This is a genomic window from Natronomonas gomsonensis, assembly GCF_013391635.1.
Classification (GTDB): domain Archaea; phylum Halobacteriota; class Halobacteria; order Halobacteriales; family Haloarculaceae; genus Natronomonas; species Natronomonas gomsonensis_A.
The window spans coordinates 1,050,803-1,160,186 of sequence record NZ_JACAWU010000001.1 but is presented as its reverse complement, the minus strand read 5'-3'; the positions used below and the strand labels follow the sequence as shown (position 1 = coordinate 1,160,186).

Below are 109,384 nucleotides of genomic sequence, written 5' to 3'. Positions count from 1 at the left end.
GATGAGTTACTCGACGAGCTCCTGTTGGGGATGGTAGCGCTGGCCGCCGGCAGTCTCATCGGCGGTGCGTTCCTTCATCTCCTCCCAAACGCAATCGCGGAGGCGGGGGCGGAAGACACCCTGCCGCTGTTTCTGTATCTCATCGCCGGGTTCTGTCTGTTCTACGTGTTCGAACAGTTCCTCCAGTGGCACCACCACCACGGGACGACACACGAACACGAGCCGGTCTCGTATCTCGTCTTGGCCTCCGATACGCTCCACAACTTCATCGACGGACTCGTTATCGCGGGGGCGTTCCTGCTCTCGACGCCGCTTGGAGTGACCACGTCGCTGGCCATCGCACTTCACGAAATCCCGCAAGAGATCGGCGACTTCGGTGTCCTCGTCTACAGTGGCTTCGAACAGCGGCGGGCGCTCGTCCTCAATTACCTCACGCAGACGACCGTCATCGTGGGCGGCGTCGTCGGGTTCTACCTCAACGACGTCATCACCGGATTGCCGGCCTTCCTCCTTCCGTTCGCGGCGGGAAACTTCATCTACATCGCCAGTTCCGATTTGATTCCCGAAATCAAACACGAAGACGACGTGGTTCGGTCGATACTGTACTTCCTCGTGTTTCTCGTCGGCATCGCACTCATGCTCGGGGTCCGACTGTTTCGCGGCGTGGTGGGGTGAACGGAGCCGAACCCTCACTCGAAAATGCGCGCCAAGTCCTCGTCGTCGTAGTTGACGAGCAGTCGGTCCTCGTCTTTGAACGTCCGAAGGACGACGTTGGTGTTCGAGTTCTCGACGCCCTCCGTCTGGATAATCGACTCCATCAGCGTCTGGAGGTGTTCGTGGTCACGAACCCGTGAGACGACGTAAAACGACATCTCACCGAGCATGAAGAACACCCGCTGGACGCCGGAGAGTTCCGAGAGACGCTCCGCGATCTCCTCGTAGCCGGGGCCGTCGTAGTTGGCGTCGATTTCGGTAATCGCCGTCAAGCCGAGGCCGAGTTTCTGCGGGTCGAGTTTCGAAATCTGTCCCTCGACGATTCCCTGTTCGCGATACCCCTCGAGTCGGTAGTAAATCGTCGACGCGCTCACGTCTAGTTCGTCGCTCAGTTCGTCGACGCTTACCTCGCCGTCCTCGTCGAGACGTCGGAGTATCTCGAAGTCGGTCTCGTCGAGCGTGACCTCTGGCATCGTTTCGCTCATCGATGTGCGTTCGTTAATAGCTTGTCTTGCTCTCGGTCGACTGGGCGTCGATACGGTCGTCCTGGCGGTCGACTCGCATGGGGTTGCGTCGCCGCTCGGCGGTGACGATACCCGGCTCCAGCGTTGCCGTCAGTCGTCCGGCCTCGTTTCCCATCTCCGAAATCGTCGTCCCGTCGGGTTCGACGACCATGCTGCTCCCACAGAAACTGCCGCCGGCCTCCGTCCCCGCTCGATTACACCCGATGACGTAGGCACCCTGTTCGACCGCGCGGGCCGGCAGTAACGTCTGCCAGTCTCGCTCCATCTTCACCGTCCACGCCGAGAGGTTCACGAAGAGGTCACACTCCTCGCGGGCCAGCGCGGCGCTGGCTTCGGGGAAGGCGAGGTCGTAACATATCTGGACGCCGACGCGGCCGAACGGCGCCTCGACGACGAGGTAGCGCTCGCCCGCATCGAAGGCGTCCCGTTCGTCACCCCAGAGGTGGCGTTTGTCGTAGCGGGCCCGAACGTCGCCGTCGGAGTCGAGCCAGACGGCGGCGTTGTACACCGCGTCCCCGTCGGCGAGGGGCATCCCGAACAGCACCTCGCTGTCGGCGGCGTCGGCGGCCGCGCCGAGCGTTTCCGTCGTCTCTCCGCCGACCGGTTCCGCGAGGTCGTCGAGTCGGTCGAAGACGTGATACCCCGTCGTCGCGAGTTCGGGAAACACGACCAAATCGGCGTCGGCGGCCTCGATTGCCGCCGTCATTCTCGAGAGCGTCTCCGCTTTCGGCTCTTCGAGGGGCACGTCGAACTGGACGATAGTACAGCTGAAGGGGTTCATTTCCCCTCGAACTCCGGTTCGCGGTCCTCTTGGAAGGCCGCGACGGCCTCCTCGTGGTCGCGGGTTTGCGAGCAGATGCGCTGGGCACGGGTCGCATCCGCGAGGGCGTCGTCGAGTTCTGTGTCGAAGCTCTCGTTGACGAGCCGTTTGCTCTCCGCGAGTGCGACGGGCGGCCTATCGGCGAGTTCGCTCCCGAAGGCCGCGGCGGCGTCGAGCAGTTCGTCGGCGGCGACCTGCTCTCTGGCGAGGTCCCACTCGACGATCTCCTCGCCGGAGAGCTTCCGGCCGGTGAAGATGAGTTCCTTGGCGCGGGCCTCCCCGACGAGTCGGGGCAGGAGGAACGCGCCACCGTCGCCGGGGACGAACCCGACGTCGATGAACGTCTCACCGATGACGCCCTCGTCGCTCGTGATGCGGAAGTCACAGGCGAGGGCGGTGTCACAGCCGGCGCCCAAAGCGTAGCCGTTGACGGCCGCGATGACCGGCGTCGAGATACCGCGAAGCGTCCTGACGACGTTCTGGAACAGCCCGAGGCCGGTCTCGTACTCCGCGAAGTCCATCTCCGGCGTCAGCGGCATGTCCGTCAGGTCGACGCCCGCACAGAAGGCGTCGCCGGCACCGGTGAGGACGATGGCCCGGACGTCGTCGCGGTCGTCCAGCGTCTCGAAGGCCTCGACGGCGCCGTGGAGCAGCGCCTCGTTGTAGGCGTTCATCGCGTCGGGGCGGTCGTATCTCACGCAGGCGACGTACTCGGCGAGCCACTCGGTTTCGATGGGGGCGTCGATTTCAATCATCGCTCTCACCTACAGGGGCCGGGACCGTTTCTGTATCGGTCGACGGGGCGCGGAGCGTCACCGCGGCGTCGACGATTTCGACGCCGTCGTCGTCGGCGAACACCGGGTTCAAATCCAGTTCCTCGACCGCGGGGTTGGCCTCGACGAACGCCGACACTTCCAACAGGAGGTCGACGACGGCATCGCGGTCGACCGGCGGGTTCCCGCGAGCGCCGTCAAGCATCTCTTGGGCCTCGATGTCGTCGAGCATGTCGCGGGCGTCGGCCTCCGAAAGCGGGAGCGCGCGGAACGCCACGTCTTCGAGGACTTCCACGAAGACGCCGCCGAGCCCGACCATCATCACGCGCCCGAACTGCTCGTCGTCGACGACGCCGACGATGAGTTCGACGCTGCCCTCCCGCATCGGCGAGACGAGGACGCCTTCGATGTCCGCTTCGGGAGCGTACGATTCGGCGGCCGCGAGGAGTTCCTCGTAGGTCGCCTCGACGTCGTCGTCGGCGACGCCCAACGCCACGCCGCCGGCGTCGGATTTGTGGACGATGTCCGGCGACACCACCTTCATCGCGACCGGGCCGTCGGCGCCGGTCGCCGCATCGAGCGCCTCGCCCGGTGATTCGGCCAACTCGAACGGAACGACGGGCAACCCCCGCTCGCGGAGCGCCCGCTTTGCGGTGTACTCCGAGAGCTGTCGGCGCCCCGCCTCGATCGCGTGGCCGATCTCGTCGGCGTCGTTGTCCTCGCCGTCGAATCGGAAGTCGCTCTTCTCGTCGGCGGTGGCGAGGTGCTCGCCGTAGGCGGCCAGCGATTCGAGGCTACTGGCGGCGACGTCAATCGACTCGACGACCGGGATGCCGGATTCCCGGAGAATCTCGTGGGGTTCGGTGCCGAACTCCGCGTAGGCGCTCTGGACGACGATGGGGGTGTCGTGGCGCTCGGCCAGCGTCACCAACTCCTCGGCGACCCCACATTCGACGTCGGTGTACTGCTCGGCAAAGCGGATGCCGTAGCCGCCGAAGAGGCCGGCGAGCAACAGCGCGTCGACGTTCGGGTCGGATACGATGGCCTCCGCACAATCGTAGAAGACGCGCTGGTCGTCGTCGGTGCCGCCGGCGACGTCGACGGGGTTGACGACGCTTGCAGCGTCGGGCAACACCTCCTCGAGGCGCCGTTGGGTCTCGTCGGTCACTTCCGGGACCGAGAGGCCGCGTTCGGCGAGGGCGTCGGCGGCGAGCGTCGCGTGGCCGCCGCCGTCGGCGAGGATGCCGACGTTCGGGCCGTCGGCGGCCGGCAGCGACGACAGCGAGTTCGCGACGGCGAGCAGTTCGTCGGAGCGTTCGACGCTGACGACGCCGGCCTGTTCGAGGACGGCGTGGGCCACGGCGCTGTCGCCCGCCAGCGCGCCGGTGTGAGAGGACGCCGACTGCTTGCCGACGGCCGACCGGCCGCTCTTGAGTGCGACGATGGGCGTCTCGGGCGTTACCTCGCGTGCCGCCTGCAGGAACGCTCGCCCCTCGCTCATCCCCTCGACGTACAGCACGATGGCGTCGGTTTCAGGATCGCCGTTCAGATACGGGAGGTACTCGTGGAACTTGAGGTCGGCCTCGTTGCCGACGCCGACGTAATGGCTGTAGCCGACGCCTTCCCGCGTCGCGGCCTCGGTGAACAGCGAAATCGCCATGTTGCCGCTCTGACAGAGCAGGCCAAGGCCCCCCTCCGGGACCCCGTCGGCACCGACGAGGTTCAGCCCCGCGTGGACGTTAATCATCCCGGAGGTGTTCGGCCCGATGAGTCTGATGTCGTGTCGTTCGGCCAGCGAGACGATTTCGCGTTCCAGCGCCTCCCCGTCGGTGCCGGCTTCCCCGAAGCCGACCGCGATGACGACGGCGCCGGCGAGGTCAGTCCCGCCGCAGTCTTCGAGTACGTCCGGGACGACGTGTGCAGGCGTGACGATGAGTGCGAGGTCGACTCGGCCGGGAATCGCGGAGACGGTGGGGTGGACCTCGAGGCCGCGAATCTCCTCGGCGCCGGGGTTGACCGGATAGATGTCGCCCTCGTAACCACCTTCCTGAAGCGTCTCGATGGCCTGATAGCCGCGTTTGGTCTCGTCGGTCGATGCGCCGACGACGGCGACCGCCTCGGGGTCCATGATTCGCTCGATGTCGGTTGTCTCCGACACGGTCACTCACCCACGAACGTCGGCTCTCGGTCCTCGGCGAAGGCGTCGACGCCCTCCTGCCAGTCGTCGGTCCCCATGCAGGCCAACAGCGCCTCCGCCTCGGCGGTCAGCATGTCATCCCGGGTCGCCGAGCCGACGCGGCCGAACTGCGATTTCGCGAACTCCATCGGTATCGGCGCGTTGCCCGCGAGGTCCGCCGCCAGCTCGTCGACGGCGTCGTCGAGTTCGGATTCTTCGACCGCTCTCGTGACTACGCCCTCTTCGGCGGCTTCCGTGCCGGTCAGCGTCGCCGCCGACAGGACGAGTTCCTTCGCGCGGGCGGCGCCGACGCGCTGGGCGAGGGTGTAGGTGAGACCGCCGCCGATGTAGGTCCCGATGCTCACCTCGGGGAACCGCAACTCCGCGTCGGCGCCCATGAGGATGAAGTCCGCACTCATCGCGAGTTCGGCACCGCCACCGATGGCGTAGCCGTGGACCTTCGAGATGACCGGCGCCGGGTGCGTCTGGACGGCCTTACACGCGTCCTGTGCCGTCCAAGCGTAGTCACGCCGTTCCTTCGCCGACCGCTGTTGTTCGTCGTGGTTCTGCATGTCGGCGCCGACACAGAACGCTCGACCTTCGCCTTCGAGGACGACGACGCGTGCGTCGTCGTCCTCGGCACGTTCGAGCCCCGACTGGACCCCTTCGTAGAGTTCGCCGGTCACGGCGTTGAGCCGGTCGGGACGGTTGAGTCGGATGCGGGCGATGTCGCCATCGACCTCGTAGACGGTCGGGGAATCCGTCTTGGAATCTGTCGTCGTCATGTCTGCCACTGGCTTATCCCTCGTGACTTACCCACATAAGCTTTGGCCGATTTTCAAAATAGCACCTCATATTCAGAAACTTTCCAAATATAGATTCGAATCTTGGGATAGTTTATTATAGGAGTGTGTGTAACAGACTCATAGCCATGTCGAAGGGCTCGAACTACAGACGGCGTGACGTACTGACAACCGTTGGGGCAGGAACACTCGCCGGACTGGCGGGGTGTCTCGGCGGCAACGGTGGAGGAAACGGCAACGGGAACGGAAACGGCAACGGCAACGGTGGCGGCAACGGAAATGGCAACGGCGGAGGTGGCGGTGGCGGCGAACTCCGCTTCCTCGGCTTCGGTGGCAACACCCAGGAGGCACAGATGTCCGTCTTCGAACCGTGGGCCGAGGAGACCGGGACGGAGGTCACCGGCACCGAAGCCGGGGGGACCTCGGAGATGATTTCGCTGATAAAGCAGAACCCCGGTTCGTTCGACATCGTCGCGCTCAACGACACGGGGATGGTTCGCGCTCAACAGGAGGACGTCATCGAGCCGATCGACCTCTCGATGGTCCCGAACTACGAGAAGAACATCCGGGATTCGGCACGGTCGCTGACGTTCAACGTCGACGGGGACGATACCTACGGTCTGATCCGGGAGAACGGCGCAACCGGGTACGCGTACAACACCGAGAAGATCGACGACGAACTCACCTCCTGGGAGGACATCAAAGACCCCGCCTACGAGGGAGACGTGTCGCTCATCGACCGGACCATCGACCGACTGTCCAACTGCGCGGCCGCGACCGGCCTGAACATCAACGAGGTGCCGGACGACGAGGCGAAGACCGACCAGATGTTCGAGGAGGCCAAAGCACAGGACCAGAACGTCTTTAACTACTGGAGCGACGGCGCCACGTCCATCCAGTACCTCCGTCAGGAGAACGCGCTGATTTGTGAGGCATGGGGAGGCCGCGTCCTCGCACTGCAGGAAGAAGGCTACGACCACATCGAGTACGTCATCCCCGACGAAGGCGCGATGGCGTGGTCGGACAACCTCGCCGTCGTGAAGGGAACCGAGAGCCGCGAACTGGCACACGAACTGTTGAACCACACCTACCAGCGCGAGCACCTCCTCACGCTCTCGGAGAAAATGAACTACACCGTCCAAGTGAAGGACCCGCCAGAGGAGATGAAACAGCTCCCGGACTACGCCCCGGCCGAGGACCTCGCGTTCCGCGACTGGGACGTCGTCCTGCCGAAGGAGGACGCCTGGACCGACCGCTTGAATACAATCAAACAGAGCTGAGACATCCATATGCTCGAAGTTCGCGATTTTACGAAGTACTACGGCGATCTGTGTGCGGTGGAGAACCTCTCGTTCACCATCGACGAAGGGGAGTTCATCACGTTGCTCGGTCCCTCCGGGTGTGGGAAGTCCACGACGCTGCACGCCATCGCCGGGCTCGTCGAACCGACCGACGGGAAGATCATGCTCCGCGGCGAGGACGTGACCGACCTCCCGCCGGAGAAGCGCAACATCGGGATGGCGTTCCAGTCGACCGCGCTGTTCCCGCACATGACGGTCCGGGAGAACATCGCCTTCGGGCTCGAGATGCACGGCCACGACTCGACTGCCGTCGAAGAGCGCGTCGACGAGTCGCTGGAACTCGTCGACATGCCAGACCACGGTGACCACAAGCCGGGAGAGCTCTCCGGCGGCCAACAGCAGCGCGTCTCGCTGGCGCGGGCGCTGGCATACGAGCCGGATATCCTCCTGCTGGACGAACCCCTGACGGGACTCGACAGGGTCCTCCGCGAGGAGATGCGCGGCTGGCTCGACCGCATCCAGACGGAAGTCGGCGTGACGACGCTGTACGTCACCCACGATCAGGAGGACGCGCTGTCGATGTCCGACCGCGTCATCGTGTTGAACGACGGGCAATCCGAACAGATAGCCGCCCCCGAGCGGCTCTACGAATCGCCAGCCACCCCCTTCGTCGCCGAGTTCGTCGGGAAATCCACCCAATTCAGCGGTCCCGCCTCACGGGACGGCGACCGGACCGTCGTTGTGAACGACGGGAAGACGATAACCGTCGACGGAACCGACATCGACGACGGCGACGAGGCAAACCTGTACGTCCGCCCGGAGGACATCGAAGTGAGCGCGACGCCCGCAGGTGCCGAAAACGAGATTCCGGGACGCGTCGTCAACGTCGCCAACCTCGGCAATCGAGCCGAGGTGACCGTCGAGGTGGCCGACGGCCTCGAAGCGCTCGCCCACACGAGTCGCTTCCCGGACATCGACATCGGCGACGAGGTCCACCTCCGGTTCGACCCTGAGTCGGTGATCGCCCTATGAGCGTCTCCCGGCCGACGGTCGAGGGCGTAACCGGCACCATCGGCGAACTCATCGAGGGCCGAATCACGAACAGCCACCTCGCCCTGTTCGGACTCGGGTTCGTCGGGGTGTTCTTCGTTCTCCCGATACTGCTGCTCGTCCCGGAGAGCATCGCCTTCGGCACCGGCGAACCGCTGCAGGCGTACCGGCGGGCGACGACGGGCATCTACGTCGATGCCTTCGTCCGCTCGTTCCTCTACGGCGTCATCACGACGGCCGTGACCCTGGCCTTGGCGTACCTGCTCAGTTACTTCATGGCCTTCGGGACCGAGCGAGTCCGCCTGACGATGACGCTCATCATCGTACCGCTGTGGATCGCCTACATCGTCCGGTACTTCGGCATCCTGCTTTTCCTCTCGCCTGCGGGCCCCTTCGCCGATCTGACCGGAATCGAACCGTCGCTGCTGTTCACGACGCCGGCGGTCATCATCGGCCTGGCGAACGTCTACCTGCCGTTTGCGGTGCTGCCGATCTACAACTCCCTGAACGCCATCGACGAGGAGCTCATCAGCGCCGCACGGGTGCTCGGCGCCAGCCAGTGGCGAACGCTCGCCGCCGTCGTGTTTCCCCTCAGCCTCCCTGGACTCGTCGCCGCGGGACTCATCGTGTTCATCCTGGCGGCCGGGTCGTTCCTCGGTCCCGCCGTCCTCGGTGGGCCGAATCAGTCGATGATCGCCAACGAGATCGCCGGCGCGTTCCTGGATAACTTCAACATCCGCTTCGCCTCGGCACTGGCGGTCATCTACTCGATACTGCTCGTCGGCACGCTGCTCGTCTTCAACACGGTGTTCGACCTCCGGGAGGTGCTCGGAAACATATGAGCGGACGTTCGCTCCCGAGTCCACGGCGGGTCGGACTCCTCGCGGCCGTCGTCGCGGTGTTCGCGTTCCTGCTCGTACCCGTCGTCATCGTCGTGATCACCTCCTTTACGCCACAGGCGTTCCCCGGCATCCCACAGGGAGAGCTCTCACTGCGGTGGTACAGCGAGCTCATGGGCGACGAGAGGCTCCTCAACGCGCTGAAAGTGAGCCTCATCGTCGCCACGGCCTCGTCGATTCTCTCGGCGATCATCGGGACGATCGCCGCCTTTGGCTTCGTCCGCGGCGAGTTCCCCTACAAGGAGCAGATATCGACGATCATGCTGTTGCCGATGATCATCTCGCCGGTCATCACGGGTATCGCGCTCGTGCGGTACTTCGGGAGTTTGAGCCTCCCGTCCGGATACCCGGCGCTCATCCTCGGACACACCGTGCTGTCGCTGCCGTACGTGTTCCTGCTGGTTCGCTCCGAGCTGGTCACCTTCGACAGGGACCTCGAGCGCGCCTCGCGCGTCCTCGGGGCCGGCCCGGCGGCGACGTTCCGCCACGTGACTGGCCCCATCATCTCACCGGCGATTATCGCTGGCTCGTTCATCGCCTTCGTCGTCTCCTTCGGCGAGTTCACCGCGACCCAGTTCCTGATTTCACCGGGGACGAGCACCGTGCCGGTTGTCATCTACACGATGTTGCGAACCGGCCTGACGCCGACGATCAACGCCTTGTCGGTCGTCCTCATCGTCGTCATGCTCGTGGTGGCGCTGAGCAGTCGACGGCTCAGTTCCGCCTGAGCACTCGTTTTTTCGGTCGGTGCGCTCCTCTCGACTCACAGTCGACGACCCACGGGCTTATCCCGTCGCCGCCGGAACCCCCGCCACATGTCGGGACACGACATCAGCCCGGACCAGCAAATCGACAGCAACCTGTTCATCACCGTGTCGGGGCCGCCGGGAAGCGGCGTGACGACCCTCTGTGAGGGACTTGCCGAGGCGATGGACTGCGGGTTCATCTCCGGCGGCGAGGTGTTCCGCGAACTCGCCGACGAGCGCGACATGAGCCTCTCGCAGTTCATCGCGAAAGCCAGCGAGAACGAGGACATCGACCGCGCCGTCGACCGCCGCCTGCGCACCATCGCAGAGAAGTGGGGCGCGGCGAACAAGGCGTTCGTCCTCGAATCGCGGCTGGCGGGCTGGCTCGCCGGCAACCGCGCCGACCTCCGGTTTTGGCTCGACGCACCCGAGGAGATCCGCGTCGACCGCACCGCCGACCGCGAGGAGATAGGCGCCGAGATGCGCGTCCGCGACGTCATCGACGTGAAACGATACGAGTCCTACTACGGCATCGACCTCTCGGACCGCTCCATCTACGACCTCTGTATCAACACCGCGCGGTGGACCCCCGAGAACACCCTCGACCTCGCGCTCACGGCCATCGACTCCTACGACTCCGAAACCGACGAGGGTTCCTTCCCGACCGCCGACCTCGACATCTAGAAACTCAGGTGTGAGGTCGAACTCGGCGCGCCGTCGTCGTCGATGCCGCCCTCGTGGCTGAACGACACCTCGTCGTCGGTGAGGTACACCTGCCCGTGGCGGACGGACACGTCGACTTCGACGAGCGTCGACCCCGCGGCCTTCCCGTTGTCGCAGTACCCCGTCTCCGCGTCGAACATCGACCCGTGTTTCGGACAGATTATCTGCCCCTCACGCATCGCTGCACCGCGCCCGCGGTCGAGCCGTTGGTCGGTTTCGTGTTGACAGAAGTTCTTCCACGCCGAGACGCCATCCGCGAGTTGGACGAGAATCACCTCTTCGAGACCGCCGTCGGCCTCTTCGACGGTGAAGAGGTACGAGCCGTTCTCGGGCACGTCCTCGACGGCGGTGAGCAGCGTCGCCATACCTCGCCGTACCGGTAGCAGTCTCAAAATTCCACCGCCGACAGCTAACTGCGGTTACAACAGGCCGTCGTCGCCGACGAGCGTGTCGGTGGTGTTGTCGATGACATCCGTGGTGCTGTCGGTAGTGTCGTCGACTGCGCCGGTGATGGAGTCGTCCGGCGTCGCCGTCGGTGTCGCGGTGGGTTCCGGTGTCGCGGTCGCCGTTGGCTCCGGTGTCGCGGTCGCGGTCGTGGTCGTGTCACCGCTGTCGTTTCCGTCGGTGGACCCGGTCGAACCGCCGGAGTCGTCCGGGTTCGGCGTCGCTGTCGGTTCCGGCGTCGCTGTCGCCGTCGGTGTCGCTGTCGATTCCGGCGTCGCTGTCGCTGTCGCGGTGGGTTCCGGCGTCGCGGTCGTCGTCGGACTCGGCGTCGCCTGCGCTTGAGTCCCGTTCGCTCCCCCGCCGGACGCCGGCGTCGGCGTTCCCTCGGGTTCAGCGTCGGTTATCGGTGCGCCGGCCGGCATCGGGACAGCCGCGGTGAGAAAGCTTACGAGCGCGACCATCACGACGACGCCGATGACCGTCGCCGTCGTCCGGGAGAACACCGCCGACTTGTACTCCGAATCGTCCTCGGAGGGGTGCGTCGGCCGCTGTACCTGCGGTCGTTCTATCGGGTCTCGCTCCGACCGTCGCTTCTGTCGGCCGAAGTTCGCGGTCGTCGGTTCCTCGACGCCGGCGTCGTCACCCGCCTCGTCGCCGGCGTCCGTCCCGTCGGTCTCCGCCTCGGCGTCCATCCCCTCGACCTCTGCGTCGTCGCTACCCGCACTCGAATCGTCGTCCGCCGTCTCGGCGGGGAATTCGAACGGGGAGGCGTCGGTCTGGTCGGCGTCCGGGTCGTCCATCTCGCCGTTGATGACCGACCAGACGATGTCGGCCGGGTCGGAGTCAGGGGTCGTGCTGTCCGAGTCGGAAGCCTCGCTGTCTTCGACCGTGTCGGCGGTCGACACCGAATCGGAATCGGCGGGGTCGTCGGTGCCCTCCGAGTCGGCGGGGGCGTCAGCACCCTCGGAATCGGAAGGTTCGTCGCCGGACTCGGAGGCGGTCGGCTCGCTTGTCTCGGCGGCCGGCGGCTCCACATCGGATGCTGGAGCCGTCGCAGTCCCGTCTTCGGGAGCGTCGGCGTCGTTTTCGGTGTCGGCGCCGGCGAAGATGAATCCCGATTCCTCGTCGGTGTCGTCGGTGGCGTCGATGGCGTCGGTTTCCGCCGCCGGTGCCTCGGAATCCGCCGAAGCCGATTCGGGGTCGGCATCTGCAGCCTCCGTCGAGGCGTCGTCGACGACAGCACCCGACGCGGCCGCTGTCGTCCCCGCCACCGATTCCGATTCGGGGACGTGTCCGAGGTCCCGGGCGGTGACGCGGTCGTCGAACAGCGACGTGAGGACGCTCAACACCTGCCCTTCGTGGGCCGCCGGCGTGATGTGGAAGTGCGCCCGGGCGCCCGACTGCTCGAACTTCGAGGTGATTTCGTTGAGGAACTGAAACACGCGGTTGGCCTCGACGTACTGCAACAGCGCCGTCACGGACTCGAAACACACCACGGTCCGGTTGCCGTTGCCATGCCACGCCGAGAGGAACTCCGAGATGGCGATGCCGACGCCGGTGAGGTCGCTCGGGTCGGAGATGTGCCGAACCATCGGACCGGATTCGCCGCCGAGGCGTGCGCTGCCGTCGGAGCCACCCACGTCGACGGTGACGATACCGACGTTGGACGGCGGGGCGTCGGCGTGGCGTTTCAGCGCCTCGATGCGCTCCCGGCCCGATTTCGTGACGGTGACGAACAGCACGTCGACGTTGGTGGGGTCGTCGACTCCGAGGAGGTGCATACACGCGGCTTCGTCGCACTCGCCGTACTCGCCGGTCTCGAAGAGGACGTTCGTCGGGCCCGTTCGTGACATCTCGAATTACTCACCCGGTCCTCGTGAGCCGCTCCCACGATACTGCGATTGTTTCGTGTTGATACGGTAACCTATAGTGGGTTTCGTTCGTATCGAGTCTCGATACGGAGATACCGCCGATTTCTCACGTCGACGGCCGCGTCCCGGACCCCGGCTACGACAGCGGTGGTGACAGTTCCGGCGGCGTTTCCGACGAGTCCTCGGGGTCGTCGACGGCACCGGTTTCCGTGTCGCGTTCGCGGTCGAACAGACACGAGACGGCGTACGCGAACTGTCCGAGCGTCGGCAGTGGGTCCCGTTTCGAGACGATGTCGTAACAGCACGGCTTCGACGACGGCGTGAGAAACTCCGCGAGCGCCGTTGCTCGGTCCTCGCGTGCGAGCACCTGTTGGGCGTCGGTGAACAGACACCGCGCCCGGACGCCGACGGCGTACTCCAACTGCGGGTCGACGTCGTTGCCGATGGCCAACTGATACAGCAGATACGGGAAGTCGACGCCGGCGTACACCGACAGCGCGAGACTCCCCCACAATCGGGGGTTGATTTCGAGGAGTTTCGGTTCGCCGGTGTCGGCGTCGACGCGGAACTCCACCATCGCGAGGCCGCGCCACTCCAGTGCCGTCAGGAACTCGTCGGCGAGGGCGACGAGTTCCGGGTCGCGGATGGTTTCGCGGTACGTACTCGCGCCGCCTTCGGGCGGGTTCGAGCGAAGACGCTTCTGGACGGTCAACGCGGTCAGCGTTCCCGAGCAGTCGTACAGGGTGTACACGCCGACTTCACGGCCGAAGGGAACGAACTCCTGGACCAACAGCGGGCGGTACTGTGCCGGCGTCTCACGGAGCGTCCGTTCGAGGTCGGCCCGTGAGTGACAGACCGAGACCCCGTTTCGGCTGGACCCCCGTGTCGGTTTGACGACGACCGGGTAGCCGAGTTCCTCGCCGACGGTGTCGATGTCGAACTCCTCGGCGAAGCGCGTCTCCGGGTGGGGAACGTCGTGAGCTCTGGCCGCCTCGATGGTTCGTCGCTTGTCGAGCCCGACGGCCAGTCGGTCGTACGGGAGAAACGGAACTGTCGTGTGTGCTTCGAAGCGGTCGCGGTGTCGGACGACGGTTTCGACCGTCGCCTCGTTCACCGGCAACAGCATGTCGTAGTCCGTCCGCTGGAGTTCCGCCTCGATGGCACGGACGAACGCCTCCGGGGCATCGACCGGCGAAGGATACGCCACGAACCGGTCGACGTATCTGGACAGCCGCCCGGCGTGGAATCGTCTCGAACTCCCGGCAGTCACGTCCAGTCCCCGCCCACCGAGACACCGAATCGAGACCAATCCGTGCCGCGAGTGTGCGTTCAGGACGAACACCTTCGCCATAGGCCGCCTACAGTGAACGGCCCCTTCAGCGTTGTTTCGGTTAAGTTGTGTCTACTCGGATTCGTTTGGGAACCGGAAAAACCCGTTCAGACGGACCCGATGGGGTCCTCTACGCCGTCGAAGTAGCGGTTGGCGACGGCCTCGGCGGTCCGCAGCGCCAGAGCCTGCCCCGAGTGTGTGGGATTGGCGCCGCCGACGCCGTTGGAGAGCGCCGAGTGGTCGGCGACGAACAGCCGACTCACGTCCGTCGCTTCACAGCCCGTATCGAGCACCTTCCCCATCGCCATCGACGACTGCATGTGTAACAGAATCGGCGCGGCGTCGGTGCGATGGACGTCCTCGGCGCCCGCTTCGTCGAGGATTTCCGCGGCCCGTCGGGCGAGGTCGTCGCGTCGGGCGTCGTCTTCGGGGTGAGCCTCCCACTCGACGAGCGGAACGGGACCGTGTTCGTCCTCGGTCGTCTCGTCGATGGAGACGCCGTTTTCCTGTCGGGGTCGGTCGTCGGTGTGGCAGATGAGCGTCAGCGTCCGGCGGTAGTCGGCCATCTGTGCTTTGAGTTGCCGACCGGCGAGTCGGCCGGCGGTGTCCCACGGTTCGCCCGCGGTGTCGCGGTCGAAGGCCCACTCGCCCTGTGCGGCGGCGTACATCGCCATCGCGGTGATGCCGGGCGCGAACGTGTTGACGGCGATACCGCCTTTGCCGGGAACGTCGACGCGTGAACCGGCAGCCTGCCCCTGGTGGGGTTCGACCGCACGCTGGCCGATGAGCGCTTCGAGGGTGTCGGGGTCGAAGGTGCCCGCGACGAAATCGAAGTGGTGGGTGGTCAGCCCCCGGCCGACCCAGCCGTTGTCCGGAAGTCCGGAGTTGAGCCACAGTCGCGGCGTCTCGATACAGCCGGCCGCGAGAACGACCACGTCGGCGTGGATGCGCTCGGTCGTCCCCGCCCACGTGTCGCGGAACTCGACGCCGGTGGCCTCCTCGGCCGCACCGCCTTCGGTGAGGATGGCCGTCGCGAAGGCGTTCGGTCGAATCTCGACATGGCCGGTGTCGAGCGCCCGCGGCACCAGCGAGACGTTCGAGGAGCGACGCGCCCGCTCCCGCATCGGCGCGTCCCGGGGATGGGGGCCACCTTGGTGTTCGTGCATCGCCAGCGTGTCGCCCTCGTAGTCGGGGTAGCGGTACTCGCCGGCGTTGTTCTCACCAACACCGTCCTCATCGCCACCGTCGCGCATCAGTCGCTCGTCCGGTTGCGGGATGGCGTTGGGGAAGGGCCGATACCCCGCGTCGGTGACGTTGTAGCCGTCGTTGAGGCCGTACCCCGCTCTTCGAGCGCCCTCGAAGAACACCTCGGCTTTCGGCGTCGTCGGCGCCGGTTCGACTGGATGCGTCTCCTCCAGCAGTTGGTAGTACGGCACCAGCTCCTCGTAGTCGATGGGCCAGTGCGGTTGGTCCTCGATGCTCGTGACGAACGCCCGCGGGTGGTTGGCGTAGTAGTGTTGGGTCGTTCCGCCGACGCCCGACAGCTGGGAGATGAGCGCTTGCTGGGGGACCGTCCGTTGCCACGGCGGCCGGTCGGAGTCGGCGGGGCCCCACCGCAGTTTCCCGGTGACGGGGTCGTTCATGTCGCCCTCCTTCGAGGTGAACTGCTCGTCGTACAGCTCACCCGAGAGGTCCGAAGGGTCATCGGAGCGTTCGCCGCCCGGCGCGTCGTTGGGCGCCTCCCACTTCTCGTTGCCGTAGAAGGGGCCAGCCTCCAGTATCGTCACGTCGATGCCGAGTTGGCCAAGTCGCCACGCCAGCGCCGGGCCATCACCGCCCGCACCGACGACGACGACGTCTGTGTCGCGTTCGTACATCAGTACTCGTTCTCCTCGAATTCCTCGACTTCGTAGCCCATCCCGACTGCGTAGCCGTCCGCCGGCCCGGGGTAGTCCGCCTGCCGCCAGCCGAGCGAGCGCTCCTCACCGTCGTCGGCCGTCACTTCGGAGTAGTAGACGAACTCCACGAGAATCGGCAGGGAACTGGCGAGAAACTGGATGGTGCCGAGGGCGGCGGAGTCGAACCGATCGGCCAACCGTGGGAAGACGCCCTCGTCTTCGAGCAGTCGAAGCGCACGCAGGCGGTCCTGCCGGGAAAGTCGCGAGAACGGCCCGCCGGCGAATTCCTCGGCCGGCGAGTTGAAGCCGTTCGCACTGCGGCGCCGGACGAGCAGTTCGGCGGCCGCGGTGTCGAGCAACACCGCGACGGCCGGAGCCATCGGCGTCGCGTCGTAGCCGGCGGCGGCGAGGGCGCCGTCGGCCTCCTGAAAGTTGTTCACGCGGTCGATAATCTCTTCTTCCAGTCCGACGGCGAGCCCGCCGGGGACGTGTTCGTCGCCTCGGTCGGCGAGGTCGGGCGTCTCCGGGACGAGTGCGTCGACGAGCGCGGCGAACGTTCCGCGGGTGTGGCTCACGACGGCCCCACCCCCTCTCGTGTGGCAGCCATACCCTCACGTGCGGTCGGCCTCACCTCAACGTTCCGCCGTCAATGTGCGGAACAACGACCCCCGACTCACTCCCGGTCGAGATGCAGCGAGACGCGACCGACGGCGACGGTCTTTTCCCCCTCGTTGGTGGGCATCGTCACCTCGACTTCGACGACGCCCATACTCCGACCGGAGCGGACGACGGTCGCCTCGGCAGTCAAATCGGCGGCGGCCGGTCGGACGTAACTGACGTTCAACTCCGTCGTCGCGTGCGGCGTCGACATCGGGTCCGGGAGCGTCGTGCGGATGGCCGCGCCACCGGCGTGGTCGATGAGCGTCGCGACGACGCCGCCCTGAATGGCCTCCGACCCCGGATTGGTGAGCGACGCCTCGTGAGGCAACGTGAGGCGGATGAACCCCTCTCGCTGGTCGTCGATTTCGATGCCGAGGTCCCGGAGGTGGTCGTGGTTCTCGAGGAACCACTCGTTGGTGTCGGTCATAACTCCGGTTCGGTGAGGGCCGACTACAAACTGTCGTGTGGCTGTTGGAGGGTGGAATCGTCAGGCATCCAGACTCGACATCGCCGCACCCGCCGCGGCGGCGACGAGCGTCCCGACGGCGGCGACGGCCACCCCCGGCGTGAACGTCCCCGTGGCATCCCGCAGCGCGCCGATGACGACCGGGCCGAGAAAGCCGCCGATTTCGCCGACCGCGAAGACGACGCCGACCGCGGTGCCGGTCAGTTTCGGACCGATGCCATCCAACTCGACCGGCACCGCACGGATGAGCGGCGAGAGCCCGCCCATCCCGAGTCCGATGGCGACGACCGGAGCGACGAGCAACAGGACGGCCTCGGGTTCGGCCAGCAACCCCACGACCCCGAGGCAGGCGACGGCGGCGCAGGCGACCAGGGTCGCCCGCCTGCGACCGAAGCGCTCTGCGAGCGCCGGAATCGTCAACACGCCGACGACCTGTCCGACGACGAGGGTGCTGGCGATGGTTCCCGCGAGGTCCGCCGTGACGCCCCGGGTTTCGAGTATCGTCACCAGCCACCCCTGTATCCCGTGGAGGACGAACAGGTACATCGTCCCCAACACGACGAGCAGCCGAAGGTCGCGGTGGCCGAGGACGGCCCGAAGGTCGTCGGCCAGCGAGGCGAGAGTGAGGTCGCCGTCGGCCTCGGTTTCGTGGACCCCAGCGGGAACGTACCACGCCGCGATAGCCCACACCGCAGCGACGGCGAGTGTGGCGATGCCGCTGTACAGGAACAGCGGCCGCCAGCCGCCCAGCGCCGGGCCGATGACGGGGCGGCCGAACGCGAAGACGGTCGCGCTGCCGACGTAGGAGCCGACGAGGTACACCGATGCCGCCCGGCCCACGCGGTCGGCGGGATACAACTCCGAGGCGAGTTTGGGCAACCCGAAGGTGAGCCCCGTCGCGCCGACGCCGAGCAGCAGCGTCAACGCCAGCATCGACGGGAACTCGGGGGCAAAGGACCGGCTCAACTGCCCGAGGCCGGCGAGTGCGATGCCCAAGCCGACGCCGACTCGCGCGCCGAGTCGGTCGACGAGCAGACCACTTGCGAGACCCAGCGGGATGTAGGTCAGCGGCACCGCCCCCGCCAGCACGCCCGCCTGCGTCCCCGTCAACCCGAGGTCGTCGATGACGGGCTGGAGGTACGCCGGCAGCGAGAACCAGACGAATAGCAGCGCCCCGTAGCCGAGGCCACCGAGGGCCAACAGCGCGGCGTTCTCGACGCGGGTCGGTGGCCGTGTCATCGTCCGTGGTTCGAACAGCACCCCGATAGTCCCTGCTGAATTCGTCCGCCGAAGGGGTTCAGTCCATGAGCCGACGGAATCATATTTATTTCGAGCGACAGGTCGAAGAGATATGGAACTCTCCAGCGAGGGCAGTCGCGTGCGAACGGTTGCGACCGGCTGGTTCGTCGCCCTCCTCGTCTGGAGTGTTTTCGTCTCGGGCATCGGCTTCGGTTCGTGGTTCGACGGGTGGCCGGACTGGGCACGTTTCGTCGCCGTACAGGCGTTTTCGTTCCCGGTGTTTCTGTCGGCAGTTCAGTTCACGTACGTCGAGCAGCGACCGAGGTTGGTCGGGGGTTTCGCCCTTCCGTCGGCAGTCACGACGGCTGGCTGGCTCGCGTTCGTCTCTTGGCCGCGGCTTTCGACGAGGTTCTTCGTTGACCTGCTTCCGTTTGCGGTCCTTTTCGCGGGGGCGTTCGCGCTTTCGTGGTGCGTGCTCGGCTATGCCGTCGGCACCGCACTGCGGTGGAAACGGGCCGGTGAGGCCGTCCCGAAGCGGACGCTGGCCCGCGCGTGTACGATGGTCGTGTTCTCGTCGGTCTTCGTCTTCATCTCACAGGCGCTGTACTGGTCGATTTTCGTAATCGGACTGGGTGATTCGCTGTGAGCGACACGTCACCCTCCGCCGGAGTTTCGCCGGATGTGGCCGCCGCCGTACTGTTGGTGACGACGCTTTTCGTCTCGGTGGCTATCGTTGGCGGGCTGTGGAGTCTCGGTACCGGGTCACAGCCGGGCGACAGCGCGCCGAACGTGGACTGGGAATCCGAACAGACCACCACAACCCTCACGGTCGATGGCGAACGCATCGAGGTGACACGGACGACGTTCCGACACACGGGCGGCGACACCGTCGATGCAGACAGACTGCGCATCTACGTCCACCGTAACGGCACTGAAACAGAGACTGGAATCGACCCCGAAGGAACCGTCGCCGGTCTCGGTGCCGAGACGGTGACGGAGGGGGACGCCGTTTCGGTGGTCGGTGGGGCGACCGTCGGCGAAAACGAGACGTTCGGTGGCTTCGCCATCGAATCCATCGACGGCGACCGACGGCTCACGGACGGGAACAGCGTCGTCGAACTCCGAGCAGGGGATGTGGTCCAACTCGTCTGGAGCGACGGCGAGCAGTCCTCGACGGTCTATGTCCGAGAGGTCGAATAGCCCGAATCAGAACTCGACCGTCTCGCCGTCCTCGGGTATCGTCACGCCATCGACGGCCGCTCGTAGGTCTGCCCGCGTGACCAGGCAGTGGTTGATGGCGTCCATGTGGTCGGCGATGACGGGCACGTCGTCGTCGACGGCCGCCCGGACCGACGCAACGTCGTCTTCGTCCATCGTGATGGGTTCGCCCTCGACGAACCGGGCCCCGCCGGCGTTGACGACGACGGCGTCGAAGTCGTAGGCATCGATGGTTTCGGCGACGGCGTCGTACCAGACGGTGTCGCCGGCGAGATACAGCGACCCTTCGCCTTCGAAGACGACGCCGAGGACGGGCGCCATCTTCTCTGCCAACTCGCCGTGGCCGTGGCGGGCCGGCGTCGGTTCGAGTATCACGTCGCCGAACGAGTGGTGGATATCGAGCGGTCGGACGTCCTCGAAGCCCTCCTCGCGGAACTCGTCGGACTCCTCGGGATGGCAGAACAGCGGTATCTCGCGGTCGAGGAACTCCCGGGCGGCGTCGTCGAAGTGGTCGCGGTGACGGTGGGTGACGACGACCGCGTCGTGTGTGAGGTCGACGTCCGGGCGTTCGACGAGTGGGTTCTCGCGATCGTTGGGCGTGTTCGGAATCGGCGGGATGTCGCCCGGTTCGCCGAGCATCGGGTCGACGAGGAACGTCGTCTCCCCCAACGTGACGAGCAACGTGGCGTGACGAACGAGTTGAACGGTGGGCATACCGTCACCTGTACCGAGGGCGTCCTAACTATTGGTGTGCCGGCAGGCTCCGAACGGGAGAAATCCACAAACCTGCGATTGTCCGAGTTGGACTATAATAATGTTCAATCTAGTCGTGTGTATCGTGAGTGATTTATTTATATAGGCAAAAGTATTAACAGTTGACAGCCGCTGTTTTAAAGTCATGACCGACGACCACCGGCGTGTTCCGTCCGGCACACCGGGTTTAGACGAGGTGCTGCAGGGTGGCTTTCTCAGTGGCCAGACGGGAATAATAAACGGTGGTCCGGGGACAGGCAAGACGGTTCTCGCCTTGCAGTTTCTCACCGCGGCCGACGGGCCGAGTCTCTACATCGGCTTCGAGGAACGGGAGACCGACATCAGACGGAACGCCGAACTGCTCGGCATCGACCTCTCGGAGGTGACGATACTCGACCTTAGCGCCGGCGGCGAGCGGTTCTTTTCGGAGGACTCCTACACGGTGTTCCCGGCCGACGAGGTCGAGGGCGAGGACCTACTGGAGCGCATCGCGACGGCCATCGACGAGGAATCCCCGGAGCGGCTCGTCATCGACCCGCTGTCGGAACTCCGGTCGCTGCTGCCCGACGAGTACCAGTTCCGGCGGAACATCTCCTCACTCATCAACGAACTCAAAGAGCGGGGAACGACGACACTGTGTACGACCCAACCGACGAGTGGGCGGGTCGAACAGGACCTCAAGTTCCTCGGGGATTCGACCATCGAAATCCGGCGGACGACCGACCACCGGTCGCTCGAAGTGACGAAGTTCCGCGGGTCGGGGTCCGCCGACGGCCGACACACCTATCGCATCCGGTCCGGCGAGGGCGGTCGCGTGTATCCGAAACTCGTCCCCGGAGAGTTCCACCGGGAACACACCCGGGACCAACTCTCCTCGGGGCTCTCGGAACTCGACCGACTTCTCGGCGGGGGCATCGAACGAGGGTCGGTCACCGTCCTCTCCGGACCGTCGGGTGCCGGAAAGACGACACTCGGGTCGCTGTTTCTGGAAGCCGCCGGCAACCGCGGCGAAGGGGCGTTCGGCTACCTCTTCGAGGAACTGGAGTCCGATTATCTGCACCGCTCCGGCGAAATCGATATCGACATCGAGTCACTCGTCGAGACGGGTGCCGTTCGAATCGAGGAAATCGAGTCACTCGCACAGAGTCCCGACGAGTTCGCTCATCACGTCCGGACGGCCGTCGAAGAGGAGGATGCCGAAATCGTCATGATTGACGGCATCACCGGCTACCGACTCGGCCTTCGTGGCGACGACTCCCAGGCCGAACTCACCCGGGAACTCCACGCGCTGTGTCGCTACCTCAAGCGGATGGGTGTCACTGTCATCCTCATCGAGGAAGTCGAGAACATCACCGGCGACCTCTCGGCGACCGACGAGCAGATTAGCTACCTCGCCGACAACATCGTCTTCCTCCGATACATGGAAATCGACGGCGAGATTCGGAAAACCGTCGGCGTGCTGAAGAAGCGCTTCGGTGACTTCGAGCAGTCCCTTCGAGAGATGTCGATATCCGAGAACGGCGTCAAGGTCGGGCCGAAACTGACCGGGATGCGCGGCATTCTCACCGGCATCCCCGAGCGAACCGACGAGTCGGGCTGATGGCCCCCCAAGATGACTCGTCGCCGCGGCCACACCGCCACTCCGACAGCGGCGACAGCGACGAGTGGTTCTCCGAGCGGACGCCACGAATCGCCCTCGGCGTCGCCCAACCGCGGGACAGAGAGCTGTTGGAGTCGCTCCTCTCGGCGTTCGAGGTAATCGATGTAGCCGAACCGGTTCCGGAGCGGACCGACATCTGTATCGTCGATGCCGACGGCCTCGCGTCGTTCCGCGAGGCGCTGTTGGCGTGGAAGGCACGCGAACGGCCGACCACGGCGCCTGTGTTGCTGTTGACGACCGACTCGGTCGACGAGGCATGGCGACGCCACGGCGACTCTGTCGGTGAGTTGCTCGACGGTATTCAGTCGATTCCGGCGCCGAGGAAGGCGGTTCGCTCCCGGGTCGATGGCCTGTTGGCGACGCGACGATACTCGGTGCTGTCGCGACAGCGACAGCAGGAACTCGAACTGTACGAGCGAGCGATAGACACTGCCGGCATCGGCATCAGCATCGCCGACGCGAACGAAGACGACCTGCCGCTCGTCTACGTCAACGAGGAGTTTCTCGAAATCACGGAATACGACCGCGAGGCGGTCATCGGCCGGAACTGTCGGTTCCTGCAGGGCGAGAACACCGAGGAGTCGACCGTCGATGAGATGCGGTCGGCGCTGGCCGACGAGCGGCCGGTGTCGGTCGAAGTTCGCAACTACCGGCGCTCCGGCGAGCAGTTCTGGAACGCCCTCGACATCATGCCCGTGCGTGACGAGGACGGTGAGGTGACGCACTTCCTCGGGTTCCAGCGTGACGTCACCGAGCGCAAGCGTCGAGAGCGGTTGCTCGAACAGTACCAACGAATCTTCGAGTCCATCGAGGACCCGGTTTTGGTGCTCGACGACAACGGTCGGATCGTGGATACGAACGCAGCAGCCAAAGCCGCGTTCGGCGTCGATGGAACGATTCCCGAGGGAACGCCCGCACCGAGCCTGTTCGAAGGGAAACAGGCAGCGAAGTTCCGGACGGCGACGGCTGCGGTTCGGGGCGGAGGGAGCTCCCGGACGATGGAACTCACGACGACCGGCCCCGATGGGAACTCGACGGTCTTCCAGTTCCGATTTCAGCGGCTGGAGGCGACCGACGACTACGGCGAGCGAATCATCGCTGTCAGTCGTGACATCACGCGAATCCAGGAGTATCAGAACCGCCTGTCGGTTCTCGATCGAATCTTCCGACACAACATCCGCAACAAACTGAACATCGTCACGGGACTGGCGGAACTCCTCGAGGCCGACGGCGACGAGGAGGTGGCGGCGATAGCCGACGACATCGATACCGCGGCGTCGGATCTGCTGGCGATTGCCGACGCGGCCCGCGCCTTCAACCGTAGCATCGACCCCACCAAACCGCGGACACAGGAACTCGACCTTTCGGCGTTCGTCCGCGAGGTGGGCGAGGAACTCCGTGAGAGTTACCCCGACGTCGACATCGACATCTCGGCGCCCGGAGCCACCCAGGCGGTCTGCCCCGCGACGATTCGGCTCTGTCTGGAACACCTCGTCGAGAACGCGGTCAAACACGCGGGCGTCCCCGCTCCCCGAGTGGAAATCGAGGTCGAGGAGACGGACGACCGGGAGTGGGTCGAACTCCGCGTCAACGACGACGGGCCCGGGTTCTCCGAGCGCGAACGGCGCGCGCTGACCAGCGGCGCGGAACGCCCGCTGGAGCACCTTCAGGGAGTCACGCTGTGGCTGATTCGGTGGGCCGTGACGAACGCGGGCGGACAACTCGACATCCGAAACCACTCCGAACGGGGCGCGACGGTCGTCCTCCGACTTCCGGCGGCCGAAGAACAGTCGCCGACGTAGGGTAAACTCCCGTCCCGTGAAGCAAGATTTACCCCGTGGTGACCGATACGGGGGAGTGATGACGAATCTGCTTGCCGACATCGAACAGCGCGCCGCGGAGATGCCCGACGCCACCGCAATCGGCTTCCGGGGGCAGGAACTCAGTTACGGCGAGTTCTGGTCACAGACCGGTCGGTTCGCCAAAGCCCTCGCGGATTCGGGTGTCGAACCCGGCGACCGCGTCGGCGTCTATCTCCCAAACCTCCCGCAGTACGTGATCGCCTTCCACGGGATTCTCCGAGCCGGCGGCATCGTCGTCCCGATGAATCCCCAGTACAAGTCCCGCGAAATCAGCCACCTACTGGGCGACAGCGGCGCGACGGCCGTCGTCGCGCTAGCCGACCTCGTCCCGCAGGTCCAGGAGGTACAGGACGACACCGACGTTCACACCATCGTCAGCGTCGGCGGCGACACCGAAGGCGCCGTCGAGTTCGATGACTTCCTCGCCGAGGAGGAACTCGACGTCGTCGACCGCGACGACGACGACGTGGCGTGTCAACCGTACACCTCCGGGACGACCGGCACTCCGAAGGGCGTCCTTCTGACCCACCGGAACCTCGCCTTCGAGGCCCGCGCCTCCCCGAAGATTCACGACGGCATCTACGACGACGACAAGATGCTCGGCGTCCTCCCGCTGTTCCACATCTACGGGATGACGGTGACGATGCTGGCGACGCTGTACGAGGGCGGCAGCTACTGGCCGATGGCCGAGTGGGACGCCGAGGCCGCGCTCGAACTCGTCGAGTCGGAGGGCATCACGCTGTTCCACGGCGTGCCCGCGATGTACAACGACCTCGTGAACCACCCGAAGGCGGCCGAGTACGACCTCGGTTCGGTCCGGTTCGCCAACGCCGGCGGCTCCAGCCTCCCGCTCGAGGTCATGCGACAGTTCGAGGAGACGTTCGAACCCGACCTCATGGAGGGGTACGGCCTCACCGAGACGGCGCCGGTCACCCACGCCAACCGACCCGACGACCGCCGTCCCGGCTCAATCGGCAAGCCGCTACCGGGCGTCGAATCGAAAGTCGTCGACCACGACTTCGAGGAGGTCGACCCCGTCCCCGAGGGCCCCGTCGACGACGAGACGGCACTCGACGACGTGGTCGGCGAAATCGTCGTCTCCGGCCCGAACGTGATGAAGGAGTACTACAACCGCCCGGGGGCGAACGAGGAGGCGTTCACCTACGACGACGACGGCACGCGCTGGTTCCACACCGGCGACCTCGGCTACTACGACGAGGACGGCTTCTTCTTCATCGTCGACCGCGAGAAGCACATGATAGTCACGGGCGGGTACAACGTCTACCCCCGCGAAGTCGAGGAGTTGCTGTTCGAACACCCCGATATCGCCGATGCGGCCGTCGTCGGCGTCCCCGACGAGCGCCGCGGCGAGACGGTCACCGCCTTCGTCGTCAAGCGACCGGACGCCGAGGTGACCGCAGAGGAAATCAAGGAATACGCCCTCGACAACCTCGCGGCGTACAAACACCCACGGGAGGTCAACTTCGTCGACGAACTCCCGCGGACGACGACCGGGAAGGTCCAGAAGTTCGAGTTGGAGGACTTCGAGTAAGCAGTTCAGTCCCCCTCCGGACGGTACAGTCGCGCTTCGAGACACGCGATGACCTCCTCGCGGACATCTTCGAGCCACGCGTCGTCGTCGGAGGTCGTGGTTCGGACGAGCGCGCCGGCCAGGACAGTCTGTAGCGTCGCGGCGACGGCCTCTGGGTCGACATCGCGGAACGCTCCGGCTTCAATGCCGGCCTCGACGAGTTCGGTCAGACGGGCCTGAAACAGGCGGTCGCTTCGGGTGAAGTACTCCCGATACCGGTCGTCGTGGGCCGCCTGCGCCCGGAGTTCGACGAGCGCGCGCATGAACCGGAACTGTTCGTCGGGCAGTTCGCTTACGAGAAACACCGACAGCGGCTCTTCGAGTCTGACCCGCGGGTCCTCGGATTCCGCCTCGACGAACGTCTCGTCGTAGCGCTCTAAGACGTACTCCAGACACGCCAACAGCAGTTCGTCCTTCCCGTCGTAGTGGTGATACACCAGCGACGTGCTCTTCTCGAAGTGGTCGCCGATTTTCTCGATAGTCAGGTCGCTGTAGCCGTGTCGACACAGCGCCTCGTAGGCCGCGGCCAGAATCTCCTCGCGCGTCGTCGAGGCGTCCTCGAAGAACTCCATCACTGCAACCCCGTAGCGGCCGCCCCGACAAGTATCGAGTGGCCGTCGGGGGAGCGGCCGACGGTCGTCGCCGACGGGCGAGGCGAACCGGATTGATTGAACATTCAATCAAAACGGCTATTGTCCCGGCGCATAACCGTGCCGGTAATGCCAGCGAGTGCCGTCCGCCCCCGCCGACGCCCCTCCACGTGTCGCGCCGCCGACGAATCGACCGCCGACAGAGGTCCGAACCGTGGTTCGTAAGTCCCTGATGGCGGTGGCCGTCGCCGCCCTGTTCGTCTGTCTGACCGTTTCGGCCGGCGCAGTCGTCGGCCAACAGACCCAGCGCGATTTCACGCGCGGCGAACCGGATATCTCCGCGTACGCGCCCGACGCCGAGGTCACGCCGGGCAGCGACACGCGAATCGAGGTCCAACTCCAGAACAGCGGCGACCTCGACACCGGGCCCCGAAGCGAGGAAGTGCTCACCGCGAGGGCGGTCTCCGTCGCGGCCGACGGTGAGGGCCCCCTCGACGTGCGGACCGGGCGAACCGCGGTCGGCTCTATCCCGGATGGCTCCCTCACGTCGACGCCGTTTCGAGTCGTCGTTCCCGAAGGGACCGAACCCGGCACCTACGAGTTGGACGTGAAGGTGCGGTACTCCTACGTCCGACAGACCTCCTCGATGTCCGACCCGCAGCGACGGACCGAGACGGAGCGTCAGACCGTCGACGTACGGGTCGTCTCCGAACCGCGGTTCGCCATCACGGACGTCGACACCGACGTCCAGCCCGGTACTTCCGGCGACGCGGACGTCACCATCGAAAACGTCGGCTCCGAGCGGGCCAACGCGACGCGGGTGACCCTCCGCGGAAGCGGCGGCGTGACGCTCGGCACCGGCGAAGCCCGCTCGTTCGTCGGCGACCTCGCACCGGAGGAGTCCGCCACCGTGACCGTCGATGCGGCCGTCGCCGAGGGCGTCGCGACCGGCGCCAAGCCCATCGAGGCGACCGTCGAGTACACGAACACCGACGGCGCCGAGGCCCAATCCGACCCGGTCGTCGGCCACCTCGAACCCCTCTCCGAGCAGTCCTTCGACATCGAGGGGCTCGAAGACACGCTGTCGGTCGGCTACGCCGGCAACATCACCGGGACGCTCCGCAACGAGGGGCCCCGTCCGGTCTCCGACGGCGTGTTGGTCATCGAACCGGCGAGCGACTCGCTGTTCGTCGAGGAAGGCCGGTACGCCCTGCCGGAACTCGAGAGCGGCGAGGCGACCGAGTTCGCCTTCCCGACCGAGGTGAGCGGGCAGGCGTTGGCCGGCCCGAGACAGGTCCGGTTCAGCGTCGAGTACGCGAACGAGGGCGAGTCGACGGTCACCGCCGGGCCCCTCTCCGAGCGGGTCGTCGTCGACGAACGCCGCGGGGAGTTCTCGGTCACGGCCGAGAACGCCACCGTCGAGTCGGGTGGGTCGAGTGACCTCGTCGTCACGATAACGAACGAGCGCCCGGAGACGCTCTCGAACATCGACGCGCGACTGTACGCCGACAGTCCGCTGTCGACGTCGAGCGACGAGGCGTTCATCTCCGAGTTGGAACCCGGCGAGTCCGGCGAGTTGCGGTTCTCGCTTTCGGCAACGGGCGGTGCGATGGCGAAGACCTACCCCGTCGAATTCGACTTCCAGTACGACAATCGCCGCGGTGAGAGCACGCTCTCCGACACCTACCAGCAGGCGGTCACCGTCGAGGAACCCGAAACGACCGACGAGGGACCGCCCGTCGTCCCCATCGCCATCGGCGTCGTGGCCGTCGTCGCCGTCGTCGGCGCGGGACTCTGGTGGCGGCGCCGGAACTGACCGATGGTCGACGGCCCGGAGACCCACGACACGGACCGCATCGACCCGCTGAGCAGTCGCATCACCACCATCGTCTCCGAGCGACCGCTGCGGGTCGTTCTCGCCTTCGTCGTCCTGACGGGCGTTTTCGCCGCCGGATTGGGCGGGGGCGGCGAACAGCAGGCCGGTACCGACCAGTTCACCGAGAACCTCGAAGAGGCCGAAGCCCTCGAAGACATGCAGGAGAACTTCGACGGCGGAGCGCGAGCCTCCGGCGGCAGCAACGCCAACGTGTTCATCGAGGACGACCGCAACGTCCTCTCGAAGTCGAGTCTGCTGCGGATGTTGGAGACCCAACAGCGACTCGAGAACCACGACCGACTGCGGGTCACCTCGACGATGAGTCCGGCCTCGAACATCGCCCGACAGCTCGACCCCGAGGCCTCGACGCCCGAGGAGTTGCACCGTGCGGTCGAACGCGCCTCACAACGACAGCTAGACGGCGCCATCCGGTCGGCCGCCGACGCGAACTCGCTTGGGCCGGTGAGTACGGACTTCTCGTCGGGTTCGGCGTCGGCGTCGGTCGCACAAATTCTCGTCACCTACGACACGCCGCCGATGGCCGACGACGGCGACAACGCGCGTCTCCAGCAGCGAACCATCGACGTCGTCGACGGCGTCGAGGGGTACGACCACGGCGAGAACGCCATCGTCTTCGGCAACGCCATCATCAACGAGGAGGTCACCCAACTGCTGAACGACACGGCCATCGTCGTCTTCCCAGCGGCGATACTGCTCATCACGTTCTTCCTCGTCGTCGCCTACCGGGACCCGGTCGACCTGCTTCTCGGTCTCGTCGCGCTCGTGATGACGCTCGTCTGGACGTTCGGATTCATGGGATATGCCGGCATCCCGTTCTCGGACTCGCTGGTCACCGTCTTCCCGCTGCTGTTGGCGGTCGGCATCGACTTCGGCATCCACATCATCAACCGGTATCGCGAGGAACGCGGCCGCGGCACCGGCATCCGCGAGTCGATGGGCATCACGACGACGCAGTTGTCGGCGGCGTTTCTCATCGTCACCGGAACGACGGTCATCGGCTTCGCGGCGAACCTCACCAGTTCGCTGGGTCAGCTACGGGACTTCGGCATCGTCGCCTCCGTCGGGATGGTGTTCACCTTCGCCATCTTCGGCGTGTTCCTCCCCGCGGCGAAGGTCGGCCTCGACGGGTTTCGCGAGGGGACTCGGTTCCCGGAGTTCGGCAGTAGCCCACTCGGACGGGAGGGGTCGATACTCGGAGCCATCCTGCCGGCCGGCGTGACCGCCGCTCGAATCGCCCCGGCGGTCGTCCTGGTCGCCGCGCTCGTCCTCGGTGGGGTCGGCGGTGCCTACGGCACCGGCGTCGACACCGAGTTCTCACAGGAGGCGTTCTTCCCCGACGAGGACCGAATCGAGCAGTACCAGGCCCTCCCCGAACCGTTCGCGCCGTCGCAGTACACGTTCATGACCGTCCTCGAGTACCTCGAAGAGGACTTCGAGCAGGGGTTCATCGGCAGCGTCACGATATACGTCGAGGACAGGGCCGTCCGCTCGGACGTTGCACTGGAGGACATCGACCGGGCGGTGACCGACCCGCCGGATGCGTTCGTCCAGTCCGACCGCCGCGCCGACGCGACGAGCATCCTCGGCGTCGTCGACTCCCGTGCCGAGGCCGACCCCGAGTTCGCCGCGCTGGTCGAACAGCACGACACGGACGGCGACGGGGTCCCCGACCGGGACATCGACCGCGTGTACGCGGAGCTGCTCGATTCGCCGGCCGGCGACCAGGCGCGGAACTCCATCACCGAGGACCGAAGCGCCACCCGCATCGTCTATCAGGTCGACGTCGACGCCGACCAGACCGAGGCGACGGTGGCCGCCCAACAGGTCGCCGAGGAGATGCGGATGGACGCCGTTCCGACCGGGCAGTTAGTCGTCAATCAGGTCGTCATCGACCGAATCACCGAGTCCGCGCTCCGGAGTCTCATCGTCGCCTTCCTGCTCACCGCCGTCTTTCTGATGCTGTTCTACCGGTGGCTGGAGGGGCGGGCCGTCTACGGCCTCATCAATCTCGTTCCGGTGTTGGTGACCGTCGGGTTGCTCGCAGGGTCGATGCGGTACTTCGACGTCCCGTTGACGCCGTTCAACGCCCCCATCCTGTCGGTGTCCATCGGGTTGGGCGTCGACTACACCGTCCACTTCATGCACCGCTTCGTCGACGAGTTCGAGAACGGCCGGGACATCCACGCCGCCCTGCGAACCACCGCACAGGGGACCGGCGGCGCGCTCACCGGGAGCATGCTGACGACGGTGTGTGGCCTCGGCGTGCTGTATCTCGCGCTCATCCCGCTCATCGCCGAATTCGGCCTGCTGTTGGCGCTAGGCGTGTTCTACGCGTACCTGGCGTCGCTTCTGGTGTTGCCGTCGACCATCGTCGTCTGGCACGCCGTCGAGACGCGGGTCGTTCCGCGCCTGCGCGATGCCACTGCGTAATCAATCGGTTGGAAATCAGTCCGCCGGGGTTTCCGGCCGGTACTCCCGACTGACAGCCTTCCACTTACCCGTCGCAAAGCGGTAGTAGTTCAGCGCCGCCGGCACCGTCGTCTCGGCGAGGAAAGCGAGATACAGCCCGTAGATGCCCAGCGACGTGGTGGCGCCGAGGTAGACGAGCGGAATCGAACAGCCGAACATCCCCAGCGCCTGACTGAAGAAGGCCCAGCGGGTGTCGCCGGCCGCATCGAGCGGGCCGGCGGCGCCCCCGGAGACTCCCTGCATGACGACGGCGACACAGGCCACTCTGACGAGGTCGACGGCGATGGGGACGGCGGGGGCGTTCGGGTCGTCGACGAACAGCGTGACGATGGGTTCGGTGGCGACGAAGACGACGGCGGCGAAGACGATGTAGACGGCCACCGAGTAGCGGATGATTTCACGGCCGTAGGCCTCGGCGGTCTCTTCGGCGCCGGTGCCGAGTTCCTGGCCGACGAGACTGGAGGATGCGAGCCCGAAGCCCCAGCCGGGCGTGTTCATCAGTCCCCAGATGCGCCGGGCGATGACGAACGCCGACACCACGTCCTGGCCGAAGATGTCGAGGATGGCGAACATCGGGAACTCGGCGACGGTCCAGACGAGGTTCCGGCCCATCACCGGCAGACCGATGGACACCAAATCGGCGACCGTCGAGGGGTCGACGTAGGTTCCGACGGGGTCGACGGTAACCGGGAACGTCCCGGCACCGGGGAAGCGCCCTGCCGTCAGCCCGATAGCGAAGGCGGCGGTGACGCCGAGGTTCGAGAGGACGGTCCCGACTGCGGCGCCGACGACGCCCCACCCGAGGCCGAAGATGAGGGCGGCGTTGATGACGACGTTGGCGATGGCACCACCACCACGGAGCACCATCGCGGTGTAGGCGTCGTCGGAGCCGACGAGGACGCGACTGCCGACCAGATTGAGGCCGGCGAAGGGGACGCCCAACGCGACGACCCGGAGGTACTCGCCGCCGAGGCGGACGGTCTCGGCGTCGCTGCTGAGCAGGCCGATGAGTTCCGTCGAGTACGTCCAGAAGACGGCGACGACGGGCAGCGAGATAGCGACGACGAGGAAGACGCTGGAGCGTACCGCGAGTCCGAGTTCCTCGTAGGCGTCGGCGCCGAACCGTTGGCTGACCAGCGCGATGGTGCCGCCGGCGACGCCACCACCGATGGAGAACGCCAGCCCCCAGAACGGCCCGGCGATACCGACGCCGGCGATGGCACCGCCGCCGACGGCGACGCCGACCATCGCCACGTCGACGGCGTTCTTCGACATCCGCGCCAGTCCCGTGACGATGCGCGGCCACGCGAGGTCGGCCGTCCGGCGTGCACGCTCCTCGCCGATGAGGCCGAGGCGGGCCAACAGCAACCCGACGGCCAGTATCGCCAATCGGAAGGGGTTCGGAACGCGGGACAACGTGTTTGTACTGACTGGTCAGTCAGCCAAATGTCTTCGGAATCGACTCCGGACTACCATCGGATATCACGAGGCACGTCAGGTGTCGTCGGTGCCGAGGAAGGCTTCGAGCGTCCGTTCGCGGTCGCCCTCCCGTGAGAGGACCGTAATCACGTCGCCGGACTGGATGGTCGTCTCGCCGTGGGGCGTCAGCACGTCGTCGTCGCGTTCGATGGCGATGACGAGGGCTTCCTCGTCGAGGAGGCCGCGTTCGACGGCGTCGGCCAACGTGTGACCCGTGATGGGCGCGTCCGCTCTGACGGTTACCTCGGCGACCTTCGCGCCACCGGCGAGGCTGATGAAGTCCGTCGAAGGATGGGATTCGGCCGCGTCGGTCGGCCCGAAGGGGCAGTAGGGGTCGAACGTCTCGTTTTGGACGAGGTCCTCCTCGTCGATTTCGATACCGAGCGTCGACAGCGCACGGGAGATACGACGCAGGTCGTCGGTGTCCTCGCCGACGGCCAGTACGTGGAGGTTCCGGCGTCCGGTCATCAGTTCTCGGACGTTGATGACGCCGGGAATCGTTCGCGCCTCTTGGGCCAACACCTCCCGGTCGGAGACCGGAACGTTGCACATGTACAGGTTCGTCAGCCGACCGTCTGCCCGCTCGAAGTCGACCTGTGCGGTGTACCCCTCGATGATGCCGTGCTCTTCGAGCCGGTTGATACGGTTTCTGACCGTCCCCGGCGAGACGTTCACAGCCTCGGCTATCGTCGGTGCCGAGGTGTTCCGTGCATCGCCCATCAGCGCGTGGATGATGTGACGGTCGATTTCGTCCAGCCGATACTCCATACCGACCCCTTACTCGGATACTACTTTATACCGCTGTTCGACGGATTGTGATACACGTAATATACAATCATTATATTGAGGAAGGCGCAATTGATGGGCGTATTTTTACTGATTGGTTATTTATTACGGCACACTTATATAATGAGCAGCCATCGAGTCGGGTATGAAATGTAGACCGACCGCGCGCTCGGGGTGGCGCTCCGTCGTCGTCCACCACTGTCACCAGCGATGAGGCTATTCGAGTACGTCCTGATACCGGTCGCGACCGAGGACGACGCCGAGACCCCGGTCGTCTCGCTTCCGAACCCTTCCGTCTGAATACATGTCCGCCTCACCCACAATCGACCGACACCGAACAGTACAGCCCAATCAACACCTTGAGGGCGGTTCACCGTCGCTCGCGGACGGTTCGAACGGAGGTATCGCCCAGTGAGCGACGACGAACTCGCCAAAGACCTCGGGCTGATTTCGGCGATGACCATCGGCATCGGGACGATGATCGGTGCCGGCATCTTCGTTCTGCCCGGCGTCGCCGCCAACGAGGCCGGCCCGGTCGTCGTCGTCTCCTTCGTCGTCGGCGGCCTCATCGCGATGATAAACGCCTTCTCGGTGTCGGAACTCGGCACCGCGATGCCGAAAGCCGGCGGCGGCTACTACTACATCAACAAGGCACTCGGGCCGATGTTCGGCTCTATCGCCGGGATGGGCGACTGGATGGGGCTGGCCTTCGCCTCTGCGTTCTACTGTATCGGGTTCGGACAGTACCTCATCGAGTTCGTCGGCCTCCCCGGATTCCTCTTCTTGAACCAGATTCAGGTCGGCGCACTCCTCGCCGGCCTCGTCTTCGTCGGCGTCAACTACATCGGCGCCAAGGAGACCGGCGGCGTCCAGACCGTCATCGTCTTCATCCTGCTTTCGATTCTCACCGTCTTCGCCATCGCCGGGTTCACCACCTTCGATTACGGGACGCTCGTCGGGACCGGTGGAATCGCGCCGACCGAAGCCGGGTACGGCGCTATCCTCCCCGCGACGGCGCTCGTGTTCGTCTCCTTCCTCGGCTATGCGAAAATCGCGACCGTCGCCGAGGAACTGAAGAACCCCGGTCGGAACCTTCCCATCGCCATCATCGGCAGCGTCGCCATCGTCACGGTCATCTACGCGATTCTCGTAACCGTGATGCTCGGCGTCGTGCCGTGGTCGGAGTTGAGCCAGGATGCACCGGTCGCACAGGTCGCCGAGATAGCCTTCCCGACATCAATCACTCTCGGCCCGCTCGGTCAAGTCGGCGGTATCGCCACCGTCGCCGCGGCGGTGATGACCCTCGGTGCACTGTTGGCGACCGCCTCCTCGGCGAACGCCTCCATTCTCGCGTCGGCGCGCATCAACTTCGCGATGGGCCGGGACAGAATCGTCACCGACTGGCTCAACGAGATTCACCCGAACTACGCGACGCCGTATCGCTCTATCGTCGTCACGGGTGGACTCATCATCGTCTTCATCGCCGCACTCGGACAGGAAATCGAGGTGCTCGCGAAGGCCGCGAGCGTCCTCCACCTCATCGTGTACGCGCTGTTGAACGCGGCGCTCATCGTCTTCCGAGAGGCCGACGTCCCCGAGTACGATCCCGATTTCACGGTTCCGTTGTATCCCATTACTCCGATTCTCGGTGGCGTCCTCTCGCTCGGCCTCGTGGCGTTCATGGACGGCATCGAAATCGCGCTGTCGGCCGGGTTCGTCATCGCCGCTCTGGCCTGGTACTTCGTCTACGCCCGCAACGAGACGACACAGCAGGGTGCGCTCTCGGAGTACATTCGAAACCGCGGGTCGGAGTTCCCCGACCCCGTCGTCGATGCGGCCGACGCGGTCGCTCCGGAGACGGAGGGACCGACGATTATGGTCCCGCTGTCGAATCCGCGGACCGAACACGCCTTGGTGACGCTGGCGGCAGCGCTGGCCCGACACAAGGGTGGTCGAGTGCTCGCGACACACGTCGTGACGGTTCCCGACCAGACGGCCCTCGACGTAGCAGCGGAGAACCGCGAGCAAATCGACGCGGCCTCCGACGACCTGCTGACGGCCGCGAAATCCGACGCCGAAGCGTTCGATGTCCCCATCGAGACCCGGACCGTCCTCTCCCACCGGGGCCTCGCGGAGGTGTTCGACCTAGCCCGGTCGAACGCCGCCGACACCGTCGTGATGGGCTACGGCGGCACCCAGTTCGCCGGCGGACGTGCCGAGGGGGTCGTCGACGAACTCGCCCACGACCTCCCGTGTGACTTCCTCGTCTTCGACGGGGAGGAACTCGACACCACGGACGTGCTCGTCCCCACCGCCGGTGGCTACTCCTCGGAGCTGTCGGCGGAGGTCGCCGTCGCGCTCCGGGAGACGGTCGATGCGGACGTGTCGCTGTTGTACGTCGCCGAGGAGGGTGAGGAAGACGCCGGCCGAACGTTCCTGACGGAGTGGGCCGACGACCACGACCTCTCCGGAGCGGCGATTCACGTCGAGACTGGCGACGTTCAGGACGCTATCGGACGAATCGGTGCCGAACACAGTCTCGTCGTCATCGGTGCGACCGAGCGCGGACTGCTGTCGCGTATCGTCCGTGGCTCGCTGGCGTTCGACGTGCTCGAACGGCTGGACACGCCAGTTCTGCTCGCCGAACGCCCGTCCTCGCGGTCGCTTCGGGAACGGCTGTTCGGGCGCCGGTGACCTACCGGTCCGAAAAGCGGTCGGTCAGTCCCGAGAGTCGTTCCTCGACGGCGCCGATTTCACCGCGGCGGCGACGGTACTCCATCGTCAGGCGGTAGGCGGCGACGTAGGCGATGACGGTGAAAATTACTGCGAGGATGACGTTGCCCGTCACCAGTCGGACGACCACCTCGGGGGCCGCCGACAGCGACACCTCCTCGACGGTCATCGACTCGACGGGGCCGAGCAGTTTCGAGCCGAGCCAGAAACTCGATCCGTAGACGCCCCACTTCGCGACGGGGTTGAGGACGAGCACGGAGGCGAACAGTGCGATGCGGGAGACGTTTGCGAAGAGGTACGCGATGATGAAGAACATGAGGACGCCGGTTCCGAGCGTCGGCAGGGCCGTGATGAACACGCCGATGGCGAAACTGTAGGCGACCTGATTGGGGGTGTGTTCCTCCGTAAGCGCGTCGTGGAGTTCCTCGCGGACGCGCTGGACGTATCCCTGCAGTCGTCGCCGCAATCCTCCCATTGCCATCTCCTTTCGGCTATATCGAAAAGAAGCTATCGACTACTTCGACCCTCGCGACCGCCGTCAGCCCTGCTCGATGTCGAGCCGCAGGTGGTAGTTCTCGCCGTCGCGGCGGGCGTCGACCGCGACCGGTTCGGTCCGCCCATCGAGGTCGACGCCGGCGTGGGATTCGAGGCGCTCGCCGACCGCACGGAGGCCCTCCGAGGGCCCCGTCTCGTCGGGTTGCGGCGTCCACGCGACGCAGCGTTCGACGTACTCGCCGTCGACGGCGGCCTCGAGCACCGCGTTCGCGGCCGTCGACAGCCCCTCCGTGTCGAGGACGAGTGGCTCCGCGACGGTATCGACCGGCGACAGCGACAGCCGGACCGTCGCCCCCGAACAGCTCCGGCTGGGGGCGTCCAGACAGCCCGCGACGCCGAGTGCCGTCCCGAGCGCCGCCGCTTCGAGGAGCCGTCGGCGGGTCGGTGCCATGTCCGAAGTCGTGGGGTCGACTCGAAGTGCCTTGCGGTCGAGAGGACCAACACCTATGCACTCGGGGGTCGGACCGGCGGGTATGGACGCAGTGTACACCTTCGTCGGTGGCGGTGACCCGGCGACGACCGTCTTCGTCGCTCGACTGTTGGCCTACGGCGCTATCGGAATCGCGGCCGCGATACTACTCGGGTACCTCGTTACGTACGTGAAAGACGTACTCGCCGAGGGGTTCGACTACGAATGGGGGTATCTCGCGGTCGGCATCGGCGCCGCCGTCGTCTACGGCGTCTCCGGTATCGCCGCCGAACTGACCGACCTCCCGTGGCTCGATGCCTTCACCGAAGGCGCGGTGCTGTTTTTCATCCTCTTCGTCGCGTTGGGCATCCGCGCGATGTACCTCGCCGAGCGGACGGCGGACGGAGCGTCGCGACTGCTCCCGACGTGGGTCGACCTCCTCGTCGTCGGCGTCTTCGTCGTCGCGTGGTGGGCCGGCTTCCTCCTCGAAGGCGAGTGGACGCGCCCGGTCGTCGCCGTCGGCTGGGTCGGTGCGTCGGTCTGGGCGGTTCTGTACGCCGTCCAGACCGTCCGCCGATACGAGGGCACGACGCTGTCGGCGCTGACCCGACACCTGCTTCCGAGCATCGTCTGTGTCGTCGCCATCGTGATGACTGACCTCCTCGCCAGCGTCGCGCCGCTGGATGCGGGCGCCGTCGACGCACTGTGGCTGGTCGGCACCGTCCTCGTCGCGGCGTTCCTCTTCGACACCGCGGTCACCATCCGTCAACAGGAAGGCGAGGTCGAGCGGATGTACGACCGGACGACGTGGCGCCAACAGTCCGTCGAATAACACGCTCCTGCCCCCCGCACTACCGGAGCCGAAGGCACTTTTCGGGTCGGACCCCAACGAGCCGTATGACCAACCAGACGCGTCGCCGATTCCTCGCGGGCGCCGCCGGCGTGGCCGCGGGGCTGGCGGGCTGTTCGAGCGGCCGACGAGCGCCGCCGGACTCGGTCACCCCTTCGGGAGCCGAACCGGACCGCGACTCGCCGTACACCGTCGTCTACGACGCCACCATCGAATCCGTCGCCTTCGTCGGGACCGCCGGCGGTGGCGGCGGCTCAGGCTTCGTCTACGACGACTACGTCGTCACGAACCAACACGTCGTCGGCGACGCAGACCGAGTCGACGTTCGCTTCGAACGCGGCGAGTGGCGTGAGGCCGGCGTCACCGCAACCGACGTGTACGCCGACCTCGCCGTCCTGTCGACGGACATCCCCGACTACGCGCGGCCGCTGTCGCTCGTCGACAGCGTGCCGCCGGTCGGCACGGAGGTGCTCGCGTTGGGCAGTCCCTTCGGCCTCGAATCCTCCGTCTCGACGGGCATCATCAGCGGCAAGAACCGCTCGCTTTCGAGCCCTTCGGGCTTCTCGATTCCGAACACCGTCCAGACCGACGCCGGCCTCGACCCCGGCAACAGCGGCGGTCCGCTGGTCACGATGGACAACGAGGTCACCGGCATCGCCGTCGCCGGCGCGGGCACGAGCGTCGGCTTCGCGGTGTCGCCGCTGCTCGCCCGCCGCGTTCTGCCCGAATTGATAGAGACGGGGACGTACAGTCACCCGTTCCTCGGCATCTCGCTGTTGCCCGTCACGCCCGCCATCGCCGAAGCCAACGACCTTCCAGAGGCCCGCGGCATCTACGTCGTCGAGGTACTCGACTCCGGACCCACAGACCAGACGCTCCGCGGTGCCGACGGCGAGACGACCGTCGACGGCCGAACCGTCCCGACCGGCGGGGACACGCTCGTCGAACTCGCCGGCAACGTAATCGACTCCAACGCCGACCTCGGGACGACGCTGGCACTGGAGTTGTCGCCGGGCGACCGCGTCGACGCGACCGTCGTCCGCGACGGCGAAGCGACCGAGATTCGCGTTCCTATCGGCTCTCGACCGCCGCCGGAGCAGTAAGCCTCGTCGGCGGTACACCGATAGGCCTGGCGACCGAGTAACCGATATGGACCGACAGCAGACGCAGTTCGAAAGCGCCGGCAAGCGCTGTAGTGCCGAGTTGTACCTGCCCGACGCCGAGAACCCGCCGGTCGTCGTGATGAGCCACGGCTTCGGCGCCGAGCGGTCGTTTCGGTTGCCAGCCTTCGCCGAACGGTTCGCCGAACACGGCCTCGCCACCTTCCTCTTCGATTACCGCGGGTTCGGCGACTCGGAGGGGACCGAGCAACTCGTCGACCCGTTCCGGCATCGCGCCGACTGGCTCGCCGCGGTCGACCACGTCCGCGACCTCGAATCGGTCGAGGGCGACCGCGTTGCACTGTGGGGGTCGTCGTTCAGCGGCGGTCACGTCATCGAGACGGCCGCCCGTCGTGAGGTCGACGCCGTCGCCGCACAGGTGCCGTTCGTCGACGGCCTCGCGACGCTTCTCCACCTCACGCGGAACTCGGGAATCGGCTACCCGCTCGAAGCGACGAAACACGGCCTCAAAGACGCCGTTCGGGGACTGTTCCGCCGGACCCCACACACCGTCCCCATCGTCGGCGACACCGACGAGTTCGCGATGCTGAACACCCCCGGCGCGAAGGCGGGGTATCTCGACATCGTCCCGGAGGACACCGACTGGGAGAACGCCTGCCCGGCGCGAATCGCGCTTCAGGTGCCGATGTACCGGCCGATTTCGCGAGCCAGCGAGGTCGACTGTCCCGTCCTCCTCACCATCGCCCGGGAGGACAACATCGTCCCGCCGGCGGCCGCCGAGCGGTTGGCCGACCGCCTCGACCACGTCGAAGTGCTGCGCCTCGACTGCGGGCACTTCGGCCCCTACGACGGCCGTCCCTTCGAGCGTGCCGTCGAGACGCAGGGTGGCTTCCTCGACCGCCATCTCTCGTAGACGGGTCGGTCGACGCACCCGGACAGCACCGGGCGTATCGGCAACTGAGTCGAAAGGTGCCATCAAGTACCATACGCGCCTCTACTCCCGTACTGGCTGGAAAGCCAGCGTGCCCCAAGGGTGCCCCCACCCACCCAAGACGGGGGCCGGCCTGCCCGGCCGACCCCCGTCTTCCCACCTTGGTTTTACGCCGCCAGCCGCGCTCACGCCTGCTCGGCCGCCATCGCCGCGATGTCGTCGGCAGTTCCGGTCGTTCCGGTGGCGACGTAGTAACTCGCACAGCAGTTGCCGAGCGCCACCGCGGGGCCGATATCTCCGCCGACGGCCAACCCGTGGGCGAGGCCGGCGCTGAAGCGGTCGCCGCCACCGGTTTGGCGGAGGGGACCGTTCGGGTCGAAGTTCTCGACGACGGCGTCGTCCGCTCGGGTCGCGGCCGCGGCGGCATCCGCTTCGTGTCTGACCACCGCGAACACCCCCGCGTCGTCTCGAACCGCCCGAACGTCGTCCGCGACAGCGAGAGCGTCGGCAATCGCCGTCAGTTCCCGACCGTTGACGCTGACGGCCACGTCGACGGCGTCGTCGAGCGTCGTGAGCGCCGCGAAACAATCGCGTATCTCGGCGGCCGGTGCGGTCGTCACATCGCCGGGGTCGAAGACGAGTGTCCGGCCCTCGAGGCGGTCGGCGAGTGCGGTCAGCGAGTCCGTCATCCCGTCGACGGAGGCCCAGTTCCCACAGACGTAGGCGTCGGCGTCGGGGACGGTCTCGAAGTCCTCGTGGGTCCAGTCGGCAACGTCGTCGCTAACCTCGGCGTAGGTGAGGTCGCCGTCGGAGAACTCGTGGATGGAGACGGCCGAGGGGTCACCGAACGAGTGTGTTTCGAACGGGAAGGCGAATCGGTCGTCGTCGAGACAGCCGTCGAGTCGCACGTCGTCGCCGAGGGCGTGGGCCTGCTGGGCGGCGTTGACGGCCTGTCCACCGGCCTCGATGGCGAGTGTGTCGATGTGAAACCCCTGTGGGCGACCCTCGACGATGGCCTCGCGGAAGGCTGCCGTCGAGAGCCGCTGGCCGTCTTTCGCACGAACTCGCTGGAAGGTGTCGACGCTCCCGTCGGGGAACGCCGCCACACGGACGGTGGGTTCGACCAGCGAAGGTACGGCGTCGTACATGGCGTGTGACTCGGGGGCGCCGTTGAAAGGCCTCCCGGGTTTATGTATATCGGCCTGATAGCACAGCACATGCACGTGCTCGTTCCCACGGACGGTTCCGACCCGGCGGAGGCGGCACTCGACCACGCCTTCGAGCGGTTCGCCGACGACGACATCACTGCGCTGTACGTCATGGACCCGGTGGAGGGCGCCACCGCGTGGGGACCGGCGACGGGCGAAGACTGGCTCGGCTCCGCCGAGAAGCGCGCCGAAACCGTCCTCGGGGAGGCCGTCGAACGCGGGGAAGAGTTGGGCGTCGAAATCGAAACCGACTCCGTCGTCGGCCGTCCCTCGCGGGCGATTATCGACTACGCCGAGGACGCCTCCGTCGACCAGATAGTCATCGGCAGCCACGGTCGGGACGGCATCACACGGGTTCTGTTGGGGAGCGTCGCCGAGACGGTCATCCGTCGGTCGCCTGTCCCCGTCACCGTCGTCCGCGACCGCGAGTGATTGCCGAACTGCTCGGCGATTACCTCATCGTCTACGCCTACGTCATCGGTCGAGCGCACACTGGCATCGTCTGAGCGTTTATATACTGAACCGACTCATGTCGGGGCATGGGAATCTTCGCCAATCTCAAAACCGGCCTGACGCTGTCGCTCGACAGCCTCACTGTCCTCCGCGAGCACCCGAAACTGCTCGCGTTTCCGGTGATAAGCGGCGTCGCGACGACCGTCTTCTTCGTGTTCCTGTATTTCGGCGTGTTCGTCGCCGGCTTCCTCGGCGGCGGCATCGCCGAGTACGTCGCGCTGTTCGTACTGTACTTCGTGACGACGTTCACCGCCTCGCTTTTTACCGCCGCACTCGTCCACGCCGTCAACGACACGTTCCACGAGCGCGAGCCCTCGGTCCGTCGGTCGGTCGGCGCCGCCTGGCGAATGAAGGGAACCATCGCCGTGTGGTCGGCCATCGCCGCCGTCGTGAGCCTCCTCATCCGACAGTTAGAGGAGTCGAACAACCCCCTCTCCGGTATTGCCGCGTCGCTGTTCTCGCTCGGGTGGACGATTACGACGTTCTTCATCATCCCGGTCATCGTCTTCGAGGACGTCGACGTGAAGTCGATGTTCTCCCGCAGTGCGGAGACGTTCGCCGACACGTGGGGTGAGACCCTCGGTGCCGGACTCGGATTGGGACTCATCCAACTGCTTTTGGCCGTCGTTGCCGTCCTCGTCGCCGTCGTCTTCGGTGGTGTCATCGCCACCGTCTCTCCCGGTGCCGGCTTGCTCACGGGCGCCTTCGTCGTCGTCTTCGGACTGCTCGTGGCGTATCTCGTCGGCCAGACCATCCGCGGCATCGCCAAGACGGCGCTGTATCTCTACGCCCGAGAGGGAACCGTCCCCGAGGAGTTCACCGACTTCGACTTCGAAACGCTCGGCGGCCGGGCCGAACACAGGGCGACGCCGAACGGCGAACGCGTCGAGAGGTAGGCCGGTCGCGGATTTATCACCCCGGTCGCCGTATCGCTCCGCATGTACGACGACATTCTGCTCGCCGCCGACGGCAGCGAGGACTCACAGGCTGCGACCGAACACGCGTTGACACTGGCGTCCGGAACCGGTGCGACGGTCCACGCCGTCTCGGTCGTCGAGACCCGAACCGCCTACGACAATGCCATCGTCGACCCCGAGGAGGTGAGAGAGAACCTCCGTTCGGACGCCCGCGAGGCGCTCGAGGCGGTCGAACGGGCCGCCGAGGAAGCCGGCATCGACTGCGAGACGACCATCGAGGAGGGACCGCCACCGGAGCGCATACTGGAGGCCATCGCCCGAACCGGCGCCGACGTGGTCGTCCTCGGGGCGACAGGACGGTCGGCGTTCAAACGGCTCGTGTTGGGGAGTACGACCGAGCGACTGCTCTCGGAGGCGCCGGTGCCGGTCGTCGTCGTCAGCGATTGAGCGGGCGACACACGGCGACGGCGAAGCGCCCGGCCATCCCGGACCGAAACCGATAAAACCGACACACGCCCACGTCCAATCGAGCCGAGGTAGCCTAGCCCGGCCAAGGCGGTTGCTTCGAGAGCAACTGTCCGTCAGGACACGTGAGTTCAAATCTCACCCTCGGCGCTTCTCGTCGTTTTCAGTTCACGAGCAGCGGGTGAGATTTTTCCCAACACCTGACGGCGACTTCTCCGGCCCCGATGCCCGACAGCACAAGAAAAATACGACTGCGCGGTGTGCACTCGGCAATGGCCCTCTCGGATGTCCTCCTCTCCCCGCTCGGATTAGCCGCCCTCCTCGTCGCCGTCCCCATCGTCGTGTTGTACCTCATCCGCCCGGACCCCGAACGGGTGGAACTCCCCACGTTCCGGTTTCTGGTCGCCGAGGAGCGCCAGCAGGCGACCACTCCGCTGTTCGAACGGCTCTCGCGGAGCGTCCTGCTTCTGATACAGCTACTGGCGATACTGCTGTTGGCGACGGCGCTGGCGACGCCGTACGTGCCCGTCTCGGAGCGGGAAACCGTCGAGGAGACGGTGCTCGTCGTCGACACGAGCGCGAGCATGAAGACGGCCGACGGCGGGGGAACTCGCTTCGACCGCGCGGTCGCCGCCGCTCGCGAGGAGGCCACGAGCGCCACGTCGGTGGTGACGACCGAGGGCGGCGGCCGCGTCCGCATCCAGCGCGGGACGCCGAGCGACGCCCGGGGACTCCTCGCCGAGCTCTCGCCGACGGATGCCCCGGGTGACCTCCGGGGCGCCATCTCGCAGGCGTCGTCGCTGGCCGGCGAGAACGCCCGCATCGTCGTCGTGAGCGACTTCGCCGGCGACTCCTGGGGCGATGCGGTGACGACCGCCCGTGCTCGCGACATCTCCGTCGACCTCCGGCAGTTCGACCGGGGCGGCGAGGACAACGTCGGCTTCGTCAACCGCCGGTTTTCGGGCTCGGAGGTGACGCTCTCCGTCCGGAACTTCGGCGACGACAGCGTCAGCAGGACCGTGACGCTCGGAAACCGCCAGAGAGAACTCCAGCTCGACGGCGGCGACACCGAAACCGTAACCTTCCCCGTCCCGGCCGGCCGGAGTCGCGCCGAGTTGTCCCCCGGCGACGACTTCGCGGTCGACGACAGCGTCTCGCTGGCCGCCCCCGAGGACCCGACCGTCGACGTGTTGGTGTTGACCAACGACGAGAACCGGTACCTGACGACGGCGCTGTCGGTCGTCGACTCGGTGGACGTGACCGTCGAACGCCCGCCGACGACCATCGACGACGGCTACGACGTCATCGTCTACAGCAACGTCAACGGAGAGTCGCTGTTGCCGGGGAACGTCGAGAGCGGCCGGGAACTCCTCGCCGACGGCGGCGGTGTCGCAGTTCAGGCACAGCGGGAGATGCCCGAGCGGTACGGCGACCTCCAGTTGGTCGAGTCCTCGGGACTGCAGGCGGGGACGACGGTTCGGCGAACTGCCGACTCGGAGTTGACCCGCGGCATCGACTTCCAACCGCCCGACGAGTACCTCGCCGGCGAACTTCGAGAGGGCGAGTCGCTGGTCGAACTCCGCGACGGGTCGCCGCTCGTCGCCACCGCCGAGCGCGGCCCCGGGCGAGTGCTGTACTACGGCTACATCGAGGACGCCTCGAGCTTCAAGTTCAACTACCAGTACCCGGTGTTCTGGAAACGCGCCGCGTTCCACCTCGCCGGTCGGGAGCCGCTGCCGGCGCTGAACTACGCGACCGGGGAGACGGCGCGCTTCCAAGTCGACACCGTCTCGGGGCCTGACGGGCCAGTTTCGGGGCCCGCCGTCAGTCTGCAGCGTGCCGGGTTCTACGGGACGGCCGACCGGCAGGTGAGTGCGTCGCTGCTCGACGAAGCCGAATCCGATACCGCCGTCGAACCGCTCGAAGACCGCTCGGGGTCCGTCGGCGAGGTCACGCGCGAAGAGCAGCGAACCGTTCCGCGTCCGCTCACCGAGTTCGTGGCGCTGGGCGCCCTCGCCGTGCTGTTGCTCGAAATCGGCTATCTCTACCGGCGGGGTGACCTCTGATGTCGGTGTCCTACACCATCGGCGAGGAACTGACGGTCGGCTTCCAACAGCTGTGGCCGCTCGTGGCGCTACCGATAGCCGTCGCCGTGTTGGCGTATCTCGTCTTCCGTCGGTCGCCTGATTCGCGGTCGGCATCCACCCGGAGCCGAAGACTCCTCTTTGCCAGTCGCGTGCTCGTCGTCGTGTTGCTCGTCGGCGCGGCGATGGGGCCGTTCACCGTCCAGACACAGGAGACGCCCGGCGAACCGAGCGTGACGCTGTTGACCGACGAATCCGACAGCATGGCGGTGTACGGCAACGCGACCGACGACCTCGTCGCCGACATCGAAGCGGCCGGCGTCCCGGTGACGCGGGCGACGGTCGGAAGCGGGACCGACTCACGAATCGGCGACGGCATCTCGGCGAACCTCAGGGAGAACGGCACGGTGGTCGTCCTCTCGGACGGACAGGTGACGGAGGGACGGCCGCTGTCGGTCGCCGCAGAGGAGGCGCGTCGGTTGAACGCGACGGTCAACGCCGTCGAACTGCCGCCGCGTCGCACCGAGCGGGCGGTCTCGATGACCGGCCCCTCGACGACCAGCGTCGGCATCCCCGCCGAGTTCACCGCCACCGTCGACGGCGTCGGTTCCGAATCGCCCGTCGAGGTCGAGATACGAATCGACGGCGAAGTCGTCGAGACGCGGACGGTCGCCCCGGGAGAGCCGCTGTCGGTTTCGCACACCTTCGAGGAAATCGGCTCCCACCGCGTGACCGCGACCATCTCCGGCGACGACATCTACGCCGAAAACGACGTCTTCTATCGGAGCGTGCGGGTCGTCGAGAAGCCGGACGTGCTGTACGTATCCAGTGGTGGCTACCCCTTGGAGGGGTACCTGAACTCGCTGTACGACGTGACCAACGCCTCCTCCGTGCCGGACGACCTCGAGGACTACGCGGCGGTCGTCGTTCAGGACACGCCGGCGAACCGTCTCGGCAACGTCAGTTCGCTCCAGGAGTTCGTCATCAACGGTGGCGGACTCGCCGTCGTCGGCGGCGAGAACGCCTACGAGAACGGCGGCTACGACCAATCGCCAATCGCCTCGACGCTGCCCGTCCGCGTCGGGAACGCCACGGGCGGCACCGCCGACATCGTCCTGTTGGTGGACATCTCCGGCAGCGCCCGCGAGGGTCAGTCCATCCAGAAGGCGGTCGCTCTGGACGTCCTTGACCAACTCGACGACGACAACCGCGTCGGCGTCGTCGCGTTCAGCCACGTCGTCTACCGCATCGCAGACCTCCAACCGTTGAGTACCTCTCGCGAGCGAACCGCCGACCGCATCCGTCGACTGCAGAGCGTCGGCGGAACGGACATCGCGAACGGGCTTCGGGGGGCAGACGAACTGCTCGGCAATCGCGAGGGGACCATCATCCTACTGAGCGACGGCCAGACGGAGTTCGGCCCCCCGACGGCGGTCGCAACCCAACTCGGCCGGGAGGGGACGCGCGTCATCTCCGTCGGGGCGGGCGAACGGGTCAACGAGCAGACGATGCGCCGCATCGCCGAGGCTTCCGGGGGGTCGTACTTCGCGGCCGACGAGACGAACCGCCTGCGACTGCTGTTCGGCGGCACCTCCCGACGGTTCGAGGGCGAGAACCTCACCATCGTCACCCAGAACACCTTCATCACCTCGGGCGTGGAGTTGACGGCGAATCCCGAACGGGCGAACGCGGTCGCGGTCAAGCCCGGCGCCGATTACCAGGTCGCGACCGCCGACGGAACGCCCGCAATCGCCTCTTGGCGGTTCGGACTCGGCCGCGTCGTCTCGCTCACTGCCTACGAGGAGGACGGCACCCTCGGCGGCTTACTGGAACCGCCCGACTCGCTCGTCGTGACGAAGTCGGTCAACTACGCCATCGGCGACCCGGCGCGGACACGGACCGGCGTCACGTCGGTCGGCGACGCCCGGGTCGGTCGCCCGACCGAATTCACCTACCGCGGAAGCTCTCGACCCGACGCCGAGGGCGTCACCTTCCGGCAGGTGAGCGAGGAGCAGTATCGGGGCGAGTTCACGCCCCAAGAGCAGGGCTTCGGCGAACTGCTCGACACCGAATACGCCGCCAACTACCCCGTCGAGTACGGCAGTTTCGGTCGGAGTCCCGAACTCCCTGCCGCAGTCGAAACGACGGGCGGGCGGAGCTTCGGCCTCGAAGACGGCGATCGAATCGCCGCTCAGGCCAAACAGCAGTCCACCCGGGTTCGGACCGTCGAGGAGACGTGGGACTGGCTTGCGGTGCTGGCGGCACTTCTCGTCTTCGTCACCGAGGTCGTCGCCCGACGTGTTCAAGTGTATCGCGGCCGCAGTTCACTGGAGAGTGGTCTCCCGTGAGTTCGCTGGGCCGTAGCATCAATCTCGGATTGGTCCTCCTCATCGTGTTGGCGCTGGCCGGCACCGCCGGAGCGACGGTGCTATACCAGGACGCCACCAGCGACCTGCAGGACAGAAACGAGAACCTCCAGCAGGAAAACGAGGAGCTTCGAACGGAACTGAACGAGACCGAAACCGAGTATCGACAGACGCAGGCCCGCGTCGACGAACTCGAATCGCAGCTGAACACCCGGAATCAAGACGTCGACCAGGTAGCCGACCAACTCGAAGCGACCCAACAGCAACTGAACGCGACCGAAGACGAACTCGCGACGACCAGACAGTCCCTCCGGGAATCCCAAGACCAAGTCGTAGAGTTGCGGACCGAGTTGGGCGACGTTCGAGCGGAGTTGGAAGACGTTCGGGATACCGTCGACGAACTCGAAGCCGAAAACGACGACCTCCGGGACGAAGTGGACGACCTCGAAGCGGAAGTCGACGACCTCGAAACCGAGAACAGCGACCTGCGGGACGAAAACGAGGCGCTCGAAACCGAAAACCAAGAGCTCGAATCCGACCTCCGGAGCCTCTGTAACGACTCGGAGAACGCCAACAAAACCGTCTGTGAGGATTACCAATGACGGACGACGACGCGGAGGAGCCACCCGCCAACGACGAGCGGCCCCGCGAGCGAATGGCGGCGGCACTTCGCGAGATACGCCGCGAGGGATTGAAGGCCGCGACCATCTATGCAGCCGTCGACGCGACGCTCGTCTTTCTCGCCGTGAACCTACTCGTACTCGTCGTCGACCCGGCGGGCGTTCCTGACGCTCTGGCCGTGCCGTCGTCGGCGACCGATGCCGTCGGGGACCTCGTCGGCATCTCGTTCGGGACGGTCGACGTTCCGGGGTCGGCACTCCTCGCGGCGGCCCTCGCGGTGGTCGTCTTCGGCGTCGAGTTGTGGCTTCGAAGTCGGCGGCCGCTCGTCGAGCGGTTCGAAGCCGCGAACCCCGCCGTCGCCGAGGCGCTGCGAACCGCCCGCGACACGGTCGCACGCGACGGTGACTCGCGGATGGCCACCCGGTTGTACGAGGACGTTCTCGAACGACTGCGAGACACCTCGAGCGTCGCGTTGCTCGACGTGCGGCGCATCGCCGTCACCGTCGTCGTCGTCGTGGCGTTGAGTCTCGCGACCGTCCAGTTGGCCGCCGTCGACCTCGGTGGAGGGGAAGGCGTGGGACCGGACGACGGCACCGACGCAGGCGAGGACACGCCGAACCCCTACACCGGACTGAAGGACGGCGACGCCGTCTTGGGCGACCCCGAAGACGTCGACGCAGGCGACGACGAGTTGGACGCCCAAATCGACTCCAGCGGCGGCAGCGAGGACGTAGACGACACCCAGCAGTTCCCGTCCGACAGCGTCGACCGCGGGTCGGGCGGTTCGAACAGCGCCGACGGACAACAGGCCGGCTACGCCGAGCCGGAGCAACTGGAGGACGCGGAGCTCATCCGCGAGTACAACCTCCGCATCCGCGACGAGGACAACACATGAGTACGGACCACGACATCGACCGACTACAGGAGAAGCTAGCGACCGCCCGCGAGGAAATCGGCAAGCGAATCGTCGGCCAACACGAGGTGCTCGAGGGGTTACTCGTCTGCATCCTCGCCGACGGAAACGCGCTGCTCGAATCGAACCCCGGACTCGGGAAGACGACGATGGTGCGGACCATCGCCGAGGTGACCGACCTCCAGTTCTCCCGGGTGCAGAACACCCCCGATTTGATGCCCTCCGACATCACGGGAACCGAAATCATCCGCGAGACGGAGACGGGCCGGGAGTTCGTCTTCGAGAAAGGCCCCATCTTCGCCAACGTCGTGTTGGCGGACGAAATCAACCGTGCGACGCCGAAGACCCAGGCCGCCCTGCTCGAAGCGATGCAGGAGAAACAGGTGACTGCCGCGGGCGAGACGTATCAGCTCCCACGGCCGTTTTTCGTCCTCGCGACGCAGAACCCCATCGACCAGTCGGGGACCTACCCGCTTCCGGAGGCCCAGACCGACCGCTTCATGCTGAAACTGTTGCTCGATTACCCCGAGTACGAGGAGGAGCAGGAAATCGTCGACATGTTCACCGGCGACCGCCCGCAGGTGCCGGTCGACCAGGCGCTCACGCGGGCGGAGATTCAGGAGATTCAGCAACTCGTCAGGGAGGTGCCCATCGCCGACGACCTCCGCGACCGGGCGATACAGTTGGTCCGTCGGACCCGCGAGACCGACGAGATAGAGTTCGGCGCCAGCCCACGGGCGAGCATGGCGCTCGTGTTGACCGCGAAGGCGCGGGCGTTCCTCCAGGGCCGGACACACGTCGCGAGCGAGGACATCGAGGCGCTGGCGCCGGCCGTCCTCCGGCACCGAATCATCCTCGATTTCCGCGCCGAACGCGAGGGACGGACGGCCGACGACATCATCGAGTCGCTGTTGGAGTGACGATGTCCGAGAACACGTCCGCGAGTGGAGGCCGGCCGTGAGTATCGACCCGTCGTTTCTAGACGGCCTCGGCCGGTTCCGCGCGGCGCTGAACCGCCAGACGACCGAACTCCGCCAGGGCGACCAGCAGTCCCCGCGGGTCGGAGAAGGGTTGACGTTCAGCGACTACCGCCGCTACTCGCCGGGCGACGACACGCGACTCATCGACTGGAAACTGTTCGCCAGAACTGACGAGTACTTCATCAAGCAGTTCGAGGAAGAACGCAGTCTCACGGTCCACCTGCTGGTCGACACGAGTGGGTCGATGGACTACGGGGACGGCGACGCCCACAAGTTCGAGTACGCCGCCAAACTCGGATTGGGCTTCGCGTACCTCACCGCCGAGGAGAACAACGAGTTCCAGTTCTCGACGTTCCGGGAGTCGGTCGACCGACTCGACACCGGCCGGTCGAACCGAGGGGAGGTGCTCGCGCTCATCGAGCAGTTGAACGGTGTCGAACCGTCAGGAGAGGTGGATTTCGAGGCCGCCCTCCTCGAGTACGCCGAGCGAATCCGGTCGCGGTCGCTCGTCGTCGTCCTCAGCGACTGCCTCGCCGACCCCGAACCCATCGAATCCGGCGTCGCCTCGCTCGTCCGCAACGACATCGACGTGTTGCTTGTTCGCGTCGTCGCCCCCGAAGAGCGCGACCCCGGCGTCGTCGGGGATGCGCTGTTCGCCGACCCGGAGGGCGAGGAGACCCGGCGGTCGTACTTCAGCGGCTCGCTCGCCGACGCCTACCGGAGCCGACTCGACGCACACGTCGACAGCGTCTCGAACCGGGTGACCGCACTCGGCGCCGATCACGTCCTCGTCGATACCGGTGCCGACTACTTCGATTCCTTCGGGAGCGTCTGGCTCGGCTGACACACCGACCCACCCGTGGCAAATATCGCCACGTTCATGCTCGGTTCACACGGCCTTCCGATATGGAAATCGTCGAGAACAGCCTCGGTGTCGACATCGGGGCCTTCCTCGCGCGACCGCTGTTCGGCCACCTCGCGACGCAAGCCCCCGAAGGCCCCCGCGAATCGCCCGTCTGGTACCTCTGGGAGGACGAGGCGGCGTGGATTCTCGGCGACGCCGCGACAGACACCTTCCCTGCCCGCATCGAGGAGACGCCCGCCTGTTCGCTCGGCGTCGTCGATTTCGACGCCGAACGCGGCCTCGTCCAGCACGTCGGGTTGCGGGGGCGAGGAACCGTCGAACCGTTCGACCGGGAGTTGGCCGAGCGACTGCTCGCGCGGTACCTCGGGCCGGATTCGACGGATTGGGACCCTCGGTTTTCGGGGTACGTCGCCGACCCGACGGAGACTGCGCTGTTGGTGCGCATCGAACCGAAGACCGTCGTCGCCCGGGACCAGTCGTACGCGCCGGCTCCGGTCCGTTAGACGCCGCCGCCGTAGTCACTCTCGCCGGTGCGGTCCTCGGCGAACCCGCCGCGGATGGCTATCCAGCCGATGACACAGATGAACAGGATCGGCGGCATGAGCAGAAAGCCCCACAGTGGGTCCAGCCCCCACTGGAGGATGAGAATCAGGTTCCCGACGCCCAACACGACGAACGGCAGGATGATGAGAGCGGCGGCCTTCCGACCCTTCTCGAACCCCTTACCGTCGGTCCGCTCGTCGTCCATACCCGACGTTGGGACTCCGCCGAGAAAAGCGCCTCGTTCTGCCGACAAACCAGATATTATCTCTTTTAGGGAAAGTGTAATTAATGTGCAGAACCAATGAATGAACGGTGCCGGGCACCGTCGACTCCCCCACCCACCCCACCGGCACCGCCCTGCCGCCGTATCCCTTTACAGTAGACCGAGCGCCGACCCGACCTCGTAGCCGAGTTTCGCCGTCTCGACGGTGACGGTGTTCGTGATGCCAACGCCCTCGACAGTCACGTCGTCGGACTCGTAGGCGTCGACGGCGGCCGTACCCGTATCCTCGGATTCGGCGATCTCACGGATAGTCGCCTCGTCGGTCGTTACCCGAACCGTCGGGTCGTTTTCGCCTTCCTCGAACTCGACGATTTCGGCGTTCTCGTTGGTGACTGCGGTGTAGGTCACCGTGCCGTTGTCCCCTTCGACGGTCATCGCGACCCGCTCGTCGGCGAAGCGATTCGCGATGACATCGGGTGCATCGCCGATGTTGTCGTTGTACGCCTGCGCGACCGACTGGGCGTCACTCTCGGCGGATTGGGCGGCGACCGCCGCGGGTGCCGCGACCAATCCGAAAAGCAGGACGACCGCGAGTACGACCGCTTTCGGTGCGATTCGCATACCTGCTAGAAACGGTGTCCGATGTAAGTGTTTTCTGGCCGTTATGTTGCTCGAATTGGGCGATTCTACCGCTCACTCGCCGCGGAACTCCGGTTCCCGTTCCTCGATTCGGGCTTCGAACCCCTCGCGGTAGTCGCGGGTGTCGTCGAGTTCACGGCCGAGCGCGCGCTCCAGTTCCAGCCCCTGCTTCAACGGGGTTTCGAGAGCCGCGTTGAGCGCTTCCTTGGCGTTCCGGAGCCCCAGCGGCGCGTTCTCACAGAGGTCGTCCGCGAACGCCTTCGCGCGTTCGTCGACGGACTCGTCGTCACACACCTCGTGGACCAGTCCACAGTCCAGCGCCTCCTCGGGGTCGATGAACTCACCGGTGAGGACGAGTTCCTTCGCCTTCGAGAGTCCGACGAGGCGAGGGAGGCGCTGGGTCGCACCGCCGTGGGGGAACGTCCCCAGTTTCACCTCGATGACGCCGTAGGTGGCATCAGAGCCGAGGATTCGGAAATCACAGGGAAGCGTCAACTCGAAGGCCCCGGCGGGCGCGGCGCGTTTGATGCCCGCGACGACCGGTTGTCGCGCCGTCTCGATGGCGTCGAGCAGTTCGGGAAACACCTCGCGGTCGATGTTCGAGTCCTCCTCGACGCGATCCCGCATCATGTGGAGGTCCATCCCCGCACAGAACACCGGCCCCTCGCCGAGCAGCGTGATGGCACGTACGCCCTCGTGAGCGCTGGCCTGCTCGAAGGCGCTCGTCAAATCGCCCATCAGGGCCTCGTTCATCGCGTTTCGCTTCTCGGGGCGGGCCAGTCGGATATCCGCGCGGTGGCCCTCTACGTCGAGCGTCGCCAGTCCGGTACCGATGGATTCCATACCCGCGACAGCGCCGGAACGGGGTTAAAACTGAGGGGGAACACTAAACGAGTGCGTCACTCGCCCGATGCGATACCCGACACCGCCTCACCGAGGTCCGAGATGCCGCCGCTCAGGAAGTCGTTCACCGACCCGAGGATGTCACCGACGAAGTCCGGGACCGGTTCGGGGAGGTCGCTCGGCGGGCCACGCTCGCCCGCGTCACTGTCGCTGGCGTTGTCGTCGGGCTGTGCCGCCGCAGCACCCACGGCGCCGACGAGTAGCGCACTCGTCGCGAGCACCGCGAGCAGTATCGATTTGGCTCTCATTGCATGCGTCCCTACCTGCTGTCGGTACTTGTACCGTCACCACCGTTTCGAGCCGTTCAGTCCGTTCAGGCCCCAGACAGTCGATTTTTGGCAGAATAAACGGTCTGAACGGTTGGCGCTATTTCACAACTCCGAGAGCGCCCGCTGTTCGCCCGGCAGTTCCGTCTCGTTGCCCCGCAGGTGACTGGCGCGGGCCAGCAGGTAGCCATCCGCGGGGCCCAAATCCCGAGGGTGGGCGTCCTGCACCCACAGCGTCCGCCCTTGGGGGCTCACCTCGCGGGCCCACTCGCGAGCCAGCGCCTTCGAGTCGAAGGCGCGAAAACGGCCCTCCTCGGCGACCCACTTGCCCACCGCCGAACTCACCCGGCGTGCGGAGGGCTTCAGCGCGACGACGTAGGGGTCGCTCATACCACCCCTCCACGTTGGGACGCGAAAAGTTTTGGTCCTGCTTACGAGACTGTTATACGATGACACACGAGGCGACCGTCGACGGCCTCGGCATCAGCGTCGACGACGGCGGCGAGGAGGGTGCACCGGTGGTTCTCCTGCGCGCTCGCGGGGAGACGCTCCCCATCTTCATCAGTGCCGACCAGGCCAAATCCATCTCTCACGCCCTCGAAGGCCGGCCGTTCGAGCGACCGCTCACCCACGATCTCTTCGTCGAGATGCTCACGGAGTTCGGCGGCGCCATCGACCGCGTCCGCATCGATGGCCTCGCCGAACACACCTTCCTCGCGAAAATCGACGCCGAACGCTACGTCAACGGGGAACGAACCGACGTGTCATTCGACGCCCGCCCGAGCGACGCCATCGCCATCGCGCTACGCGTCGACTGTCCTGTGTTCGTCTCCGAGGACGTCCTCGACCAGGCGGGGCGGCCGCCCGAGGAGTTCGAAGTCGAATGAGTTAGTGAGCGGAGATGCCGGAGAGGCCGTTGAGACAGCGGACGTCATCGAGATTCACCGGTTGATGGCGTTCTCGATGATGAGTGCACCAACGACGTATATCGGGAGAAGAAAAAGAATCATGAGAACAGGAATTACGACGAACTCGGGTGTGTTTCCGTCACCGGTCTCGTAAACGAGCGCCGCCAGAAGGAACACGACCAAAGCGAGGAACAGTTCCGTCCGATTCATACGGAAAGAACGTATCTGGTCGTGTTACGGTTTTTGATTGACTGAGCGTTCGTGGCGAAATACGGCACTACAGGGCAGCCGGGTCGAAGCGCTCGTTGACTCCATCCCACTCGCCCTCGTGGTCAGCGCGCGTGTCGATGTAGGCCTCGACGCCGTTTCCGGAGGGGTCCTCGAAGTACAGCGCCTTGGATATGCCGTGGTCGACCGGCGACACCGCGACGCCGCGCTCTTGGAGGGAGTCGTAGAGTGCCCGCAGCGCCGCCTCGTCGTCAAGTTCGAAGGCGGCGTGATACAGTCCAACGCCCGAGGACGGGCCCGGGGCGTCCTCGCCGACGCCCTGCAGCGCGAGGTCGTGGTGGTGGTCGCCGAAGGTGAGAAAGGCGTACCGCCCGACGCGTTCCTCGACAGCGAGGTCGAAACAGTCGACATAGAAGTCGACCGCGCGCTCGACGTCGCGGACCTTCAGGTGGACGTGGCCGAGGTGGGTCATACCGTACGTTCGGGACGGCCGGAATTGACATCCTCCTCCGCCTGAAGGCGGAGGAATCCCGACCGCGTTTGGGATATTAGGGTTTGCAGTCCACCACCTCTCGTCGAGGTTGGAATCCTCGGGAGAGGTCATACAGGTAGACTCCGGGCTGTGCCAACCAGCCGGTACTCCTATCCTCACCCAAACCGGGTGCAGACTCGGAGTTACTTTCGTCGTTGATGTCGAGACGGATGTTCTCCGCACCGTTCACGTCAGCGTTGAACGCCGCATCACACGTCTCACAAACGTAGAGGCCACGTTCGACACGCTGACTATCGTCTTCTCTACCGCACACACAACACGTCTTGCTCGTGTCTCGCTCATCCACTTCTACGACTTCGATACCCTCGACTTTCGCCTTGTATTCGAGGATGTTCGAGAACCTGTCGAACGCCCACCCATGCAGGTCGAGGTTTCCGTGCTTGCCCCAGTTCTTCGACTCGCCGTTGTCGTCTTCGCGGACACCAGCGAGTTTCCCGACGTTGATGCGACCAACGTCGTTCTTGATACATCGTTCAACGATGTGTTTCGCTAAGGAGTGGAAGAAGTGGGTGCGGCGCTCCGACCACTTGTGGTGCAGTCGCGTGGCCCTGTCGCCACCAGAGTCGTCGCATTTGGCGATTTCTTTCGGGAAGTAGTACCCGTCTTGCTTCAGGCGGTTGCCGGGGTACAGGTCGGCTTCCTCGGTGCTGTACGCGACGGCGGCGAAGTTGCAGATGCCGAGGTCAACACCCGCCGTCTCGTTGCCGGGAGCGGTGGGCGTCTCGATCTCGTCTTTACAGACGAGGTGGAGTTCCCATCGTCCCTTTGCCTTGTCGTAGACAGCTCTGGCCTGTTGCAGGTTCTCGACTGTGACGCCGGGTCGAGTTTCGTATTCGACGAGGATGTATTCCCACGCTTTCGGGTGTTCCTTGTGGTTCGCCCCTTTCGAGAGGCGCACTCGCCCGTTGTTGGTGTCGTGTTTGATGCCGTTTTGCTTCCACGTCACAGTGCTGCGCGGGTGTTCTTCGTGGACGCGATGGCCTTCTGAGTCGTAGTAGTTTTTCTTGCGGTAGCCGGGCGGATTCGCTCGATTGTCAGACTTCCTCTTGCCGTACCACGAGTTGAAGGCTTCAGCGAGTTCCTCCAGAACGCGCTGACTGGACTGCGAGTGCAGTCCCTTGTACTTGTTGTGGGTCTTCAACTCGTCTTTGAGGTCGCCGTGATCGGGAATCTCTCCGGTTTCCTCCCAGACTTCTCGGGAGTGATAGTTGGCGACGTTCCAGAGTTTGCTGGCCGACCACCCGTGCTGGTTGAGCATCTCAGCCACTTGACTGTGGTTGAGGATTTTCGCTCGGTGAGTGCGGTGGACTTCCAGCATCCTGAACGCCTGTATAATCACTTATACTCGCTTTTCTTGTAAAGGTGTGGCTGAGAGCGTGGAATATCCGGCCCTGCCATCGGCGGTGGATTGTGGAGGGGGTGTCGGATTCATCCCGCGCCTGAAGGCGCGGGTATTCTCCTTGCGTTTTATAAGCCCGACGCGCTACTCTCCGTCCCGCTTCTCGCCGTAGCGTTCGGCGGCGGATTCGAAGCCGAACTCCGCCTGCTCCTTCGAGCGTCGACCTTCCGCTTCCGCGATTGCCTCGGGGTCCGGCGAGGCGTCGTCGTCGATGCGCGCCCACGAGTCGTGAATCTTGGCGTGACACCACCGACAGAGATACACCGTGATTTCGTGTGCAGCGTCCTTCCGGCCGTCCTCGCGATATTCGAGGTGGTGTTCCTCCAGTAACGGCCGCTCGTCGTCGTGGGCGAGGCGGCGCTCCTCGAGGCCACACCGGAGACACTCCCGCGAGCGCTGTCGGGCCCGGAAATGTGGACAGTCGGCCCACTCCCAGTCGCCGCCGGGGTCGGCGGCGGGACACCGCAAATCGTCTTTGTGGCGCTTGCGGGCGAACTCGGGGTCGTTGTGGCCGTGTTCGGCGGCGTACCGACAGCGGCCGTCGTCGGTGAGGAAGTCACAGCGCTCGACGACGGCGTAGGGGTCGTCGACGCCGACCGAGGTGCCCTTCGGCGTCTTCTCCATGACCGGAGTGAGGCGTCGTCGGAGTTCAACCTTGGGTCGGCAAAGGCCTAACACGATTGCCGCCGAACCCAGCAGGCATGAAACAGTCCTCCTTCCGCTATCTCGGGGCCTTCGACCTCGTGATAGTGGCCGCCTTCCTCGCGGCCTTCGGCGTCGGCGCCCTCGTGTCGACGCCAATCGCCCTGATGGTGCTCGCGGGCGTCGCCGCCCTGCTCGCGGGAAGCCTCGCGGAACTGTCCGTCGGTCCCCTCACGGTCCCGTGGCGAGGGTTTGCGGCCGCGACCTACCTGCTGTTCGCGGCGCTGTTGCCGGCTACCTACCTTCCCCACGTCCTCGCCGGCACCGCGACGACGAGCGAAACCGCGCTGTTCGCCGTCTCCTGTGTCAGCGCTCTGCTGTTCGTCTTCATGGGCTTCGACATCGCCCGCGGCGGGAAGCACTTCCGAATCGAACCGAACGTCGAACGCGTCGTCGGTCGCTGACCCGGCGTCGAATCGCGAAACCGGGCGTGACTTTTTATCGGGTGCCGACGCAGCCGACGGCGTGCGCGTCGTCCACGAAACCGACGGAACCGAACGGGTCCTCGCGAGCGAGGTCGACGTAGCCGACGGCCTCCTCTCGCAGGGACTCGGCCTGATGTTCAGGCGGTCGATACCGGACGACTACGCGCTCGTGTTTCCGTTCGGTCGAGCGACGAAACGCGGCCTGCACATGCTGTGTGTCCCCTTCGACATCGATGCCGTCTGGGTCGTCGACGACGAGGTACAGGCGGTAAAGCGCCTCTCGGCGTGGACTGGCCGCGGTCGGGCGAGGGCGGACACGGTCGTCGAGTTGCCGGCCGGTGCGGCCGACGGCGTCGAATCGGGCGACGCCGTCCGAATCGAGGGGCTGTAGCCGGATTTCGGCGGTCGCCCGAAATCGTGCGCGAACCCGCAACTTAATCAACCCCGACGCCAATGTGTCTCTTGTACCCATGCCGAACACCAATACGGCAGAGGATAGAGTAAGTCGCCACGCGGCGGCTGGTCGAGAAATTCGACCGCTTATCTAACACAGAGGATTCTACCGTGACAACGCTATTCGGGGACCACCCAGCGACTGCTCCCCTCGAAGACTGCGAGGTACAGTTCCTAGACACCACGCTACGCGACGGCGAACAGGCACCGGGCATCTCGCTGTCGCCCGACGAGAAGGCAGACATCGCACTGGCACTCGACGACGCCAACGTGGCCGTCATCGAGGCCGGCAGCGCCTGCACCGGTGCGGGCGAACGCGAAACCATCTCGCGGGTCACCGACCTCGGACTCGACGCCCGCGTGACGAGTTTCGCCCGCGGCGTCAAAAACGACATCGACCTCGCGCTCGACTGCGATGTCGACGGCGTCAACCTCGTCGTGCCCGCCAGCGACCGCCACGTCGAGGAGAAACTCGACACCACCCACGAGAACGTCGTCGAAAAGACCGTCGAACTCGTGGAGTACGCCAAGGACCACGGGCTGTGGGTCGAGGTCCTCGGCGAGGACGGCTCTCGCGCCGATATCGAGTTCCTCGAGGAGTTGATGGGCGCGTCGATGGACGCCGGCGCCGACCGCATCTGTGCGCCCGACACCGTCGGCCACGCTACGCCCGACCGGATGTTGGATATTTATAGCCGGCTCTCCGAACTCGGCCCAACGTCGACACACACCCACGACGACCTCGGGTTGGCGGTGACGAACACCCTCGTCGCCGTCGCCGCGGGCGCCGACCTCGTCCACGGCACCATCAACGGCATCGGCGAGCGCGCCGGTAACGTCGCCATCGAGGAGGTCGCCATCGCCTTGGACCACGGCTACGGCGTCGAGACGCTTGACACCGAGAAACTGTACGACCTCGGGCAACTCGTCTCCTCGTCGACCGGCGTGCCGCTGGCGCCGAACAAGGCCGTCGTCGGTGAGAACGCCTTCACCCACGAATCCGGCATCCACACCGACGGCACGCTGAAAGACGACGCGATGTACGAGCCATACCCACCCGAAAAGGTGGGCCGTGAGCGTCGTCTCGTCCTCGGGAAACACGCCGGTCGCGCCGGCGTCGAGGCCGCTCTCTCCGAACACGACATCGAGGTCACCGACGACGAACTCGCGGAGGTCGTCTCCCGCGTGAAGGCGCTCGGCGACCGCGGCAAGCGCATCACCGACGCCGACCTCCTGACCATCGCCGAGGAGGTCCAGGGCCGAGAGTACGACCGCCGCGTCGAGTTGGTCGACCTCACCGCCGCCTCCGGCAGCGGGACACCGACCGCTTCGGTTCGACTGACCGTCGACGGTGAGGAACGGGTCGCCTCGGGGACCGGTTCCGGGCCCGTCGATGCGGCCATTGCCGCCGTCCGCTCGGCGCTGGGTGCGGCCGCAAACGCCCAACTGGAATCATACCACGTCGACGCCATCACCGGCGGCACCGACGCCGTCGTCACCGTCGAGGTGGAAATGTCCCGCGGCGACCGGACGGTCACCGTCGCCGCTTCGGATTCCGACATCACGACGGCCTCCGTGCGAGCGATGGTCGACGCCCTCGACCGCCTGCTCGCCGACGAGGAGACGCCCGTTCTGGCCGACGACTGACGGCCACCGGGTCGACCGCTACCGCCCCGAAGCCGGGGTCTCGACACCGACATGATGGTTTCCGAACCAAACGCCTTTCTTCGGTCTCTTCGTGTGATGTGTCATGACGTGGGAAGCCGTACGACTCGAGTGGGACGGCGACGTGGCGACGCTGACTGTCGACCGACCAGACGCGCTCAACGCGTTGAACGTCGAGACGCTGGAAGCGATGAACGAGGCGTTGGCGGCTGCGGCCAACGACGGCGCCCGCGCACTCGTGTTGACCGGGGCCGGGGAGTCGTTCATCGCGGGCGCCGACATCAAGTACATGCAGTCGCTGTCCCCCGAGGAGGGACAGGAGTGGGGCGAACTCGGCCACAGCGTCGCCGACGCCCTCGAGGCGTTTCCGGCACCGACCGTCGCCGCGGTCAACGGCTACGCCTTCGGCGGTGGCTGTGAGATGGCGCTGGCCTGTGACCTCCGGGTCGGCGCCGAGAGCGCGCTCATCGGCAACACCGAGATCGACCTCGGTATCATCCCCGGTTGGGGGGCGACCCAGCGCCTCCCCCGACTCGTCGGCGACGAAACCGCCCGTCGGATGATCTTCCTCGGTGAACGCCTCGACGCCGAAACGGCCGAACGCGAGGGACTGTTCGGCGAGGTGGTCCCCGACGACGAACTCGACGCCCGCGTCGCGGAGTTGGCCGGCCAACTCGCGGCGAAACCCGCCTTCGCGGTTCGGGCCGCCAAACAGTCCATCAACCAACACCACGAAGGGCCGCTCGCGGCGGGGTTGGCCTACGAGAAGCGAGCCTTCGCGAGCCTCTTCGGCTCACACGATCAGCGGGAGGGGATGGCAGCGTTCATCGAGGACCGCGAGGCGGACTTCGAGTAGCCGCCGAGTCACGGAGCGCTTCGCCGGTCGAATCGGAACGATGACGGCCCGGAACGGCCGGTCGTCGTTTCAGACCCTTTTTACGCGCCGACGCGATACGCACACTCAATGACGCGAATCGTCGTGGTCGACAACCACGGGCAGTTCACCCATCTTGAACACCGCGCTCTCCGCGATTTGGGCATCGACACCGAGATAGTCGACAACGAGACGCCACCAGAGGACGTCGACGCCGACGGCATCGTCCTCTCCGGCGGCCCCTCGATGGACCGCATCGGCCACTCCGCCGACTACCTCGACGGCGACGTACCGGTTCTCGGTATCTGTCTCGGGATGCAGTTGATAGCCGACGAGTTAGGCGGCCGCGTCGAATCCGGCGACTACGGCGGCTACGCCGACGTGACCGTCGAGATCACCGACGACGACGACCCCCTCGTCGGGTCGCTGGCACCCGAAACCCGGGTGTGGGCCAGCCACGCCGACGAGGTGAAAGAAGTGCCCGAGGGGTTCGTCCGCACTGCGAAAAGCGACGTCTGCGGCGTCGAGGCGATGAGCGACACCGACCGGAACCTCTACGGCGTCCAGTGGCATCCCGAAGTCGCCCACACCGAACGCGGCGAAGAGGTGTTCGAGAACTTCATCGCGGTTTGCGAGAGCGCGTAACTCCCCTCCGAGCGTTTTAACCGCGCTGCGACCCCCTGTCGGGACAATGACACGGACGCAGGGCGATTTGGCCTCGCTGTCGCGGTTCGTCTTCCGCGCACCCGACTGGTCGGCCAGTCTCTTTCTGTCCCTGCTCGTCGCGGCCGTCGCCGGATTGGCCGCCTTCGATTCGCAGTTCGCCCTCAACGATGCCTATCAGGGGATGGTGTACATCGGCGTGCCGACGGTCGTCGCCGCCTTCACCACCCCGTGGGTCGACCGCCGACTCGGCGGGCGGTTGACCTACAACCGCTCGGCGCTGCTCGCACTCGCCTGTGAGGTGCTCGTCGTCGCCATCGTGGTCGTCGCGGCGCTCGTGGCGGTCATCGCCGGCTTCGGACAGGCGTTCATCGTCGAGGCGCTCATCATGGCGCTCGGCGTCGTCTTCGGCGTCCGGTTGTTCGTCGTCATGGCCGTCTCACGACGGTCGCTTCTCGTCGCTACCGTTCCCGCGAGCATCCAGACCCTCGTCGCCGCCGTCCTCGTGTTCGTCTACAGCGGCGCCGCACGCTATCTCGACGTTGGCGGCCCGCTCGTCGACACCTACCTCGCCCGCTCGGCGGTCGCGCCACCGGAGCTGCTCGGGGTTCGACCGGCCGACTTCGCCGTCCTCGGCGCGATTTGTGTAGTGTACGCCCTCGCAGTCCAGCTCTTCTTGATTACCATCGACCGACCGTGGCGGCGCAACCTCGGCGTGTCCGTGTTGGACTTCGTCGGCGGCTTCATCGGCCACATCGCCGAGGGCTCCCGCGAGTTAGAGGAGTTCTTCGGCCAGTTGGGCGAGGACGCCGTCGTCCCCGTCACCGTCCTCGGGGTTCGACGCGACGACGGCACCGAGAAGGCCCGGTTCGTCGTGCCGATGATACACCCGGGACCGATGGGCGAAATCGGCGGTGGCAACCTCCCCGAGCGCGTCGCTCGCTCGACCGACGGCCTCGCCTTCCCGCCGCACGCCACCGCCGGCCACGATTTCAACCTCGTCACCGAACGGGAAGTCGACACCATCCTCGAGGCCGCCGAAACGGCCCACGACCGAATCGACTACGCAAGCGAGGCGACGCGAGGCCTTCGAGAGCAGGAAGGCGAGTCGAAACTGCTCGGACAGGCAATCGGCGAGGACGCCCTCGTCGTCGGTACCCACGCCCCGGCCTTCGCCGACGATATCGACTTCTCCGTCGGCCTCTCGACGGCAGCCGAAGCACGCGTCTCCGGGATTCGAAACGTCATGCTCGTCGACGCCCACAACTGCAACGACGGCCTCGCGGGCGATGACCTCGGTCACGTAGTCCCCGGGTCGAAGCGCTCCTTCGACATGATGACAGCGGCGGGTCGCCTCGGCGAGCGTCTCTCGGATGCCGAACGCCAGCCCCTTCGAGTCGGCGTCGCGTGGGACGAAACCGACTGGGAGCCGAACGACGGCATCGGGCCCCTCGGCGTCCGCGTGGCCGTCTTCGAGGTCGGCGACGGCGAGGACCGAACCCGCACCGCCTACGTCCTCGTCGACGGCAACAACATGGAACCCGGACTCCGCGAGGAACTGCTCGCGGCGGTCGACGCCGACGCCGTCGAGGTGATGACGACGGACACACACATCGTCAACACGATGGAGGCGGACAATCAGGTCGGCGGCGCCATCGACACGGACGAGCTCGTCGCTCTCGTCGAGGACCTCGTTTCTGAGGCCGTCGCCGACTGCGAACCGGTCGAGGCGGGCATGGCCGTCGAACACGCCGAGGTGACGGTGTTCGGCAACGACCGCACCGAGACGCTCGCCTCGACGGCCAACGCGATGATACAGATGGGCGGTGCGCTGCTGCTCGTGGTGCTCGGCGGGTCGATGGCGGTGAGTCTCTTGGTGTTCCTTTTGGCCAGTTAACTCGCCTCGTCGATGAGGTCGTCGGCCGTCTCCCGAAGTTCGCCGGTCATGTGGAGCCCGTGGTCGTCGAGTCGGCGCACGAGCGCCTTCGCTTCGTCGGCGGTGAGTTCGCCCTCGGCCACGTTCCGGACGACGACACCGATTGTTCCGGTGACCGTCGCGCCCAATCCGTCCGCAACCGTCCGGACGCGCTTGTCGTCGGAAACGACCGCTACCGGCTCGTCTCGGTCGGTCTTCGCGAGGACGCCGGCGATGATTTCGGTGTCGCCGTTGGGTTCTGGTTCGTCGAGTACCGCCTTCGCACGCCCCCTCGTCGTCGCGGCTATCGCCTCGGGAGTGCTATCCCGCGTGTCTTCGAGTTCCTCGATGAACCGTCGGAGGTTCTCCGCGGCCGGTTGCGTCGTCACCTCCGTCCGAACTCGTTCGGGGATGACGAGATGGCCGTCGAAAACGCCGAGTCGGTCCAGTTCCCCGACCGTCCCGAGCGCGATGAGCGTACTCGCGTCCGCGTAGATGTGCATCTACAGGTCCCGCGCCGCGTCAGCGTCCGCTTCGAGGTCGGACGGCGTCAACTGCGACGTGAGGTTTCGCTCTCTTGCGATTTCCAGCCACTCGGCGAGGCTCACGCCAGCGATACGCGCCGCCTCGTTGACCGACACCTCACCGGACTGATACTGCTCGACCGCCACGCGAATCCGGAGTTCCGTCAATCCCTCCCGGAGCGCCTTCCGAATCGTGGTGCTTCGGTCCTCCTCCAACAACGCTGCGACCTCCTCTATCGCCTCCTTTTCGTCGTCGGGGACTCGAGCGCTTATCGAGGGCATGTATACATCGTATCACGTTGTCGTACAAAACAGTATCGCCGAGAGACAGCGGCCGCTACACACGCATCGACCGCGAAAAGCGAGGAGTTAGGCGTCCTCGAACAGTTCGTCGACGGCCGCCTCGGCGGCCTCGATGGCCTCCTGAACCACGTCCTCGGGGTCGGGTTCCTCGGGTGCGTTGAGGTACACGTCGACTTCGAGGACGCCGTCCTCGAACCGCACGGTCACGTCGAGGTCGGTCACCGCCGATTGCTTGTACCGCGAGAGGACGACCCCCTCGGCGGCGTCGGAGGCGGCTTCGACGACCTCCTCGTCGCTCGGCTCGCCGCTCGATTCGTCGGTCACGTCGTTACGCGCCGCCGGCGCCCGGGCCGCCGGGACCCATCGGGCCGCCGCCTGCGCCGCCCTGCAGCATCTGCTGGAGTTCCTCTTGGAGGGACTCGAACTGCTCTTGGACGCGGTCCTCCTGCTTCTGGAGGGTCTGGGTGCGGACTTCGAGGCTGTCGACCTTCTCCTCGAGGTTGTCGTAGGCCTCGTCGTACTCCGTCTCGACGAGCAGTTCGCCGACCTCTCGGTACATCTTCGTGTCGCCCTCGATGTCGTCGAGGGTCTCCAGCGCCGTCTTCGACTCCTGCAGTTGCGTTTCGGCCTGCTGTTTCTGCTGTGCGACCTGCTGTGCGGTCTCCTGAAGGTCTTGGAGTTCCTCGATTTTCTCCTGTGCCTCAGGCGGTAGATTACCCTGCATACACCGACCGTCGGGATGAATACTGAAAAAGCCACGCTTTCGGCTTTCGCGCGTTCAACGACCGGCCTTCATACTCCGCTCGGCGACCTCAATGAGCGTTGTCCAGGTGTTCAACCCGGCTCGCAGCGCGACGAGGTCGTCGGCGTCGATGTCGATTCGGAGTCGGCAGCCGTCTCGACTGACGGCGGCGGTCGTGCGGTCGCCCTCGATTTCGCCGATTTCCTGGCCGACGCTGTCGGCGATTAGCGCGGCCGCTTCGGGCGTGTCGTAGTCGAAAACCAGTTCCGCGTCGTGCACGGCCGCTTACTGTACGTCGACTTCTTTGATGTCGCGGCTCCGCTCCTTCAGCAGGACGCGGTGGCCGCAGTACGGACAGCGGACGCCGCCGTACTCGTCGAGTTCGACGTCGCGTTTACAGCGGGAGCACTTGTAGCTCATGAGCCTACTCCTCGTCTTCGCCGAGCGCCGCGCGGATGGAGCGGCGGACGGTCTTGCCGGCGGGGGTCTGCGGTTTGTAGGCGCCGCCAGTGAACTTCTCACCGGTCTCCTCGTTCACCCAGATGCCCGTCCCGACGCGTTTGACGTCGTCACCGTCGACCTGTGAATTCTCCATCTCGCCTTCGATGTCGGCGACGCGGCGCCGTGCGACGCGCCCGTAGCGGGCGCCGAAGCGGCCGGCGCTCCCGGTCGTACCCTTCTTGGCCATAGTATCATACGTTCCACCCAGCGAACGGATAAGTCTCACGTTTCGCGGTAGCCGGCGACAGCGGTTTTTACGTCCGTCCCCGAAATCCAGTATGGGAGAAACCGAGACGGCCGACCGACTCGTGGTGTCGTATCCGGCCGACCTCAGCGAGTGGGGCCGATTCCAGGTCGAGAAGCCGTCGTTCCGTGCGTACTTACGGAAGACCAACGATCGCATCGCAGTGGGCGACGTTCTCGAGGAGTTCGTCGGCGTCGGCTGCTGTGGCAGCAACCTCGACGTGCCGCTCCGCATCGAGGCCGTCGAGGGCGGTTCGGTGGTCGGCGAGGACACCGACATCGAATACGAAGTCAGGGAGGCCTGCGGCATCGAGGGCGGCTGGCTCGTCCAGAGCGAGGCCGGCCCGAGTTAATCCTTCAGTTCGGCTTCGACGAGGGCGTCGTTGAGGTCCGCGCGGACGTACTCGCCGGTCTCGCGTTCGCTCGCGGTCGTGACGACGCGGTTCTCCTGAACGCTGGAGCCGTCACGGATGAGCAGTCGGACGTTGCCGGTGTCGTCGGCGCGGGTCGCCTTCGCCCGGACGCCCGTTCGCGAGCCCGACCCTCCGGCGTCGATGGGGCCGGGGATGATTTTCTTGACGTGGGGGTGGCCCGCGACGGTGTCGATTACCTTCCGTCCGTCGCGGCCGCCGATGAGCGTCGAGTGGCTGCCGCCGAGTTTCTCCTCGGTGGAGGCCTCGACAACCTCGAGGGTGGGTTCGCCGCGCTTGCGCCGGACGGCCTCGATTGGATCGTCGTCGGCGACGCGATAGAAGGGATAGTGGACTTCGCTGCGAACCGCCCGGACGACTTCGCGGTCGCCGGTGGCGTACACCTCCTCGGGACGCTTGCGCCGTATCTCGTCGGCGATGCGACCCGCGTAGTTGCGGAGTTCCGTCGGCGCCCACCGCTGGTCGTTTTCGGGGCGCGTCGTGACGGTTCGCTGGGAGACGATGTCGTCGTCCAACAGCGCGGTGACGGTCGCACGCTCGCGGTCACAGTCGATGACGACGGTGTCGGCGTTCTCGCTCCGGCAAACCAGACAGTAGTCGCCGGGGCGTTCCAGCGGCGTTCCACAGCACCGACACTCCATGTGGGACGGAAGGCAACGAACGCCGATAAGCGGGGCGGTTCGGAACTCGCTCAGGCCCGCGGCAGTTCGACCGTGACGACGGTTCCGCGGGGGTCGTTGTCGGCGATGCGTACCTCGCCGCCGTAGTTCGTCACGAGCGTATGCACGAGATACAGACCGAGACCGTCGCCGGCGACGCCGGTCGCCATGTCGTCTTTCTCGGTGAAGGATTGCCGAATGTCCTCGGGGATGCCGGGGCCGTCGTCTTCGACCCGCAGGACCGTCGGGTCGCCGGTCTCGACGGTGACCCGGACCGACGGCTCACCGTCGTGGTGTTCGACGGCGTTCGCGAGGAGGTTGTCGAGCACCGACCGGAGGAAGTCGTCGGCCCGGACGGTCGCCGAGTCGGCCTCGAGTTCGAAACTCGCGTTCGGGTACGTCTCGCGGGCGTCGGCGACGGCGCGGTCGGCCACGTCTGCGATGTCGACCGGTTTCGCCTCCGGGTCCCCGGACAGCGACTGGACGAGCGTCTGGACGTTCTCGACGAGCGTGACGATGCGCTCGCTCTGGCGCTCGATGACCTCGATGTGTTCCGAGGAGACGTCCTCCTCGCGGAGTTCGTCCGTGTAGCCGTTGATGATGGTCATCCCGTTGAGAACGTGGTGACGCAACAGGTGATTGAGGAACGCCATCCCCTCCCGCTGGGCGCGCTCGCGTTCGGCGAGTTCCGCGTTCTGTTTCGCTCGCGCACGGTTGACGCCGGTGACGACGCCGAAGAGGATGCCGAGGTTCGCACCCAACAACAGCGTCCCACGGGCGGCCATAAACTCTCCAGCGATGAGGGATTCGGCGCTGGCCCACGCCGCGAGCGTTCCGAGCGCGAGAATACCGCCGAACATCCACCGAGCGACCGTCCACTCTCGGGTAGGGGACTTTCGGGCCGCATACAGCATGACGCCGACCGCCACCACCGGCAGGCCGACGTTGATGAAGAGCGTCGAGCCGGACTCGAGGACACCCCCTGGAACACCGGACGTGAAGACGTGCCACCCCCCAAAGAGCGACAGACACAGCCCGATGGCCACGACGACCCACGACCCCTCGATGTCACGTACGGGGACGTTCGGTCGGTTGATGGGCTGATTCGACATACGGTTCACATAATCCCCCTCCCACTTGACTCCCTCGCTCGGCCCAATGTTCGTTTGGGCGCCGCTAAGCGCGAATCCGCCTCTCAGGCGAGGTTCTCGGGGTCGGTCTTCAGGAACTCCCGAGCCACCGCCGTCGCATAGCTCCCCTTCGGTAGCGAGAACCGAAGCGTCAGTGGGTCGGTGTCGATGTCGAGCGTCGTCTCGACGCGAATCGCCCGCCGGGTGCCCGAGGAATCGAACTCCCCGGGCAGAGAGAAGTCCGCGGGTTCGATGCCGATGTCCTCGAAGACCGACCGGGCGATTGCCGCCGGGTCGCCGCTTCCGAACTCCGTTTCGGTGCCGAGAAGCGGCGCGGTGACGAACGCACGGCCGCGCTCGCAGTGTCGCCGCACCGTCTCGAGGCGACCCTCGTCGACGAGTTGCGTCCGTCCGGGGTCCGGCAGTCCGTCGTCGTCGGAGAAACACACCACGTCACCGGCGACGGGTCGGCCGAACGGTAGCCCGCGACGCAGGCGCTCGGAGCAGATGCGGTTGAACGCGTACGACTGGGCCGCGTTGACGAACATCCGCTGGAGGTTCGTCGGCAGGCGTTCGAGGGCCTCCCGGTAGTCGGCGGGGCCGTCGGCGCCTTCGGCCAGTCGGGCAGCGATGGCGCGTTCGAAGCGAAGCCGCCTCGGAAGTCTGTCCAGCGCCGCCTCCCAGTCGCGTGTCTCGCCGACGTACTCCCGTGCCTCCTGTGTCGATTTGGGTTCGCGGTCACCGGCCTCACAGACGTACCGGACCGCGGCGGACTCCCAGTCGCCGCGGACGATGTCGAGGCCGACGCGATGTGTGATGGGGCGTTTCGACCCGAAGCGCTGTTGGCCGAAGACGTTCGGGACGGCGACCGACTCGGCGTCGCCCTCGCCGTCGGCCGCAAAGGCTCGCAGTTCCGCGGCGATTGCCTCGGCGTTCTCCGGTCGCTCGGCGTCCCGAACGACGAGTTCGAACTCGTTGCCCACGAGGTCGCCGAACAGCACGGGCCGGCCGGCCCGCCCCAGCACCTCGATGTCGACGCCGTCGAACGTCGGCAAATCGTTCCCCTCGGGCCGTTTCACCGAAAACAGCTGTGTCGTGACCGCGTGTTTGTCCTTCGTGCCGGCCCACGACACTCGCTCTCGGCTGATTCCGAGTTCGTTCGACAGCGCCGAGGCGAAGTCGTTGGTGTCCCAGCCCCGAAGCGTCGCTCGGAAGACGAGATGCGGGTACGACCCCGTTTCGGCGTCGAGCGGGTGGACGTCCGCGCCGAAGGCCTCCCGTTCCCGAACGCGGAAGTCCTCGGGGCGGTCCCGGAGGTGGCCGCCGACGCCGTCGGCCTCGGAGACGTAGTATGCGATGCCGACGGCGGCCTCTATCGGATGGGACTCGCGCATACTCGGGCCTGCGGCCGCGTTCACAAAGCGTCGTTGTTTCCGTCGCGACCGCTACACCCGCTCGAAGAACTCAGAAACGAGTTCGCCGGTGTCGGCGACGGTGCCCGCCCACGCCTCGTCGTCCGGGGCGATGCCGACGAAGCGGCCGATGACGAAGTTACTGCGTCGGCTCCGACCAGAAGGGTTCGAGTCGGATCACTCCTCTTCGGAGAACTCGAAGCCGCCGTCCTCGTCGTCGGGTTCCGCGTTGGCGTCGGCGTCGGGGTCCGTCCCCGCGTCGCTGCCGCCGTCGGCGGTCGGAATCGGCCCGGTTCCGATGACATCGCGGACGGCCGTCTCGAAGGACTGTCGGGTGTCGAAGTACACCTCGTCGCTCTCCTCGAGTATCTCACCCAACTCGCGGGGGCCGTCGGGCGTCCGGATGGTCGTCTCCCCCTCGCGTCGGTCGACTTCGCTCTTCTCGATGGCGTAGTGGAGCCGGGAGGCGACCCGCGCGAGTGGTGCGCCTTCGACGCTGGCACCCTCGCCGAGTTCGACCGCCGGTTCGGCTTCCTCGGCCTCCTCGTCGCCGTTGTCGCTCATACCCCGGTCTTCGCGGGTTCCCGTCGTAATCCTTACGAAGCGCTCCCGGAAGGGCTTCATTTCCTCGGCACCGGATACATCGTATGTACCGCTGGGGACACGTCGGTGCGGCTCTGTTGGCCTACGCGCCTCTCGGAGCCGTACTGACGGCACGCGGCGACCCCGCACTCGCCGCCGTCGGCTTCGCCGTTGCAATTGCAGTCGCAACGCTGCCCGACGCCGACGAACTGCTCCCCATCGACCACCGCGGGCCGACCCACACGGTCTGGTTCCTTCTTACGTGTTCGGCAGTCGGCGTCGGCGTCGGCGTCGCTGTCGGTAGCGGCTTCGATCGGGCGCTAGCGTTCGGGGGCGCCCTCGGAAGCGCGGTCGCGGTTTCGCTCGTCTCGCACCTGCTGGCCGACAGCATCACGCCGATGGGCGTCCGGCCGTTCGCTCCGCTGTCGGGGTGGCACCACAGTTTCGACCTCACGCCGGCGGCGAACCCCCGAGCGAACGCGACACTTCTCGGTGTGGGCACCGCAATCGCGCTTCTCTCGCAAGCCATCATCATCTTGTGAGCGCGCTGCTACCAAGAACGCTATCGACCACAACGGCTTAGTATTACCAGAAAATACTACTCAGTTGTATGAGCGAGTTCGGCAAGTTCTCCGACGTGGGAGAGGCGGAAGTGACACGAGCAATCGGACAGGAGTGGACCGAGGAGTTCATGGACTTCTCGGATTCGGACGTCATCATCGTCGGGGGCGGCCCCTCCGGACTGATGGCGGCGAAGGAACTCTCCGAGCGCGGCGTCCAGACGATGGTCGTCGAGAAGAACAACTACCTCGGCGGCGGCTTCTGGCTGGGCGGCTTCCTGATGAACAAAGTCACCGTCCGGGACCCCGCACAGAACGTCCTCGAGGACCTCGACGTGGATTTCAAGCGCTCCCAGGACAGCGAGGGACTGTACGTCGCCAACGGCCCCGAGGCGTGTTCGGGACTCATCAAGGCCGCCTGCGATGCGGGCGCGAAGATGCAGAACATGACGGAATTCACCGACATCGTCATCCGCGAGGACCACCGCGTCGGCGGCATTGTAATGAACTGGACACCGGTCCACGCGTTGCCGCGGGAAATCACCTGCGTCGACCCCATCGCCGTCGAGGCGAATTTGGTCATCGACGCGACGGGTCACGACGCCGTCGCGGTCTCGAAACTGCAGGAACGCGGCGTCCTCAACGCCCCTGGCATCGAACACGCCGAGGAACACAACACCGGCATGGACAACACGGGCGACGACAGCTACGGCGCTCCCGGCCACGACTCACCCGGACACGACTCGATGTGGGTCGGCGAGAGCGAGGACGCCGTCGTCGAACACACCGGTCTCGCCCACGACGGCCTCGTCGTCACTGGGATGGCGACGGCGACGACGTACGGTCTCCCACGGATGGGCCCGACCTTCGGCGCCATGCTGCTCTCCGGGAAGCGCGCCGCACAGGTCGCCCTCGACGAACTCGAAGTCGACGCCCCCGAGGTCGAGTTGACGAGTCGGTCGCCGGAACCCGCCGACGACTGAGGAATGGTCGACCGGGTCACACTGTATCGCGCCCCGACGACAGAAGCCGATGCCGACGCCATCGCGGCGTGGCTCGACGAGCGAATCGACGCCGAGGTGACCGTCGACGACCGCCTGCTCGGCGACGTGGCCGGGGAGGAACTGGCCCGCGAGTTCGCGGCTGCGCGAGTGCTGTCGCCGTACGACCGCGAGACGGGCACCGACATGCTCGGCATCGTCCGGTACGAACAGCGCGCCCTCGAACACCCAGAGCGCGCCGGCGGCGTCATCTACGACGGGCTGGCGATACAGGACGCCCTCCGGAAGCGACTGCCCGACGAGAGCGGTCTCGACCATCTCCACGTCCCTCTCCTCGACCGCGTCCTCGGGACGTGGGGCGACCACGACGGCCGCTGGCACAAGCGCGTGGCCGTCCTCGGACAGCCGGCCGTGCTCTCGGTGCCAGGGCTGTACGAGGCGCCCGCGAAACCCGAGGCCTACTACGAGGCCAAACAGAAACACGCCCTCGTTTCCGGAGACACACCGCCGCGGGAGGTGCTCGAAAACGAGGTCGACGGCGAGTTCCTCGTCGCCGACGATTCGCGAACGACCGACGTGCTGAAAGGGTACGTGCTGGCGGCGTCTCACTACCTCGAAACCGGCGAGGCGTTCTGTGCCGACCCCGACTGCCGCCTGTACGACGCCCACCGCCAGCCTGCCCTCCTGAACGCCCAACTGCGCGACCCACCCTTCTGCGCTGTCCACGCCGACCGATACGGGTGAGGCGTTCGTCGTTCGAACCAAAACCCGCTTTGGCACCGGGTCACTAAACCGACCAATGACCCAGCGCTACGCGCCGACGCGCCGGCACTTCCTGAAGGCCGCCGTCGCCGTCGGGGGCACCGCGGGCCTCTCGGCGTGTCTAGATTTCGCCGGCGAGGAGCCGGTTCCGGCCGGCGTCGAGGACCCCTCGACGCTCCCGCGCCGCCAACACGCTTGGAACGACGTTCTGGAGACCGACGAACACGGCAACCACGCCCTCCCCAAACACCACATCTTCCTGTACGTGAACCTCGATGCCGAGGGCGAACCGACCGATTCGGACCGCCAGCAGGTCGAAGACGCCCTCGCGGTCCTCGACCGCGCCTACGAGCGCTCGCCCGCGGGGCTGATTTTCTCCGTCGGCTACTCGCCGTCGTACTTCGAGCGCTACGGGGCCGCCCCCGAGGGCGTCGACCTCCCCCAACCGCGGGCGCTGTCGGACTTCGAAGAACCGGAGTTCGACACCCAGGACGTACACATCCATCTCGCCTCCGACCGCGCCGACGTAGTGATGGAGGCCGACGAGGCGCTGTTCGGCGACCAAGAGACCGCAAACGGCGTCGACGCAGTTCCGTTCCCGGGAACCGTCCGCTCCCGGCGGACGGGCTTTATCGCCCCCGGCATGCCCGCCGAGAAACAGGACGAAGTCGACGGGATTCCCGAGGGGACGCAGGTGCCGGAGGCGTCGAAACTGTTCATGGGGTTCAACGCCGGCTTCGCCGGCAATCAGGCCTCCGAGGCGTTCATCACCATCGACGACGGCCCCTTCGAGGGCGGCACGACGAAACACGTCTCGCGACTCCACCAGCGACTCGACCGCTGGTACGGCGACAACGACCACGACAGCATGGTGAAGAAACTGTTCGGGACCCACCAGGTCGGCGACGTCGAGGGCGTCGGCAACAACGTCGGCGACCACAGCGGCGTCGTCGCCGAGGACCTCGAAGCACTCGTCGAACAGGCGCGGGAACACGGCGCCGTCGGCCACGCCCAGAAGATGGCCCGCGCCAACCGCGACGAGGAGGGCAACGTCCTGACGCTCCGTCGGCACGTCGAGTCGACCGACGACGGCGTCGCCAGCCTCCACTTCCCCAGCCTTCAACAGGGCATCTCGACGTTCGAGGCGGTTCGTGAGGCGATGAACGGTGCGGACATCACCGAGGAGACGCCGGCGATTCGCCAGCGCGTCAACAACGGCATCCTCCGGTACATCTTCGTCAAGCGTCGGGGAAACTTCCTCGTCCCGCCGCGGGAGTTGCGAGCGCTCCCGACGCCCGACGGCGAGGCGCCGTAGCCACTACAGCGCCGTCTCCCGACCCATCGCGCGCCGTATTCTGACGCCGACGGCGGCACCGCCAGCGCCGACCGCCGCGTGAATCGGCACCACCAGTAGGGCGACCAACACCGTCTGCACCCCGAGGAACAGAACCGAGAGGTCACCACCGAGAATCGTCTGGACCGCTCCGACAGCGACGAACCCGAGAAAGGCCACGACCCCGCCGTAGGCGCCGGCTCGGGCACCCGACCCGACGTGGCCGGACTCGCGGGAGAGCAGGCCGGCGACGATTCCGCCCGGCAGCGCCGCGAACAGCACCGCCGCGACGAGGTCCCGCCCGAGGAGGAAACTGCCGAGAACCACCACCACCACCGCGAGAGCGGTCGTGAACCCACCCACGAGGACCCGTCGTTCCATACGGTCTCGTCGGCCGATTGGGGGAAAACGGTGCCGACTCGACGCGCTATCGGACTCGTCCCGACAGCAGTCCGACGAACCCAGCAGCGAACGTCTCGTAGCGGCGGTCGTCGGTGCGTGCGGCAAGCGCCGTCCGGGAGGCCTCGACGCGACGCGTCAGCGGCCCGTCGAACCCGCCGAACGGCGCACGGAGTACGTCCCCCGGTGTCGACCCCGGTGCACCGGCCGCGACGAACGCCCTGAACAACGGGTTCAGGGGTCGGCCGAGGAAGGTCTCGGTCGCCGTCGCGTCCATCAACGCGACCCGGCCGCCCGACCCGACGAGGTCACACCAGTCGTCGACGACGGCGGCCGCGTCTTCGAAGAGGCCACAGACGAAGGTGCCGAGAACCGCGTCAGCCTCGGCGAGTGGCGGGCAGGTCGCATCGGCTTGGACAATCGAGACGTTGTCCAACGCAACAACGCGTTCGCGGGCGCGGTCCAACAGCGGCCCGGTGATGTCGACACCCACAACAGACCCTTCTGAACCGACCCGCTCTGCGAGGTACGGGAGATTCGCGCCGGTTCCACAGCCCATTTCGACGACCGTATCGCCGCTATCAGCGGCTGCTTCGGCCGCTGCTCGGCGCCAGCGAGCGACGCCGGGGGCGGTCGCGATTCGGTCGTACAGCGCCGCCCAGCGGCCGTAGAACTCGGCGACACCCATCAGACGAGGTCCCGAACCGTCACGACGACGACGCCGGCGTCGGCACCGAGGAGGTAGACGACAGGTTCGATACCGAAGCCGCCGGCCTGATACAGCACGTCGGGTTGGGGGTTGGATTCCAGCGCCTCGGCGACGGCCGACTCGACATCGGCTTCGGCGTCGAATTCGACGGTTTCGTACCCCGCCGCATCGAGTTTCTCGACGATATCGTCGTCGTAGCGGACGTTCAGCGCCGCACGAGCGTCGCTGCCGGCCGCTCTGGCCGCGAGCAGGACCGACGCCACGTGTTCGGAGACGCCGAACTCCGGGTCACCGGGAACCGTCGCTTGTCCCTTGATGTCGAGGATGCGGCCGGGGATGGCGGCCACGTCGTCGATTCCGTCGGCCTCTGGGAGCGCCTCGACGAGGTTCGACCCGACCGCCGGGATGAGCGCGGCGAACCCGCTCGTGTTCTCCAGCGTTCGGACGCCCCGCCGGACCGACGAGAGCACTCGCTCGGTCGTCCGCAGATCGCCTTCGGGGTCGTGGATGTCGAGGGGTCCCTCGTGTTCCGAGAGCGGTGGGAACGCCGCCTCGTGGAGGTTCGCCAGCAAGTCGCCGCGTTCGAGCTTTCGAATCAGGATCTCGGCCTCGACGAGCGCCTGTACGCGGCTCATGTCGCCGGTTTCGAGGCCGTCGGCCAGCCGTTCGATGGTCTCGCGGACCCGTTCGTCGTCGGCGACGGCGTCGTTGATATCCACGTCGCCGTGGGCGTACTTCGAGACGGCACTTTGGCTGATACCGAGCAGTTCCGCGACCTCGCTTTGGGTGAGGCCGCGCTCGCGGAGTTCCCCCGCCAGCATCGAGCGGAACGTCGGGAGGAACTCCTCGACGACGACCTCCTCGATGAACTTCATCGCTTCTGGTCGCCTCCGAACTCCTCGTCGGATTGAATTCGGGAGGCCTGCGGTCCTTTCTGTCCCTGATACTTCGACCCGCGCTCGGCGCCGTAGGGGCGTTCGGCTGGATTTTTGAGTTCGGTGAACGTCAACTGCGAGATGCGCATCTCCGGTGTGAGCGCGACGGGTGCCGTGCCGAGATTCGACAACTCCAGCGTGATTTGGCCCTCGTAACCGGGGTCGCAAAGACCTGCCGTGGCGTGAACCACGACAGCCAGTCGGCCGAGCGACGACCGCCCCTCGACGTGGGCGATGAGGTCCGGCGGAATCTCGACGCGCTCCTTGGTCGTTCCCAACACGAAATCGCCGGGGTGGAGGATGAAGTCATCGCCCTCCTCGACGTAGGTTTCGTCGACGTACTCGTCGACTTCCTGTTCGCTGTTGGGGTGGATACACGGGATGTTCGTCCGCTGGAATTCGAGGAACTCTCGGCCGAGGCGGAGGTCGATGCTGGCGGGCTGAATCTGCAGTTCGGGGTCGTCGAGGGGTTCGACGACCAACTCGCCGTCGGTGAGGCGGCGACGGATGTCGCCGTCGGAAAGTATCATATCCGTCGAAGCGGGCGACAGGGCTTAAAATCCGCCGGTCGGCCGTCTCGCTGTCGGCACGCACAAATACGGCCGGACCGACGGATTCCGTATGAAACAGGCCATCGTCGCCCGCACCGACCTCGGGATGGGCAAGGGGAAACTCGCCGCACAGGTCGCCCACGCCTCGCTGAAAGCCTACGAGTCCGCGGGACCGGACGCCCAACGGGAGTGGAAATCCGGCGGCCAAAAGAAGGTCGTCCTGAAGGGCTCCGGTGAATCGGAGCTACAGGAACTCGCCGAAGCGGCCCGCCGGGAGGGCCTGCCCTACGCGCTGATTCGTGACGCCGGCCACACGCAACTGGAACCGGGGACGCTGACGGCGCTCGCGGTCGGCCCCGGGTCGGAGAACATCGTCGACAAGGTGACCGGCGACCTCTCGTTGTACTAGAACCCTCGGGTGTACTGCCGCGGAATCGGCGCGTCGTAACCCAGTTTCTCGGCGGCGTGAACCGCGAAGTAGGGGTCTTTGAGGTGTTCGCGGCCGACGACGGCGAGGTCCGCGCGGTCGTTTCGGATGAGGGCGTCGGCACCCTCCGGCGTCGTGATTTTCCCGACGGCACCGACCGGAACGCCGCCCTCGGCGACGCGTTCGGCGTACGGCACTTGATAGTGGGCGCCGGTGTCGGGGACCTGTTGGTCGGGGTGGATGCCGCCCGCGCTCACGTCGATGAGGTCGACGCCGAGTCGTTCGAGGTCCCGCGCCAGTCGTGCGGAATCGCCGACGCTCCACGAATCGCGGTCCGGCAGCCAGTCGGTCGCCGAGATGCGGACGAAGACGGGCATCCCCTCGGGGACCGTGTTCCGGACGGCGGTGACGACTTCTCTGAGCAGGCGGGTCCGACTCTCGAAGTCGCCGCCGTAAGCGTCGTCGCGGGTGTTGGTCACCGGCGAGAGGAACTCGTGGAGCAGGTAGCCGTGGGCGGCGTGGACCTCGACGATGTCGAAGCCGGCTTCGACCGACCGGGCGGCGGCGTCGGCGAAGGCGTCGACGATGCGGGCGATGCCGTCGGTGTCGAGGCGTTCGGTCGGAAGCGGTTCGTCGTCGGCGTAGGGCCAGGGGGCGGCGGTCGGGCCGACCGGCGTCCACCCGCGGTCGCCGTGGACGGGACCGTGACCGTCGCTCGGCCGGTTCGTCGAGGCCTTCCGGCCGGCGTGGGCCAGTTGGATGGCGGAGGCGGCGCCCTGTGATTCGATGAACTCCGTCACCGGTTTCAGCGCCTCGGCGTGGTCGTCGCTCCAGATGCCGAGGTCCTTCGGCGAGATGCGACCTCGTGGCGTGACGGCCGTCGCCTCGCTCATCACGATGCCCGCGCCGCCGGAGGCGCGACTGCCGAGGTGGACGAGATGCCAGTCGGTCGCCAGTCCGTCCTCCTCCTCACAGGAGTACTGACACATCGGCGACACCATCACCCGGTTTCGAGCCGTCACGTCGCGGCTCTCGAAGGGAGTAAACAGGTTCATAGACGGCGTTCGTGGCCGCGCGAAAAGACGTTTTGCGTAGCGGTACGGAACCGGAACTCGCAGGCGCCGATACGTGTCAGTCAGAAAAGACGCGCTGAAAGACGCCCCGCTCTTTCAGCGCCATGTAGAGGTACGCACACGGGAAGGCGAGAAAGACCACCGACAGCAGGACGACGAACAGCACCGGGCCGGCCAGGAGGTCGCTCATTGTCGGGTGACGGGAGCGGCGAGTATTCAGTCCGTCGCTCCGCCGCCGAACGCCGAGAGGTCCGCCTGGATGCCCGCGGCCATCGTCGACTTCCGTCGAAGGTCGGTCAGCGAGACGGGGAGTTGGGGAACGAGGTGGCGGACGGCGCTGTGGAACGTCTCGGCGACGGCCGGTTCGGAATCGAAGGCGTTTCGAACCGACTCGCGAATCTGCCAGACGCCGACCGGCGCCCAGTACTCGTTGGTTGCGTGGCGGACGACGAACACCTTCGCCTGTCGGTCGCGTTCGGCCAACTCCTCGAGGACGCCCAGTCGGGACGCGTAGTACGCTCCCGAGGTTTCGTCGACGTAGTCGGTGCGGCCCTCGTAGCCCTCGCGGTCGGCGGCCATGTACAGTTGGCCCTCGGGGTCGGGGTTCCAGATGGAGCCGGGCGCCTTCAGTTCGAGCAACTCGAACTCCCACTCGCCGGGGGTGGCGATTACCCAGTAGTCGTTGCCGACGTAGCTGTTGTGCCAGACGAGCGTCTGGTCGATGCTCGAGGCGTTGCGGATGGTGCCGCGGAGGTACTTCCCGACGGTGTCGTCGACGGCCGTAATCGACCACCTCGTCGGGACGAGACGCCGATTGTCGCCTTGCCCGAGCGCGCCGACCGACAGCACGTTGTTGATGTCGTACACGTCGAAGCCGCGCCGGTAGAGGTAGGTCATCGCGCCCTCCGCCCGCCAGTCGTCGTCGGAGAGGGTCTTCTCGACGGCGCGAGGGACGTGGGGGTTCTCCGTCAGCGTCGCCGAATCCGCCGACGCACGTGGGCCGCGCGGGGCCGCGATATCTTCCAGCGAGCCGTCGAGGTCGAATCCCGGTGACTCGTCGAGGCCCAGTTCCACGTCGACGGGGCGGTCGGCGATGGCGACCTCTCGTTGGGTGCCGACGAAGCCGTCCCACACGTCGCTCACGTCGACGTTCGAGCGCCGCGTGGAGTTGAGCAGTCCCGTCCGCTTCTGGAAGACGTCCTCGATTGAGTAGCCCTGTCGGTACCACTCGCCGGTGGTGACGTAGGACTCGGCGTCGCTCTCGTCGCCGACGGGTGCGAGCAATCCCGCCGAGACGCTGGGATACGACGAGCGGCCGACGAAGACGGAGGGCGCGGTCGACCCAACCATCGTATCGCCCGACAGCGTCTCGTCGAAGCGCGTCCGGGCGTCGTCGAGGTGGTCGGTGATGGCGTAGGACTTCTCCTCGGCGAGCTTTCGTAACTCGACGGACTCCTCGCGGTCGAGTCCGTCAACGTACTCGTCGAGGCGCATACTCGGCGTTGGGTTGGCGAGGGTAAAGACCGTTCGGGGCTCAGCCGTGGATGTCCATCGCCTCGATTTGCTCCTGATACCGATTGCGGATGGTGACTTCGGTCACCTGTGCCACGTCTGCGACTTCGCGTTGCGTCTTCTTTTCGTTACACAGCAGCGAGGCGGCGTAGATGGCGGCCGCCGCATAGCCCGTCGGAGATTTTCCGGAGAGCAGGCCCTTCTCAGCGGTCGTCTCGATGATGTCGTGGGCTTTGTTCTGGACCTCCTCGCTCAACTCCAACTCCGAACAGAACCGAGGGACGTACTTCGTGGGGTCGACCGGTTCCATCTCGAGGCCCAGTTCCTGTGAGATATAGCGGTAGGTGCGGCCGATTTCCTTTCGCTCGACCCGGGATACCTCGCTGATTTCCTCGAGCGAACGCGGGATTCCCTCCTTGCGACAGGCGGCGTACAGCGTGGCCGTCGAGACGCCTTCGATGGAGCGACCCCGGATGAGGTCGTCGTCGAGAGCCCGGCGGTAGATGACGGAGGCGACTTCCCGGACGGACCGCGGCACGCCGAGTGCCGACGCCATGCGGTCGATTTCGGAGAGCGCGAACTGGAGGTTTCGCTCGCCGGCGTCCTTCGTCCGAATGCGTTCCTGCCACTTCCGGAGCCGATGCATCTGGGAGCGCTTCTTCGAGGAAATCGAGCGGCCGTAGGCGTCTTTGTCCTTCCAGTCGATGGTGGTCGTCAGCCCCTTGTCGTGCATCGTCTGGGTCGTCGGTGCGCCGACCCGGGATTTCGACTGCCGCTCGGAGTGGTTGAATGCCCGCCATTCCGGGCCGGGGTCGATGTGGTCTTCCTCCACGACGAGCCCACAGTCGTCACAGACCATCTCACTCCTGTCGGCGTCCTTGACGATGTTCTCCGAGGAACACTCCGGACACACCGTCCCCGTTTCGGTGTCGGTCGTCTCCCCCTCACGTTCGCTGCCGCGTTCCCGTTGACGGGTGGGCCGTGTCATCGCGTTTTTATAGTCAAACGAGCGTCCTACTTAAACTCTCGCCAAAACCTTGGAATATCGAACACGAATCCGAGCCCACCCCGACGCAGTCGGTCGGTTCCGTTCTCGGCGGCGTCCGAATATCGGAAGGGATAAATTCCGAGTCGGGTTGGGTCCAACGGATGCCGGTCATCGACTGCGACCCCGCAACTGCCCGCGAGCGTCTCGAATCCGCAGGCGTCCAGGTCGAGGCGGGGAACACCGACCACGAACTGTGGCGGGCCAGCCACGGCGGCGCGACCGCCGTCGCCTACGACGAAAAGGTCGTCATTCAGGGCAACGAATCCGCCCGATTGGTCGGACTCATCGAGGGCGGTGGGGGACGCGCACACGTGTACTTCGACGGCGCCAGTCGCGGCAATCCGGGGCCCGCCGCCGCCGGTTGGGTCATCGTCACCAGCGACGGCATCGCCACCGAGGGCAGCGAGCGGATGGGTCGGATGACCAACAATCAGGCCGAGTACGGGGCGCTGATTCGAGCCCTGGAGGTCGCCGACGACTTCGGGTTCGACGAGGTCGTCGTCCGGGGCGACTCCCAACTCATCGTCAAACAGGTCCGCGGGGAGTGGGACACCAACGACCCGACGCTTCGGGAAAAGCGGGTCCGGGTCCGGGAGTTGTTGGAGCGCTTCGAGGAGTGGTCCATCGACCACGTTCCGCGAGAGATAAACAGTCGCGCCGACGAACTAGCAAACGAGGCACTCGATGGCTGACAGCGACGCGGACACGGACACCGAGGAACCGACGACGGAACTACCCGAAGGCGTCGTCGACCGCGCCGAGCGACTGACGCGACTGATGCGGGATGCGGTCGACCCCGCCGAACGCGAGGCCTACCGGAACGACCGACGGGAGGTGCTCGCCGAGTACGGCTACACCGCTCGCGTTCGCGAGGACGACGACGGCGAGACGCTCGTCTGTCACCCCGCGGAGTGGACCGAAGACGGCGTGGTACAGGTTGACCGCATCGACGACACCGACCGCGCCGTCGAAATCACGCTCTCGGGAACCGACGACGGCGGCGACTACGAGGCCGTCGACGCTCACAACCGAGCGGTCGCCGAGGCGGTCCGGGACGAACACGGCGAGGTCCACGGCGAAACCGCCGCGGCGTTCGCCGATTTCATGAGCAACCACTACGCCAAGCGAATCGAGGCCGCAACCGAGGACGAACGCGAGGAGTTCCGGACGGAGTACTTCCCGCGGAACGCGTGGCCGAGCGACGAACAGCGGGAGCGTCTCGAGCAGTCGCTCGACGTGATTTTCGACGTGGCCCACTCGCGGTGAAAAGTCGACGTTTTTTTACTCGAACTGTGCGACGAGGTCGCGGACGCGACCGGCGCGGTCGCCGTCGGTGACGACCTTCGAGAACGTCCACGCGAGCTGGTCGAAGACGGCGTCGAGACCCTCGTCGGTGAGGGCGTACTCGTTGGTTCGCTTGTCGAGTTCGCTCTTCTCGACGAGTCCCATCTCGACGAGGTCGTCGAGGTTGGGATACAGTCGACCGTGGTTCACTTCGCTGCCGTAGTAGGTCTCCAGTTCCCGCTTGATTGCGAGCCCGTAGCGGGGCTCCTCGGCGAGGATGGTGAGGATGTTCTGCTGGAACGCGGTCAGGTCGGGTGCCACGCCTGGGTCGGTCGCGGCTGTTTGGGCCTCTGACATGTATAGGGGTACATTGTCAACCCACTTAACAGTTATCAAACATCTTTGAGAGCCGTGTATATCTTGCTTTTTAAATATAATCGGCCGATTTCGAGTCAACGAGACTGATAGTCTTCGACCCGCCGGCCACTACAGCGGGGCTCCTCGAACTCGTGTCGAAAGCTCTTTGCGGGGCAGGTGAGGAGCCACGGGTATGGCAAACCTGTGGGAAGACCTCGAAACGGGACCGAACGCGCCCGAGGAGATATACGCCGTCGTGGAGTGTCTGAAGGGCGAGCGCAACAAATACGAGTACGACAAGGACATCCCCGGCGTCGTGTTGGACCGCGTCCTGCACTCGAACGTCCACTATCCGTCGGACTACGGGTTCATCCCGCAGTCGTACTACGACGACGAGGACCCCTTCGACGTGCTCGTGTTGGTCGAAGACCAGACGTTCCCGGGCTGTGTCATCGAGGCTCGCCCCGTCGCTCTGATGAAGATGGACGACGACGGCGAGCAGGACGACAAGGTCATCGCCGTCCCCAGCGAGGACCCCCGATACGACCACATCGAGGACCTCGAGGACATCCCCCAACAGCAACTCGACGAGATTGACGAGTTCTTCGCGACGTACAAGAACTTAGAGGAGGGCAAGGAAGTCGAGACGCAGGGCTGGGAGGACAAGCAAGCGGCCTACGACGCCATCGAGCACGCCCAGGACCTCTACGAAGAGCACTTCGAATAGAGCGTCAGTCCGGCGTTTTTCGCGTATCGCGTCCGTCAGCCGTCGGCTCGCGATATGGAGTCGACGCCGGTGAACTCGAATCGCGCACCGCCGTCCGACGCTTCGACTGCTCGGACGTCCCACCCGTGTTCGTTGGCGATTTGCTTGACGATGGAGAGTCCGTACCCCGACCCGTCTTCACGTGTCGTGTACCCGTACTCGAACACCGTCTCCCGGTCGGTCGCCGGAATTCCGTGGCCGTCGTCTTCGACGTAGAACCCATCCGGTAGCGAACCGACCCGAACGGTCACGTCCGGACCACCGTGAGTCACGGCGTTTCGAAACAGATTGCCAAGGAGTTCCCGAACCCGGCTCTCGTTTGCCTCGATTCGGCCGATGTCCTCAATCCGCAGGTCGGCATCCTCGGCGGCCGTGAGGCTCCACTCCGCCCGGACCGCATCGTCGAGTCGGAACGGTTCGGCCTCGTCGACGAAGCCACCCTCCCGCGAGTACGCCAGGATGTCGTCGATGAGGTCGTCGATGCGGTCCAGCGCCGCCAGAGCCTGTTCGAGTTCGGGCGCGTCGGATTTCTCGTGGGCCAATTCCGTGTATCCGCGGGCGACCGACAGTGGACTTCTGATGTCGTGAGAGAGCACGTCGGCGAACTCGTCGAGCCGCTCGTTCTGCTCTCTGAGCGACTCCTCGCGGTTGCGCCGCTCGCTAATGTCCCGGACGATGCCCGTAAAGTACCGCTCCCCGTCGTGTTCGTGTTCACGGAGGCTAATCAGCGTCGGCACCTCGTGGCCGTCCTTGTGGAGCGCCGGCAGCTCGATGCCGTTCCAGTCGATGTTCTTCTCGCCGGTCTCGATGTAGGACTGCAGCGCGGCGGCGTGGGCCGGGCGAAGGCGCTCGGGGATAATCGACATCTTCGAACTCCCGACGAGTTCTGCCGGCGAATAGCCGAGAATCCGCTCGATAGCCGGGTTGGCGTAGACGATGCGGCTGTCGGTGTCGATGGTCAACATCCCTTCGGAGGCGTTCTCGACGAGCGTTCGGTAGAACGCCTCCGAGCCAATCGATTCGTCGCGGAGATTCACCTTCTGTGAGCTAGGTACTCGATGGGATAGAATCTGTCGTTTCCGTGTGGCTTTGTATAGCACGGGCGACACACAGCCAGCCCGCTCGAAACCCATCGGAGATTCGTTATGTGCATGTATATTTTCATAAAATGCCCTATGGTAATACAATTCAATCAACTCCCAGTACCACGGTTTACACCCTCGTTATTCCCACTATGCATACGTCGGATCGGGGCGATACGGTATGCTTATGGAATGATACTTGTGCGTTCGAGCGATAGCTTCGAGTATGAGCGCCGAACCCCGTGAACCGATGGGCATCCGTCACATGACGGTCGTACCGGAGAACTTCGAGCCGCCAGCCGAGGACGGCGACCGCGACGACGACGCGTAGCGGGGCGATTCTTGCCGCTTTCGGGGAGCGCCGCCGCTTTTGCCGGTCGAAACGAAAGTTCTTGTAGGCGCCTGCCCCACACGCCTCTATGGGACTGTTCGACCGGCTTCGCGGTGGCGAGGGTCCGCGAGTCGCTTTCTTCGGTATCGACGGCGTGCCGTACAGTCTAATCGCCGACAACGAGGAGACGTTTCCGAACCTCACGGCGATGGCGAGCGAGGGCGCCGGCGGCGCGATTGACTCCATCGTCCCACCGGAGTCCAGCGCCTGCTGGCCCGCGTTGACCACCGGCGTCAATCCGGGGGGAACGGGCGTCTACGGCTTCCAGGACCGCGAGGTCGGGAGTTACGACACCTACGTCCCCATGGGTCGGGACGTACAGGCCACCCGCCTGTGGTCACGCGTCACCGACGCCGGCCGGGAGGCAACGGTAATGAACGTCCCCGTGACGTTCCCGCCGGACCGCGACGTCCAGCGGATGGTCAGTGGCTTCCTCTCGCCCGGCGTCGAGAAGGCCGCCTACCCCGACGAACTCCGTGAGACGCTGGAAGGGCTGGAGTACAAAATCGACGTGAACGCCAAACTCGGCCACGACGAGGACAAATCCGAGTTCATCGAGGACGCCCACGAAACCCTCGACGCCCGCTTCGAGGCGTTCAGACACTACGTCCAGCAGGACGACTGGAACCTCTTCTTCGGCGTCTTCATGACGACCGACCGGGTGAACCACTTCCTGTTCAAACACTACACACAGGACGGTGAGTTCAAAGATGAGTTCCTCGAGTTCTACGAGAAAGTCGACCACTACCTCGGCGAACTGCGCGACATGCTCGGCGACGAGACGACGATGGTCGTCGCCTCCGACCACGGCTTCACCCAACTCGACCACGAGGTCAAGTGCAACGTCTGGCTGGAGGAGAACGGCTGGCTCTCCTACGAAGACGACGACCACGACAGCCTCGACGACATCGCCGACGACACGAAAGCCTACTCGCTCATCCCCGGTCGCTTCTACATCAACCTCGAGGGTCGAGAGCCCCGTGGATCCGTCCCCAAAGAGTATTACGAGGAAGTCCGCGGCGAACTGAAAGCCGAACTCGAAGCGCTCGAAGGCCCGAACGGCCGGAAGGTCGCGGACCGCGTCGTCACCAAGGAAAAGGCCTTCCGCGGCGACCACGCCGACATCGCGCCGGACCTCGTTGTCATCCCGAACCACGGCTTCGACCTCAAATCCGGCTTCCGCAGCGGCGATGAGGTGTTCGACATCGGCCCCCGCAACGGCATGCACAGTTTCGACAACGCGTGTCTGTTCGTCGACGACGACGACGCCACGATCAAGGACGCCGACCTCTACGACATCGCGCCGACGATTCTCGAACTGCTCGACATGGACGTCGACCGCGGCGAGTTCGACGGCGCGAGTCTGCTATAGCCTCGAAACCGCAGGCGGCCACATCGGTATTTTACCGACCACTGAAAAGCTAATCTGCATCAGGTTCGACGACGAGTACCGTTCTATCGGCCAGTTCGGTGACCTTCCGTCCGACTCCCGAAAAGTGTTCGTCGTGGTCACCGTGTGCACCGATGACGATGACATCCGCGTCCACCTCGTCGGCGTATTCGAGGATCACCTCGTGAGGAATCCCGTGACGCGTGGTCCGCTCGATGGGGACGGACCTGTCCTCCGCCATATCCGCTACCTCACCGACGAACTCCAAGGCGTGGTCGTCGGCGTACATGGTCGCCAGTTCCGCTGAACTGAGGGCAGGATCGTCGAAGCGTCGCTGGTCGACAACACAGATGCTGTGCAGCGTCGCCCCCCGTTCCGCCGCGAGTTCGATTGCGCGTTCGGCCGCCTGCCGAGCGTACTCGCTGCCGTCAGTAGCCAGTAGGACGGTTGCCATAGCGACTCTTGGATTCGGAACGGATTAACTACACATCGTGATTACCAGCGATTCGGAATTGGCGCCGACCCCGAGGCGTCGCGTTCGAATGGCTCAAATCGGGGGTCGCTCCCACTACTCCCCGTTCGAGGCGGGGTCGGCGCTGCGCTCGGTCACCGTAACGTCTCCGGAGAGCGACTGTGCGGACGGTGGAGCGAGCGTGATTCCTTCCTCGTCGAAGCGACGTTTCACGAGGCGCCGGAAGTCGGATCGAACCGTCAGAACGTCGCTGTTCATCGGGTCCTCGACCCAAAATTCGGCTTGTACGGTGATTTCGTTCTTGCCGAGGTCGAGGATGCGTGCGTTCGGCGCCGGGTCGTCGTGAATCGGTTCGTGGTCGCTGGCGATCTGTTGGAGTTCCATCAGGGCCCGCTCGGTGTCCTCGTAGTAGGCGACGTACACCTCCTCGGTGATTCGAAACCGGTCACGCCCGTAGGGGCGAGTAATCGAATTGTTCGTCAGCTCCGTGTTCGGGACGGAGATGGATTCGTTGTTCGGCGTTCGAACCCGAGTGACGCGAAAGTCGACCGCCTCGATAGTGCCCTTGCCGCCCGGCCACTCTATCCAGTCGCCGACGTTGAAGTCCGGGTCGGCAACCAGAAACATCCCGCTGATGAGCGACCCGAACACCTGCTGGCCGGCGATACCGAGAGCGAACGTGAGGGCTGCAATGATGACCGCCGACTCCGAGAGTACCCGCCCGTAGCCGGCCGCGATGATGCCCGTCAGCGTCGCGAATCCGATTATGATTACTCGAAGGTACGTCTCCGTCGCCGTCTCGATAGTGGGGTTGTTGCGATTGCGCGATTTGACGACCCGGGTTACGACCGGAACGAGAGCGACCCGGCCGAGAAGATAGACGACCACGAAACCGACGACGAACCAGAACAGTTCCGCCAAGACCTGATTGTAGGCCGAGAAGATTTCGGTCACCCATCTCGGAGGGGTGAGTTGGCTAATCATGCCGCATGGTTGCGGCGTGTGAACAAAAATCCCAACCGACGGCCGTTGACAAATCGGCGTCTCTCTAGTTGGGATGAGACCCCTCGTTAGCTCTGTTTTCGGACCCACTCTTCGAGGGTAAACTCGTCGTAGGGAGTGCGGTCGACGACGGTCCACTCGTCGGTATCCCACTCCGGAAAGTACGCGTCGCCGTCGTACTCGCCCGGAATCCGGCTGAGCATCATCCGATCGACGACCGGCTGGAACAGGTCGTAGATACCCGCCCCGCCGATGACGTAGGCTCGGTCGTCTCCGAGCGATTCGACGGTTTCGATTGCCTCGTCGACCCCAGATGCGGGGTGTGCCGACTCGATACCGTAGTCGGACGCCGACCGGCTCAACACGACCTGTGCCCTCCCCGGAAGGTCATCGCGCATCGAGTCGAACGTTCGCCGGCCGAGGATGACGGGCCAGTCGGCGATTCGGTTTCGGTACTGTCGTTTGTCGGCCGGGATGCTCGGCCACGGTAACTCGCCGTTCCGGCCGATGACGCCGTTGTCCGCGACCGCCGCGACTGAGATGAGTTCCATGCGTTCGCGTTCGTGTGGCTCCGCCGAAAACCCTCGTATCAGGGCTACTCGGTCGTGAGAGAAGCCCTCGATTGAGTGGTCCACAGAACCCATATACCGCCGGAGCACCTACGAGGAGCGAATGGAAGACTCCGCTTCGTCACAGACCCAGTCAGGTATCTATACTTCTCCACGAACTGAGGTCTCGCAAAATCAGGGCAAATTCAGGATTCACTTCAATTTCCCCGGCCGGGCCGTACCGGGGCACGACGACCACGGCTACGGGCCGCTCGCGACGGTCGTCGAGTCGTTCATGGACCCCGGGACACTCATCCGGATGCATCAGCACCGCAACGAAGAGATCATCTCCTGGGTGCCCGACGGCGTGATGCGCCACGACGACCGCAAGGGCAACGAACTCGTCACGGATCCCGAGCACCTGATGGTGATGAACGCCGGCAGCGGCTTCTGGCACGCCGAGGAGACGCTCGCCGACGACCCGCCGTTGCGGATGCTCCAGATATTCGTCCGGCCGCACAGCCTCGACCTCGACCCCGGTATCCAACACGAGCCGATTCCCGGTTCGACGCCCAACGAGTGGCGTCACCTGTTCGGCCCCGAAGAGAGTGATGCCCCGCTGTTCGTCCGCAACGACGTCCACTTCTACGACTGCCGGCTGGACGCCGGCGGTACGACCACGCTCCCGTCCCGGTCGGGGTGGGATACCTACTGTTACGTGTTCGAGGGTGCGGTCGACATCGGTGGGGAGTCCGTCGGATACACCGAAAGCGCACTCGTGACCGAGGAGAGCGAGGTGTCCGTCACCGCAACCGAGGAGTCCACTATCGTCGCGTTTACGATTAATCCCGACGCCCCCATCACGCGCCAGGGGACCATCGGGCGTTGAGACGACGACGATTCGCGGGGCGTATTCGCTCCACGGCAGTTCAGTCATCTCGCCAGCGTAGAATGTGACAGTTACTGTAGAGCGTACGGATAGCGTTAGCTCGTACGTGTAACCGTCCAAAGAATCGAGATTGTTGTCCGTCGCTTACAGCGACGGGTGTGTCTTGTTACTGCCGAACGACGTTCGCTGCGCGAGGCCCCTTGGGCGAGGACTCGATGTCGAACTCTACCTCTTGACCCTCTTCGAGGTCTTCGCCGCCGACATCCTCCATGTGGAAGAAAACGTCTTCGTCGTCGTCGAGGTCGCCGTCGTCAGTCGAGATGAAACCGTAGCCGCCTGTGTCGTTGAAGAAATCAACCTTACCGTTTGCCATTACAACCTAACGGAGGGGTGAGTGAGGGATAACCCTTCCGAGGGTCGAGGTACCACGACCCTTCACCGACGTTCGTCCGTGTCGTGAACTGCAGATTTACCCCCGTAGCCCTCACCCTCGATTGGGCCGCTGAACACGCCGTAGAGGAACTTGAAGTACCACAGCACCAGCAGCAACACCGGGAACCCGAGGATGGTCACGAGGTTCAACGCCAGCGGCGACACGACCGCTTCCCTAACCAGCAGCCCGGTCGGCGGATAGATCGTCGGATACAGCAGCACTGCGACCAAGATCGTCAACAGTGCGGGGAGTGCCAGCGCGCTCGCCAGCCAGGCACGGTACTGGCCGCGTCTGGCCAGCAGGCTCCCGCCCAGCCCCACGGCGACCGAGAGGGCGACGATTGCAGCCACGGGAAGCGAGAGCACCGCGTCGGCAGCGCCGCCCGCGTCGGTCAGGACAACAGTACCCAGCAGCACGACCACCCCGCCGAGGTACGCAACTGTCGCGGCGGTGCCGTACGCACGCAGTTCCGACGCCAGACCGGCTTCGGTTTTGGCCGCGAGGAACGCCGCACCCGTGACGACAGAGACGGCGACCAAGCCGACGCCAGTCAGCACCACTGGCAGCGTCGCCCCACCGAACAGCCAGCGGCCGGCGAGCATCCCGAACAGCAGCGGCGCGAACACGCTGCCGCCGACGAAGGCGTAGTCGGCGTAGCGCTTCCACCGTTCGTCGTCGCGCTGCTCGCGAAGTTCCGGGCCGAGTCCGCGGAACACCAACGCGAGGACGAACCCGATTGCGAGCAGGTAGTTGTCCGCGAGGAGGCGAGAGTACACCCGTGGGAACGCCGCCAGCAGCATCGTCCCGAAGGCGACGATCCACACCTCGTTGGCGTCCCAGATCGGGCCGAACGCCGCCAGGAACGTCTCCCGCTCGTGTTCGTCCGTCCGGGTCGCGTACAGCATTCCGATGCCGAAGTCGAAGCCGTCGAGGACGACGTACATCCCCAGTGCGAACAGCACAGCGCCGAACCATATCTCCGGCAGCGACTCGACGAGGTAGGCGTCGACGGGCAACAACGGGTCAGTCATCATCGCCCACCCCCGGTATCGGACCGTGCCAGCGGCCCTCACTCGACTCTCGGACACCGAGTGCCTGGAGTTCTTCCCGGACCAGCCACTTCAGGACGTACAGGGCTGTCAGCACCAGCCCGACGTAGACGACGACGAACCCGATCAGGGTCAGTGTCGCCTCCGTCCCGGTTAGTGTCGCTGAGACCGCCTCGCTGGTCCTGAGTTCGTCTTGGATGACCCACGGCTGGCGGCCGATTTCGGTGACGTACCAGCCGGTGAGCAACGCAGCGTAGCCGAATGGCGAGGCAGCGATCATCGCCTTCAGGTAGCGTGTGCTATCAGACAGCCGTCCGCGGTACGTGAGGTAACCGCCCCACAGCGCCAACCCGATGAACAGGAATCCGAGCCCGACCATGAAGCGGAACGACCAGAACACGAGTGCTACGGGGGGGTTCTCCTCGTATTCGTTCAGTCCGATAACCTCGGTGTCGAAGTCCCCGCCACTGGCGAGGAACGACCCGACCGCGGGGAGACTCACGGTGACGAGGTTCTCGGCGCGCGGGTCGGTGAGTGCCTCGGGGGACTTCGGAAACGCGAGCAGGTGGAGGTCGGCCTGTCCTGTCTCGTAGTGGGCCTCCATCGCGGCAAACTTCTGTGGTTGGGTGTCCTCGACGTGGCGGCCGTAGGCGTCGCCGTGGACCGCCTGGAACGGGGCGGAGATGATCAGGAGTACGACAGCCAGCTTGAGTGCGGTGTTCCAGGCTTCCGTGTCGGGCTTCTTCCAGACGATGTACGCCGAGACGCCCGCGACCAGCAGTGCGACCGAGATCACCGATGCGTTCATCATGTGGACGTACATCCAGGGCATTCGCGGGGTGAGGAACGCGGCGAACGGGTCGGTTAGCTTAGCGACCTCCATCCCGTTGCGAGTGACCATCTCGTAGCCCCGTGGGGTCTGCATCCAGGCGTTGACGATCAGGATCCAGAACCCAGACAGCCAGGCGCCGACGCCGACGAGCACCGACGAGAGGACGTACGTGCGGTCCGTCACGCGGTCGCGGCCGTACAGCAACACGCCGAGGAAGACGGCCTCCAGGAAGAACGCCATCTTCGCTTCGAAGGCCAACGGACCGCCGATCAGCTCACCGGCCACCTCGGAGAACTGTGGGAAGTTCGTGCCGAACTGGAAGCTCATCGGAATCCCGGTGACAGTACCCATCACGAAGCCGGCGGCGAACACCTTCACCCAGAACGAGCGCAATCTGGCATATTGCTGCTCGTTCGTCCGCACGTCTTTCCACGTGAAGTAGATGATAAATGGTGCGAGCCCGACCGAGAGGGACGCGAAGATGATGTGAACGGAGATTGTCCATCCGAACTGCATGCGGCTCGCGACCTCCGGAGCGAGCAACGCCGCCCAACCCGGCTCGACAGCACTCAGCAGTGTAATTGGGCCCATACACCCTGCGCTACGGAACCCTATCTAATGAGTAGCCACGCGATTCCCACTGGGTAGTACCCACCACAACAATAATTTATTAGCAAGAACGTAGCTTTTGTACACTTCTGAAAAATTCAGTTTTCTATATGTTAATCTCAGTTGGGCTAAATGCGAAAGCGGTGGAGTCGAACGTGTAGAGGCGACAATATCCAAGATCCGTTCCAGAAAATAAATCCGGTGTCGTCTCAACCCCCAGCCGCTGTAGGGATAGACCACTGTCCGCGCGAGTCCGTAGGACCCAGGAGGTTCAAACGAGGAGAAACGCCAGCCCACTCAGGACGACGACGCCGAGGACGATCGACACGAGCCTGCCCAATCTGTAGGACCCGAGAACCCACGCCAACACGGCCTTGACGAAGGTGTTCGCGATAGCCGCGATGACGATTCCCGTCGTGGCGACCTCCGTCGAGACGGCTCCTTCGGCTGCCAGTCGACTCAGCGTTATCGTCATCGCGTCGACGTCGGCGAGGCCGGAGACGAACGCCGTCGCGTACACGCCCGACGCCCCGAACCACTCGTTGGCGTATTCGGAGACGAGCAACACGGCCGCGAAGATGACCCCGAAGAGGAGCGCGGGCTGCAGTCGAAACGGGTTCTTGAGTTCCTCCGGTTCGACCGTCTCGTCGGACGCAGTTCGCCAGTACAACACCCCGGCAGCAACCGCACCGACAGCGGTCATCCCTCCCAGCGGCAGCGCCGCACTCGAGAGCAGGTCGGGGTTGACCACCGCGATTTCGATGAGTGCTCGGGGAAACATCACGATGGAGGCGGTGACGACCGCGAACGCGCAGACGTGATACAGCGTCTCGTTTTGGGTCGTCTTCTCCGCCATCGAGACCGTCGTTGCCGTCGACGAGACGAACCCACCGACGATTCCCGTGAGAGCGATGCCTCGTTCGGGGCCGAGCGTTTGTCCGAGCACGTACGCCACGAATCCGAGCCCAGTGACGAAGACGACCATCAACCAGATGAATCTCGGATTGAGGCCATAGAGGGCGTCGAGCGACCGGTCGGGGAGCGCCGGCAACACGACGAGGACGACGAGGATGAACTTCGCCGACGCCCGCTGTTCGCTGTCGTCGATCCGGTCGACGAAGTCGTGTAGCGGGTCTTTCACCGAGAGCAGGACCGTGACGGCGCCGCCGACGATAATCGCGATGAGCGCGCCGCGGTCGGAGTGCATCACGACTGCACCGAGAACGGCCGTGAGGAGGGCGGCCACGAGCGTCGTCAAGCCGATATCGTCTTTGTACCAGATTTTCCCGACGTACGCGACAGCGAGGGGCACGACGAGTATCCCGAGTGCCACGGGCAGCACCGCCGGGAAGAACGCCTGAACGAGCGCCCCGTAGAGTGCGATTAGCGGGAACGTCCGACTCCCGGCGAAGGACCCGCCGGACTCGCTTTGCTCCCGTTCCAGACCGATGAGTGCCCCGAGACCACCCGCGAGGAGGAGATGTAATATGAGTTCGCTGAGCGGCGCCGTTGTTGGGTCGACCATTACGTAGAGAATCTCATTCATACCTTTTCGGGGGAGCACGAATCAGTTTCGGAACGCTAGTCGATACGTAAAAACCGCCCTTGGGGAATCTGCCCGTCCGGCTACCGACACCCCGTCGACTACCGCAACGACTATATTAGAATATGCTTATATTAGCATTTACTACTATGAGTCGAGATGCCACCGACCCGATCTCACGGGCCGAGCAGTCCGAGGGAACAGCCGGGACTGCGTGCTGTGCGGACGTACCCGAAATCGAGGAAGACGCAGTCGTCGCGGACGTGCAGTTGCTGTCGGCGCTGGGCAACGACACCCGGTACGAACTGGTTCGTCGCATCCGCGCTGCCGAGAGCGACGTCTGCGTCTGCGACCTCGAAGCCGCGGTCGGACTCAGTCAGAGCGCGGTCAGTCAGGCCCTCTCACGCCTGTACTCCGCGGGGCTGGTAACTCGCCGGAAAGAGGGGTCCTGGCGATACTACAGCCTGACCGACGACGCCGAACAGCTCGTCGAGACGCTTGACGCACTCAGGACCGACGATGAGTGAGACACCGCCCTCCGAGGACTCCTCGCCCGACCGCGACGCCGACGCACAGCGCCGCCTCGTCCGGGAGCGGTACGCCGACATCGCCATCGACGACGGCGGGACGTCCTGCTGTTCTGACACGGCAGGGAGCGCGGACGCCTGCTGTGACGATTCGATGGGGACGGACAGCGAGCGACTCGGATACGCCGCCGACGATATCGAGGCGGTCGCCAAGGGTGCGGACCTCGGCCTCGGGTGCGGGAATCCCAAGGCTATCGCCGACCTCGAACCGGGCGAGACGGTTCTCGATCTGGGTTCGGGAGCCGGGTTCGACTGCTTCCTCGCCGCACGTGAAGTCGGTGAGGAAGGGCAGGTCATCGGCGTCGACATGACCCCCGAGATGGTCGGAAAAGCTCGCGAGAACGTCGAGAAAAACGATGCGACGAACGTGGAGTTCCGACTCGGCGAAATCGAACACCTCCCCGTAGCTGACCGAAGCGTCGACGTCGTCATCTCGAACTGCGTCGTCAATCTCTCGCCGGCCAAAGCGCAGGTGTTCAGGGAGGCGTTCCGCGTGCTGGCCCCCGGTGGACGGCTGGCCATCTCCGACGTGGTGCTGACCGCGTCGCTTCCCGACGCCGTCCGGGAGGACCCGGACTCACTGGCAGCCTGTGTCGCCGGTGCATCGCCCATCGAGACAATCGAGCGGCTGCTCGACGACGCCGGATTCGTCGACGCTCGCGTCGCGCCGAAAGACGACAGCGCCGAGTTCATCAGCGAGTGGGACGACGAGCGCGACCTGAGCGAGTACGTCGTCTCGGCGACCATCGAGGCTCGAAAACCGACGTCGGAACGGGCCTGACGGTTACGACCGATGTCGGCGTAGGAAGACGAGTCGAACACCTCGACAGATTCGGTGAGGCCACGGGGGGACTGCTATATTAACACACCGTATACCTCCCGTGGTGATTCTTACGCTGTAGGAAGCTTGACTGCCCATTATGCGCGGGATACCGTATCTCCTTGTGGGTAACAACCAATGCCAATCGAAGACCTCGCTCGAAGCGATGCCGTGACGGCCGATACGGATACCCCCGTCACCGAACTCGCAACGACCATGGACGAGGAGAACGTCGGGAGCGTCGTGATTACGAACGACGAGGCGGCCGTCGGAATCGTCACGGACCGAGACCTAGCCGTCCGCGTCATCGGTGCGGGAAGCGACCCGACCGAACAGACCGCCGAAGACGTGATGACCAGTGACCTCCAGACAGCCGAACCCGACGCCGGGTTCTACGAGGCGACCACGATGATGGCGGACCACGGAATCCGACGACTCCCCGTCTGTGAGGGCGATACCCTCGTCGGAATCATCACCGCCGACGACGTGACGGAGCTCCTGGCCGACGAACACCAACAGTTAGGAGACATCATTCGCGGCCAGCGACCCGAGTACTGACTCCCGGCTCGTCGACCCGGTCGACGAAGCCGCGACGATTCCAGCCACCCCTGTGGGGTGGGTTTTTGCGCTGTACCGGTTCGAACGCAACTCGAACGAACACTTACTCCGAATAGCCCTCTTGGAGAAATGCACCTTCCGTCTCGTATACAGAGACGAGTTCCTCGATGAATTCCTCGTGCGATTCGTCCTCCTCGAGGTGGTTATCCAGTCGCTCCTTGAGGTCGTCGCTGATTTCGAGCGTGAATGTCATAGTTTGTCGTGTTGTGTACCAACGTCTACTGTATCGTGACCACTGATAAAAAATCTGCCAGCCATTCCCGTGGGATGGGACTCGCCAACCAGTATATCCACCCTCGAGAGCCGCTGTTGGGCAGAATTCTCCACCGAAAGCTGACCGTATTTTGTAGAAGGGTCGTGTTTCGACATCCCTGACAGGGGGAGTACCGAGGCACTACCGGTAGTGCGCTGGCGAGACCAAATCGGTAAGCCGAGACAAGCCGAGACGGGCCGAAACGGCGTTTCGTGAACTATCTGCACGCCTTATGCGAGTCGAATGCCTCCGGTACCCCGTGATTGTGATGGCACAAGAAACACAACAGGAACCACAGGGTCTCGGACAGACCAGAGCAGTACGAGACGGCTCGTCGTGGCAACACGGCGTGGGAGCGGGGTTGATCGGCGGACTCGTGATGGGTGTGCTGTTTTCGGCGTTGATGACACCCGTCATCGAGAACGCAATTCCGGCGCTCGTCGGGCTGTCCGGTGGAATCGCTGGCTGGGTCGTCCACATGTCGATTAGTGCGGTGTTCGGTATCGTCTTTGTCGCGGCGTTGACGCAACCTCGGCTGGGAGCCGTCGGGGAGTCGCTGGGCGGCGTCGTCAGTCTCGGTCTCGCCTACGGCGTGGTTCTCTGGGTGGTCGCTGCTGGCGTCGTCATGCCGCTGTGGCTGTCGGCCGTCGGCTTCCCCAGCCCGCCGCCGCTGCCGAACCTCGGACTGATGGGACTGCTCGCACACATCGCGTTCGGAGTGGTTCTCGGCGTGAGCTACCACTACCTGCGCTGAATCCTCGTGGCCCCACCTCGCTGCGAGGGTGAACACGTCGTATTTTTGGAGCGACTCGAATTCAAGCTGCTCGAACAGCGCGACTGTTTCGGTTTTATGGCATTCAGAGCGTGCAGTCAACACTCGGCCGCTCTCATCGGAACGCGAGCAGTCGATTCCCCCACGCAGCGTAGAGCGTCTCGCCGACGACCGACACGCTAACCCCGTCGAGGTCGCGTTCGAGTACCCACCGTACGTCGCCGGAGTCCGTCGAGATGGCGAGGAGGCCATCCTCCAGCGTTCCCGCGTACAGCGTCTCGTCGTCGATTGCCAGCCCGTCGAAGAACCCGTCAGTGTAGCGTTCGTTCACGACACCACGGAACTCTTCCCAGTCTTCCTCGCCGGCCTCGATGGACAGTGAACGGGCGTAGCCGTCGCCGTCGACGCCGTATATGTACTCGCCGTCGGTCGCCAAATCCCGGAACGACTTGTTGACCGACCACTCGACCTCTCCGTCGCGATTGGCGGCGTATAGCGCTTCATCGACCGCGACGAACACCGCACACGGCGTCACGAGCAGCGTCGCCGGGTTCCTATCCTCGCGGTCGTGGAGGTTGCGGGTCCACAACCGTTCGCCCTCGTCGGTGTCGATAGCTACGAGTTCCGCCGCGTCTGTCGCGAGATACGCCCGACCGTCGGTCCACCCGAGCGAGGAATCCAGCCACGCGTCGACAGTCACGTCCCACTCGACCTCGCCATCGGAGAGTAACGCGACGACCGTGTCGTCGCTGTCGGCCCGCGTCGAGGCGACCAACACGCCGTCCGGAATCGAGAGTACGTCGTCGACGCCACCGTCAGGTTCGTGCGTCCACCGTGCTGACTCGCCGCCGTATTCGACGGCGTGGAGTTCGCTCCGGTCGGCGACCAACACCGCCGATTCCGTGGTCGCGACTGTCCGCGGCGTTCCCGATATCGAGTACTCCCACAGGCGGTCACCCGTCGCAGCGTCGTAGGCCTGCAGATACTGCTGGTCCGGTTTCGGAACGGAGGTTCCAACGACGACGTTCCGACCGACGTAGATGCGGTCGTCGGCGACGATGGGGCGGGTAAAGCGAACCTCGCCCTGTTCCGGCGGGTCTGCCGTCACCGACCACTCCGCGCTCGGTTTCTCCGTCGGCCCGTCGCCGTCGGGTGCGTAGTTCGTCCGCCCGACCGAGCGCTCCGACAGCGGCCACCCCTCCTCGGGGAGCGGTCCGGCACCACAGAGGAGGTCCAAGGCCGGTTCCTCCGTCGGCGTCGCGGTTGGCTCCGGCGTTTCAGTTCCCTCGGGCGTCCCCGTAGGCGTCCCGTCCGATGGCGAGTCACCGAGTGCCGAACACCCACCGAGTGCCGTCATCGAGAGCGCAGTAAGTTCGAGGAGTCGGCGTCTGGAAGGCGGCATTGTTCGCCGTTCGGCGCTTCGGGTGTTAACGATTTTCGAGGGTGAAACGTGTGTTTGAGTCACGAGGCGAGAGAAAGTACTCGACCGATCCCCGGCTTCAACAGCGCCCGCGAATCCGCCGGTGCCATCGTCGAACACGACTCGACGCTTCGGGTTCCCGGCGTGGCGGTGCTGGGCGAGCAGGTCGGTTAAATTACGGAGTCATCGGCACACTCGCGGTCGGGCCCCTACCACACGTCGTCAGTGACAGCAGGGTACGGCAGAGTAGTTTCTTTTTATTTACTAACGTTTAAATTAGAAAGAGAAAGAACATCTCGCAAACCGATGGCCGCAACCGTTCCGCCACCGGAACCACCGGACAGCCCCGACGCGTGGTACGCACCGGACGTTCACGACCAGTACGCACTCACAAACGGCGTCGTTGCAACCGTGTACAGCGACGGCGACCAGTTCGTCTACGACGCCCGCGAGCCATCGCTTTCGACGACGGGTCGAGCGAGCCTCGAATCGGTGCGTGACCACTTCGGTGACGCGGAGCTGACTCGACCGCGGACGAGAGAGGGGGCGGCCGAGCGCCTCCGAGAAGGCTTCGATGCGAAATACGAACGAGCCATCGACCGACTGGTCGACTGCACGCCGAGTGACCGGCGGCGACTCGAATACCACGCGCTGGCCGAATTGAAATGCCTCGGAGCGCTGACCCCACACGCCCTCGATGACGAAATCGAGGTCGGCGACATCGTCGACGGCGAACTACTCGTCCACCTCGTCGATTACGCGCCCGCTCATACGACCGTCGACGAGACGACGTTCGTCGAGCGTTTCAGCGCCGAACGCATCGAGCGATACACCGTCTCTTTCGCCGGCTACGAGGTGCCCGTCGTGCGCTACCGCGAGCGACTGCTCGGAAGCGACCCATTCGAACGGAAGTACGCGGTGCTGGAACCCGACCGCCTGCCGGGCGACGACCGCCTCATCGAGGAGTGTAAAGCCCGAGTCTGGGAGGTCGGCATCGAGGGCATCGAGACGAGCGTGGCGCTGGACGACCGCGCGGAAGTCGTCCGCGACCGAGCCAAGAAACTCCTCTCTCGACGACTCACTGCTCGGAACACACGGGCGTGGCTCGACGCCACGCGACACCGGATTCGGACCGCGCTTGCAGCGTACGACCTCGCCGTGCCGCCGGTCGACCGCCGCTTTGCCGACGACCGACTCGATGACCTCCTGTACTACGTGCTTCGTGACCTCGTTGGCTACGGCCAACTGACGGTTCCGATACGGGATGCGACCCTCGAAGACATCGAGTGTAACCGAGTCGGCGAGCGCATCAAGGTCGTCCCGAGAGGCGGCGACCGGGAACCGACGAACCTGCAGTTCGACGACGAAGACGAGTTCATCAACGTCGTCACACAACTGGCCGCAGAGGACGGCGTCGAGTTATCAGCGAGTCGCCCGTCTGCGAAGGTTAACCTCGACCCCAACGGCGTCGACCAGACGATTCGCTGTGCCGTCGCGCTGCCGACCATCTCCGAGGACGGTCCACACATCTCTATCCGAAAACAAGCCGCCGACGTGCTGACTCCCGTCGACCTCGTCGAATCGGGGACGCTTCCGACCGAACTCGTGACGTTGCTGTGGATGTTGTACGAACACCACGGCGTCGTTCTCTTTTCGGGACCGACCGGCGTCGGCAAGACGACCCTGATGAACGCCCATATGCCGTTCGTCGACTACGAGGACCGCCCCGTCAGCATCGACGAGGGGTCCAGAGAGGTGTATCTCCCCCACGAAACCGGCGTCTCGTTGACCACACGAGATCATCAAGAGGCGTTCAAGCGCGTCTCGATGGCGGATTTGATGGCTCAAACGAACTACCTCAACCCAGACCTGGAAGTAGTGGCCGAGATCAACTCAGCCGAATCCTTCGAGACGTTCGGGGAAATCCTCCAAACCGGACACGGCGTGCTTGGAACGACTCACGCGGAAGACGTCGAAAAACTCGTCAATCGCGTGGCAGAGAAGGGACTTCCGGCCCACCTCCTTCAGGAAATCGACCTCGTCGTGTTCCCGCGATACGTCGACGGCGAGCGATACGTCGGCGAGGTCGTGGAGTTGCTCTCGGAGTCGGAAGCAGCGTCACTCGAAGGGTCGACACGGACGGTAACCCACGGGGACCGAACGGTACATTACAACGAAATATGCCAGCGACACCCGGACGGCGAGTGGTCGTTCGCGTACGACCACCCGAAACTTGGTGACCCGACCGAGCGTCGCGGCCTCCGAGTGTTCGACCGACTGGCACAGCGAACTGACCGTCCAGTCGAAGAAGTCACCGCGGAGTTTCACCGCAAGCACAGCTACGTCGAGTACATCCTCAGGGAACGCATGACCGACAGCGAAACGCTGTTCGAATTCCTCGCGGACTTGCGGACCGACGAAGCAGCCACAGTGGAACGAATTCAGCAGCAGCAAGCCGCAGCAGACGATGATTGAGGTACTGCCCGCACTCGACCGTGGATTGTACGCGCTGTTTTCCCGCCACGCCGACCGGCCGCGGCACGACCGCGACCGCGACCACTATCGCGGCGCAGCCCTCGGTGTCGGGTTCGACACCTACCTCGCCAGAATATACGGACTCTCGTGGGCGTTAGCCATCGGGAGCGGCTGGCTGGCGGCGGTTTTTCTCTTCGCGTTACCGGCTGAAACCGTCGGTACAATCGGGGAGGCGGTACACGCCGCAACGCCCGGTTTGAATCGGGTTTCGGTGCCAGAGGTTCCGCGCCATTACGTCGCGTTGGGGGGTGCGGTCGTCGTCGGAGCGTTGGGCAAACGCGGCGCGGTCGTCGGGGGAAGTGCGTACCTTCGCTGGCGTGCGTCGGCACGCCGGGCTGCTATAGACCGGTCGCTTCCCGGGGCAGTCCGGTATCTCAGGGCACTGGCCGACGGTAGCGACGACCGAGAGACGATGCTCCGAAAAGTCGCGGAACAGGACGCCTACGGCGAAACGAGTGTGGCGTTCGAGCGAGTCCTTCGGAAAGCGGCGCTCACCGGCAGTCTCGACGAAGGGCTTCGCGGCGTCGCACGGGAAACCCCGTCTCGAAACCGTCTCGCACCGTTTCTGCTGAAGTTCCGTGAACACGCCAGCCAAGGGACCGAAGCGCTGACCGGATACCTCCGCATGGAATCGCGGATGCTTTCTCACCAGCAGTCACGGGACCGACAGCGTTCGAGCGATTTTCTCGAACTGCTCGCGGAACTGTTCATCGTCCTGCTCGTGTTGCCGGCGCTGCTCGTCGTCATCGTCACCGTGATGAGCGTCCTCGCTCCGGGATTGTCACAGCCCACGGAACTCCCCGGGTCACCCACTGTTCGAGGCGTGTTGGTGTACGGAAGCGCCGTGTTCGTTCTCGCAGTCGGTGCCGGTACCGCCGCTCTGGTGACGCAGTTGCGGCCGTCGAACCACGAGCCGACCTATGAACGGCCGGACGGAGCTGTAGCGACAGTCAGAAGCGTGGCGTCGAATCCAGCGAGTGCAGCCGTTCTCTTCGTGCTTCCGGCAGTGGTCGTCGGAATCGGACTGGCGACTCTCGGAGAGCCACCGACGAACGCACTGCTGTTGGGTTACGTGGCCTACGGGGCCCCGGTCGGAGCAGTCGCGCTCCGGAGAGCACGCCGTGACGACGCCAAGGACCGCGAGATACGGGATTTCGTTCATTCGGTTGCCGGCCACGTCAGCCTGGGTCGGCCGTTCGGCGACGCCGTCGAGACGGTGGCCCGAGAGGTCGACTTCGGCGCGCTACAGCAGGACATCGATGACCTCGCGTTCACGCTCGGATTGACCACCGGAAACGAGGGCGGCGACACCCGAAAGGAAGCCCTCGACCGCTTCGTCGACCAAGTCGGGACTCCGCTAGCCGAACAGACCGTCGGTCTCGTCACCGGTGCCCTCGACGTGGGAAGCGACGCCGAAACGACGTTCGAGACGCTGCAGACCGAAATCGGTCAACTCTACCACGCCAGAAAGCAACTCCGGGCCTCGATGATGGTGTACGTCGCCGTCGGGTGGACGACGGCGTTGCTCGTCGTCGGTATCGTCGTTGCCGTAAACACCTACGTCCTCGACGGGTTCGCACAGCTGTCGGCCGTCTCACAGGGTGCCGGCGTCGCGATAGACCCGAACGCCGTCGACATCGAACGCGACGCCTGGCGGTTCTACGTCGTGACACAGGCGACGATGCTCGCCTGTGGCTGGTTCGCCGGCACTGCCTCACGGGGGCGGTACGAGGCGTTGCTTCACTCCTCGCTGCTGGTCCTCGTTTGTTACGTCGTCTTCGAGGGGGTCGGACTGATATGACCGCCTCCGACCGCGGGCAGTCCAACGTCGTCGGCGTCGCACTCCTGCTCGGCATCGCCGTCGTCTCGATGGGGACGCTCACCGCTGCCGTGGGCGTCGTCGTCGACTCTAGCGCCGCCGAAGCAGACGCCGAACGCGTCGCGACTGACCTCGACGACGCCCTCGAGCCGGTCGCCGCAACCGGCCCACAACGTGGCACCGTAACGTTTTCTAAGGGCCGGCTTACGTCCATCGACCGCACGGTGACGATTCGAGCGGACGGACGGGAAGTCGAGACGGTCCCGGTCGACGCACTCGTCTTCGAGTCCGGCGACCGTCAAGTGCGATTCCACGCCGGTGCAATCGTACGCGGAACCGGCAGACAGGCGTGGCTCCACGCACCGCCTCCGTTCACCGTCGACGAGGATGTCCTCATCGTCGGTGCACCGACGGTGGGTGACGACGTCGGAACCATCTCCGGGAGCGGCGGCGTCACCGCGACTGTCGAGAGTGACGTCAGCCACGAGCGACGCGACCTCGGCGAGGCGACGTTCTCCGTCGCTGTCGAGACGGCCACACCGACCGTCTGGGAGCGGTGGTTTCGAAAACAGGGTGCGACCGTCGAGAGAGAAGACGGCAAACCACCGGTCGTCGTCGGCACCTTCGAGGGACGACGAACGGGATATCTCGTCGTTCACGACCTCGACGCGGAGGTGACTGCTGGTGGCTGACCGCGCAATGAGTCCCGTCGTCGGCAAGGCGATGGAGGCGACGCTCGTCGTCCTCTACATCGGCCTCGTGACGACGACGCTGTACGCCGGTGCAGTACCGGAGTACCGCGCGTCGGCAGGCGGAGAAGTCGCAGAGCGAACCCTCTCGGACGCCGCGACCGACATCGAGGCCGCGATTCCACCGACGGCCACAGACGCGAGCGTCCGTGTCGATGTCGACCTCCCGCCGACTATCGCCGGCGATGCGTATCGAATCTCCGTGAACGAGGGCAGACTCCATCTCGAGCATCCGAATCCGGCGGTTGGTACGAGCGTTCCCCTCGTCGTTCCCGACCGCGTGGACTCGATTTCGGGGACGTGGAACAGCGGTGAGGATGCCGAGATTCACCTCACGTCGACGGAATCCGGGATCGAGGTGACTCTCGAATGAGAGGGCAGGCGAACCTCCCCGCGTTGGCGCTCGCTCTGCTCGTCGTGACGACCGTCGCAGGACTTTCCGTCACCATCGCCGACAGCGCTTTTTCGACCGCACAGCGGGATGCCAGCGAGCGAGCGACGGCGTCGGCCATCGCCGACCGCCTCGTCGCCGCCGACAGTCCGCTCACGGAGCGACGGAACGTGTTGAACGCGAGTCGACTCAACGAACAGACCGTTTCAGCCACGGCTCCCGATTCGGCGGATATTCGCATCGCCGTCGACGGAGAGACCGTTTACGAACGCGGGACTCCATCTGGTGGCCCGACAGTCAGGCGGCTCACCGTCGTCGCCGAACGACAACCCGTAACCATCGAGCCACCACTGGCGTTCGGAACGGTGACGCTTCCTCGCCGTAGCCCCCGCGCGACAATCGGCATCGATTCGGGTTCCGATGTCGAGACGGTCCGAGCAAACGACCGCGTCGTCCTCTACGACGCTGAGGGGATAAACGGGACGTACGACGTTTCTCTCTCGCGGTACGAGACGACGACGCTCCGATTCGATGGCTCGCCTCGGGAGGGAGACGTAACCGTGACGTACTATCCACGGCAGACGACCAAAGCCATACTCGAGGTGACCGTCGAATGAGGGGACAACTCTCCCTGTCGATCGTCGAAGCGAGCGTCGGCGTCGTGTTCATCCTCGCGGTCACGATGGGGTTTGCCTTGGGTGTCCCCTCGCCCAACACCGAACGACCACAGCTAGACGCCTACGCCGAAGACACCGCGACAGTTCTGGCAAACGAACCGCCACGACACGGCGGTGAGACACGCCTTGCCGAAGTCACGCGCTCGCAGGCTGCCTTCCAGCGGGAGCAGGACTCGCTCGAACGGCGGGTCGAACGCCTCCTGAACGATAACCTGTTGTACCGAATCGAGACGCCACACGGCGCTGTTGGCTACGAACGCCCGGCAGGAGTGCCGGCCGGGTACGCGACCGTCCCAACCACGGGCGGGGAGGTGACCGTATGGGTCTGGTACGTGTAAAACGGGGGCAACTCGTCCTCGTCGCGGCCGCGGTCATCGCCATCGGCCTCGCACCGATTCTGTTCGCGTACCTACAGCTCGGGTATCACCCGGACGTGGACGATCCGGAACCGGAGGTATCAGGTGAGAAGGCAGTCGCCTTTCTCGACCGTTCGGTCCACGAAGCGGCCGCGGAAACAGCCGGTGACTACGCGTGGCGAGACCGCGACGAACGGGTCAGGGCCGTTCGAGCGGATATCGGCGCGGAAATCGAGACACTCCGGCAAACTCGAATTGACGAGGGCATCGCCTACAACGCATCGTTCAACCGAACGGTCGCCGAGAAGTGGGCCAACGAGAACTGCCAGCGCGGTGCCGGCAAGCGATTCGGCGCGTGTGAATCCAGCGGCGGTATCGTGGTGCAGGACCGCGCCGACGAGGTAGTGCTGTTAGCCGCCGGGTTCGATATCGAAGCTGTCGGTCCGGGTGGCAAAACCGAATTGACCATCGTCATCGAAATCGGTGGCGGGTAGACCTGTCGGCACACAGGAACGGTTTCGAGCCACCACACCATTATGCCGCTTGCGCCCCAAATACCAACAATGGCAGACACCAAAGAGGGTCGGGAGAAGCAGGCCGCCGACGAAGAGCGGCGACAGCGGGAGCGAGACATCAAGGAAGCACTATCTCGAAGCGAGGAACTGGAACCGCCGAGGGAAGACGAGGAACCACCCAGTGAATGCCACCGCCGCGGCTGTGAGGAATCACCGGCGTTCGTCGTCCGGGAGCGCTACCAGGAAGATACCGGCCACGGTGCCGTCGTGGCGACGGCGTATCTCTGTCGTGACCACACCGAAGAAGAGGGCCCGACGAACCTCGAGAACGCCTACTCGGGGTACGTGTTCCGGGTCGACCCGGTCGAGACGGCATCGGACGCCGACATGGAGTAACAATCGACGGGAGAGTTGTGTGAGAAACGCTCTTTTCCAGTCGACGGGGTAGCGACTCCACGCGGAGAGAGAAATATTCACTACTGCACAGCTATCGCCGCATGACGGGATTTGAACCCGAGTAATAACAGTCCTTATGCACTATGCGATACGATATAGTATTGCGATGAATGGACAAAACAGTTCGGCAAATCGAATCGGGTCACTCACCCGGATTCAGTGGCTGGCAGTCGCGTTGGTCGTCATTACTGGCGTGCTTCACGTGTATGCGGGTATCGTCGAGGGGCGGATTCCCGTTGCACTCGCCGGCGTCGGCTACGGCGGTGCACTCGTTCTCTTCTTCCTCGACTTTCAGCGGAAGCTACTCTACTTAGTCGGGATTCCATACACGTTTGTCCAAATTCCAATCTGGCTCGTGGTCAAATCGGAGTACGGAATCGTCGACTACGTCGACAAGGCGGTCCAAGTCGTCTTGATTCTCGTGTTGATTTACCTCTACCTCAACACGTCATCAGAGTCGGCTGGAGACACGGCACCAGCAGCGGAGTAGGCGAACGGGTTCACTGAGCGGCCACCGGTTTCAGTTGGCTCACCGCCCCTGTGTAGTGGTCGTGTCTGCTGAATTTGAAATACGCAGCTTTGTCGAAATCCTCAGCCGCTGATAGTTTGGTGAGTTCGTGCTGAATACAGGGCACGCTACAGCACAACCATGTCGGTTGTCTCGGCGTGAATCAAGCAATTCTCGTCGGTCGTCAAACTGTTCTGCTGAAAGCCACAATGGGTTACAATTTCATCCAGTAATTCAATAGAGGGGACGCTATCCAGAAGTCGCGGTTGTTTCTTTTCACTCGCTTGGCAGACTCGCAATAATCGAGTCGGTGAGAGCCGGCTCTAGTCCAGTGTCTCGGTATCCCGCTCCGAGATTGACGTCGACAGCCCAATACTGGCCGTCGCCATCTTTGACCAAGTCAACCCCGACACCCCGAAGGGCAAATCGTTCAACAAGTTCTCGGAGTGACGCTGCAAGTGCTGGCCTGATCTCTATCTGCCCGAGGAACTGTTTCTCCCCGTAGAGCTTCGAGGTGACGCGCCGCCCCGCGACGTGTATCTGTGACCCGTCGTTGACGGCATAATACTTGTAATCGACTGGTTCCGTCGGAATCAGTTCCTGATAGAAATCTCCCTCGCCGTTGAGTTCGGGTTCGTCGTTCCAGATGTAGTAGCCTTTAGCGACGTACTCGTCATCAGGTTTCTCGAAGGAGACTTCAGGTGTGAGAAATCCCATCTCCGAAAGCGCTCGAAGACCGACAAGCCGTGAACTAAACAAAATCAACGCCTGCAAATTATTCCACAGCACTGTCCCCGTCCGTCGAGCATGCCTGAGAGTTGGGAGTGCACTCGGGAGTGTTTTCTTGTTAACAATCAACGAGAGGTCGGCGATCTGTTCTGGTGAGGGGGGTGATTGGGGATGGAAGAACCGAACCTGAAAGCCTGCATTCCGAAGACGCTCGGCTACGTCGCTGAACACCGGCTTATGCTTTTGACCCAGGATACCGATGCCGCGATTACGTTCCATACGGATCTACAGTTGTGTTCAAGCGCGAATTTGAATAGCATTCGGGTGTGTAGCGATTTCAGTAATAGACATCATGGATGGGGATGGCCCGACAGGTGTGAACACACTGGCCAGTCCTATCCACTCAATACGGCGGTCGAATCTATGGGTGCAGGCTGTGTACTATTGTTTGTATGCCTGAAGAAGTCCTGTTCGAATCAGAGAGCAACCAGAGTCGAGAAGAGATTGCATCGTACCTACGGAACGTCGCGGACAATCTCGACAGCGGCAACGCTATCACCCTGAAAGCAGGCTCCGAATCTGTAACGCTGAATCCCCCTGCCCGACCGACGTTCGAGGTGAAAGCCGAGCGCGAAGGACCGACCGATAGTTCTGGTGAGCTGAGTATCGAGTTCGAGATAGAGTGGGCTGAAGATGGCGAAGCCGAAAACGCCGAAAGCGGTGGCGGGTTAGAAATCGAATGAAGGCGGCCCTCTATTTCGAATCGATATTTTGTGGATGTACCCGGTGAGACTAGAGATGTCCAGTCTTGTATGTAGCATTGTCCTGTTTCCGATTCCGAGGTAGCATCTCCGCTTGGTGGTATTTTTGTGCGATCTCAATCCGGCAGAGATGTTCTGAGTGGGTCTCCCAGTCGGGGCCAACAACCACGACTGACGAAGCATCCGATTACGATTCGATCTCTCTGATGATTTTGTCGGCTTGCTCACGGGCTTTTTCTTCACCCACGTTCTTCGTAATCAACACGGACTGGACTACCCAATCATCTGTGTCTTTCCGCTTCCCCATCCGCACCTCGCTCCCCTCCGAGACGGAATCAGAGACACGGTCCGCCCAGTCTGGTGTCCGAATTTGATCGAACTGGTCAGGATCCCGATACCGAACGTGAATGTACTCGTCCTCTGTTGTGATCGACTTGAAATCTGGAATCTGGGCCATCGTTGTCGATACGATGAGGAAATACAAAAATCAGCAGGTCGGTTCGATACTGATGATTTATCGGAAATACTCGCCCGCCAGTCAGATCGAGAGCGCTCCCCCTCTATCGTTAGGGCTCGTCCTCGGTGGGTCAAGAGTGCCGTAATCGAGTGCTTGATGGGTGGTCTGTACAGGAGATTCATAACCGAGTGTCAACGTGGGACCGCTTTACGGAATGATGGTTACAGGCATTTCATCCGCACCGGCAACGGTTTTGGCGGCGCTACCCATGATAGCCTGACCGAGACGTCCAGTGCCGTGATGACCCATGATGACATGATCGTAGTCTCGCTCGGCAGCTACCTCCAGGATTAATGAACCAACTCGGTTAGCATAGCGAGGGCTAGCCATCTGTGTTATCGGGATAATTTCTGGATCGTCTTCGATACCGGCTTCCGCAAGCATAGTCTTCGCCCGATCCAGGAGGTCCTGCTTCGCCTCCCCATCATAATCCGTGATGTGCATGACGTGAAGCGAGCCCTCAAACCGTGAGGTGAACTCAGTAGCGAACTCCAGTGCGCGAAAACTACATTTTGAGCCGTCAATTGGGACGAGCACTCTCATGTGTGTTCCTTCAACCCTCTATTACAAAATGGTGTCTCGAGAGCGGATTCTCCCCCGGATATTTGGTATGTTCCTCTCTGTGATTCGCCGTTTCAGGGGTGAATCTGGGGGCACAGTTTGCGGTCACCTGACGACAGTCACAGGCACTGATGCACGCTTCATCACCGTTTCAGCAACCGAACCAATGAGCATTCGAGCAACACCCGAGCGTCCGTGGCTTCCGATGACGATCACGTCGATGCCGTATGTGTCCGCGTACTCGATGATCTCGTCTGCGGCCTTGCCAACCTCGCTTGCCGTCTTAACTACCCGGTCGTGCTCGGCTGCCTTCGCCTCGGCCTCGGTGAGCAGTTCTGCCGATCGTTCTTGGGCCCGTTTCCGGAGCGTTTCGTCCCCGACCAGTGCTTTCGCGGTGTAGCTCTCTTCGATGTAGTCGATAACGTGGAAGACAGTGATCGACGCTTCCGAATACACATCGAGCGCGTGCGCCAGTGCCTTCTCCGAGAGGGGGGTCCCATCGAACGCAACGAGCACCTCGTCGACGGAGGCCATACTCAAGAGATGCGCGTCAAAGTCACATATAATCGCGGGGGCAACTGAGCCTGCGGAAAGGGGGGCGACACCCGTATTGGCAGACCTCTCCTGATAGAACAGACTGTCCTGGCCGCAGAACTAGATCGGGAGCAGGAGCAGAAGTATCGGGAGGACAACCAAGGAGATGAGAAATCCGGCCAGATATCGACGGTTGGTAACGAGTCGAGTTTGGATGGTTTCGACAGCTTGGAAGTACGTCGAGAATCGAACCAGTGTTCCGACTGTTATGATCGTCCCGACGGCCACGAGTGAGAGCACGATAGCCACGCCCTGTGGGGATTCCAGAAGCACGGCGATGAGGATCGTGTCGAAGAAGGTGCCGATATTCGCTCCCAGGACGTAGGGAACGATCTCCTGCCGTTTGATGTAGTTGCGATTGTAGAGGGGGACGACCACCCCCAGCGAGAACGCAACGCTGGTCGTCACGCCGGTAATGAGGACGCCGAGTCCGAACGAGGTCCACTTGTGCTGAAATCGGCGAAAGAACCGCTTTCGGAGCCATTCCGTGTTGATCCGTTTGAGTACCCGGTCGAAGAGCGTGAGGCTACCCAACAGCACGAGAACGGCTACCACGAGTGCCAGACCTACGCCGACGGTATCGACAACGGCTCCCGTCGCTGGATCGAAGGCCGCCAACGGGTGAAACGAGAGTTCGATCCGGTTACTGATGCCCCCGAATCCCGTCTGGAGTCTTGGCAACAGGAGATACCCGAGGACGGTCGCCGGTAGGTAGATCGAGTGTGACAAGAGGAAGGTCAGTATTCCCAATCGGGTTGACTCACTGAACGAATAGCGCCGCTTCTGAAAGTAATCGAGTGTCCCGATCAGGAGGACGATTGCGGCGCCTCCGAGGCGTGAGCCAGCGAGCATCAGGAACAACTGTGAGGCCGTGAGGATCTCGGTTTTGAACAGCGAGACGGACAGGGCCGCTACTACTGATCCGTTGGTGAGCACGTACGTGGCGAGCCAGCTTGCACCCAGAGCTTGGCCACCCCCGGCGACGTATCGCCTGAAGAACTGTTCGAGCGGAGCGGCCGCGGCCGCTGTGGACGCACCCAGCAACTGAACCGCGAACAGGAACACGAGCAAAGAGACGAAAGCGCCAACGACTAACGGGCCGGATTCACGCCCTCGTGTCAGTATCTCGTCGACGTTCGAATCCACAGTATTCTATCTCGACAGCCTCATGGCAGGCGCACAAAGGTTACGCCATGAGAGGGAAACCTCCCGTCATAAAGGGGTGTTCGATCCTGTTGTACAACTCCAGATTCAGCCCAGAACGGTCACCACCCTTCGATATTGGAGGGAGACACCACCAGACGGGAGACCATTTATCAGGTACGGGTGAGTTTTAGTACCCATGGCTCGGCTCGTTTTTGTGACTGTCCCAACAGGGAAGCGGGATGCTGTTCTCGATGTTTTTGACGATGAAGGAATCAATTATACGCTCACTGATGAGACGAGCAACCGCGAATACACCTGTGCCGTTCATTTTCCGCTTCCGACGAATGCTGTTGAACCCATTCTGGACCGTCTTCGGGAAACGGGCATAAACGACGACGCGATTACAGTGACGGTCGAGACGCAAACCGTCGTTTCACGAAATTACGACCAAATCGAGGAACGATTTACAGAAGACGAAGACAGT

The 109,384-nt window shown here is 64.8% G+C and carries 124 protein-coding genes and 1 tRNA gene (2 of these 125 cut by a window edge); 62 read left to right on the top strand and 63 right to left on the bottom strand.

Annotated elements, in window-relative coordinates:
• Positions 1-675, top strand: the 3' portion of a protein-coding gene (locus tag HWX69_RS06085; protein WP_178916192.1) for a ZIP family metal transporter. The gene continues 84 nt to the left of window position 1, outside the view; only the last 675 of its 759 coding nucleotides appear in the window; its start codon lies beyond the left edge, outside the window; its stop codon occupies positions 673-675.
• A 14-nt stretch (positions 676-689) separates the two neighbouring features.
• Here HWX69_RS06085 and HWX69_RS06080 read toward each other — a convergent pair whose 3' ends face one another.
• Genes HWX69_RS06080 through HWX69_RS06060 form a run of 5 tightly spaced genes read right to left on the bottom strand, consistent with a single transcriptional unit; the run spans position 690 to position 5,792 of the window.
• The gene (locus HWX69_RS06080; RefSeq protein ID WP_178916191.1) at positions 690-1,187 is read right to left on the bottom strand and encodes an Lrp/AsnC family transcriptional regulator; all 498 of its coding nucleotides are present in this window, start codon (positions 1,185-1,187) and stop codon (positions 690-692) included.
• A 25-nt stretch (positions 1,188-1,212) separates the two neighbouring features.
• Positions 1,213-2,019, bottom strand: a complete 807-nt coding sequence (locus tag HWX69_RS06075) for a carbon-nitrogen hydrolase family protein (protein ID WP_178916190.1) — start codon at positions 2,017-2,019, stop codon at positions 1,213-1,215.
• Positions 2,016-2,813: an enoyl-CoA hydratase/isomerase family protein gene (locus HWX69_RS06070; protein ID WP_178916189.1), complete on the bottom strand. Its 798-nt coding sequence runs from the start codon at positions 2,811-2,813 to the stop codon at positions 2,016-2,018. Before HWX69_RS06070 ends, HWX69_RS06075 begins: the two co-directional genes overlap by 4 nt.
• Positions 2,806-4,989, bottom strand: coding sequence for an acetate--CoA ligase family protein (locus tag HWX69_RS06065; RefSeq protein WP_218644675.1), 2,184 nt, complete (start codon positions 4,987-4,989; stop codon positions 2,806-2,808). The genes HWX69_RS06070 and HWX69_RS06065 overlap by 8 nt, the downstream gene beginning before the upstream one ends.
• 2 nt (positions 4,990-4,991) lie before the next feature.
• Complete coding sequence (locus tag HWX69_RS06060; protein ID WP_178916619.1) at positions 4,992-5,792, bottom strand: enoyl-CoA hydratase/isomerase family protein; 801 nt, start codon at positions 5,790-5,792, stop codon at positions 4,992-4,994.
• 146 nt (positions 5,793-5,938) lie between these two features.
• Here HWX69_RS06060 and HWX69_RS06055 point away from each other — a divergent pair, with 146 nt between their 5' ends.
• From HWX69_RS06055 to cmk, 5 genes are all read left to right on the top strand, one after another.
• Positions 5,939-7,090, top strand: coding sequence for an ABC transporter substrate-binding protein (locus tag HWX69_RS06055; RefSeq protein ID WP_178916188.1), 1,152 nt, complete (start codon positions 5,939-5,941; stop codon positions 7,088-7,090).
• 9 nt (positions 7,091-7,099) lie between these two features.
• A complete protein-coding gene (locus HWX69_RS06050; protein ID WP_178916187.1) occupies positions 7,100-8,143 on the top strand; it encodes an ABC transporter ATP-binding protein in 1,044 nt (347 codons plus the stop codon).
• Entirely contained in the window at positions 8,140-9,003 is an 864-nt protein-coding gene (locus HWX69_RS06045) for an ABC transporter permease (RefSeq protein WP_178916186.1), read from the top strand. The genes HWX69_RS06050 and HWX69_RS06045 overlap by 4 nt, the downstream gene beginning before the upstream one ends.
• Positions 9,000-9,788, top strand: coding sequence for an ABC transporter permease (locus tag HWX69_RS06040; RefSeq protein WP_178916185.1), 789 nt, complete (start codon positions 9,000-9,002; stop codon positions 9,786-9,788). Before HWX69_RS06045 ends, HWX69_RS06040 begins: the two co-directional genes overlap by 4 nt.
• A gap of 87 nt (positions 9,789-9,875) precedes the next feature.
• The gene (gene cmk, locus HWX69_RS06035; protein WP_178916184.1) at positions 9,876-10,490 is read left to right on the top strand and encodes a (d)CMP kinase; all 615 of its coding nucleotides are present in this window, start codon (positions 9,876-9,878) and stop codon (positions 10,488-10,490) included.
• Here the strand turns inward: cmk and HWX69_RS06030 are convergent.
• The 7 genes from HWX69_RS06030 to HWX69_RS06000 form a co-directional block, all read right to left on the bottom strand.
• The gene (locus HWX69_RS06030) at positions 10,487-10,894 is read right to left on the bottom strand and encodes a Rieske (2Fe-2S) protein (protein WP_178916183.1); all 408 of its coding nucleotides are present in this window, start codon (positions 10,892-10,894) and stop codon (positions 10,487-10,489) included. The genes cmk and HWX69_RS06030 overlap by 4 nt on opposite strands.
• Positions 10,895-10,948: 54 nt before the next feature.
• A complete protein-coding gene (locus HWX69_RS06025; RefSeq protein ID WP_178916182.1) occupies positions 10,949-12,826 on the bottom strand; it encodes a DUF7504 family protein in 1,878 nt (625 codons plus the stop codon).
• Positions 12,827-12,980: 154 nt separating this feature from the next.
• Positions 12,981-14,195 carry a carboxylate--amine ligase gene (locus tag HWX69_RS06020; RefSeq protein WP_178916181.1) on the bottom strand — a complete coding sequence of 405 codons (1,215 nt, stop codon included), beginning with the start codon at positions 14,193-14,195 and terminating at the stop codon, positions 12,981-12,983.
• An 86-nt stretch (positions 14,196-14,281) separates the two neighbouring features.
• Positions 14,282-16,051: a GMC family oxidoreductase N-terminal domain-containing protein gene (locus HWX69_RS06015; protein ID WP_178916180.1), complete on the bottom strand. Its 1,770-nt coding sequence runs from the start codon at positions 16,049-16,051 to the stop codon at positions 14,282-14,284.
• Positions 16,051-16,647: a hypothetical protein gene (locus HWX69_RS06010; protein ID WP_178916179.1), complete on the bottom strand. Its 597-nt coding sequence runs from the start codon at positions 16,645-16,647 to the stop codon at positions 16,051-16,053. Before HWX69_RS06010 ends, HWX69_RS06015 begins: the two co-directional genes overlap by 1 nt.
• 98 nt (positions 16,648-16,745) lie before the next feature.
• Entirely contained in the window at positions 16,746-17,159 is a 414-nt protein-coding gene (locus HWX69_RS06005; RefSeq protein WP_178916178.1) for a PaaI family thioesterase, read from the bottom strand.
• A gap of 60 nt (positions 17,160-17,219) precedes the next feature.
• On the bottom strand, positions 17,220-18,437 hold the full coding sequence (locus HWX69_RS06000) for an MFS transporter (RefSeq protein WP_178916177.1): 1,218 nt from the start codon (positions 18,435-18,437) through the stop codon (positions 17,220-17,222).
• Between the two features lie 112 nt (positions 18,438-18,549).
• Here HWX69_RS06000 and HWX69_RS05995 point away from each other — a divergent pair, with 112 nt between their 5' ends.
• Entirely contained in the window at positions 18,550-19,083 is a 534-nt protein-coding gene (locus HWX69_RS05995) for a hypothetical protein (RefSeq protein WP_178916176.1), read from the top strand.
• Positions 19,080-19,637 (top strand): type IV pilin domain-containing protein, encoded by a 558-nt coding sequence (locus tag HWX69_RS05990; protein ID WP_348642982.1) that lies wholly within the window; start codon positions 19,080-19,082, stop codon positions 19,635-19,637. Before HWX69_RS05995 ends, HWX69_RS05990 begins: the two co-directional genes overlap by 4 nt.
• Positions 19,638-19,643: 6 nt before the next feature.
• On the opposite strand, the gene HWX69_RS05985 is transcribed toward HWX69_RS05990, so the two are convergent.
• On the bottom strand, positions 19,644-20,369 hold the full coding sequence (locus tag HWX69_RS05985; RefSeq protein ID WP_178916174.1) for an MBL fold metallo-hydrolase: 726 nt from the start codon (positions 20,367-20,369) through the stop codon (positions 19,644-19,646).
• Between the two features lie 184 nt (positions 20,370-20,553).
• Here HWX69_RS05985 and HWX69_RS05980 point away from each other — a divergent pair, with 184 nt between their 5' ends.
• The 3 genes from HWX69_RS05980 to HWX69_RS05970 are packed head-to-tail and all read left to right on the top strand — an operon-like array spanning position 20,554 to position 25,482.
• Positions 20,554-22,008 carry an ATPase domain-containing protein gene (locus HWX69_RS05980; protein ID WP_178916173.1) on the top strand — a complete coding sequence of 485 codons (1,455 nt, stop codon included), beginning with the start codon at positions 20,554-20,556 and terminating at the stop codon, positions 22,006-22,008.
• A complete protein-coding gene (locus HWX69_RS05975; RefSeq protein WP_178916172.1) occupies positions 22,008-23,870 on the top strand; it encodes a PAS domain S-box protein in 1,863 nt (620 codons plus the stop codon). The genes HWX69_RS05980 and HWX69_RS05975 overlap by 1 nt, the downstream gene beginning before the upstream one ends.
• 58 nt (positions 23,871-23,928) lie before the next feature.
• On the top strand, positions 23,929-25,482 hold the full coding sequence (locus HWX69_RS05970) for a class I adenylate-forming enzyme family protein (protein ID WP_178916171.1): 1,554 nt from the start codon (positions 23,929-23,931) through the stop codon (positions 25,480-25,482).
• A 5-nt stretch (positions 25,483-25,487) separates the two neighbouring features.
• Here HWX69_RS05970 and HWX69_RS05965 read toward each other — a convergent pair whose 3' ends face one another.
• A complete protein-coding gene (locus HWX69_RS05965) occupies positions 25,488-26,201 on the bottom strand; it encodes a TetR/AcrR family transcriptional regulator (RefSeq protein WP_218644673.1) in 714 nt (237 codons plus the stop codon).
• A 142-nt stretch (positions 26,202-26,343) separates the two neighbouring features.
• Between HWX69_RS05965 and HWX69_RS05960 the strand changes: the two genes are divergently transcribed.
• Positions 26,344-27,927, top strand: a complete 1,584-nt coding sequence (locus tag HWX69_RS05960; protein WP_178916170.1) for a COG1361 S-layer family protein — start codon at positions 26,344-26,346, stop codon at positions 27,925-27,927.
• 3 nt (positions 27,928-27,930) lie between these two features.
• On the top strand, positions 27,931-30,438 hold the full coding sequence (locus tag HWX69_RS05955; RefSeq protein ID WP_178916169.1) for an efflux RND transporter permease subunit: 2,508 nt from the start codon (positions 27,931-27,933) through the stop codon (positions 30,436-30,438).
• Positions 30,439-30,453: 15 nt separating this feature from the next.
• Here the strand turns inward: HWX69_RS05955 and HWX69_RS05950 are convergent, their stop codons facing one another.
• Complete coding sequence (locus HWX69_RS05950) at positions 30,454-31,893, bottom strand: MATE family efflux transporter (protein ID WP_178916168.1); 1,440 nt, start codon at positions 31,891-31,893, stop codon at positions 30,454-30,456.
• 78 nt (positions 31,894-31,971) lie between these two features.
• Positions 31,972-32,724, bottom strand: coding sequence for an Lrp/AsnC family transcriptional regulator (locus HWX69_RS05945; RefSeq protein ID WP_178916167.1), 753 nt, complete (start codon positions 32,722-32,724; stop codon positions 31,972-31,974).
• A 429-nt stretch (positions 32,725-33,153) separates the two neighbouring features.
• Here HWX69_RS05945 and HWX69_RS05940 point away from each other — a divergent pair, with 429 nt between their 5' ends.
• Positions 33,154-35,436 carry an amino acid permease gene (locus HWX69_RS05940; protein WP_178916166.1) on the top strand — a complete coding sequence of 761 codons (2,283 nt, stop codon included), beginning with the start codon at positions 33,154-33,156 and terminating at the stop codon, positions 35,434-35,436.
• Position 35,437: 1 nt separating this feature from the next.
• Here the strand turns inward: HWX69_RS05940 and HWX69_RS05935 are convergent, their stop codons facing one another.
• Positions 35,438-35,950: a DUF2062 domain-containing protein gene (locus HWX69_RS05935; RefSeq protein WP_178916165.1), complete on the bottom strand. Its 513-nt coding sequence runs from the start codon at positions 35,948-35,950 to the stop codon at positions 35,438-35,440.
• A 63-nt stretch (positions 35,951-36,013) separates the two neighbouring features.
• Complete coding sequence (locus HWX69_RS05930; protein ID WP_178916164.1) at positions 36,014-36,421, bottom strand: hypothetical protein; 408 nt, start codon at positions 36,419-36,421, stop codon at positions 36,014-36,016.
• An 82-nt stretch (positions 36,422-36,503) separates the two neighbouring features.
• Between HWX69_RS05930 and HWX69_RS05925 the strand changes: the two genes are divergently transcribed.
• The 3 genes from HWX69_RS05925 (at position 36,504) to HWX69_RS05915 (ending at position 39,323) form a co-directional block, all read left to right on the top strand.
• Positions 36,504-37,271 (top strand): hypothetical protein, encoded by a 768-nt coding sequence (locus HWX69_RS05925; protein WP_156708571.1) that lies wholly within the window; start codon positions 36,504-36,506, stop codon positions 37,269-37,271.
• A 65-nt stretch (positions 37,272-37,336) separates the two neighbouring features.
• Positions 37,337-38,392, top strand: a complete 1,056-nt coding sequence (locus HWX69_RS05920; RefSeq protein ID WP_178916162.1) for a S1C family serine protease — start codon at positions 37,337-37,339, stop codon at positions 38,390-38,392.
• A 46-nt stretch (positions 38,393-38,438) separates the two neighbouring features.
• Positions 38,439-39,323 (top strand): alpha/beta hydrolase, encoded by an 885-nt coding sequence (locus HWX69_RS05915; RefSeq protein WP_178916161.1) that lies wholly within the window; start codon positions 38,439-38,441, stop codon positions 39,321-39,323.
• Between the two features lie 203 nt (positions 39,324-39,526).
• Here HWX69_RS05915 and HWX69_RS05910 read toward each other — a convergent pair whose 3' ends face one another.
• Positions 39,527-40,489, bottom strand: a complete 963-nt coding sequence (locus HWX69_RS05910; RefSeq protein WP_178916160.1) for a carbohydrate kinase family protein — start codon at positions 40,487-40,489, stop codon at positions 39,527-39,529.
• A gap of 69 nt (positions 40,490-40,558) precedes the next feature.
• Between HWX69_RS05910 and HWX69_RS05905 the strand changes: the two genes are divergently transcribed.
• The 11 genes from HWX69_RS05905 (at position 40,559) to HWX69_RS05855 (ending at position 50,776) form a co-directional block, all read left to right on the top strand.
• On the top strand, positions 40,559-40,981 hold the full coding sequence (locus HWX69_RS05905; protein WP_178916159.1) for a universal stress protein: 423 nt from the start codon (positions 40,559-40,561) through the stop codon (positions 40,979-40,981).
• 107 nt (positions 40,982-41,088) lie between these two features.
• Complete coding sequence (locus tag HWX69_RS05900; RefSeq protein WP_178916158.1) at positions 41,089-41,958, top strand: DUF6159 family protein; 870 nt, start codon at positions 41,089-41,091, stop codon at positions 41,956-41,958.
• Between the two features lie 42 nt (positions 41,959-42,000).
• The gene (locus tag HWX69_RS05895) at positions 42,001-42,426 is read left to right on the top strand and encodes a universal stress protein (protein ID WP_178916157.1); all 426 of its coding nucleotides are present in this window, start codon (positions 42,001-42,003) and stop codon (positions 42,424-42,426) included.
• A gap of 83 nt (positions 42,427-42,509) precedes the next feature.
• Positions 42,510-42,594: transfer RNA gene (locus HWX69_RS05890), tRNA-Ser, on the top strand.
• Positions 42,595-42,716: 122 nt separating this feature from the next.
• Positions 42,717-44,510 carry a vWA domain-containing protein gene (locus HWX69_RS05885; protein WP_178916156.1) on the top strand — a complete coding sequence of 598 codons (1,794 nt, stop codon included), beginning with the start codon at positions 42,717-42,719 and terminating at the stop codon, positions 44,508-44,510.
• Positions 44,510-46,876, top strand: a complete 2,367-nt coding sequence (locus tag HWX69_RS05880; protein ID WP_178916155.1) for a VWA domain-containing protein — start codon at positions 44,510-44,512, stop codon at positions 46,874-46,876. Before HWX69_RS05885 ends, HWX69_RS05880 begins: the two co-directional genes overlap by 1 nt.
• Positions 46,873-47,496 carry a chromosome partitioning protein gene (locus tag HWX69_RS05875; RefSeq protein WP_178916154.1) on the top strand — a complete coding sequence of 208 codons (624 nt, stop codon included), beginning with the start codon at positions 46,873-46,875 and terminating at the stop codon, positions 47,494-47,496. Before HWX69_RS05880 ends, HWX69_RS05875 begins: the two co-directional genes overlap by 4 nt.
• Entirely contained in the window at positions 47,493-48,410 is a 918-nt protein-coding gene (locus tag HWX69_RS05870) for a DUF7502 family protein (protein WP_178916153.1), read from the top strand. Before HWX69_RS05875 ends, HWX69_RS05870 begins: the two co-directional genes overlap by 4 nt.
• The gene (locus HWX69_RS05865; protein ID WP_178916152.1) at positions 48,407-49,348 is read left to right on the top strand and encodes an AAA family ATPase; all 942 of its coding nucleotides are present in this window, start codon (positions 48,407-48,409) and stop codon (positions 49,346-49,348) included. Before HWX69_RS05870 ends, HWX69_RS05865 begins: the two co-directional genes overlap by 4 nt.
• A gap of 37 nt (positions 49,349-49,385) precedes the next feature.
• Positions 49,386-50,252 carry a DUF58 domain-containing protein gene (locus HWX69_RS05860; RefSeq protein WP_178916151.1) on the top strand — a complete coding sequence of 289 codons (867 nt, stop codon included), beginning with the start codon at positions 49,386-49,388 and terminating at the stop codon, positions 50,250-50,252.
• A 62-nt stretch (positions 50,253-50,314) separates the two neighbouring features.
• Positions 50,315-50,776, top strand: coding sequence for a pyridoxamine 5'-phosphate oxidase family protein (locus HWX69_RS05855; RefSeq protein WP_178916150.1), 462 nt, complete (start codon positions 50,315-50,317; stop codon positions 50,774-50,776).
• Here HWX69_RS05855 and HWX69_RS05850 read toward each other — a convergent pair.
• The 5 genes from HWX69_RS05850 to HWX69_RS05830 form a co-directional block, all read right to left on the bottom strand.
• The gene (locus tag HWX69_RS05850) at positions 50,773-51,021 is read right to left on the bottom strand and encodes a hypothetical protein (protein WP_178916149.1); all 249 of its coding nucleotides are present in this window, start codon (positions 51,019-51,021) and stop codon (positions 50,773-50,775) included. The two genes, HWX69_RS05855 and HWX69_RS05850, sit on opposite strands and share 4 nt — an antisense overlap.
• Positions 51,022-51,189: 168 nt before the next feature.
• Positions 51,190-51,660 carry a hypothetical protein gene (locus HWX69_RS05845; protein WP_178916148.1) on the bottom strand — a complete coding sequence of 157 codons (471 nt, stop codon included), beginning with the start codon at positions 51,658-51,660 and terminating at the stop codon, positions 51,190-51,192.
• Positions 51,661-51,732: 72 nt separating this feature from the next.
• Entirely contained in the window at positions 51,733-52,521 is a 789-nt protein-coding gene (locus HWX69_RS05840; RefSeq protein WP_178916147.1) for an enoyl-CoA hydratase/isomerase family protein, read from the bottom strand.
• A gap of 56 nt (positions 52,522-52,577) precedes the next feature.
• Complete coding sequence (locus HWX69_RS05835) at positions 52,578-52,829, bottom strand: hypothetical protein (RefSeq protein ID WP_178916146.1); 252 nt, start codon at positions 52,827-52,829, stop codon at positions 52,578-52,580.
• A gap of 123 nt (positions 52,830-52,952) precedes the next feature.
• On the bottom strand, positions 52,953-53,237 hold the full coding sequence (locus HWX69_RS05830; protein ID WP_178916145.1) for a hypothetical protein: 285 nt from the start codon (positions 53,235-53,237) through the stop codon (positions 52,953-52,955).
• Between the two features lie 59 nt (positions 53,238-53,296).
• Here HWX69_RS05830 and HWX69_RS05825 point away from each other — a divergent pair, with 59 nt between their 5' ends.
• Positions 53,297-53,734 (top strand): bifunctional nuclease family protein, encoded by a 438-nt coding sequence (locus tag HWX69_RS05825; RefSeq protein ID WP_178916144.1) that lies wholly within the window; start codon positions 53,297-53,299, stop codon positions 53,732-53,734.
• Between the two features lie 54 nt (positions 53,735-53,788).
• On the opposite strand, the gene HWX69_RS05820 is transcribed toward HWX69_RS05825, so the two are convergent.
• The 4 genes from HWX69_RS05820 to HWX69_RS05805 all read right to left on the bottom strand — a co-directional run bounded on the left by HWX69_RS05820 (position 53,789) and on the right by HWX69_RS05805 (position 56,559).
• Complete coding sequence (locus HWX69_RS05820) at positions 53,789-53,965, bottom strand: hypothetical protein (protein ID WP_178916143.1); 177 nt, start codon at positions 53,963-53,965, stop codon at positions 53,789-53,791.
• 67 nt (positions 53,966-54,032) lie between these two features.
• Positions 54,033-54,455, bottom strand: coding sequence for a VOC family protein (locus HWX69_RS05815; RefSeq protein ID WP_178916142.1), 423 nt, complete (start codon positions 54,453-54,455; stop codon positions 54,033-54,035).
• 76 nt (positions 54,456-54,531) lie between these two features.
• Positions 54,532-55,854, bottom strand: a complete 1,323-nt coding sequence (locus tag HWX69_RS05810) for an RNA-guided endonuclease InsQ/TnpB family protein (protein WP_178916617.1) — start codon at positions 55,852-55,854, stop codon at positions 54,532-54,534.
• 165 nt (positions 55,855-56,019) lie between these two features.
• Entirely contained in the window at positions 56,020-56,559 is a 540-nt protein-coding gene (locus HWX69_RS05805) for a DUF7097 family protein (RefSeq protein ID WP_178916141.1), read from the bottom strand.
• A 77-nt stretch (positions 56,560-56,636) separates the two neighbouring features.
• Here HWX69_RS05805 and HWX69_RS05800 point away from each other — a divergent pair, with 77 nt between their 5' ends.
• From HWX69_RS05800 to HWX69_RS05775, 6 genes are all read left to right on the top strand, one after another.
• Positions 56,637-57,041, top strand: coding sequence for a hypothetical protein (locus HWX69_RS05800; RefSeq protein WP_178916140.1), 405 nt, complete (start codon positions 56,637-56,639; stop codon positions 57,039-57,041).
• Between the two features lie 61 nt (positions 57,042-57,102).
• A complete protein-coding gene (locus HWX69_RS05795) occupies positions 57,103-57,453 on the top strand; it encodes a DUF192 domain-containing protein (protein ID WP_178916139.1) in 351 nt (116 codons plus the stop codon).
• Positions 57,454-57,626: 173 nt separating this feature from the next.
• On the top strand, positions 57,627-59,162 hold the full coding sequence (locus tag HWX69_RS05790) for a 2-isopropylmalate synthase (protein WP_178916138.1): 1,536 nt from the start codon (positions 57,627-57,629) through the stop codon (positions 59,160-59,162).
• Between the two features lie 103 nt (positions 59,163-59,265).
• Positions 59,266-60,036, top strand: a complete 771-nt coding sequence (locus HWX69_RS05785; RefSeq protein ID WP_178916137.1) for an enoyl-CoA hydratase/isomerase family protein — start codon at positions 59,266-59,268, stop codon at positions 60,034-60,036.
• Between the two features lie 108 nt (positions 60,037-60,144).
• Positions 60,145-60,699: a GMP synthase subunit A gene (locus HWX69_RS05780; RefSeq protein ID WP_178916136.1), complete on the top strand. Its 555-nt coding sequence runs from the start codon at positions 60,145-60,147 to the stop codon at positions 60,697-60,699.
• Positions 60,700-60,745: 46 nt separating this feature from the next.
• Positions 60,746-62,614: a DUF2070 family protein gene (locus tag HWX69_RS05775; RefSeq protein ID WP_178916135.1), complete on the top strand. Its 1,869-nt coding sequence runs from the start codon at positions 60,746-60,748 to the stop codon at positions 62,612-62,614.
• On the opposite strand, the gene HWX69_RS05770 is transcribed toward HWX69_RS05775, so the two are convergent.
• From HWX69_RS05770 to HWX69_RS05740, 7 genes are all read right to left on the bottom strand, one after another.
• The gene (locus tag HWX69_RS05770) at positions 62,611-63,135 is read right to left on the bottom strand and encodes a hypothetical protein (RefSeq protein WP_178916134.1); all 525 of its coding nucleotides are present in this window, start codon (positions 63,133-63,135) and stop codon (positions 62,611-62,613) included. The two genes, HWX69_RS05775 and HWX69_RS05770, sit on opposite strands and share 4 nt — an antisense overlap.
• Positions 63,136-63,438 (bottom strand): UPF0175 family protein, encoded by a 303-nt coding sequence (locus tag HWX69_RS05765; RefSeq protein ID WP_178916133.1) that lies wholly within the window; start codon positions 63,436-63,438, stop codon positions 63,136-63,138.
• A gap of 87 nt (positions 63,439-63,525) precedes the next feature.
• Positions 63,526-63,783: a DUF3194 domain-containing protein gene (locus HWX69_RS05760; RefSeq protein ID WP_178916132.1), complete on the bottom strand. Its 258-nt coding sequence runs from the start codon at positions 63,781-63,783 to the stop codon at positions 63,526-63,528.
• A gap of 4 nt (positions 63,784-63,787) precedes the next feature.
• Positions 63,788-64,183 (bottom strand): prefoldin subunit beta, encoded by a 396-nt coding sequence (locus HWX69_RS05755; RefSeq protein ID WP_178916131.1) that lies wholly within the window; start codon positions 64,181-64,183, stop codon positions 63,788-63,790.
• Positions 64,184-64,237: 54 nt separating this feature from the next.
• The gene (locus tag HWX69_RS05750) at positions 64,238-64,480 is read right to left on the bottom strand and encodes a KEOPS complex subunit Pcc1 (protein WP_178916130.1); all 243 of its coding nucleotides are present in this window, start codon (positions 64,478-64,480) and stop codon (positions 64,238-64,240) included.
• A 6-nt stretch (positions 64,481-64,486) separates the two neighbouring features.
• The gene (locus HWX69_RS05745; protein WP_015408900.1) at positions 64,487-64,621 is read right to left on the bottom strand and encodes a DNA-directed RNA polymerase subunit P; all 135 of its coding nucleotides are present in this window, start codon (positions 64,619-64,621) and stop codon (positions 64,487-64,489) included.
• Between the two features lie 4 nt (positions 64,622-64,625).
• Complete coding sequence (locus tag HWX69_RS05740; RefSeq protein ID WP_156708598.1) at positions 64,626-64,889, bottom strand: 50S ribosomal protein L37ae; 264 nt, start codon at positions 64,887-64,889, stop codon at positions 64,626-64,628.
• A 91-nt stretch (positions 64,890-64,980) separates the two neighbouring features.
• Here HWX69_RS05740 and HWX69_RS05735 point away from each other — a divergent pair, with 91 nt between their 5' ends.
• Positions 64,981-65,298, top strand: a complete 318-nt coding sequence (locus HWX69_RS05735; protein ID WP_178916129.1) for a hypothetical protein — start codon at positions 64,981-64,983, stop codon at positions 65,296-65,298.
• On the opposite strand, the gene HWX69_RS05730 is transcribed toward HWX69_RS05735, so the two are convergent.
• The 4 genes from HWX69_RS05730 to HWX69_RS05715 form a co-directional block, all read right to left on the bottom strand.
• On the bottom strand, positions 65,295-66,017 hold the full coding sequence (locus HWX69_RS05730; RefSeq protein WP_178916128.1) for a DUF2103 domain-containing protein: 723 nt from the start codon (positions 66,015-66,017) through the stop codon (positions 65,295-65,297). The genes HWX69_RS05735 and HWX69_RS05730 overlap by 4 nt on opposite strands.
• 50 nt (positions 66,018-66,067) lie before the next feature.
• Positions 66,068-67,147 (bottom strand): sensor histidine kinase, encoded by a 1,080-nt coding sequence (locus HWX69_RS05725; protein ID WP_178916127.1) that lies wholly within the window; start codon positions 67,145-67,147, stop codon positions 66,068-66,070.
• A gap of 83 nt (positions 67,148-67,230) precedes the next feature.
• Positions 67,231-68,559: a tRNA pseudouridine(13) synthase TruD gene (gene truD / locus HWX69_RS05720; protein ID WP_178916126.1), complete on the bottom strand. Its 1,329-nt coding sequence runs from the start codon at positions 68,557-68,559 to the stop codon at positions 67,231-67,233.
• A gap of 195 nt (positions 68,560-68,754) precedes the next feature.
• The gene (locus tag HWX69_RS05715) at positions 68,755-69,141 is read right to left on the bottom strand and encodes a DUF5789 family protein (RefSeq protein ID WP_246286415.1); all 387 of its coding nucleotides are present in this window, start codon (positions 69,139-69,141) and stop codon (positions 68,755-68,757) included.
• Between the two features lie 83 nt (positions 69,142-69,224).
• Here HWX69_RS05715 and HWX69_RS05710 point away from each other — a divergent pair, with 83 nt between their 5' ends.
• From HWX69_RS05710 to HWX69_RS05695, 4 genes are all read left to right on the top strand, one after another.
• Complete coding sequence (locus HWX69_RS05710; protein ID WP_178916125.1) at positions 69,225-69,701, top strand: metal-dependent hydrolase; 477 nt, start codon at positions 69,225-69,227, stop codon at positions 69,699-69,701.
• Positions 69,702-69,769: 68 nt separating this feature from the next.
• Positions 69,770-70,702, top strand: a complete 933-nt coding sequence (locus HWX69_RS05705; RefSeq protein WP_178916124.1) for a sulfide-dependent adenosine diphosphate thiazole synthase — start codon at positions 69,770-69,772, stop codon at positions 70,700-70,702.
• Between the two features lie 3 nt (positions 70,703-70,705).
• On the top strand, positions 70,706-71,464 hold the full coding sequence (locus HWX69_RS05700; RefSeq protein ID WP_178916123.1) for a DUF7001 family protein: 759 nt from the start codon (positions 70,706-70,708) through the stop codon (positions 71,462-71,464).
• Between the two features lie 55 nt (positions 71,465-71,519).
• A complete protein-coding gene (locus tag HWX69_RS05695; protein ID WP_178916122.1) occupies positions 71,520-72,797 on the top strand; it encodes a DUF7405 family protein in 1,278 nt (425 codons plus the stop codon).
• Between the two features lie 3 nt (positions 72,798-72,800).
• Here the strand turns inward: HWX69_RS05695 and HWX69_RS05690 are convergent, their stop codons facing one another.
• From HWX69_RS05690 to dcd, 4 genes are read right to left on the bottom strand one after another with little or no spacing between them, the layout of a single operon-like run.
• Positions 72,801-73,196, bottom strand: coding sequence for a hypothetical protein (locus HWX69_RS05690; RefSeq protein ID WP_178916121.1), 396 nt, complete (start codon positions 73,194-73,196; stop codon positions 72,801-72,803).
• 46 nt (positions 73,197-73,242) lie between these two features.
• A complete protein-coding gene (locus HWX69_RS05685) occupies positions 73,243-73,905 on the bottom strand; it encodes a class I SAM-dependent methyltransferase (RefSeq protein ID WP_394353434.1) in 663 nt (220 codons plus the stop codon).
• Positions 73,902-74,798 carry a thiamine-phosphate synthase family protein gene (locus HWX69_RS05680; protein WP_178916119.1) on the bottom strand — a complete coding sequence of 299 codons (897 nt, stop codon included), beginning with the start codon at positions 74,796-74,798 and terminating at the stop codon, positions 73,902-73,904. The genes HWX69_RS05685 and HWX69_RS05680 overlap by 4 nt, the downstream gene beginning before the upstream one ends.
• Positions 74,795-75,388: a dCTP deaminase gene (gene dcd / locus HWX69_RS05675; protein ID WP_156708609.1), complete on the bottom strand. Its 594-nt coding sequence runs from the start codon at positions 75,386-75,388 to the stop codon at positions 74,795-74,797. The genes HWX69_RS05680 and dcd overlap by 4 nt, the downstream gene beginning before the upstream one ends.
• A 91-nt stretch (positions 75,389-75,479) precedes the next feature.
• On the opposite strand from dcd, the gene pth2 reads away from it, so the two are divergent.
• Positions 75,480-75,818, top strand: coding sequence for a peptidyl-tRNA hydrolase Pth2 (gene pth2 / locus HWX69_RS05670; RefSeq protein WP_178916118.1), 339 nt, complete (start codon positions 75,480-75,482; stop codon positions 75,816-75,818).
• Here pth2 and HWX69_RS05665 read toward each other — a convergent pair.
• From HWX69_RS05665 to HWX69_RS05655, 4 genes are all read right to left on the bottom strand, one after another.
• Positions 75,815-76,891 carry an NADH:flavin oxidoreductase/NADH oxidase gene (locus HWX69_RS05665; protein WP_178916117.1) on the bottom strand — a complete coding sequence of 359 codons (1,077 nt, stop codon included), beginning with the start codon at positions 76,889-76,891 and terminating at the stop codon, positions 75,815-75,817. The genes pth2 and HWX69_RS05665 overlap by 4 nt on opposite strands.
• 76 nt (positions 76,892-76,967) lie before the next feature.
• Positions 76,968-77,099, bottom strand: a complete 132-nt coding sequence (locus HWX69_RS18255; protein WP_281361545.1) for a hypothetical protein — start codon at positions 77,097-77,099, stop codon at positions 76,968-76,970.
• A gap of 26 nt (positions 77,100-77,125) precedes the next feature.
• Positions 77,126-78,403, bottom strand: a complete 1,278-nt coding sequence (gene nreA / locus HWX69_RS05660) for a DNA repair protein NreA (RefSeq protein ID WP_178916116.1) — start codon at positions 78,401-78,403, stop codon at positions 77,126-77,128.
• Between the two features lie 40 nt (positions 78,404-78,443).
• Positions 78,444-79,409, bottom strand: a complete 966-nt coding sequence (locus HWX69_RS05655) for a transcription initiation factor IIB (RefSeq protein ID WP_178916115.1) — start codon at positions 79,407-79,409, stop codon at positions 78,444-78,446.
• A 161-nt stretch (positions 79,410-79,570) separates the two neighbouring features.
• On the opposite strand from HWX69_RS05655, the gene rnhA reads away from it, so the two are divergent.
• Together rnhA and HWX69_RS05645 are read left to right on the top strand one after the other, a co-directional pair.
• The gene (gene rnhA / locus HWX69_RS05650) at positions 79,571-80,161 is read left to right on the top strand and encodes a ribonuclease HI (protein WP_178916114.1); all 591 of its coding nucleotides are present in this window, start codon (positions 79,571-79,573) and stop codon (positions 80,159-80,161) included.
• Positions 80,154-80,735 (top strand): DUF7108 family protein, encoded by a 582-nt coding sequence (locus HWX69_RS05645; RefSeq protein ID WP_178916113.1) that lies wholly within the window; start codon positions 80,154-80,156, stop codon positions 80,733-80,735. Before rnhA ends, HWX69_RS05645 begins: the two co-directional genes overlap by 8 nt.
• A gap of 15 nt (positions 80,736-80,750) precedes the next feature.
• Here HWX69_RS05645 and HWX69_RS05640 read toward each other — a convergent pair whose 3' ends face one another.
• Positions 80,751-81,110 (bottom strand): PadR family transcriptional regulator, encoded by a 360-nt coding sequence (locus tag HWX69_RS05640; protein WP_178916112.1) that lies wholly within the window; start codon positions 81,108-81,110, stop codon positions 80,751-80,753.
• A gap of 193 nt (positions 81,111-81,303) precedes the next feature.
• Between HWX69_RS05640 and HWX69_RS05635 the strand changes: the two genes are divergently transcribed.
• Positions 81,304-81,837: an inorganic diphosphatase gene (locus tag HWX69_RS05635; protein ID WP_178916111.1), complete on the top strand. Its 534-nt coding sequence runs from the start codon at positions 81,304-81,306 to the stop codon at positions 81,835-81,837.
• Between the two features lie 35 nt (positions 81,838-81,872).
• On the opposite strand, the gene HWX69_RS05630 is transcribed toward HWX69_RS05635, so the two are convergent.
• Positions 81,873-82,913 carry a PAS domain S-box protein gene (locus HWX69_RS05630; protein WP_218644672.1) on the bottom strand — a complete coding sequence of 347 codons (1,041 nt, stop codon included), beginning with the start codon at positions 82,911-82,913 and terminating at the stop codon, positions 81,873-81,875.
• Positions 82,914-83,377: 464 nt separating this feature from the next.
• Between HWX69_RS05630 and HWX69_RS05625 the strand changes: the two genes are divergently transcribed.
• A complete protein-coding gene (locus tag HWX69_RS05625; protein ID WP_178916109.1) occupies positions 83,378-84,721 on the top strand; it encodes an alkaline phosphatase family protein in 1,344 nt (447 codons plus the stop codon).
• A 49-nt stretch (positions 84,722-84,770) separates the two neighbouring features.
• On the opposite strand, the gene HWX69_RS05620 is transcribed toward HWX69_RS05625, so the two are convergent.
• The 3 genes from HWX69_RS05620 to HWX69_RS05610 all read right to left on the bottom strand — a co-directional run bounded on the left by HWX69_RS05620 (position 84,771) and on the right by HWX69_RS05610 (position 86,764).
• Positions 84,771-85,193 (bottom strand): universal stress protein, encoded by a 423-nt coding sequence (locus HWX69_RS05620; protein ID WP_178916108.1) that lies wholly within the window; start codon positions 85,191-85,193, stop codon positions 84,771-84,773.
• A 114-nt stretch (positions 85,194-85,307) separates the two neighbouring features.
• Positions 85,308-86,195, bottom strand: coding sequence for a mechanosensitive ion channel family protein (locus tag HWX69_RS05615; protein WP_178916107.1), 888 nt, complete (start codon positions 86,193-86,195; stop codon positions 85,308-85,310).
• Between the two features lie 86 nt (positions 86,196-86,281).
• Positions 86,282-86,764 (bottom strand): dihydrofolate reductase, encoded by a 483-nt coding sequence (locus tag HWX69_RS05610; RefSeq protein WP_178916106.1) that lies wholly within the window; start codon positions 86,762-86,764, stop codon positions 86,282-86,284.
• 121 nt (positions 86,765-86,885) lie between these two features.
• Here HWX69_RS05610 and HWX69_RS05605 point away from each other — a divergent pair, with 121 nt between their 5' ends.
• Positions 86,886-87,650: a pirin family protein gene (locus HWX69_RS05605; protein ID WP_178916105.1), complete on the top strand. Its 765-nt coding sequence runs from the start codon at positions 86,886-86,888 to the stop codon at positions 87,648-87,650.
• A gap of 166 nt (positions 87,651-87,816) precedes the next feature.
• On the opposite strand, the gene HWX69_RS05600 is transcribed toward HWX69_RS05605, so the two are convergent.
• The 4 genes from HWX69_RS05600 to HWX69_RS05585 all read right to left on the bottom strand — a co-directional run bounded on the left by HWX69_RS05600 (position 87,817) and on the right by HWX69_RS05585 (position 92,098).
• Positions 87,817-88,023 carry a cold-shock protein gene (locus tag HWX69_RS05600; protein ID WP_178916104.1) on the bottom strand — a complete coding sequence of 69 codons (207 nt, stop codon included), beginning with the start codon at positions 88,021-88,023 and terminating at the stop codon, positions 87,817-87,819.
• Between the two features lie 62 nt (positions 88,024-88,085).
• Positions 88,086-89,114, bottom strand: a complete 1,029-nt coding sequence (locus HWX69_RS05595) for a cytochrome d ubiquinol oxidase subunit II (RefSeq protein WP_178916103.1) — start codon at positions 89,112-89,114, stop codon at positions 88,086-88,088.
• Positions 89,107-90,555, bottom strand: a complete 1,449-nt coding sequence (locus HWX69_RS05590; RefSeq protein ID WP_178916102.1) for a cytochrome ubiquinol oxidase subunit I — start codon at positions 90,553-90,555, stop codon at positions 89,107-89,109. The genes HWX69_RS05595 and HWX69_RS05590 overlap by 8 nt, the downstream gene beginning before the upstream one ends.
• A 289-nt stretch (positions 90,556-90,844) precedes the next feature.
• Positions 90,845-92,098, bottom strand: coding sequence for an MgtC/SapB family protein (locus HWX69_RS05585; RefSeq protein ID WP_178916101.1), 1,254 nt, complete (start codon positions 92,096-92,098; stop codon positions 90,845-90,847).
• A gap of 167 nt (positions 92,099-92,265) precedes the next feature.
• Here HWX69_RS05585 and HWX69_RS05580 point away from each other — a divergent pair, with 167 nt between their 5' ends.
• From HWX69_RS05580 to HWX69_RS05570, 3 genes are all read left to right on the top strand, one after another.
• On the top strand, positions 92,266-92,643 hold the full coding sequence (locus HWX69_RS05580; RefSeq protein ID WP_178916100.1) for an ArsR/SmtB family transcription factor: 378 nt from the start codon (positions 92,266-92,268) through the stop codon (positions 92,641-92,643).
• Positions 92,636-93,484 (top strand): arsenite methyltransferase, encoded by an 849-nt coding sequence (locus tag HWX69_RS05575; RefSeq protein WP_178916099.1) that lies wholly within the window; start codon positions 92,636-92,638, stop codon positions 93,482-93,484. Before HWX69_RS05580 ends, HWX69_RS05575 begins: the two co-directional genes overlap by 8 nt.
• A gap of 177 nt (positions 93,485-93,661) precedes the next feature.
• Positions 93,662-94,081 (top strand): CBS domain-containing protein, encoded by a 420-nt coding sequence (locus HWX69_RS05570; RefSeq protein ID WP_178916098.1) that lies wholly within the window; start codon positions 93,662-93,664, stop codon positions 94,079-94,081.
• 103 nt (positions 94,082-94,184) lie between these two features.
• Here the strand turns inward: HWX69_RS05570 and HWX69_RS05565 are convergent, their stop codons facing one another.
• Positions 94,185-94,334 carry a DUF7557 family protein gene (locus tag HWX69_RS05565; protein WP_178916097.1) on the bottom strand — a complete coding sequence of 50 codons (150 nt, stop codon included), beginning with the start codon at positions 94,332-94,334 and terminating at the stop codon, positions 94,185-94,187.
• A gap of 328 nt (positions 94,335-94,662) precedes the next feature.
• Here HWX69_RS05565 and HWX69_RS05560 point away from each other — a divergent pair, with 328 nt between their 5' ends.
• Positions 94,663-95,148 carry a histidine kinase gene (locus HWX69_RS05560; RefSeq protein ID WP_178916096.1) on the top strand — a complete coding sequence of 162 codons (486 nt, stop codon included), beginning with the start codon at positions 94,663-94,665 and terminating at the stop codon, positions 95,146-95,148.
• Positions 95,149-95,281: 133 nt separating this feature from the next.
• On the opposite strand, the gene HWX69_RS05555 is transcribed toward HWX69_RS05560, so the two are convergent.
• Complete coding sequence (locus HWX69_RS05555) at positions 95,282-96,568, bottom strand: outer membrane protein assembly factor BamB family protein (protein WP_178916095.1); 1,287 nt, start codon at positions 96,566-96,568, stop codon at positions 95,282-95,284.
• 54 nt (positions 96,569-96,622) lie between these two features.
• On the opposite strand from HWX69_RS05555, the gene HWX69_RS05550 reads away from it, so the two are divergent.
• The 10 genes from HWX69_RS05550 (at position 96,623) to HWX69_RS05505 (ending at position 104,574) form a co-directional block, all read left to right on the top strand.
• On the top strand, positions 96,623-96,760 hold the full coding sequence (locus HWX69_RS05550; RefSeq protein WP_178916094.1) for a hypothetical protein: 138 nt from the start codon (positions 96,623-96,625) through the stop codon (positions 96,758-96,760).
• Positions 96,761-96,892: 132 nt separating this feature from the next.
• Positions 96,893-99,061 (top strand): type II/IV secretion system ATPase subunit, encoded by a 2,169-nt coding sequence (locus HWX69_RS05545; RefSeq protein ID WP_178916093.1) that lies wholly within the window; start codon positions 96,893-96,895, stop codon positions 99,059-99,061.
• On the top strand, positions 99,054-100,922 hold the full coding sequence (locus HWX69_RS05540) for a type II secretion system F family protein (RefSeq protein WP_178916092.1): 1,869 nt from the start codon (positions 99,054-99,056) through the stop codon (positions 100,920-100,922). Before HWX69_RS05545 ends, HWX69_RS05540 begins: the two co-directional genes overlap by 8 nt.
• Positions 100,919-101,632 carry a DUF7289 family protein gene (locus tag HWX69_RS05535; RefSeq protein WP_178916091.1) on the top strand — a complete coding sequence of 238 codons (714 nt, stop codon included), beginning with the start codon at positions 100,919-100,921 and terminating at the stop codon, positions 101,630-101,632. The genes HWX69_RS05540 and HWX69_RS05535 overlap by 4 nt, the downstream gene beginning before the upstream one ends.
• Positions 101,625-102,062, top strand: a complete 438-nt coding sequence (locus HWX69_RS05530) for a DUF7266 family protein (RefSeq protein ID WP_178916090.1) — start codon at positions 101,625-101,627, stop codon at positions 102,060-102,062. The genes HWX69_RS05535 and HWX69_RS05530 overlap by 8 nt, the downstream gene beginning before the upstream one ends.
• Entirely contained in the window at positions 102,059-102,697 is a 639-nt protein-coding gene (locus HWX69_RS05525) for a DUF7263 family protein (RefSeq protein ID WP_178916089.1), read from the top strand. Before HWX69_RS05530 ends, HWX69_RS05525 begins: the two co-directional genes overlap by 4 nt.
• Positions 102,694-103,095 carry a DUF7262 family protein gene (locus HWX69_RS05520; protein ID WP_178916088.1) on the top strand — a complete coding sequence of 134 codons (402 nt, stop codon included), beginning with the start codon at positions 102,694-102,696 and terminating at the stop codon, positions 103,093-103,095. The genes HWX69_RS05525 and HWX69_RS05520 overlap by 4 nt, the downstream gene beginning before the upstream one ends.
• Positions 103,077-103,607 (top strand): DUF7261 family protein, encoded by a 531-nt coding sequence (locus HWX69_RS05515; RefSeq protein WP_178916087.1) that lies wholly within the window; start codon positions 103,077-103,079, stop codon positions 103,605-103,607. Before HWX69_RS05520 ends, HWX69_RS05515 begins: the two co-directional genes overlap by 19 nt.
• A 69-nt stretch (positions 103,608-103,676) precedes the next feature.
• Entirely contained in the window at positions 103,677-104,024 is a 348-nt protein-coding gene (locus HWX69_RS05510) for a hypothetical protein (RefSeq protein WP_156708333.1), read from the top strand.
• Between the two features lie 166 nt (positions 104,025-104,190).
• Positions 104,191-104,574: a DUF7475 family protein gene (locus HWX69_RS05505; RefSeq protein WP_178916086.1), complete on the top strand. Its 384-nt coding sequence runs from the start codon at positions 104,191-104,193 to the stop codon at positions 104,572-104,574.
• Positions 104,575-104,868: 294 nt separating this feature from the next.
• On the opposite strand, the gene HWX69_RS18135 is transcribed toward HWX69_RS05505, so the two are convergent.
• Positions 104,869-105,552 carry an ATP-grasp domain-containing protein gene (locus HWX69_RS18135; RefSeq protein WP_246286414.1) on the bottom strand — a complete coding sequence of 228 codons (684 nt, stop codon included), beginning with the start codon at positions 105,550-105,552 and terminating at the stop codon, positions 104,869-104,871.
• A gap of 221 nt (positions 105,553-105,773) precedes the next feature.
• Here HWX69_RS18135 and HWX69_RS05495 point away from each other — a divergent pair, with 221 nt between their 5' ends.
• Entirely contained in the window at positions 105,774-106,064 is a 291-nt protein-coding gene (locus tag HWX69_RS05495) for an amphi-Trp domain-containing protein (RefSeq protein WP_178916085.1), read from the top strand.
• Between the two features lie 205 nt (positions 106,065-106,269).
• Here the strand turns inward: HWX69_RS05495 and HWX69_RS05490 are convergent, their stop codons facing one another.
• The 4 genes from HWX69_RS05490 to HWX69_RS05475 all read right to left on the bottom strand — a co-directional run bounded on the left by HWX69_RS05490 (position 106,270) and on the right by HWX69_RS05475 (position 108,900).
• Positions 106,270-106,539 (bottom strand): hypothetical protein, encoded by a 270-nt coding sequence (locus HWX69_RS05490; RefSeq protein WP_178916084.1) that lies wholly within the window; start codon positions 106,537-106,539, stop codon positions 106,270-106,272.
• A gap of 207 nt (positions 106,540-106,746) precedes the next feature.
• Entirely contained in the window at positions 106,747-107,142 is a 396-nt protein-coding gene (locus HWX69_RS05485) for a universal stress protein (RefSeq protein WP_178916083.1), read from the bottom strand.
• A 123-nt stretch (positions 107,143-107,265) separates the two neighbouring features.
• Positions 107,266-107,694, bottom strand: coding sequence for a universal stress protein (locus tag HWX69_RS05480; RefSeq protein ID WP_178916082.1), 429 nt, complete (start codon positions 107,692-107,694; stop codon positions 107,266-107,268).
• 120 nt (positions 107,695-107,814) lie between these two features.
• The gene (locus HWX69_RS05475; protein ID WP_178916081.1) at positions 107,815-108,900 is read right to left on the bottom strand and encodes a sodium:phosphate symporter; all 1,086 of its coding nucleotides are present in this window, start codon (positions 108,898-108,900) and stop codon (positions 107,815-107,817) included.
• 196 nt (positions 108,901-109,096) lie between these two features.
• Here HWX69_RS05475 and HWX69_RS05470 point away from each other — a divergent pair, with 196 nt between their 5' ends.
• A protein-coding gene (locus HWX69_RS05470; protein ID WP_178916080.1) for a TIGR00341 family protein crosses the window boundary here: on the top strand, positions 109,097-109,384 show its start. Its footprint extends 1,014 nt past the window's final position; 288 of the gene's 1,302 nt are visible here — the first part of the coding sequence; it begins with the start codon at positions 109,097-109,099; its stop codon lies beyond the right edge, outside the window.

Excerpts from the sequence above, each read along its gene's own strand:
- HWX69_RS05545 (WP_178916093.1), top strand. The coding sequence starts at position 96,893 with ATGGCCGCAACCGTTCCGCCACCGGAACCACCGGACAGCCCCGACGCG.
- HWX69_RS06075 (WP_178916190.1), bottom strand. The coding sequence starts at position 2,019 with ATGAACCCCTTCAGCTGTACTATCGTCCAGTTCGACGTGCCCCTCGAA.
- HWX69_RS05865 (WP_178916152.1), top strand. The coding sequence starts at position 48,407 with ATGAGTACGGACCACGACATCGACCGACTACAGGAGAAGCTAGCGACC.
- HWX69_RS06055 (WP_178916188.1), top strand. The coding sequence starts at position 5,939 with ATGTCGAAGGGCTCGAACTACAGACGGCGTGACGTACTGACAACCGTT.
- HWX69_RS05595 (WP_178916103.1), bottom strand. The coding sequence starts at position 89,114 with ATGACTGACCCGTTGTTGCCCGTCGACGCCTACCTCGTCGAGTCGCTG.
- HWX69_RS05490 (WP_178916084.1), bottom strand. The coding sequence starts at position 106,539 with ATGGCCCAGATTCCAGATTTCAAGTCGATCACAACAGAGGACGAGTAC.
- HWX69_RS05745 (WP_015408900.1), bottom strand. The coding sequence starts at position 64,621 with ATGAGCTACAAGTGCTCCCGCTGTAAACGCGACGTCGAACTCGACGAG.
- HWX69_RS05895 (WP_178916157.1), top strand. The coding sequence starts at position 42,001 with ATGTACGACGACATTCTGCTCGCCGCCGACGGCAGCGAGGACTCACAG.
- HWX69_RS06000 (WP_178916177.1), bottom strand. The coding sequence starts at position 18,437 with ATGACACGGCCACCGACCCGCGTCGAGAACGCCGCGCTGTTGGCCCTC.
- HWX69_RS06025 (WP_178916182.1), bottom strand. The coding sequence starts at position 12,826 with ATGTCACGAACGGGCCCGACGAACGTCCTCTTCGAGACCGGCGAGTAC.
- HWX69_RS05935 (WP_178916165.1), bottom strand. The coding sequence starts at position 35,950 with ATGGGAGGATTGCGGCGACGACTGCAGGGATACGTCCAGCGCGTCCGC.
- HWX69_RS18255 (WP_281361545.1), bottom strand. The coding sequence starts at position 77,099 with ATGAGCGACCTCCTGGCCGGCCCGGTGCTGTTCGTCGTCCTGCTGTCG.
- dcd (WP_156708609.1), bottom strand. The coding sequence starts at position 75,388 with ATGATACTTTCCGACGGCGACATCCGTCGCCGCCTCACCGACGGCGAG.
- HWX69_RS05835 (WP_178916146.1), bottom strand. The coding sequence starts at position 52,829 with ATGAGAGCCAAATCGATACTGCTCGCGGTGCTCGCGACGAGTGCGCTA.
- HWX69_RS05825 (WP_178916144.1), top strand. The coding sequence starts at position 53,297 with ATGACACACGAGGCGACCGTCGACGGCCTCGGCATCAGCGTCGACGAC.
- HWX69_RS05780 (WP_178916136.1), top strand. The coding sequence starts at position 60,145 with ATGACGCGAATCGTCGTGGTCGACAACCACGGGCAGTTCACCCATCTT.
- HWX69_RS05730 (WP_178916128.1), bottom strand. The coding sequence starts at position 66,017 with ATGGAGTGTCGGTGCTGTGGAACGCCGCTGGAACGCCCCGGCGACTAC.
- HWX69_RS05600 (WP_178916104.1), bottom strand. The coding sequence starts at position 88,023 with ATGGCAAACGGTAAGGTTGATTTCTTCAACGACACAGGCGGCTACGGT.
- HWX69_RS05605 (WP_178916105.1), top strand. The coding sequence starts at position 86,886 with ATGGAAGACTCCGCTTCGTCACAGACCCAGTCAGGTATCTATACTTCT.
- HWX69_RS05495 (WP_178916085.1), top strand. The coding sequence starts at position 105,774 with ATGCCTGAAGAAGTCCTGTTCGAATCAGAGAGCAACCAGAGTCGAGAA.
- HWX69_RS06050 (WP_178916187.1), top strand. The coding sequence starts at position 7,100 with ATGCTCGAAGTTCGCGATTTTACGAAGTACTACGGCGATCTGTGTGCG.
- HWX69_RS05695 (WP_178916122.1), top strand. The coding sequence starts at position 71,520 with ATGACCCAGCGCTACGCGCCGACGCGCCGGCACTTCCTGAAGGCCGCC.
- HWX69_RS05880 (WP_178916155.1), top strand. The coding sequence starts at position 44,510 with ATGTCGGTGTCCTACACCATCGGCGAGGAACTGACGGTCGGCTTCCAA.
- HWX69_RS05980 (WP_178916173.1), top strand. The coding sequence starts at position 20,554 with ATGACCGACGACCACCGGCGTGTTCCGTCCGGCACACCGGGTTTAGAC.
- HWX69_RS05640 (WP_178916112.1), bottom strand. The coding sequence starts at position 81,110 with ATGTCAGAGGCCCAAACAGCCGCGACCGACCCAGGCGTGGCACCCGAC.
- HWX69_RS05970 (WP_178916171.1), top strand. The coding sequence starts at position 23,929 with ATGACGAATCTGCTTGCCGACATCGAACAGCGCGCCGCGGAGATGCCC.
- HWX69_RS06045 (WP_178916186.1), top strand. The coding sequence starts at position 8,140 with ATGAGCGTCTCCCGGCCGACGGTCGAGGGCGTAACCGGCACCATCGGC.
- HWX69_RS05520 (WP_178916088.1), top strand. The coding sequence starts at position 102,694 with ATGAGGGGACAACTCTCCCTGTCGATCGTCGAAGCGAGCGTCGGCGTC.
- HWX69_RS05590 (WP_178916102.1), bottom strand. The coding sequence starts at position 90,555 with ATGGGCCCAATTACACTGCTGAGTGCTGTCGAGCCGGGTTGGGCGGCG.
- HWX69_RS05565 (WP_178916097.1), bottom strand. The coding sequence starts at position 94,334 with ATGACATTCACGCTCGAAATCAGCGACGACCTCAAGGAGCGACTGGAT.
- HWX69_RS06020 (WP_178916181.1), bottom strand. The coding sequence starts at position 14,195 with ATGGCGAAGGTGTTCGTCCTGAACGCACACTCGCGGCACGGATTGGTC.
- HWX69_RS05960 (WP_178916170.1), top strand. The coding sequence starts at position 26,344 with ATGGCGGTGGCCGTCGCCGCCCTGTTCGTCTGTCTGACCGTTTCGGCC.
- HWX69_RS06060 (WP_178916619.1), bottom strand. The coding sequence starts at position 5,792 with ATGACGACGACAGATTCCAAGACGGATTCCCCGACCGTCTACGAGGTC.
- HWX69_RS05910 (WP_178916160.1), bottom strand. The coding sequence starts at position 40,489 with ATGTACGACGCCGTACCTTCGCTGGTCGAACCCACCGTCCGTGTGGCG.
- HWX69_RS06015 (WP_178916180.1), bottom strand. The coding sequence starts at position 16,051 with ATGTACGAACGCGACACAGACGTCGTCGTCGTCGGTGCGGGCGGTGAT.
- HWX69_RS05770 (WP_178916134.1), bottom strand. The coding sequence starts at position 63,135 with ATGCACATCTACGCGGACGCGAGTACGCTCATCGCGCTCGGGACGGTC.
- HWX69_RS05710 (WP_178916125.1), top strand. The coding sequence starts at position 69,225 with ATGTACCGCTGGGGACACGTCGGTGCGGCTCTGTTGGCCTACGCGCCT.
- HWX69_RS05700 (WP_178916123.1), top strand. The coding sequence starts at position 70,706 with ATGGTCGACCGGGTCACACTGTATCGCGCCCCGACGACAGAAGCCGAT.
- HWX69_RS05485 (WP_178916083.1), bottom strand. The coding sequence starts at position 107,142 with ATGAGAGTGCTCGTCCCAATTGACGGCTCAAAATGTAGTTTTCGCGCA.
- HWX69_RS05740 (WP_156708598.1), bottom strand. The coding sequence starts at position 64,889 with ATGGCCAAGAAGGGTACGACCGGGAGCGCCGGCCGCTTCGGCGCCCGC.
- HWX69_RS05480 (WP_178916082.1), bottom strand. The coding sequence starts at position 107,694 with ATGGCCTCCGTCGACGAGGTGCTCGTTGCGTTCGATGGGACCCCCCTC.
- HWX69_RS05645 (WP_178916113.1), top strand. The coding sequence starts at position 80,154 with ATGGCTGACAGCGACGCGGACACGGACACCGAGGAACCGACGACGGAA.
- HWX69_RS06070 (WP_178916189.1), bottom strand. The coding sequence starts at position 2,813 with ATGATTGAAATCGACGCCCCCATCGAAACCGAGTGGCTCGCCGAGTAC.
- HWX69_RS06005 (WP_178916178.1), bottom strand. The coding sequence starts at position 17,159 with ATGACCGACACCAACGAGTGGTTCCTCGAGAACCACGACCACCTCCGG.
- HWX69_RS05555 (WP_178916095.1), bottom strand. The coding sequence starts at position 96,568 with ATGCCGCCTTCCAGACGCCGACTCCTCGAACTTACTGCGCTCTCGATG.
- HWX69_RS05845 (WP_178916148.1), bottom strand. The coding sequence starts at position 51,660 with ATGCGAATCGCACCGAAAGCGGTCGTACTCGCGGTCGTCCTGCTTTTC.
- HWX69_RS05525 (WP_178916089.1), top strand. The coding sequence starts at position 102,059 with ATGAGAGGGCAGGCGAACCTCCCCGCGTTGGCGCTCGCTCTGCTCGTC.
- HWX69_RS06040 (WP_178916185.1), top strand. The coding sequence starts at position 9,000 with ATGAGCGGACGTTCGCTCCCGAGTCCACGGCGGGTCGGACTCCTCGCG.
- pth2 (WP_178916118.1), top strand. The coding sequence starts at position 75,480 with ATGAAACAGGCCATCGTCGCCCGCACCGACCTCGGGATGGGCAAGGGG.
- HWX69_RS05840 (WP_178916147.1), bottom strand. The coding sequence starts at position 52,521 with ATGGAATCCATCGGTACCGGACTGGCGACGCTCGACGTAGAGGGCCAC.
- HWX69_RS05975 (WP_178916172.1), top strand. The coding sequence starts at position 22,008 with ATGGCCCCCCAAGATGACTCGTCGCCGCGGCCACACCGCCACTCCGAC.
- HWX69_RS05815 (WP_178916142.1), bottom strand. The coding sequence starts at position 54,455 with ATGACCCACCTCGGCCACGTCCACCTGAAGGTCCGCGACGTCGAGCGC.
- HWX69_RS05885 (WP_178916156.1), top strand. The coding sequence starts at position 42,717 with ATGGCCCTCTCGGATGTCCTCCTCTCCCCGCTCGGATTAGCCGCCCTC.
- HWX69_RS05665 (WP_178916117.1), bottom strand. The coding sequence starts at position 76,891 with ATGAACCTGTTTACTCCCTTCGAGAGCCGCGACGTGACGGCTCGAAAC.
- nreA (WP_178916116.1), bottom strand. The coding sequence starts at position 78,403 with ATGCGCCTCGACGAGTACGTTGACGGACTCGACCGCGAGGAGTCCGTC.
- HWX69_RS05985 (WP_178916174.1), bottom strand. The coding sequence starts at position 20,369 with ATGCCCACCGTTCAACTCGTTCGTCACGCCACGTTGCTCGTCACGTTG.
- HWX69_RS05535 (WP_178916091.1), top strand. The coding sequence starts at position 100,919 with ATGACCGCCTCCGACCGCGGGCAGTCCAACGTCGTCGGCGTCGCACTC.
- HWX69_RS05830 (WP_178916145.1), bottom strand. The coding sequence starts at position 53,237 with ATGAGCGACCCCTACGTCGTCGCGCTGAAGCCCTCCGCACGCCGGGTG.
- HWX69_RS05505 (WP_178916086.1), top strand. The coding sequence starts at position 104,191 with ATGAATGGACAAAACAGTTCGGCAAATCGAATCGGGTCACTCACCCGG.
- HWX69_RS05625 (WP_178916109.1), top strand. The coding sequence starts at position 83,378 with ATGGGACTGTTCGACCGGCTTCGCGGTGGCGAGGGTCCGCGAGTCGCT.
- cmk (WP_178916184.1), top strand. The coding sequence starts at position 9,876 with ATGTCGGGACACGACATCAGCCCGGACCAGCAAATCGACAGCAACCTG.
- HWX69_RS05540 (WP_178916092.1), top strand. The coding sequence starts at position 99,054 with ATGATTGAGGTACTGCCCGCACTCGACCGTGGATTGTACGCGCTGTTT.
- truD (WP_178916126.1), bottom strand. The coding sequence starts at position 68,559 with ATGCGCGAGTCCCATCCGATAGAGGCCGCCGTCGGCATCGCATACTAC.
- HWX69_RS05765 (WP_178916133.1), bottom strand. The coding sequence starts at position 63,438 with ATGCCCTCGATAAGCGCTCGAGTCCCCGACGACGAAAAGGAGGCGATA.
- HWX69_RS05680 (WP_178916119.1), bottom strand. The coding sequence starts at position 74,798 with ATGAAGTTCATCGAGGAGGTCGTCGTCGAGGAGTTCCTCCCGACGTTC.
- rnhA (WP_178916114.1), top strand. The coding sequence starts at position 79,571 with ATGCCGGTCATCGACTGCGACCCCGCAACTGCCCGCGAGCGTCTCGAA.
- HWX69_RS05755 (WP_178916131.1), bottom strand. The coding sequence starts at position 64,183 with ATGCAGGGTAATCTACCGCCTGAGGCACAGGAGAAAATCGAGGAACTC.
- HWX69_RS05735 (WP_178916129.1), top strand. The coding sequence starts at position 64,981 with ATGGGAGAAACCGAGACGGCCGACCGACTCGTGGTGTCGTATCCGGCC.
- HWX69_RS05585 (WP_178916101.1), bottom strand. The coding sequence starts at position 92,098 with ATGGTCGACCCAACAACGGCGCCGCTCAGCGAACTCATATTACATCTC.
- HWX69_RS05725 (WP_178916127.1), bottom strand. The coding sequence starts at position 67,147 with ATGTCGAATCAGCCCATCAACCGACCGAACGTCCCCGTACGTGACATC.
- HWX69_RS05925 (WP_156708571.1), top strand. The coding sequence starts at position 36,504 with ATGGACGCAGTGTACACCTTCGTCGGTGGCGGTGACCCGGCGACGACC.
- HWX69_RS05810 (WP_178916617.1), bottom strand. The coding sequence starts at position 55,854 with ATGCTGGAAGTCCACCGCACTCACCGAGCGAAAATCCTCAACCACAGT.
- HWX69_RS05690 (WP_178916121.1), bottom strand. The coding sequence starts at position 73,196 with ATGGAACGACGGGTCCTCGTGGGTGGGTTCACGACCGCTCTCGCGGTG.
- HWX69_RS05775 (WP_178916135.1), top strand. The coding sequence starts at position 60,746 with ATGACACGGACGCAGGGCGATTTGGCCTCGCTGTCGCGGTTCGTCTTC.
- HWX69_RS05995 (WP_178916176.1), top strand. The coding sequence starts at position 18,550 with ATGGAACTCTCCAGCGAGGGCAGTCGCGTGCGAACGGTTGCGACCGGC.
- HWX69_RS05905 (WP_178916159.1), top strand. The coding sequence starts at position 40,559 with ATGCACGTGCTCGTTCCCACGGACGGTTCCGACCCGGCGGAGGCGGCA.
- HWX69_RS05785 (WP_178916137.1), top strand. The coding sequence starts at position 59,266 with ATGACGTGGGAAGCCGTACGACTCGAGTGGGACGGCGACGTGGCGACG.
- HWX69_RS05580 (WP_178916100.1), top strand. The coding sequence starts at position 92,266 with ATGAGTCGAGATGCCACCGACCCGATCTCACGGGCCGAGCAGTCCGAG.
- HWX69_RS05655 (WP_178916115.1), bottom strand. The coding sequence starts at position 79,409 with ATGACACGGCCCACCCGTCAACGGGAACGCGGCAGCGAACGTGAGGGG.
- HWX69_RS05615 (WP_178916107.1), bottom strand. The coding sequence starts at position 86,195 with ATGATTAGCCAACTCACCCCTCCGAGATGGGTGACCGAAATCTTCTCG.
- HWX69_RS05820 (WP_178916143.1), bottom strand. The coding sequence starts at position 53,965 with ATGAATCGGACGGAACTGTTCCTCGCTTTGGTCGTGTTCCTTCTGGCG.
- HWX69_RS05955 (WP_178916169.1), top strand. The coding sequence starts at position 27,931 with ATGGTCGACGGCCCGGAGACCCACGACACGGACCGCATCGACCCGCTG.
- HWX69_RS05900 (WP_178916158.1), top strand. The coding sequence starts at position 41,089 with ATGGGAATCTTCGCCAATCTCAAAACCGGCCTGACGCTGTCGCTCGAC.
- HWX69_RS05510 (WP_156708333.1), top strand. The coding sequence starts at position 103,677 with ATGGCAGACACCAAAGAGGGTCGGGAGAAGCAGGCCGCCGACGAAGAG.
- HWX69_RS05920 (WP_178916162.1), top strand. The coding sequence starts at position 37,337 with ATGACCAACCAGACGCGTCGCCGATTCCTCGCGGGCGCCGCCGGCGTG.
- HWX69_RS05915 (WP_178916161.1), top strand. The coding sequence starts at position 38,439 with ATGGACCGACAGCAGACGCAGTTCGAAAGCGCCGGCAAGCGCTGTAGT.
- HWX69_RS05855 (WP_178916150.1), top strand. The coding sequence starts at position 50,315 with ATGGAAATCGTCGAGAACAGCCTCGGTGTCGACATCGGGGCCTTCCTC.
- HWX69_RS05515 (WP_178916087.1), top strand. The coding sequence starts at position 103,077 with ATGGGTCTGGTACGTGTAAAACGGGGGCAACTCGTCCTCGTCGCGGCC.
- HWX69_RS05575 (WP_178916099.1), top strand. The coding sequence starts at position 92,636 with ATGAGTGAGACACCGCCCTCCGAGGACTCCTCGCCCGACCGCGACGCC.
- HWX69_RS05705 (WP_178916124.1), top strand. The coding sequence starts at position 69,770 with ATGAGCGAGTTCGGCAAGTTCTCCGACGTGGGAGAGGCGGAAGTGACA.
- HWX69_RS05945 (WP_178916167.1), bottom strand. The coding sequence starts at position 32,724 with ATGGAGTATCGGCTGGACGAAATCGACCGTCACATCATCCACGCGCTG.
- HWX69_RS05610 (WP_178916106.1), bottom strand. The coding sequence starts at position 86,764 with ATGGAACTCATCTCAGTCGCGGCGGTCGCGGACAACGGCGTCATCGGC.
- HWX69_RS05850 (WP_178916149.1), bottom strand. The coding sequence starts at position 51,021 with ATGGACGACGAGCGGACCGACGGTAAGGGGTTCGAGAAGGGTCGGAAG.
- HWX69_RS05635 (WP_178916111.1), top strand. The coding sequence starts at position 81,304 with ATGGCAAACCTGTGGGAAGACCTCGAAACGGGACCGAACGCGCCCGAG.
- HWX69_RS05570 (WP_178916098.1), top strand. The coding sequence starts at position 93,662 with ATGCCAATCGAAGACCTCGCTCGAAGCGATGCCGTGACGGCCGATACG.
- HWX69_RS05620 (WP_178916108.1), bottom strand. The coding sequence starts at position 85,193 with ATGGCAACCGTCCTACTGGCTACTGACGGCAGCGAGTACGCTCGGCAG.
- HWX69_RS05800 (WP_178916140.1), top strand. The coding sequence starts at position 56,637 with ATGAAACAGTCCTCCTTCCGCTATCTCGGGGCCTTCGACCTCGTGATA.
- HWX69_RS06030 (WP_178916183.1), bottom strand. The coding sequence starts at position 10,894 with ATGGCGACGCTGCTCACCGCCGTCGAGGACGTGCCCGAGAACGGCTCG.
- HWX69_RS05870 (WP_178916153.1), top strand. The coding sequence starts at position 47,493 with ATGACGGACGACGACGCGGAGGAGCCACCCGCCAACGACGAGCGGCCC.
- HWX69_RS05560 (WP_178916096.1), top strand. The coding sequence starts at position 94,663 with ATGGCACAAGAAACACAACAGGAACCACAGGGTCTCGGACAGACCAGA.
- HWX69_RS05805 (WP_178916141.1), bottom strand. The coding sequence starts at position 56,559 with ATGGAGAAGACGCCGAAGGGCACCTCGGTCGGCGTCGACGACCCCTAC.
- HWX69_RS05930 (WP_178916164.1), bottom strand. The coding sequence starts at position 36,421 with ATGGCACCGACCCGCCGACGGCTCCTCGAAGCGGCGGCGCTCGGGACG.
- HWX69_RS05715 (WP_246286415.1), bottom strand. The coding sequence starts at position 69,141 with ATGAGCGACAACGGCGACGAGGAGGCCGAGGAAGCCGAACCGGCGGTC.
- HWX69_RS06080 (WP_178916191.1), bottom strand. The coding sequence starts at position 1,187 with ATGCCAGAGGTCACGCTCGACGAGACCGACTTCGAGATACTCCGACGT.